Origin of the sequence: Streptomyces sp. CA-181903 (genome assembly GCF_050937075.1) — a bacterium.
In the GTDB taxonomy this organism is placed as follows: Bacteria; Actinomycetota; Actinomycetes; order Streptomycetales; family Streptomycetaceae; genus Streptomyces.
Map to the genome: position 1 here is coordinate 56,559 of NZ_JBNJLY010000001.1, position 114,152 is coordinate 170,710.

The following is a 114,152-nucleotide window of genomic DNA, read 5'->3' on the forward strand; positions in this document are numbered from 1 at the left end:
CGTCCGGCCCAGATGGTCGGCCCGGTCCGGGGCGATGTCCCTGACGAGGCCGGTGAACAGGGCGAGCATTCGCTGCTTCTGCCCGGTGATGATCGGGTAGGCCGGGTGGGACGGATCGCTGATCTCGGCGTGGGCGTTGACCATGCCGCACCCCTTGGAATTGTTCTTCGCCGACCATGCGCGTGAGGCATCGAAGACGGCCAGGATGCGTGCCGCCGGGGCCGACTGCGCGGCGTCGAGGTACTGGGCGAGGAAGGCGCGCCAGCGTTCGTCGCGATCCGCGAGGTACTCCACGACGATCTGCTCTTTGGAGCCGAACCGGTCGTAGAGGGTCTTCTTCGTCACCCCGGCCTCGGAGGCGATCAGGTCCACCCCGACGGCGTGGATGCCGCGCTCGTAGAACAGCCTGGCGGCGGCCTCCAGGACGCGCCGTGCGGCAGGCGTCATCGTGATCCGTCGCGGCGTCTCGGTAGTGTCCACGCCTTGACAATATACCGATCTGTATAGTGGGCGGTGGGTATACCGATCTGTATAGCGAAGGGGGAGACGTGAACTTCCTGCTTTCCGTCGCCTTCGTGCTCTGCTGGAGTTCCGGGTTCATCGGGGCGAAGCTCGGCGCGGGCAGCGCGTCTGCGGTCACGATCCTGATGTGGCGTTTCTTACCGCTGGCCATCGTCCTGATCGCCGTCGCCGCCGTTTCCGGAACGTCGTGGCGGGGCCTCGCGGTGCGGGATGTGGCCCGGCAGGCCCTGATCGGCGTGCTTTCGCAAAGCGGCTATTTGCTCACCGTCTACTACGCGATCCAACTCGGGGTCTCCAGCGGCACCACAGCCCTGATCGACGGTGTCCAGCCTCTCGTCGCCGGAGCACTCGCCGGACCGTTGCTGCGTCAATACGTCTCGCGCAAGCAGTGGTTCGGCTTGTGTCTGGGGATGGGCGGCGTCGCCATCGTCACCCTGGCCGATGCCGCGGCCGGCTCCGGTGCGGCCTGGTGGGCCTATCTCCTCCCCTTCCTCGGCATGTTCTCGCTGGTGGCGGCCACGTTCCTCGAAAGCCGTTCCCGCGCGCGGGTCGCTCCCGCGGTGTCGATGTCCGTCCACTGCGCCACCAGTGCCGTCATCTTCACTGCCCTCGCCCTGGGTACGGGAGTCGCGAAGCCGCCTGCCGAGCTCTCCTTCTGGGCCGCGATCACCTGGCTCGTAGCCTTGTCGACCTTCGGCGGATACGGGCTGTACTGGCTCATCCTGAGGCGCTCCGGAGTCACCAAGGTCAATACGCTCATGTTCCTCATGGCTCCGGTCACGGCGGTTTGGGGAGCCCTCATGTTCGGTGAACCGTTCGGTCCGCAGACCGCTCTCGGTCTGGCCGTCGGCCTCGCGGCAGTCTTCATCGTCTACCGCGGTGGCACCCCATCCCCCAGGACGCCCGCCCGGGACATGGACACGGCCGAGGTCGCGACGCCGGCCAAGCACGGCGCCTGATCCCTCCGCCTCGTCGGAGAGCGAGGATCCTCCTCGCCGTCTGCGCCGCGGGCCGCCGGGTGTTCGGGCCGGCCGCTCATGGCGTATCGCCGCGGCGAGGTCGCCGTAGCCGGCCCCCAGCAGTCCGGGTGGTGGCCGGTCCGGTCCGCCGGACCGGACCGACGTCGTGGTGCATGGGCCGGCGGCCACCGTGACGAGGCAGCCTTTGGTGGGTGACGTCGTGCTTGATGGGTGACGTCGTGCTTGACGGACGACGTCGTGCTTGACGGGTGCGCGGCCGACGGCGGGGAGGCTAGCGAGGTGCCGCGAGTACGTCCCGGAGTACGTTCGCGAGCGTGACGCGGGCCAGTTCGCGTCTCAGCGTCTCCTCGATGCCCTCGTAGATGCCCTGCATCGCCGGTTGGATGCCGTACCCCACGACACACCCCTGGTCCGGGGTGGCCCTGTGCATCGCGAACAGCGGGCCGGGCTCCACCGCCTCGTACACGTCGAGCAGGGTCATCGACTCCAGCTCGCGCGCCAGCGACCAGCCCGCGCCCACCCCCCGCCGGGACTCCACGAGCCCGGCCTTACGCAGCTCGCCGAGCAGCCGCCTGATCACCACGGGGTTCGTGTTCGCGCTGGTCGCGATCTGCTCGGAGGTGGCGACCTCATGGCCTTGGCGCTGGTAGAGGCCGATCCAGGCCAGGGCATGGGCGGCGAGGGTCAACCTGCTGTTGGCACTCATGCCCCTCCTTATGACCGCAACGCTTCATGTTACGACAGACCTGTCGTAACAAACAGTGTTGCGACAGCCCAGTCGTAACAACTAGCGTTACACCTGCCGGGAAGAGGCAATCCACGAGGGGAGAAGAATGAGCAAGCCACTCACGGGCAAGGTCGCCCTGGTCACCGGGGGATCGCGTGGACTGGGAGCCGCGACCGTACGGCTGTTGGCCGAGCAGGGCGCTGACGTCGCCTTCACCTACGTCAGCTCCGAGAAGCAGGCGCAGGCCGTCGTCGACGAGGTGCGCGGCAAGGGGGCCGAGGCCGTCGCCTTCCGGTCCGACCAGGCGGACACGAGTCGGGCGCCGGCGCTCATCGACGACGTCGTCGCGCACTTCGGCGGCCTGGACATCCTCGTCAACAACGCGGCGATCTCGGTGGAACAGGGCCGCAGGGTGGACGACCCGGACGCCGACACCGCCGCACTGGACCGCATGCACGCCACCAACTACCTCGGCGTGATAGCCGTCATCCGGGCCGCCTCCCGAGTGCTGCGCGCGGGCGGCCGCATCATCACGGTGAGTTCCGGACTGGGCTCCCGGGTCGGCGCCCCGGGCCTTGCCGACTACGCGGCGACCAAGTCGGGGATCGAGAGGTACACCATGGGGGTCGCACGAGACCTCGGGCCCCGGAACATCACGGCCAACGTGGTGGAGGCCGGGCTGATGGAGGGCGGCATGGAAGGGCCGGACCCCGAGACCCTCAAGGCCCTGGTCGGCTCGCTGTCCCTGCAACGCATGGGGCACCCCGACGAAATCGCCGCGGCGATCGCCTTTCTCGCGAGCCCCGCCGCGTCGTACGTCACGGGCGCGGTACTGGACGCCCACGGCGGCTACAACGCCTGAGCCTCTGCCGCGCACCCCGAAGGACATCGCGCCTTCGGGGCGCGCACCACCGGCGGCCCGCGCGTGCGTGGACGGCTCCGGCCTCGCGCTCGCCCAGGCCCTCTCCCGTCACGGCGACCCGCGTGTGCGGGGAATGGCGAGCCCAAGGTCGGCCGCGAGGCCGAGCAAGGGCCGCTCAGACGCGGTCAGCGGCGGGCGTCCGCGCGCGGGCGTTGGAGGGTGAAGGCGTCGACCGGTGTCAGGTCGCCGTGGGGGCCGTCGAAGGTGTAGTAGGTGACCCGCATACGCGTCAGACCTTCGTGGCGGTCGCCGGGGTCGACGTCGAACGCGGCGAAGCCGCGGTTGTACTTGCGGTCCTGGACGGCCGCCCAGGGCGCCTCCTCTGCGATCCACACCGGTTCGCGGTGGCCGGAGGAGACCTTGTCGTCCTTCAGAGCGACCAGAACCCGGGCTTGGGGCGTGTCGAAGAGGTCGTCCTGGCTCGTGGCGATGTTCCCGCCCGCGCCGATGACCATGTGGACGGTGCCCTTGCCCGTGTCGATCAGGTCGGTGCGAGTGGCCACCGGCACGGGGGTGCGGGTTTCGTTGGGCAGGGTGCCGCGTACGGGGTGCGAGCGCTCGTAATGGTGCTCGTGCCCGCTGACGACCAGGTCGACGCCGTACGCGTCGAACAGCGGGCCCCAAGCCCGGCGCACCCCCAGGTCGCTGCCGGCGCTGCGGTGGCTGGAGATCATCGGTTGGTGCATGCACACCACGATCCAGTCGATGTCCCGGTCCGCCCGCGCCGCCTTGAGCTCCCGCTCCAGCCAGCGGCGCTGGGCGCCGCCGGAGTAGCCGCTGATGTAGGTGTCGCCGCCGTCCTGGAGCGCCACGTCGTCGTTGGCGAGGCTGATGAAGCGGACCGCGCCCACGGTGAACGCGTACCACATGCCCCGCGTCTCCTCGTCGCCCGAGGTGGAGGAGGGCAGTGCGAAGTAGGTCTGGTACCCGGCGGCGCCGATGGGGCCGTTGCCCTTCTCGTTCTCGTGGTTGCCCGCGCAGGGCATCCAGGGGCGCAGCCGGGTGGAGCGGCTGTTGTTGATGAACCAGTCCGCCCACGTCGCCACCCGGCTCGTGCCCCACGCGCCGGCGATCGCGGCGTAGCAGAGGTCGCCGTTGACGAAGTTGAACAGCGGAGCGACCCGTTCCACCGCGGCGACGATGTCGGCCGAGGCGGGCGAACCGACCTGGCTGCTGGTGTGCAGCGGATAGCGGTTCACCGGGGAGGGTACGCCGTCCGGAAGGTGGATGATCCGGCGCAGGTTGGGCGTGGCCTGGTCACCGAAGCTGGTGAAGGTGAAAGCGGCACGGCCGCGCGGTGCCGTGGTGAACGAGCCGGTCTCCGGCGTCGCACCGTCGTGCCCGGCGCTGTACAGGTACGTGGTCGACGGGCGCAGGGCGGTGATCCGTGCGTGGTGGACGTACACCTCCTCCCCCGACAGTCCGTCCCGGTAGGTACGCGTCTCCGCCTCCACCGTCCGGCCGCCGTACCCGCCGTCGGGCGAGCCCAGCCCCACCCGGGGCCGGCGCACCGACTGCGGGGTGATCCAGGAAACGGTCATCTCCGACGACGGATCCGAACCGAACTGCAAGTGCACCCCCAGCACCCCGGGCGCACCCAGCCGGTGCGGGCGGTTCTGCAGCAGCGGTCCGGCGGCCGGTGCCGCCGGTGAAGCGGCGGCTGCCGCTCGCCCTTCACCGGCTTCGGCGGCAACGAACGAGGCGGCGGCCGCGGCCGACGAGCCCTTGAGTACAGACCTCCGTGTGATCGCCATGGAACACCCTGCCCCCGTAGTGAAGTTGATCAATCAGGGCACTGTAAACGAGCGACCACTGATACGCCCATGACAAATCCGAGGGTGCGGGACATCCGACCAGGCGAGCGTGGCGAACACCGTCGCCTTCCCGTATTCGGGCGACGAGCGAGGTCAGCCGCTGTCACTCCGGCGGGGCGGTCACCCCGGCGTCGGCGTCAGGGGCCGTTGTCAGTGGTGGGTGAGAAGGTGAGGGCACCGAGTCGGAACGAGGGGGAACGGTCATGTCCGGAACTCAGAACTACATCAATCACGTCGCCCTGGTGCTGGACGCCAGCTCGTCCATGTCGCATCTGAGCCGGAAGGTCGTCGATGTCGCCGACCAGCAGATCGCCTACCTGGCCCGTCGGTCGGAAGAGCTCGACCAGGAGACCCGCGTGACGGTGTACGTCTTCGCGAACGAGGTCGAGTGTGTCATCTACGACAAGGACGTGCTGCGGATGCCGTCGCTGAAAGAGCTGTATCAGGTCGGCGGGATGACGGCTCTGCTGGCGGCCACGCTGAAGTCGCAGCGCGAGCTGGCGCAGACGGCGCAACTGTACGGTGACCACAGCTTCTTGACGTTCGTCTTGACGGACGGGCAGGAGAACGCGAGCCATCACTGTGCGGATGCTCCGTCCGGTGACCGGCGTGAGCTGGTCCGGGCCGTGGCCGGGATGATCGAGACGCAGGAGGACAACTGGACGCTGGCCGTGCTCGTGCCGGACCAGGCGGGCAAGCGCGAGGCCATGCAGTGCGGTTTCCCGAAGGACAACATCGCCGTCTGGGACGCCACGAGCACCCATGGCCTGGAAGAGGCCGGTCAGGTCATCCGGGAGGCCACCGAGAAGTTCATGGTGGGTCGCTCGCAAGGGATCCGGGGATCGCGGGCCGTGTTCTCCACGGGGGCGGAAGCGGTCAATCAGGAGACCATCCAGGCGGCCGGTCTCACTCCGGCGGACCCTTCGGGGTATCAGTTGATCCCGGTGGTGCGTGAGATGGCGATACGTGATCGGGTCGTCGAGCACGGTCATGCTTTCCGTACCGGTTGCGCGTTCTACCAGTTGAGCAAGTCGGAGAAGATCCAGGCGCGCAAGCAGATCGCGGTGCTGGAGAAGGAGACCGACCGGGTCTACACGGGGCCGGAGGCGCGCGCCCTGCTCGGCCTTCCCGACGTGGAAGTCCGCGTCAGGCCCGACCACAACGACGATTTCACCATCTTCGTCCAGAGCACGAGCGTGAACCGGAAGCTCGTTCCGAACACTAGGTTGCTGCTGATGCTTTGAGGGAGGCGGTTGCGGATCGGTCGGTTCCCAGTGGGAGAGTGCCGCTCGTGTGCGCCTGCCAAGGCTCTGCGCTCGCCTCCGGTCGCACCGGCTGTGGGCAGGCCGGGACGGCCCGTCGGACCCGGCGGGTGGTGCTGCTGTTCCTCGCCCCGTGGGTCGTGCCGCTGCTCCGGCGGTTGCCGCTCCTCGCCTTCTGCGCCGCGGGCTTCGTCGTCACGTCCTCGCCGCCACACGCTTCACGCGGAGCCGGGTGTGGGGCGTGTGGCGGCGAGGACGATGCCCCGGCCGGCGTAGAAGTGGTCCAGCCTGTCCCACGGGACGGGGAAATCGTGCTGGGACGTTCCCGGGAAGCCGGAGGGGTTGTGGATCAGCAGGCAGTGTTCGGTGGCTCCGACGGCGAGCACCAGGTGGCCGCCCTTGGCCGGGGGCTCGCTGTCGGGCCGGCGCCCTTCGGCCTCCGGGTATCCGCTGCGCGGCGTAGGAAGAACGTCAGGGCCCACACGGCCGGCAGGCCGCCGGTCACGTGGGGAAGCGTTGCGGTGACGGCGTTGACGACGTCCGTGCGGGGGGCGGTCGCGGTGTGGTCGTGGGAGGAGAGGACCACGCCGGTCGGCACGACGCCCAGGCTGATGCCGAGGTGGGTCGCGGTGTTGAACAGTCCGGAGGCCGAACCGGGGTGTGCGTCGTCGACGCGACGGTGTGCTTCGGAGGAGGGGCAGGGAGCATGACCGATGGCGCGAGCGGTTTTCGTTCCGCTACGGGGGACGAGGGGCCGTCCGCGGCCGGTCCGAGCGCCGGGGAGCGGGCGGGCGCCGTGCGGCAGGCGATGGACGGGCTGCGGCAGATCCGGAAGGTCGTGAACCCGCCGGCCGGCAGGCCGTTGTCCGTGCCCGCCGACTGGGAGCGCCTCCAGCCCGTGCGCGCCGTCGCCCTGGCGCTGGAGGCCGCCGGTGTGCCGCCCTCCGCCGTGGGGGCCGACGGCCGGCGTCTCGCGACCGGTTACCGTGTGCGCGCGGTCGAGGGGACCGTGCGCGTGGAGTGGGTCGGTCCGCCCGGCAGCCGGGTTCGGTACCAGCAGCAGGACGGCCTCCGGCGGTGTGCGGACGTGCTTCGGAGGCTGGGCTGGCAGGCGTTGGAATACCGGGGGCGCGGGGGCTGCGCTGGTTGGAGGTCGAGCCGTTGTGATCATCGTGGGGCGAGGGTCCTCGTCCCCCGGCCCCTGCCCGGGCCCGGCCTCGCACTCCTCCCCCTCCCCCACGACCGTCTTCCGGGCGGGGGCCACGGCGTGCCGGCCCGGCGCTCGCGCGGCCGCGCGTGCCCCGGCCGTCGTCTCGCTTCGGCCGGGGCACGCGCGTGCCTTGGGGGCGGTGCGTCAGGCGGCGGCGTGCCCGCTCTGCCAGTGGTGCAGCGGCTTGATCAGGCGGTTCCCGGCCTGGTGGTCGATGGCCTCGGCGAGGCCGTGCAGGAGGGAGCCGAGCATGGCACGGGTCGTGGGGTCGGTCAGGCGGTGGGCGGGGGCCGCGGTGGGGTCGAGGCGGGTGTGGACTTCCGGGATGGCGACCTGGGGGCCGCCGACCACGTACACGTTCAGCAGGGCGAACAGCTCGCGGAGTTGGGACTGGGCGCGGATGCCGCCGAAGATGCCGGGCGAGGAGGACAGGACGACGGCGGCGTGTCCCGGCAGGACGCTCGACCCGTACGGGCGCGACGCCCAGTCCAGGGCGTTCTTGAGCACGCCCGGCATGCCGCCGTTGTACTCGGGCGTGGCGACGATCAGTCCGTCGGCGTCGGTGAGGGCCCGCCACAGTTCGCGCACGGCGGCCGGCGGGTCGGCCTCCAGGTCCTCGCTGAAGTGGGGCAGGTCGCCGAGGTGTTCGTAGAAGTGGATGTGCATGTCCTCGGGGGCCAGCGCCGGCAGGGCGTGGAGGACCCGGGTGTTGAAGGAGGAGGCTCGCAGGGAGCCCGAGATGGCCAGGACGCGGCTCATGGGGAGTGCTTCTTTCGGAAACCGGCGGGGAGCCGGGTGGGGGCGGGTCGCGGTCGTGTCAGCCGCGGTAGCTCTGGCTGCGGGCGAAGTCGGGGATTTCGTGCGCCGTGAAGGCGTCGGTGTAGCGGAGGGGGCGGGCGGTGTCGATGTTCCATATGTAGACCGGCAGCCGGTCGCTCCGCGCCGCCAGCCGGGCCCGGTCGGGACCGTGGTTCATCCCGCCCGGAGTGACGCTCGCCAGGCCCGTCGTGGACTCGGGCCCACGTCCGCCGTCCGGGGTGCCGAGGCCGTCGTCCGGAGGGCCGAGCCGGACGATGACCTCGTCGTAGTCGACGTTCCGGTGGAACGGCTGGGCCCGTTCGGCGTCCTCGGCCGTCTGGGTCGGGCGCGGTGCCATGGTGACGATCCAGTTCGCTCCGGCCTGGAACGTGGCGTGTGCCATCGGCGGCACGTCCAGCCGCTCGGAGGTGACCGGGCGGATGTCGGCCAGCCGCAGCCGGAACGGCGCCAGAGTGCCGGTCCAGCCCTGGACGTCGGCCGGGTCGAAGGCGTAGAAGATCGAGGACAGTTCACCGTCCCGTTTGACCAGGACCTCCCACTCGCCATCCGCGTTCTCGGCGGAGTGCGGGGGCGGGCCCGCGTCGAGGCGGGGGACCTCCAGGACGCCGCGGTCGAAGGGCAGGAAGTGGCCCAACGGGCCTCGTTCGGGCAAGACGATCGGGTCCCGGGTCTCGACGACGTAGGTCACCTGCGGTCCGTCCCCGGCGGGGACGACGCGGTAGTCGGTGCCCTTGGGGAGGACGAGGTACTCCAACGGCCCGTACGGCAGCACGCCGTAGTCGGTGACGAGCGTGCCGTGGCCGGACTGGGTCAGCAGCAGGGTGTCCGCGTCGGCGTTGCGGAAGTAGTACGGCATCGGCGCCGTACGCCTGGACACGGCGATGGTGATGTCGTCGTTGCGCATCAGCACGGTGGGCAGGGCGCGCTCGTCGTGCTCGTCGGCGGCGGGGACGTCGGTGAGTCGGATGCCGCGCGGCCGGGCCGGGCCCTCGACGCGCAGCCAGTCGGTCGTGGGGTGCGCGCGGTAGAGCTGGGAGACCTCGCCCTCGAAGCCCTGCCGGGCGTGGTGTTCCTCGAAGGTGCCGTCGGGCACGGTGGTGTGGGCCTGGCGGGGAGTGCGGCCCTGGACGTGTTTGGCGAACATGTCGGCTCCTTTGAAGGGGTGGTCGTGCTCGCGGTGGCCGTGCTCGCGGCGGTCGTGCTCGCGGCGGTTCAGAAAAGCTCGCGGCGGTTCCGAAGCGGGCGCGGCGGTTCCGAAGTGGCCGCGGTGATTCCGAAGCAGGCGCGGTGGTTCCTAAGCGGCCGCCGTAGTTCCGAAAGGGGCGCGGCGTCGGCGCCGATCGCTGCACCGGGCCGCGTCCGGTCGACCCGTACGGGCCGGTCTCAGCCGACGACGAAGACGAGCTTGCCGCGTCGGCCGCCGGCCTCCAGCGCCTCGTGCGCCTCGGGCGCCTGCGTGAGGGAGAAGCGGCGGGCGACCGGGAGCCGGAGTTCGCCGCGGGCGGCCAGTTCGGCGACCCGGGCGAGGGTGTCGGCGGACCGGGTGCCGAACATCATGGTGATGCCGTACTGCTGGGCGAGCGGCGGACTGACCAGCGTCACCACGCGCTTGGGGTCGCGGGTGACGGCGATCGAGACGGTGATCGCCTCTTCGGCGCCGGTGAGGTCCAGCGCGGCGTCCACGCCGCCGGGGGCCAGCTCGCGCACCCGCTGCTCCAGGTGCTCGCCGTACACGACCGGGATGCCGCCGAGGGAGCGGACGTAGTCGTGGTTGTCCTCGTGCGCGGTACCGATCACCGTCGCGCCCGCGGCCCGGGCGAGCTGCACCGCCACGCTGCCCACGCCGCCGGCGGCGCCGTGGACGAGTACCGTCTCCCCGGCCGTCACACCGAGCGCGCGCAGCGCGTTGTACGCCGCCTGCCCGACGGCACCGATCACCGCGGCGGTCTCGCCGTCCAGCCCCTCGGGCTTGCGGACGAGCTGTTCGGCGGGGACGACGACGTACTCGGCGTACGCGGCCATGTCGACGAAACCGATGACCTCGTCCCCGGGCGCGAACCCGTCGACGCCGTCGCCGGCCCGGTCCACCACGCCGGCGAACTCGTTGCCGAGCTGCCGGGGGAAGGAGATGTCGTACACGGCGTCGAACTCGCCGCGCCGGATCTTGGCGTCGATCGGGTTCAGCCCCGCGGCCCGGACCCGGACCCGTACCTGGCCCGCCGCCGGCCGCGGATCGGGGAGATCGGTCACCCGGAGCACGTCGGGAGCGCCGTAGGAGTCCATCACCACTGCCTTCATCGGACTCGCCACCTGACTTTCGTTAGAGCGGTTGCTCGCCGGAGAATCCCTGCGTTTCCATGGGTTCTCCCGCGTCTTTCGCTCACCATTCAACGGCCGTTCGCGGGGGTGGGTCCAACACTCTTCTGTGGGCACGTGACAGTCTGAGGCTGTTACGTTGGGAGGGTGGACCTCGACCTTCGCCAGGTGCGCTACGCCGTCGCCCTCGCCGATGAGCTGCATTTCGGCCGGGCCGCCGCCGGGCTCACCATCGCCCAGCAGACCCTCTCCGCGCAGATCACCGCGCTGGAGAGGCGCCTCGGCGTCCCGCTGTTCAGCCGCGACCGGCGCCATGTCGCCCTCACTCCGGCCGGGGAGGTCTTCGTCCGCCGCGGGCGACGGCTGCTGGCCGACGCCCAGCGCATGGTGGACGACGTCACGCGGACCCAGGCTCCCCTGCGCGTCGACGTCCTCACCGAAGGGCTCACCCCCTCGGTCCTCGCCGAGTATCTGCGGACCCAGTCCCCCTGCCTGCCGTTCGAGGTCGTCCAGAGCCAGGGGCTGGCCGCCGCGCTGCCGCGGCTGCTCGCCGGTGACCTCGACATCGCCTTCGGCCGCGTCCACGGTCTCGCCCGGCCCCTCCCCGCCGGCCTCGCCACCCTGCCCGTACGCCTCGAACCGCTCGGCGTCATCCTGCCCGCGGATCATCCCCTCGCGGCCCACGACCGCGTGCCCCTCTCCGCCCTCGCCGACCACCCGCTCCTCGTCCACACCGCCGACGAGGCCGCCGAGCGGCGGGACTGGATCGAGGAGGCCGTCGTCGCCTTCAAGCTTCCCGTCGCGCTGCGGGTGCGCGGGCACGGGCGTGCCGCCATCCACGCCATGGTCGCCGCCCGCGGCTACCCCTCGTTCGGGCTCACCACCGGGCAGCTGCCCGACGGCCTGACCGCCCGCCCCCTGACCGATCCGGTGCCGCTCTACCCGTGGCACGCCGTCTGGCACCCCGCCACCGCCGCGTCACCCGTGCTGGACCGCACCCTCGGGCTCATCCACGCCTACGCCCGTGACCACGGCTGGCACCGCCTCCCCGGCAGCGGCTGGTGGCTGCCCGAGCCGGACCGCGACGCCGTGGACCGGGCGGCGGGGGCGCGGTCGCACTGAGGGGGCGGGGGCGGGGGTCGTCTCATGGCGCGCGTCATTTGCCGAGGCTTCTCGCCGTGGCGGCACGCCGGGCGAAGACCTCGTCCTGGGTCTCGCTCATCTCGCGGAGGGCGGATTGCCGTTCCCGCCGCGTCAACCGGTCGAGGTACAGGCGGCCGTTGAGGTGGTCGGTCTCGTGCTGGAGGCATCGGGCGAAGTAGCCCCTGCCCTCGATCACCAGCGGATCGCCGTCCTTGTCGCGGCCGCGCACGACGGTGCGGTCGAGGCGGGGGACGACGCGGTAGGGGCCGGGGACGGAGAGGCAGCCCTCGGATTCGTCCACCAGGCGCCGCTGTTCCGCGGGCACCTCGTCCAGGACGGGGTTGGCTATGTGCCCGACATGGCGGACGCCCCACTCGTCCGTGACGTCCCAGACGAACAGCCGCAGGTCCACGCCGACCTGGTTGGCGGCGAGTCCGGCGCCGTCGGCCGCTTGGTTGGTGGCGAACATGTCGTCGATCAGCCGGGCCAGTTCGGGAGTGCCGAACCGGGTCACTTCCCGGCACGGCCGGTGCAGGACCTCCTCCCCCACCACGGTGATCCGGCGGACCGCGCCGCGTTCCGCCTCCGGGGCGAGGCGTGGGTACGAGGCGACGGGCTCGCCCTGCACGCGTACGCGGCGGTCCTGCGTGGTGTCCCCGAAACCGAGAGCCATGAACGATCAACGCCTTCCGTGAGTCCGGCCGCGGGACGCGGGGGTGCCGGTCCCGGCGTCTGACGGCTTGCCAGATGCTTTGCAAAGTAGCACTCTTTGCAAAGTGAGTGATCAAAACCCTCGAACCGCGTCCGGCGGCCCGTCGCCGGACCGTGACCGTGCTCCGCGCTCGCTTCCCGACCACCCCGTACGGGTCGCGCTGTTGGACCTCCTGGCCGAGGCGGGCACCCTCACCTCCACCGAGGCCGCCGCCCGCTTGGGCCACAGTTCCGGCCTCTGCTCCTTCCACCTGCGCCAGCTCGCCCGGCACGGCCTCATCGAGGAGGTCCCGCACCAGGGCGGCCGGGCGCGGCCGTGGCGGCTGCGCTGGGGCTCCCCCGAACCGTCCGGCCGGCCCGTCCGGTCCGACCGGGCCGACCGGGCCGACCGGGCCGACCGGTCCGCCCACGACGAATCGGTGGAATTCCCCGCCCTCGCGCGTGGGTTGGAGGACGAGAGCTACCGGCAATGGCTCGTCCACCGGCAGCAGGCGCCGGCGGAGTGGCAGCGGGCCGATTCCTTCAGCGCCGTCCTCCACCTCACTCCGGCGGAGGCGGCCGAACTCTCGGCGTCCGTCCGCCGCTTGTTCGCCGCCTACCGCGATCGGGAGCAGGATCCTGCCGCGCGTCCTCGGGGTGCCGTGGCCGTGGCCGCGATCAGCCGGTTGTTCCCGCTCGTGGGCGGGACGGTTCCGGCTGCTCCGGTGCCTCCGTCGGAGACGGGAGACGAGTAGGGCCCGGCCGCGGGGGCGCGTCCCTCTCCGACGCGGAGGTCAGCGTGGCCGAGAGCCGGTGTGATTCCGGCGGCCGGTGGCCGACGCGCCCTTCTCCCCCGCCGATTGCGGTACGGAGAGCCAGGCGAGGACGGAACCGATGACTCCGGCCGCGGCGGTGGCGATCAGGACCCGGTTCAGGCCGTCGGCCATGGGGCCGCCGCCGTTCCGGAACAGGACGCCGAAGGCGGCGACCCAGAGCGTCTGTCCCAGTTGCCGGAAGGTGGTCATGGTGCCGGCCGCCATGCCGGACCGTTCGGGTGGGAACGCGGCGAGGACCGCGGTCCCCATAACCGGCCCCATCAGCCCCACACCGATGCCGGTGACGGCCAGCCCCGCGGCCAGCGACGCGGCGGACGAGTCCGCGTGCAGTCCCGCCTGGAGCGCGCAGCCGGCCCCGTTCAGCAGCAGACCGGCGGAGAGGACCACGCGCGGAGGTTTTCCGTGCAGCCTGCGGCCGCCGAGCAGCGACGTGACGAACGAGGTCAGGGCCAGGGGCATGAGCGCGAGCCCGGCGCGTACCGGCCCCAGGCCGAGCCCCGACTGCAGCCACAACGAGGTGTACACGAGCGCCGCGAAGGCGGCCGTGGAGGCGATCACGCACGTCATCACCGCGGAGAAGGACGCCCGGGTGAACAACCGCACGTCCAGGAGCGGCGTGGCGCGGCGCAGTTCGACGCGGACGAAGGCGGCGAAGGCGAGGGCGGCCAGGAGGAGCAGGCCGAGCACAGCCGGGGAGGACCAGCCCGTCGCACCGGCTCGCGTCAGGGCGTACGTCAGCGATCCCGCGCAGACCGCGAAGGTGATCGTTCCCGGCAGGTCGACGCGGGACCCGGTGTCCGGCCGTCCTACCGCCGCCAGGACGCGCAGGGACAGGGCGACGGTGACGGCGACGAGGGGGATGTTGAGGAAGAAGACCGCCCTCCAGCCGAGGTATTGGGTGAGGACACCGCCGACCATGGGCCCGGTCGCGGCGGCCAGGCCGGTCACCGCCCCGAAGACGCCCATCGCCCGTCCCAAGTCGGGACCCCGGTAGACGGCGCCGGTCAGGGCGAGGGTGGTCACGGCCATCGCGGCGCCGCCGATGCCCTGCACCGCACGGGCCGCGATCAGTACGCCCGTGGTCGGGGCCAGGCCGCAGGCCAGCGAGGCGACGCCGAAGACCGCCAGGCCGGCCAGGTATACGGCGCGTGCACCGTGCCGGTCGGCCGATGCCCCCACGGTGAGCAGCGAAACGGCCAGCACCAGCGGGTAGATGGTGACCACCCACTGCAGGGCGGAGAGCGGAGCGGACAGATCGTTCCCGATGTCGGGCAGGGCGACGGTCAGCACGGTGGTGTCGAGCAGGAACACGAAAGTGCCGAGACAGACGGCCACCAATGGCCACCACTTGCGCATGAGGCTTCCTCCGCGGAGCTTGTCGGTCGCCTCCACGGTCGGGATCGGGATCCCGTTCGGCCATCCGGGCCGTCCGGCGCGGCGGATACTGGCACACTTGTCCCTCGTGAAGGGGGATACCGTCAGGCTGGACGAGGTCGACCGGGGACTGGTCCACGCCCTGCAGATCGACGGCCGTGCCCCGCTCCGTCTCGTCGGCCGGGCCCTCGGCGTCTCCGAGAACACCGTCGCCCGCAGGTACCGCCGGCTGCGCGCCGCGGGCGTCCTCCGTGTGGTGGGCGCTCTCAACGGCGCCCGTCTCGGTCACAACGCCTGGACCATCCGGCTGCACTGCACCCCTGACGCGGCGACCGCCATCGCCAAGGCGCTCGCCGCCCGCCCCGACACGTCCTACGTCCATCTGCTCTCCGGCGGCACGGAGATCTCGTGCAGCGTCCGGACGTCCACCGCGGAGGAGAGCGAGGCGCTGCTGCTGCACAAGCTGCCCAGGACCGGACGCGTCACCTCCGTCTCCGCTCACCTGCTCCTCGACCACCACGCCCTGCCCGGCGACTGGGCCGGGGCGGCGTGCCTCACGCCGGAGCGGGCGGGCCTGTTGACCCCGCCGCCGTCCGATGACGTCGGCGAGGTCTCCCTGACGGCCTTGGACCGCCGGCTCTTCGATCTGCTGTCGCGGGACGGGCGGTCGAGCCATGCCGAACTCGCCGCGGCGACCGGTTCGTCCGCGTCGACCGTGCGGCGGAGGATCAGCGCCCTACGGCGAGCCGGCGTGCTGGCCTTCCTCGTCGACATCCCACCGGCCGCACTCGGTTTCCGCTCCGAAGCCCGCCTGTGGATGTCCGTACGGCCTTCCGAACTCACCGACGTCGCGCGCGCGATGGCCCGTCACCCCGAAGTCTCGCTCGTCGCCCGGACCACGGGACCGACGAATCTGCTCGCGGCCGTCAACTGCCGGAACTCCCTCGACCTCGCGCGGTATCTGAGCGAGCGGATCGCCTCGTTGGACGCGATCCGGACGCTGGAGACGGCTCCGGTGATCCGCACGGTGAAGCGGGCCGGCGCTGTCCTGCCGATCGGACGTTGAGCGGGGCGAGAGTTGCGGCGCCCCGCCTTCTTGTCGGTTGGGCCTGGCTTACGCCAGGCCGTCGCCGTCGCGTAGTCGGTGACGCCGGGGAAGGAGGTGCGGGCGGCGAGGTGGGAACCGATGGTGATGACGCGGCCGTCGTCGGAGAGCAGGCCGGCGGCGGAGCGGATGGCGGCCACGACGACGCCGACATTGACGTCGCACTGGTAGTCGAGCGCGACGGTGTCCACGGCCGGGTCGCCGACCGTGCCGAAGCCGATCACTCCGGCGTTGTTGACGAGGATGTCCGGCCGCCCAAGTCCTGGACGACGGTGGCGACCAGCCGCGCGACCTGCGCGGGGTCCGCCTGGTCGGCGCGGTGGGCGGCGGCCCGGACGCCGAGGGTGGTCAGTTCGCCGACCAGGTCCTCGGCCCGGGCGGCCGACGTGGCGTAGGAAAACGCGACGTCCGCCCCCGCCGCGGCGAGCATCCGCGCGGTGGCCGCTCCGATGCCCCTCGATCCGCCGGTGACCAGCGCGACCTTGACCCTGCTGCGCGGCACCGTCGCCGCCACCACCGGGGAGGGCGGCCCCGGCTGCCTCATGGTGCACGGGGCCCTGGCCACCGGGGGCGCGTCCGGTGCCGTCCGCGCCGAGGCGGCCGCCCGGCGGCACGCGTCGGAGGACGCCCTGCGCGAACGCTTCGAGCAGGCCCTGCGCGACGGCGACCTGCCCGCCGGCACCGACACCGGGGATCTGGCCCGCTACGTCTGCCTCGTCTGGTACGGCATCGCGGTTCAGGCGTCCTCCGGCGCGACTCCCGACGATCAGAACCGCGCCGTGGACATCGCCATGCGGGCGTTTCCCGGGAGGTGAGCGTGCGCTTGCCCCGCGGGAGTCGTGGGAGCGCGGCCCCGGGTCCGTGTGACCGTCCTCACGGTTCGGGCCTGGTTGACCTTCACATCAGTGTGAGTGTTCGAGCCTAAGGAGTGGCGGAAGCACAGCCCTCACCGATCACGAGGTGAACACTGATGGACAACCAGCTCTACGACTACAGCCCCATCGTCGACCGTGAGCCGATCCACTGGCCGGGCGGCGCCCGCGTCGCCTTCTACGTGGGGCTCAACATCGAGCACTACCGGATCGACCGCCCCTCGACGAGTACGTTCGCGGGCACCGCGGAACTGACGCCGGACCCGCTCAACTACGGCTGGCGCGACTACGGACCCCGGGTCGGCGTCTGGCGGCTGATCGACAGCCTCGACCGGCACGGGATGCGCGCGAGCGTGCTGCTCAACTCCGACGCGGGCGAGCGGTACCCGCGGATCGTCGAGGCGGGGCGGGAGCGGAACTGGGCGTGGCTGGCCCACGGGAAGAACAACTCCCTCTTCCAGGCCGGCATGGGCGTCGAGGAAGAGCGGGCGTACCTCACGGACGTGGTCGCGAGCATCGAGAGGACCACCGGGCAGCGGCCCCGCGGCTGGATGGGGCCGGCGCTCACCGAGACCTTCCACACCCCGCGGCTGCTCGCCGAACTCGGCCTGAGCTACGTACTGGACTGGACCAACGACGACCAGCCCTACCGGCTCAACGTCCCCGGCATGCTGAGCGTGCCGTACTCCGTCGAGCTCAACGACATCGGCCTGTTCGTCAGCAAGGGCCTCACCGGGCCGGACTTCGTGCAGGTCGTCAAGGACCAACTCGACCGCCTCCACGCCGACTCGGCGGACAGCGGCCGTGTGATGACCCTGGCCCTGCACCCGTTCGTCACGGGCCAGCCGTTCCGGGCCACGTACGTGGACCAGGCACTGGAGTACGTCGCCGCTCACCCCGGTGTGTGGCTGACCACCAGCGACGAGATCGCCGACCACTACGCGCGGACCGTCGGCACCGGCTCGGGCGGGGGCCCGTCGGGGGTGAGTGATTCGGATGGTTCCGGCGTGAGGTCCGCGGAGACCCGCTGACGCCGTACTGATGTGCGGGTTCTTGCCCGGCGCCGTCCGACGTCCCGCAGGAGCGCGTGGCTCTCCTGGGCCATGAGCTGGGGCACTTCGCCCACGGGGACATCCGGTACGGCGTCGTCACCGGCGGGGCGCTGCGCACGCTGGCCACCTGGCAGTACACGCTGGCGCGGACTCTCGTGCGGGGTCCGATGGACCTGTTCACGAACGGCATGACGTTCCTGCCCCGCCAGGTCGTCCTGGGACTGCTCCTCGACCACCTCTCCCTGCGAGCGTCGCAGCGGGCCGAGTACCTGGCCGACGCGGATGCCGCCAGGGTCGGTTCCACGGAGGCGGCCGTCGGGCTGATGGACCGGCTGCTCCTCTTCCGTACGGTCGACTCAGAGCTGCGGCGCGTGTCGGCGGCCGCCTCGATGCGGGGCGGCCGGGGCGGGCACGAGGCGCGGGAGCAGGCCGAACGGATGCTGTGGGAGGGGCTGGCCGCGCATGTCGGCGCCGTGCCGGAACGGGAGGTGGAGCGGCTCCGTCGGGCCGGCTCGCGCCGCGGTCACAGTGTGGACAGCACCCATCCGCCGACCCACCTGCGCCGCCGCTGCCTCCTCGCGGGCCGCCCGCAGCCGGCGACGATCGCGTACGGCGATGCCCGGCTGGCGACGATCGCGGCCGAACTGGCCGCCGCGGAGGCACTGCTGGCCCGCCGGGTGGTCCGGGACCGGGCGGTCTGAGGGGCCGGACGGTTTGGGGGGGCCGGACGGTTTGAGAGGCCGGACGGTTTGGGGGCCGGGCCGGATGCCCGGCCCCCTGCCTCAGTGGGGCTCGCACGAGACCCCGAACGCCCGGCGTGCGGCGCGGCGCCACTGGTTGGCGGGCAGGCCCGGCCGCAGGGCCGCGAGGCCGCCGCAGTACTTGGTGAAGGTCGCCGGGCGCTCCCCGTAGGAGTGCAGCAGCCGGTCGGCGTCGGTGAGGTGGCCGGCCGACTTGGTCTCGACGAGGACCAGGTCCGTGTCGCAGTGCACCGTTCGCCCCGTCCTCAGATCGCCGCAGACGAGTCCGGCGTCGCAGGTGACGCGTTCGCCGTCGGCCACCAGGGTGGTGCGCAGGTAGTCCGTGGTGAGGGACGGGGTGAGCGCGGCAGGGGGTTCGATGCCGTAGGCGCGGCGCAGCGTGCCCGCGAGGAAGGAGCGGTGCGGGGCGTCGAGCGGGCCGGCGCCGTCCGTCAGGGCGCTGCGGTGTTTGACGGTGTCGCCGCGCCCTCCCTTGAGCTTGATCTCGAACTGCCGCTCCCCCGAGTCCTCGTACACCCGCTCGCGGATCTTGAAGCGGAGTCTGCGGCCCTGGCGGTGGTCGTGGAAGGAGCGGAGCCCCGGGGTGTCGTAGTAGACGGAGTGGTAGCGGAAGGCGCGGCGTCCGTCGATCGTCAGGGCGCGGAAGGGGCCGCCCGGGCGCCGGGGGTCCGTCAGCCGTTCGGCCAGGCGCAGGAAGACCTCCGTGGGCAGCAGGTAGGAGCGGTCGAAGCGGGTGAGGAGCCCGGCGCGCTCGTTGAGTTCGGCGAGGGAGACGGGGGTGGCGGCGTCGGCGGCGGTCCGGATGCCGCGGACGCTCGCGGGCTGCGCCGCCGGCCGTACGACGGCGCTCACACCGTCTCCCCGACGGGCTGGGCGCGGTGTGCGCTCGCGTTGGGGAACGCCGGCCGGGTCTCGCGGTACCGCACGTCGACGACGGTCAGGTCCCGGACGTAGTCGACGTTCACCACCGTCCAGTGCAGGGGCTTGCCCAGCCTCCGGGCGAGGTCGGCCCGCAGGGCGTCCGGGTCGCCGTGCACGGTGTCCAGGGTGACGAGGGCCCGGCGCGATCCGGCCAGCAGGCGAGGGTGGTCCGCGGCGTGGACGACGAGCAGCAGGACGGCGCTCAACGCCGCGGTCGTGAGGAGCGAGAGGTGCGGCAGCGCGTTGAGCAGGCCGAGGACCATCGCGGTGAAGTAGTAGCCGACCTCCTCCTGTTGAACGGCGTCGGAGCGCAGCCGGACCAGGGAGAGCACGCCGAACAGCCCGAGCCCCAGCGAGGTCCCGCCCCGGCCGCCGCCCGTCGCGGCGAGGACGTGGATGACGGTGAACAGGCCCGCGTTCAGCGCCAGCAGGGCCGGGACGAGGTCACGGCGCCCGTGTCGCGGGTGGTAGATGCGGAAGGTCAACAGGCAGACGGCCGCGAGGTCGAGTCCCAGATGGGCGGCGAGGTGCCGCAGTGCGTCCATGGTGGTGGTGCCCCCTGTGTGCGTTCTCGGTGTGGTGAACGGGCACCGACGATAGGCGCGATCGCGGTGAACATGTGTTCGGCTGTGGAGAAACGATGCGCCGCGCAGTTCTTCCCCTCACGGTTCTGTTGCGTCCGGCCGCGACATGACGGGGGCGGTCGGCTCCCGGGGTCAGGACGTCCGGTACACGGCCGCTTCGGCGATGGTGCGGAGGGCTCGGGAGGCGTCGTCGGGGAGGTGGGCGTGGTGTAGCGCGGTCATGGCCTGGGCGTAGCGGTCGTCGATCATTTCCTCGACCGTGCGCCTGGCGCCGGTGTCGAGGATGATCCGGCGGGCCTCGGCGCCCCCCTCTTCGGTGAGGGCGCGGTCGCCGAGGAGTTCCTTGAGCCGGGCGCGGTCGCGGGGGGCGGCCCGGTCGAGCGCGAGTGCGGTCAGGGCGGTCGCCTTCGCCTCCTTCAGGTCGTCGAGCGCGGACTTGCCGGTGCGGTGGGGGCTGCCGAAGACGCCGAGGAGGTCGTCGCGGAGCTGGAACGCCTCGCCAAGGGGCAGGGCGTAGGCCGTGCAGGCGTCCAGGAGCGGCGGTGTGGCCCCGGCGAGGGCCGCGCCGAGTTGCAGGGGGCGTTCGATGGTGTACTTCGCGGTCTTGTAGCGGATGACGGTCAGGGCGGTGGCCAGGTCGGGGGTGCGTCCGGTGGTGAGCAGGTCGAGGTATTGGCCGTACATCACCTCGGTGCGCATGGCGTTGAGGAGCGGTAAGACGACGGCGAGTCGGCGGGGGGTGGGGTGGCCTTGGTGGAGGAGTTCGTCGGACCAGACCAGGGCGAGGTCGCCCAGGAGGATGGCTCCGCAGGTGCCGAACCAGTCACGTGCGCGGGCCTCTTGGTCGCACCCCGCGTAGTGGGCGGCCAGGACGCGGTGGACGGTGGGTTTGCCGCGTCGGGTGGCGGAGCGGTCCATGACGTCGTCGTGGATGAGGGTGAAGGCGTGGAAGAGTTCGAGCGAGGCGGCCAAGTGCCAGAGTGCCGGCGGTTCCTCGGCGCCGGACGCCGTATGCCAGCCGATGACGCACAGCAGCGGCCGCAGGCGCTTGCCGCCGGCGTCGACGAGCCCGGCGAGCACGTCGCCGAACCGCTCCGCCTCCCGTTCTCCGGCGGATCGGGCCTTGGCGGTGAGGAAGCTGTCCAGTATCGCGTCGACGGTGGACTTCGCCCGGTTCAGGTCGATGCCGGGGGTGCGGTGGTCGGACGGGTTCATGGCGCGACTCCCGCGTCCGGGCCCTCGGGTGCGGCGGCCGGTCGGGTGGTGCCTGCAGTGTCGTCGTTCATCGGGAACTCCGTTCGAGGGACGTGCGGGTGCGTTCCGCTCAAGGCCCGTTGATGAAGCTGAGGTTGCCGATGCCCGTGCGCCGGTCCTTGTCGTAGGACCACCGGCCGTCCTTTGTCAGGTGGGCGCGTCCATACGCGCCGAGCAGGGCGTACGTTCCGTCCCTCCCTCCGCATGCCCACCCCCCACCAGCCCGGATCGGACCACCGGGTGCACGGTCCGCCCGGTGGGGAGCGTGGGGAAATCTGCGGCGCGCGCCTCGGGCGTGGCTGTCGTCGGCTCCCCGTGGAGCGTACGCCCCGGCTCGCGCGGCGCGCGAAGGGGCGCTCGGTCCTCGGCCGCCTTCGGTCGTACCCCGCAGCGCCGATGTCGGGCGCCGCGCGGCACCCGGCGCGCGTCCTACTCCTCCGCGCCGGAGCATTTGCGGCGCCCGGCGGCGTCGCACGGCGAGGGACACCCGCTCCACGGGGTACGGAGTGCCGCTCCGTGTGAACGCGCGCCGTTCCGGACAGCCGGTGACAGCCGGATGCTGCCGCAAGGGACGTCCCACGCCTTCACCGGACAGGCGGCTTCCGCCTATTCGTATGCTGTGGGCCCGCCGCTCGCGTTCCACTCCCGCGGCCGGCGAATCCCGGCGGACCGATCCGACGAAACACGACGAGATCCGACGAGATCCGACGAGATCCGACGAGAAAGGCCTCCCCCATGGTCAAGCGATCGCACGACCGCCGCCGCACCGGTTTCATCCGCTTCATCGGCAATGTGGTGGACGATGCCAAGGAGTTCACCGACGAGTGCCTTGACCGGATCGGAGATCTGGAACGCGACCTGCGCAGGACGGTCAGCGACAGCATCCGTTCCGAGCGGGACGCCGACGCGCGGCACGCCCCTCCCCCGCCCTCCGGCCGGGCCGCCACCGGACAGACCGGAGGCGGACGGGCGGGTTCCGGAACGGCGGGTGCCGGAACGTGACGGCCGGCCGCGGACCGACGGCAGCCCCCGGTCGCTCCCGGGGCCGCACCCATGTCTGAGGCGCGGGAGGCGCCGAGCGACGCGGATGACCCAGGGCCCGGTCGCCCCCCGTCACCGGCGCGGGTGCGCGGCCTGACGCGGCATCATGACGGCTCTCTCCATGACACCGGTCTCCACCGGCCCATCTCGCTGGGCGAGTTGGCGGACGACGTCCGCGCCGGCCGGTCCTTCCGGGCGCGGGACGCGTCCACCGGCGAGGACTGCACCTACCAGGTGCTGGCGGTCGTTCTGGCGCGTGAAACCGTCTGGCCGGGGCCCGCGGCGGAGCAGGGCGGCTTGTCCCTGCTCCAAGTGGCGGCGTCGGCCGCCGCGCGCGTGCCGCCGCCGTGACCGGGACACGAGACCCCGCGGGTTCACTTCCCTCTGGCGCCGCGAGCCAGGTACGCGGCGAGGGCGAGGGCCGCCACCCAGTAGGCGCGGGATCCGGTGTCCTTCCGTCTGCCGCACCGGCCGGACTCGCCCGCGACCCGCGCGTGGAAGGTGAGGTCCTGATCGGCGATTGAACGCAGGATTCCGCGAGTCTGTTGGAGCGCACCGGGTGCGGCGATCATGATGTCGAGGGCGGTACGCGCGGCTTGCTGTTCGGAGAGGGTCTCGCGGGCCAGGCCGAAGATGATGGCGCGCAGGTTGTCGGCGAAGACGTCGGTGACGGACAGTTCCGGGCACAGGTAGCGGATGGATCCCTCGAGGTTGGCGAAGGACTTGCCGAGCAGGGAGATGGTGGGGGTGCTGCGGATGCCCCGGTGGGTGGAGTGGGCCAGGACGGCGGTCAGGGTGACGCCGAAGTCCAGTTCGTCCAGGGAGGCGGAGGCGATCTTCGGTACGAGCCGGCTGATGTCGGAGCGGAAGCCGGCCAGGTCGGCCCAGGCCGTGGGGTGACCCATCTCCACCCAGGTCTTGGCCAGTCCGGCGCCGTCGTTGGCCGCGATGGTGAGCAGGGCCAGCACCAGGCCCCGGCTGGTGCCGCTGTCCAGCCGGCCGACCATGCCCCAGTCGATCAGGTGCGCCGGCTCGCCGGGGTGGACGAAGAGGTTGCCGGGGTGCGGGTCGGCGTGGAAGTAGCGGTCGAGGAAGTAGCCGCGGTACATGAACGCCATCAGGTCGCGCCCGATACCGGTGCGCTGGGCGAGGCTGAAGTCCTGTGGGTCGGCGTCACGGATCGACGTCCCAGGGGCCAGGGACTGCACCAGCACACGCCGGGTCGGCTCCATCAGCACCCGCGGTACGGTCAGGTGCTCGTACCCCTCGGTCAGCCGCCTCGCCTGGCGCATGTTCGAAGCCTCGACGCGGAAGTCGGTCTCCGCCTCCATGGCGTCGAAGAGCACGTCCAGCATGGCGGGTACGTCCACGACCGCCGTGAAGCGGGGCGTCGCGCGCGCCAGGACGCGGGCCGCCCTGCGCAGCAGCCGCATGTCCTCGGTCATCGTCTCCTCCGCGCCGGGCCGCTGGAGTTTGACGGCCACCGGGGTGCCGTCGGCCAGCCACGCGCGGTACACCTGGGCCAGGGACGCAGCCCCCAGCGGTGCGGAGGTGTCGAACTCACCGAACAGCTCAGGCCACTTGGGGCCCAGGTCGGCCGCCAGCATCGGCTCGAAGTCCGTGAACGGCGCGGGCGGGACCTGGTCGTGCAGCATCCCCAACTCCCGCAGCATGGCGGGTGGTACGAAGTCCGGCCGGGTCGACAGCACCTGCCCGATCTTGATGTAGAAGGGCCCGAGGTCCTGGAACGCCTCCCGCACGGCCCGTGCCCGCTCCCCCGCTTGGTCCCCGGGTTTCCCGCGGGCCCGCGCCTCCTCGGCCAGCAGCCGTCCCAGCACACGGGCTACGTACCGCGCGCGGCCACCGGACACCTTCCCCCCACCCCCGTACCCGCCGGCCGCCGGAGCGGACGCCGTGGCGCCGCCCCCGACCCGGACACGCCGCCCGCCGCCCTGTCTCCTCCGTGCCTCCAGTGCACGACACCTCACCACCGGCCGACAACCGCGCGCGACGGCGCGTGAGAGCACGGGAGCGCGCCAGGCGGCCGCCGCTGCCGTGCGCGCCCCCCATGTGGTGCGTGCTGCCGATGCTCGGTGGAACCGCGGCGCGGTCGGGCATGGATGTGCCTCAGTGTGAACGGGCCGGTTCCGCTCCCGGAAGCGGCCGGGGCGAGCGAGGAGGGTGTGTCATGCGCCGGGTGAGGTCGTGGGCGATGAGGTGCGGGAGTGCGGCCTTGGCCGTGGGGGTGACGGTGGCCGTGCCGTGCGCGGCGGAGGCGCGCGAGTCGAGAGCGGCCGTCAGCTGCGTCGGGACCAACACCGTCGGGTTCTCCCCGGGACTCGGCCTCCAGGCGAGAAGGACCCGGATCTCCGGGACCGGCGCCTACACCTGTACCTCCGCCGACCCGGGGTTCGCCTCCGCCACGTCCGTGATCAGCGGCGGCGGCGTGAACGGATGCTTCGCCTCCGAGGCCACCACGGTGGAGAAGATCACCTGGAGGAACGGGGAGAAGAGCGTGGTGCTCTACCCCATGGGGACGGTCGAGCAGGTTGCCGGGCAGGCGGTCGTGCTGGTCATCGGCAAGGTGGTCTCGGGCGCGTTCCGTGGGCGGACCGTCGCCTCTCCCGGCGCCCAGCTCACGCTCGACGTGCCCTCGTGTGCCTCGGACCGGGGGGTGCGGGAGATCACCGGTCCGTCGGCGCTGACGATTTTCTGAGCCCGCCCGTCGATCGGCGGCCGTGGCGGACCACCTGGTGGAGCACGTACGCGACATCGTCCCGGGTGCTGCCGGGGTTGATGGTGCACATGCGCAGCACCGTGGCTCCGTGCACCCGGGTGGTGAGGAGCAGCGCCTCGCCTTCCGCGCACACCGCCCGGCTGATGTGCTCCTGCGCGGCGTCGGCGTCCCAGCCGGGCGGAGCGTCGGCCGGGTGGTAGCGGAAGGTGAGGACGGCGAGACTGGCCGGGGTGACCAGCGCCAGCTCGGACCGGTCCGCGATCAGGGCCGCCGCGTGCTCGGCCAGGTCCATGCCGTGTTCGATCGCCTGCCGGAAGGCTTCCGCGCCGAAGGTCTTCAACGACAGCCACAGCTTCAGGGCCCGGAGGCCGCGGCTCTGCTGGGGGCCGTGGTCGGAGAGGTTCACCTCGTCGCCCCGGGGGTCGGTGGGGGCCAGGTAGCCGTTGTCCAGGGCGTGGTGCGCCAGGTCGAAGGTGGCACGCAGCAGTTCCGGGCGGCGCAGCAGGACGCATCCGATCTCGTACGGCTGGAAGAGCCATTTGTGCGGGTCGACGGTGAGGGAGTCGGCGCGGCGCAGTCCCGCGCGCAGCCCGTGGCCGCGGGCGGTGGCGGCCGCCGCCGCGCCGTGGGCGCCGTCGACGTGGAGCCAGAGTCCTTCCCGGTCGCAGAGGTCGGCGAGGTCGTCGAGGGGGTCGACGGTTCCGGTGCCGGTGGTGCCGAGGGTGGCGATGACGGCGAAGGGGCGCAGGCCGGCGGCGCGGTCGTCGGTGACGCGCCGCGCGACCGCGGCCGGGTCGAGGCGCAGTGCGCGGTCGGCCGGTACGACGGAGAGGTGCGCTCGGGGGAGGCCCAGGAGGTGCGCGGCGCGTGCGATGGAGGGGTGGGCCTGGGTGGAGCAGTAGAGGCGGGCGTGGGAGTGGTCGTCGCCGAGGTGGTGGTCGCGGGCGACGGCCAGGGCGGTGAGGTTGGCGACGGATCCGCCGCTGACGAACAGGCCGCCGGCTTCCTCGGGCAGGCCCAGCAGTGCCTTGAGCCAGCCGAGCGTGGTGAGTTCGAGCTGGGTGGGCCCGGCGCCGACCATCCATGCTCCGGGTACGGAGAGGTGGGCGGAGGCGAGGGCGTCGGCGAGTACGGCCGGGAAGTTGCCGGTGGAGGGGGTGAAGGCGAAGCTCCGGGGGTGGTCCAGGCGGGTGGCTTGGCCGAGGGCGTCGCGGGTGACGTGTTCGAGGAGGGGGCGCAGGTCGTCCGTGCCGGTCTCGGGCAGGGGTTCGTCCAGGGCGGCCCGTAGGTCGTCGGGGGACGGGACGCGCAGGGGCGGGTGCGTACGGGAGTCGGTGAACCGCTCGATGATCAGGTCGAGCGCGTGCAGCCCCGCGGTGCGCATCGCGTCCTCGGGGAGCCGGAGCAGGGGCGTCGTCGCGCCTCTTCCCCCTCCCCCGCCCCTCCTGAACGCGACCGTTCGTGAAAGGCATCGATCCACTTCCGTGCCTCCGGGTGGAGGCGGGGCCGGGGTTCGAGGGGCCCGACGGGGTGCCGGAACTGGAGCAGGGCCAGTTCCTGACCGGCCGTGACGGGTCCGGGGCGGGCGACGGCCCAGTACAGGGCCTCGTCGTCGCGGAGTTCGGCCAGGTCCGTAGGCGCGGTGAGCGGGCCTGTCACCGCTCGGCCGGCAAGCCGGTAGCGCCCGGCGGGGGCGAGGCCGTGCACGGTGGTGTCGCCGGCGGCGTGGACGACGAGCTGGCTCGGGCGAGGCTCCCCCGGCGGCAGCTTCCTCGCCACGGGCGGCGGCAGCGCGGGCAGGAGGAAGGAGAGGATGTGCAGCCCGAGGGTGGGCAGGAGTCCCGCCGCGCGTTCGGCGGTCTGGACGAGGGAGACGACGGTCTGGAAGCGGGGATTGACCTCGACAGCCAGGAGCCGTCCGTCGTCCTCGACGAGGTCGAGGCCGAAGACACCGAGGAAGCCGCGGCCGCGCAGCACCTCGCCCACGCGCCGCGCCGCCTCGCGGGCCTGTCCGTACAGCCCGTCCGGCAGGTCGCAGGGGTGCACGAGTTGGTTGCCACAGTGCGTACCCCAGGAGGCGGCGAGCTCGGGCAGCCCCACCAGTTGGTGGGAGACGGCCGAGACCACCGTCCTGTCGGGTCCCGCGCAGGCCGTGACGGTCAGGGAGATCCCGGGAGCCCGGCGGCTGAGCCGGACCGGCTCGTCCGGCCAGTCGGCGAGGCGGCGGCCGAGTTCGGCCGGGGAGGCGAGCGGGACGGTGCCGCGTCCGATCAGGTTGTTCTCCCTGCGCTGGGCCACGGCCCCGGGCCAGTCGGCTCGCCAGTACGCCTGCGCCGGTGCACGCCCGGTCGCGGGGACGATCACACACGGCGGAATGGCCACTCCCGCTTCCTCGAACAGCTCCAGCACACTGATCTTGTCCGCCGCCCAGGCGGTCACCCCGGCGTCCGGTGCGAGCAGCCGGTAGCCGTGGGTACGGGCCCAGGTACGGGCGTTGGGGCCGTGCTCGGGCGCGAACGAGACGCACACGCGTCGACGGCCGGGCGTACCCCGCCGGCTCGCGGGCGGCGGCGCGGGCAACGGCCGCAACGCGGACACCGGTTCGTGCCGCAGCCAGGCCGGTGCCGGGCCGAACGACGCGCTGACGAACGGGCAGTGGTCCAGCCAGACGACCTCGTCGAGCAGGTCGTGCAGCAGCCTCCGGCCGGTGTCGGCGTCGATCCCCTCGATGTCTCCGGCGTCCTCGTCGCCGGGCCCGCCGTCGTCGGCGCGAGCGTTCAGTCCGTGTCGCACGGTGCTCCCTCCCGGGACGGGGCCTGGGAGAAGTGGGCACGCGGGAGCGACGCCCCGCCGGGCACGCAGCGCTCGCACACGTCACTGTGCTGACGGCGGTTGCCCCGTTGCGCCGTGCGGAGCGTGGTGCGCACGTCCTCGTCGAGGACGGTGTGCGGCAGGTCGCCGAGGAGGTGCGCCCGGAGGCGGTCGGTGCCGGGCGGTGCCGGTTCGCGGAGGATGCCGAGGTACCGGTCGTAGTCGTTCTCGCGGGCGCTCACTCCGCCGACTTCGCGAGGTCCGCGACGCGGTGGTGCAGGCGGTCCAGGTACGGCTCGCTCTCCGGTTTCATCAGGACGCTGCGCAGGATGTGCGTGTCCTCGGCGTCGCGTACGACGTGCGGGTGCCGGCGGGCGAAGGCGTCCGCGTCGACCCGCGCGACGCTGAGGAAGACCGGGTTCTCCTTGGCGTCCATGCCGCGCCGCATCACCTCTCGCGACGCGGCGCCGACCCGGGACAGAGCCGCGGGCTCGGTGCGCGGGAAGTACGTCATGATGTCGAGCTCGGGGCGCTGGTAGAGCTCCAAGTGGGGTGTGCCGCCGATCAGTTCGGTCCATCGGAGGGCCGCCCGGCGCCCTGCGGCGAGCACCCCGCCCATCCCCTGCCGTGTGAGGGGCAGCAGCCGGAGGGTCAGCCACAGGGCGGCCGCGGCGGCCCCGGACCGCGAGCACTCCAGGCTGATCTCGCCCAGGTGCGGCCGGGCGGAGGTGAAGTAGGTGTAGGGAGAGTCGTGCCGGTAGAAGCGGGCCACCGCGGGGTCGGCGAAGAGCACCGCGCCGCAGCCGTAGGGCTGGAGGCCGTGCTTGTGCGGGTCGATCACCACCGAGTCGCTCCGGCCGACGGCCCGCAGCGCGTCGGCGGTGTCCGCGTCCATGAGCGGGTCGTCGGCGAGCAGCGTGAAGAACCCGCCGTAGGCGGCGTCCACATGGACGCGGGCGCCGTACCGCCGCGCCAGGGGCACGATGCGGTGCACGGGGTCGACCGCGCCAAGCGCCGTGGTGCCGGCGGTGACCACGACCGTGCCCACGTCCCCCGAGGCGAGCAGCCGCTCCAGCGCCGCCACGTCCATCCGTCCCCCGCCGTCGGCCGGCACGGTGCGCACCGGCACGCCCAGCAGGTGGCACATCCGCGCGTGCGTGTAGTGGGCCTCGGCGCCGACCGCTATGGAACGCCCGGGACGGCTCTCCCGCGCGACGAACAGCGCCTCCAGGTTCGCGAGGGTGCCACTGCTGGTGAGATGCCCGAAAAAGGTCTCGGACAGGCCCAGCATGGAGGCCAGTTGGGCGACGGCCTCCTCCTCCATGGCGGAGGTGGCCGGGCCGCCGTCCAGTGCGTGGTTGTTGGAGTTGACGAGCATCGCGGCGAGGTACCCGGCGACGGCGGCCGGGTGCGGGGGTTTGAGCATCTGTCCCGCGTAGCAGGGGTGGAAGAACGGGTAACTGCCGCGCAGTCTGCCGGTCAGTTCGGCGAACGCCTCGGCGCATGCGTCCTCCGTAACCTCCATGGCCGGGTGGGCCGCGTACTCCTCATACGACCGGGTCCACGCCTCGAACGCCTCGACCCCGTACGCCAGCCACCGCTTCAGCTCCATGCCCGCCCCCCAGCGCCACAGTCCGATTGGACAACTGTAGCCACGGCCTCTCCAGACGCGCGGTTCTCGTCCGAGGTCTCACCCGAACGAGGAAGCGCATCTCGGGCATTTGTGCGCCGTGCCGGGTTTTTGCGCGCCGTAGCGCACTCCCCGGGACCCCGGCCGATGGCCGTGCGCCGTGTTGTTCCGGGACGTCCGGGGCCGCTTGCCGACAGCGGCCGGCCGCCGCCCGATGCGGGTGGGGCGGCGGAGTACGGACGCGCCCTACGGTTGCGGGAGGGAGCGGTGCCGTTCCAGAGGCGTACGTGGAGAGTTGTGGCGATGCGCGGACGGACCTGCGGGTGCCGCCCTCCGACTCAGGGCGGCCCGGTCATCCCGCTCAGGGGCAGCCCGGCCGTCCCGCTCAGGGACAGGTGACGACCTGGCCCGCCCAGGACATCCCGCCGCCGAAGGCCATCAGCAGGACGGGGCCGCCGGTGAGGAGTTCGCCGCGTTCGGTCAGTTTGGCGAGGGCGAGCGGGACGGACGCGGCGGAGGTGTTGCCGGATTCGACGACGTCCTGGGCGACCACCACGTGCTCGGGCAGGTCGAGTTGGCGGGCGACGGACTCGATGATGCGCAGGTTGGCCTGGTGGGTGACCAGGCCCGCGAGGTCGGACGGGGTGAGACCGGCGCGGCGGCACGCTTCACGGATGAGACCCGGGAGTTCGGCGGTGACCCAGCGGAAGACGGTCTGGCCCTCCTGGGCGAAGCGCGGGTGCCAGTCGCCGGCGAGCCGGACGGCGTCGGCGCGCGTCGGGTCGGAGCCCCAGACGACCGGGCCTATCCCCTCGTGGTCGGCGGCGCTGACGACGGCCGCTCCCGCGCCGTCGCCGAGCAGGACGCAGGTGCTGCGGTCGGTCCAGTCGGTGACGTCGGACATCTTCTCCGCGCCGATGACCAGGGCGTGGCGGGCGGCGCCTGCGCGGACGGAGTGGTCGGCGGTGGCGAGTGCGGTGCAGAAGCCGGCGCAGCCGTTGTTGAGGTCGTACGCGACGGCCGAGGGGATGCCGAGACGTCCGGCGACCTGGGCGGCGGTCGAGGGGCAGCGGTCGACGGCCGAGCAGGTCGCCACCGTGACCAGGCCGATGTCGGAGGGCGCCAGTCCGGCCGCGGCGAGGGCCTTGGCCGCCGCGGCGGTCGCCATGTCGGCGACCGACTCCGTCTCGGCGGCGATCCGCCGGGTGGCGATGCCGGTGCGGCGGCGGATCCACTCGTCGCTGGTGTCGACCATGCCCGCCAGGTCGTCGTTGGTCAGGACGCGAGACGGCTGGTAGTGGCCCAGGGCGGCGATACGGGATCCCGGCACGGTCGTTCTCCTTGTTTCGGTGCGACGTATTCAGTGCGGCGTATTCGGTATGGCGTATTCGGTTATTCGGTACGGCGTATTCGGTGCGCCGCATCTGAGGCGCCGTATTCGGAGCGCCGCATGCGCTGCGGCCCACCCTCTGCGGCCCATGCGCTGCGGCTCATCCGGTGCGGCCCATCCGGTGCGGCTCAGGGAAAGGCGGCGCACCCCAAGGACCGGCCGAGGAAGGCACCGCCACGCCGGAATATAGCAACCGACCGGTCGGAAGCTAAAGGTCGGCCGGGTGACTAGGATGGCCGGATGAGCCCACGGAAGTCCGCCGCCGAAGCCCGCTCCACCCGCCGGCGCATCATCGACCGCGGCATAGCGATCGCCTCGGTGGAGGGGCTGGAGGGGCTGACCATCGGGCGGCTCGCCACCGACCTGGGCATGAGCAAGGCCGGCATCCTGGGCCACTTCGGCACCAAGGAGACCCTCCAGCTCGCCGTTCTGGAGGGCGCCTCCGCGGTCTTCGTCCACGCCGTCTGGCACCCCGCCGAGGACGCCGCGCCGGGCCTGCCGCGGCTGCGCGCGGTGTGCGAGGCGTGGATCGGTTACCTGGAGCATGAACGCGTCGTCTTCCCCGGTGGGTGCCTCTTCACCACCGCCTCGGTGGAGTTCGACGCCCGGGGCGGCCGGGTGCGCGACGCGGTGGTCCGTCTCAGCCGCGTCTGGCGCCGCCGCCTCGCGGCCGAGGTCCGCCACGCGGTCGCGGCCGGCGACCTGCCCGCCGGCACCGACCCCGAGCAGGTGACGTACGAACTCGTCGGCTGCTACCTGGCGCTCAACCAGGAACTCCAGCTCCTCGCCGACCCGGAGGCCCCGGCCCGCACCCGCCGCGCCCTGGACCGGCTGCTGGCACCGGGCGCTCCGGGCCGCCCCCGGTGACACGCGGGACCGGGAGCCACTCGGCGACAGGCCGTCAGGCCGCCGATGCGGGTGCCTGTACCACCCTCGAATCGGATGCCAAGTGGATGGAGCGGGACCACTCCCCGGCACGAAGATCGGTGCCGACACCGGAGTGAGACCGTTGGGAGGGTCCGATGACGAAGGCGTGGGGCGGGCGAAGGGGGCCGCGGGCGCGGCGGAGGGGCGCGGGCGCGCTGGCCGGAATGGCGGCGGCGGTCATGGCCCTCGCGGCGCTGCCGGCCGGCGTCGCGCGGGCCGGCACCGCCGCGGAGGACGCGCGGGTGCCCGTACGGTACGCGCAGCAGCGGCTGGACTGGCAGCCCTGCGGGAGCGGCTCGGTGCTGGAGTGCGCGGCGATGACCGTCCCCCGCGACTGGCACCGGCCGGACGCCGGCCCCGATCTGACCGTGGCGGTCTCCCGCCACCGCGCGAGCGGCCCCGGCGGACGGCGCGGGGTGCTGGTGATGGCCGCGGGCGGGCCGGGCGGATCGGGGCTCGGGCGTCCCGCGAGCCTCGTCGAGGACAAGCCCGAACTGGCCGCCGCGTACGACGTGGTGAGCTTCGACCAGCGGGGCGTCGGCCGCAGCACGCGTCCGGTGTGCCAGACGGAGGAGGAGTTCCGGGAGTTCTTCGCCCATGACTTCCGGGACCGCTCCCCCGCCGGCGTCCGGGGCGTGCTGGAACGTTCGCGCGCGATGGCGCGCGACTGCGAGGCACGCAGCGGCGGGCTGCTGCCGTACCTGACCACCGAGCAGACCGTCCGGGACGTGGACCTGTTCCGTTCGCTGCTCGGCGTGGACCGGATCTCGTACTACGGACCCTCCTACGCCACCATGATCGGCGCCTACTACGCGACGCTGTTCCCGCGGCGCGTGGAGCGGATGGTGCTGGACAGCAACGTCGGCTGGGCGGGCTCGTGGGAGGAGTTCGAGCGGGGGCAGCCCGGAAGCTTCCAGCGCCGGTTCGAGCGGGACTTCCTGCCGTGGCTGGCGAAGTACGACGCCGTCTACCACTACGGGCGGACGGCCGGGGAGGTCAAGGCCAGGTGGGAGGCGCGCCGGCGGGCGCTGGCCGAGCACCCGGTGACCGCCGGCTCGACCGTCATCGGCCCGAACCAGCTGGACAACGGCACGATCCAGGCCATGTACAACGCGAAGGAGGGCTTCCCCGCGCTGGCGGCGGCGCTGCACACGCTCGACCGCGGGGACGAGGTGGACCCGGGCGAACGGCAGTTGCTGGAGAAGGTCTTCGGCTCCTACCTCAGCCCGGCCTTCCTGGCCGAGTTCTCCGCCGTGACCTGTGGCGACACCGCCTGGAACCGTGACATCGGCACCTGGGTGAGGCGCGGCGCGCGGGACACCGCGGCGCTGCCGCTCGTGGGGGCCCGCGAGCTGGCCTTCTCATCGGTGTGCGCGTACTGGCCGGCGCAGGCCGCGCCGAAGGTGAAGGTCACGGGCGCGGGACTGCCGACGACGCTGATGGTCGACTCCGTGCGCGACCCCGCCACGTACTACGAGGCCGCGCTCAAGGACCACCGGGCTCTGCGCGGCTCCCGTCTGGTCACCGTCACGGGCGGCGGCGACCACGGCCAGTACCGCAACGGCAACGCGTGCGTCGACGCCATCGTCACCGATTACCTGCTGACGGGCCGGGCGCCCGAACGCGACACGACGTGCGCGGCCGGCCCGCTCCCCGTCCCCGCCGGGGCGGGGGCACGGCCGGCCTCATAGCGCCGCTGGTGCCCTTGTCGCCCTGGTTGTCCTTCACCCGCCGAGATGCCCGCGCAGCACCTCCGTATGGCTGTGGGCGGGGTCCTTGGCCGCGGTCAGGAGGGTGACGGGGCCTTCGGCCGCGAGGGCGCGCAGGCGGTCGAGGGCCTCGGCCGCCTCGGGCGCGGCGAGTTCGGCCTCGTAGCGGCGGCGGAACTCGTCGAACGTGCCGTCGGGGCCGTGGAACCACCGGCGCAGCTCGGTGGAGGGCGTGAGCTCCTTGGGCCACCGGTCGACGTGCGCGTCCTCTTTGGCGAGGCCGCGCGGCCAGAGGCGGTCGACCAGGACCCGGGTGCCGTCGGCGGGCTCGGGAGGGTCGTAGACGCGTCGCACGCGGACGCGGGATGCGGGTTTCCGGCTCATGGAGGCTTCTGCCCTTCCGTCACGGTGGTGCCGTGTGCCACGGCTGCCGCAAGCCACCTTTCCGGAATCCGCCCGGCCGGCCGCGTCGCCACGGCGCGGACCGCGGGAGCGAATCCCGGCTGTGGCCGGCGCGTGAAGCAGAGAGTGCGCTCCACATCCCTTCGGAGGGAATGATCGACAACGTCCGTCCGAAGATCGCTTTCTCCCTCTCCCGCTGCCTCACGTCCTCACCGCCCGGCGGGCCACCACGGTCCTGTGGCGGCCCGCTCCGCGCCCGCTACTTGACTCCGGCCACGAGGTATTCCGGGCCGTCCAGGTGGCTCACGGTGATGTCCCGGAAGCCTGCGGCGCGCATCCAGTCGCCGCACTCCGCGCCGGTGTAGCCGAGGCCGCCGGCCGAGACGGTGGAGACGTTGAGGCTGATCAGCAGGCCGGTGGTGCGCTCGCGCCGGTCGTCGTCGATCAGCGACTCGTAGATCAGCAGCCGGCCGCCCTGCGGGAGGGCGTCGTACGCCTTGCCGATGAGCATCTTCTTGGTGTCCAGGTCCCAGTCGTGCAGGACGTGGCCCATCACGATGGCGTCGGCGGTCGGCAGCGGGCCGGTGAAGAAGTCGCCCCCGCTGAAGTGCGCCCGGTCGGCGAGACCGACCCGCTTGAGGTGGGCGTCGAAGCCGGTGCCGACCACCGGGAGGTCGAAGCCGATGCCCTGGAGGTGAGGGTGCCGGGACAGCACCTGCGCGAGCAGCGAGCCCTCGGCGCAGCCGACGTCGGCCACGGTGCGCACCCGCGACCAGTCGTAGCGCTCCGCGAGGGCCTGGTTGGCGCCCATGCTGTAGCCGGTCATCGCCCGCAGGAATCCGGTCACCTGGTCGGGGGCGGCGTACGCCTCGCCGAAGGTGTCGTCGCCGGCTCCGCTGTCCACGAGCTTCGGGTCGCCGGCGCCGCCCTGGTCCGCGGCCTGCGAGGCCGCCAGGGCCGCGGAGAAGTCCAGCCGGCCGCCGCTGCGCAGCGCGGCGGTCAGCCCCGTCCAGCAGCCGAAGCCCGCGTTGAGGAACGAGAGGTAGCCCGAGATGTCGGTGGCCGGTTTGCGGGGGTCCAGGTACCGGTCGGCGAGCGGCGCGTTGCGGTAGACGCCGCTGTCGTCGCGTTCCAGCAGCCCCATGGACACCAGGGCGTCGAGGAAGTCGGCGGCGCCTCGGCCGGCGATGCCCAGCTTCCGGGTGAGGTCGGGGAGGGTGGACGGGCGTATGGCGAGCTCCTCGAACACGCCCAGTTCGACGGCGCTCAGCAGCGCCTTGGACTTCCAGAAGGCGACCGCGACGTCGATGATGGCGTGCGGCGAGCCGGCCGCCGGCGCGGCCCCGGGCTGCGGGGTGGTCATGCTCTGTCTCCGTTTTCGTGGTGCGGGTCGAGGACCCGGGGTCAGGTCAGCCGGAGGTCCTGGTAGACGGCGTCACCGATGGTGATCATCCGCTGCTGGTGCTCCTCCTGCCAGGTCTTGCCGTTGAGGTGCAGGGCCACCACCAGGCCGGCGTCGGGGTCGGCGAAGGCCGCCGACGTCCACAGCCCGTAGTGGCCGAAGGTGCGCAGGGAGGCGTGGCGGCTGAAGGCCGTGCACGCGTCCCCGAGGTGGCGGGACTCGACGCGGAAGCCGAGCCCCCAGTCGGCGTTGCCGAACGGGTCGACCAGGCCGACCCGGTGGCGAGTGGTGAGCGCGGTGACGGTCTGCGGCAGCAGGATGCGCCCGTGGCGCCCGCGGCCGCCGTCGGCGAGCGCGGTGAAGAAGAGCGCCAGGTCGGACATGGGCCCGCGGATGTTGAGCCCGGGGATGGGCCGGGTGCAGGCGGCCTCGGTCGCGTACCAGTGGGTGGGCTGGGGCGGGAGGCCGCCGCCGGTGATGTGGATGAGCGGCAGCCGGTCCGCCTCGGCGCGGTACTCGTGCGGGGTGAGCACCACGCGGGTGGCGTCCATGCCGCAGGGTGCCAGGATCTCCTCGGTGAGGTAGCGCTCGTAGTCGCGGCCGTCCAGGGTGCGGACGACCTCGGCGATCAGGAACCACGCCCACCACGGCCCGTAGGTGATGCGGGTGCCGGGGGCGTGCCGGTGGGGACCGTCATCCGGCGCAGCAGTTCGCGGCGGAGGGCGACCGGGGCGGCCATGGCTCCGTGCAGCGGGTCCAGGCCCATGGGCACGGCCGAGGTGTGGGTGAGCAGTTGGTGGAGGGTGACGCGTTCGCGGCCGTCGCCGTCGTACCAGGGGAGGTAGCGGGCGACCGGCGCCATCGGGTCGAGCAGGCCGCGTTCCCACAGCTGTCCGACGGCCGCCGCGCCCAGCGTCTTGGCGCAGCAGTACCAGATGGGTCGGGAGGCGCGGGTGAAGGGCACGCCCGGGCGGCTGCTGCCCAGGGCGGCGGAGACGTCGGTGCCGCTCGGGGCGTGGCTGACGTGGAGCTGGGCGCCGGGGGTGGTGCGGCCGAGCTCGGTGTGGAGGGCGTCCATCGTGCGGGGCAGGATCTCGGCGGCGGCGCGGACCGCGGCCGCCTCGTCCTCCGGGGCGGTGACGGCCGCGGCGGCGTCCGGCCGGTGGCGGGTGGCCGGCGGTGCGTCGGCGGTGCACCGCCGCAGCCGGGCCAGCGCCCCGGAGGGGTCCTGTTGCAGCAGCCGGTCCAGGAAGAAGACGAAGAGGAACACGCCTTCCAGGACCAGCCGTCCGTGCTCGAAGAGCCGCACCCGCCGCTCGGCGTCCCCGAAGAGGAACAGCCGGGCGTCCTCATGGGCGAGTGTCAGGGTGAGGGTGGGGCGCTCGTCCCACTCCCCCGCCCGGAACGCCAGGGCGCCGGTGGTCTGGTCCACCAGGACGAGGACCTGTCCCGCCACCCCGGGCGGCGGATCGGTCAGGCGCAGGCCGAGCCGGAGGGCGGTGCCGTCGTCGGGGGACCGCCCGGCCGTGGCCTCGGCCGCGGCGCGCAGCCACTCCGGGGAGAACAGCGAGTGGACGGTGGGGAGGGTGGGGCGCGGCACCGTACCGGTGTCGTTCACCGTACGGCCCTGGCGACGGTGAAGCGGACGATGTTGCGGCTGGTCAGGCTGCCGTCGGGGGCGCGCAGCCGGGACAGTTCCGCGTCGACGGCGGCGATGGCCTCGTGCATCCGGTCCTGGGGCACGCTCTCCCAGAACTGCCGGCCGGCGGTGGACCACACCCACTGCCACCACTGGCGGATGCCGAGGAAGCGGGTGACACAGGGCTGTTCCACTGTTTCGACGGAGCCGAAGCCCTCCTCGGTGAGCATGGTGTGCAGGTCCTCGACGGAGCGGAACGGGCTGTCCGGCGGGAGTCGGTGGGAGGAGGCGCCGCCGTAGGGCGCGCCGGCGGCGAAGACCGGGGCCCAGCGCGCGTCCTGCTCCCCCCACCAGGAGAGGGCCAGGCGGCCGCCCGCGCCCAGCAGTTGGCGGTAGCGGGCGGCGGCCGCCCTGGGGTGGGGGAAGAAGAACATCGAGATGCCGGCGAGTACGGCGTCCAGGCTGCCGTCGGTGGGTCCGCCGGGCTGCCACCGCACGGTCTCGGCGTCGGCGACGAGCGCGCGGGCGTTGTCCAGCCCTTCCTCCGCGATGGCCGCCCGGGTCCGTTCGACCATGCCCGGGGAGATGTCGACGCCGGTCACGGATCCGCGTGGGCCGACGGCCCGGGCCGCCGGGAGGAGGACGGCGCCGGTGCCGCACCCCACGTCGAGGACTCGTTCGCCCTCCCGGAGGCCGGCGTGCTCCACGAGCCGGTGGCCGAGGTCGGCGAAGTGGGAGACGCCGGTCCGCTCGTATGTCGGGGCGCTGCGGTCGAAGAGCCGGGCCAGCGCCTCCTTGTGCTCGTCCGGCGCCGGCTGCCGAAGGGTCGCGCTCATGGGTTCCTCTCCGTGTCCTGTACGGGGTTGCCGCTGTCGTCGAGCCGTACCGTGCGGCCGGTGCGGGCGGAGGTGTACACGGCGTGCACCGCGGCCACCGCCCGCCGTCCCGCGGCGCCGTCGACGAGGGGCGGCCGGCCGGTGCGCACGGCGTCGCAGAAGTCGGCGAGCTGGTCGCGGTGGGGCTGGTGGAGCAGGCCGACGCGGTCGCGCACGGGGGGCTCCGGCGGCGGGGGCAGCGGTCGGCGGCCTGGTTGCCGTCGCCGTAGGCGCCGTACGCGCCGGCCTGTTCGCCGTCGTGGGCGGCGTGGAAGTAGGCCAGTTCGTCGTTGTCGATGACGACCGATCCGCGTTCGCCGTTGACCGCGACGCGGGTGGTGCGTCCCGGGTACGCGGCGGTGGTGGCCAGCAGCGCGCCGAGCGCGCCGCCGGCGAACCGCAGGCTGGCGGTGGCCACGTCCTCGACCTCCAGGCCGTCGTGGGCGAGCAGGCCGGTGTGGGCCGCGGCCTCCACGACGGGGCCGGCGAGCCACTGGGCGAGGTCGACGGCGTGCACGGCCTGGTTCATCAGGGCGCCCCCGCCGTCCAGGGCGCGGGTGCCGCGCCACCGCCCCGACGCGTAGTAGGCCGGCGCTCGCCACAGGGGCACCTCGATGAGGACGGAGGTGAGGCGTCCCAGCGCGCCGTCCTCGATCGCGGTCTTCGCCACCCGGGCGGCGGGGTCGAAGCGGTGCTGGGAGACGACGCCGAGGGTGCGGCCGCTGAGCCGGGCGGCGGCGATCAGCCGGTCGGCGGCCTCGGGGGTGACGTCGAGGGGTTTCTCGACCAGGACGTGCTTGCCCGCGCGCAGTGCCGCGGTGCCCAGGTCGGCGTGGGTGCCGGAGGGGGTGCACACGACGACGGCGTCGATGTCCGGGTGGGCCGGCAGTGCGTCGACGGGGAGGGCCGCGCAGCCCAGTTCGGCGGCGAGCTCCCGGGCCCGTACCGGGTCCCGTCCGGCTACGGCGGTCAGTTGGGCCCGTCCGCGCAGCGGTCCGTCGGGCCGGGCCAGCAGCCGGCCGAGGAAGCCGCCGACGGAGCCGCAGCCGAGGATGCCGAAACGCAGCACGCCGGCCTCCTCAGCCCGCCACCGGGGCGATGGCGTTGCCCAGGTAGTTGGGCAGTCGGGTGAGTTGCTGCTGCTGGTGGTCGAGGTCGGTGGGGTAGGAGAGGCGGTAGCGGCGGGTGACCTCCTGGACCTCGTGCCAGGTGGCCGGGCGCTTCCCTTCGTTGTACCGGGGGGCGAGCCGGTCGTAGAGGCTGGTGCCGGGGCGCAGGTAGAGCTGGTTGATGCCGAACCAGGCGCCCAGTCCGGCGGCCCAGTCGACGAGCCGGCCGGAGACGCACGCCTCGTCCTGCGGGAGGCCGAGGAGGACGAAGGCGAAGGGGGTGATGCCGGCGTCCTGCAGCTTGCGGACGGCTTCGGCGATCTGCGCCTCGCTGACGCGCTTGTGGACGCCGGTCTGGGCGATGGCGGGGGATTCGGCGCCCAGCCACATGCCCTGGCAGCCGGCCCGTGCCCACGCGGTGACGTCGTTCTTCAGGACGACCTCGGCGCGGGTCTGGCCGACCCAGCCCAGTCCGCGGCCCTCCAGCCGGGCGCACAGGTCGCCGTAGAAGGCGCGGTTGATGCCGAAGACGTAGTCGAGGAAGAACACGAACTGCAGGCCGGCGGTCTGCTGGGCCTCGATCTCGCGCTCGACCCGGTCCAGTGGCTGGTTGCGCATCCTGGTGCCGAACGGCAGGTGGCAGAAGGTGCAGCCGTAGGTGCAGCCGCGGGCGGCCAGCACCATGCCGCAGGGTCCGGGCAGCGGCAGTCCGCCGGAGATGACCTCGGCCGTGTAGTCCGCGACGGGCACCAGGTCGTAGGCGGGGAAGGCGAATTCCTCCAGGGGGATGTTGGGGAAGGGCCGGGGGCGGGGCTCCGGGGAGTCCAGCAGGTTGTGCGGGGTGGTGGTGGCCGGCAGCACGGGCGCGTCGGCGCCGGAGAGCAGGCTGTGGACGGCGCCGACGGTGGCCGAGTCGGTCTCGCCGCAGGCGATGTGGTCCACGCCCAGCTCGGCGCGGGTGGCGTCGGGCAGGTGGGTGCCGTGCGGGCCGACCGCGATGGTGCGGGCCGCCGGGTAGCGGGCGGTGGCGCGTTCGACGGCGGCCCGTACCGGCTCCAGTTCCAGGGGGTAGCACTGGGCGCGGTCGGCGATCGCGGAGAAGATGACGAGCAGGTCGAAGTCCTGGCCGTCGGGGGCCTCCTGGAGGCGCTGGTCCCACACGGCGACGGTGTGTCCCTGGGCCCGCAGCTGTCCGGCGGCGGTGACGGCGTCGAGGGGGAGCTGGACGAAGTACTGGTCGAACGGGTTGCTGGGGATGACGAGGCAGATCCGGCTCATGGGCGGTTCGCTTTCACAGTCGGGTCGGCAGGGCGGCGGGGGCCGAGTGCGGGGCGTCGGCGGGGGTGTCCGTGCGGGCGGCCAGTGCGGCCAGCCGGCCGATGCGGCCGAGGGGCCGCAGGTCGAGCGCGGGGCGCGGACCGGGTCCGAGCAGGGTGGCGATGGCGTGCCGCAACGCGTTGTCCATCGGCGAGTCGGGCACCAGCCACTCGCGGTGGCCGGCCGGTCCGTCCAGGGTCAGCCGGTGGGTGTTGCGGGGCAGCCGGGTGCCGTTGGGCAGGAAGACCGGGTCGAGTTCGAGGGTGAGGAGGAACGGTCCGGCCTCGACCCGGGCCAGCCGCAGCCGGCTGTCGGAGGCGGGTCCGGTGCGCCGGGCCCAGGCGGGCGCGGGGGCCGCGTGCGGGGCGTCGGGGCCGACGATGGTGGAGTACAGCTCGATCTCGACCGCGGGCCCGTCGGCCGTGCTCAGCGTCGTGGTCTCGTGGGCCGCGGTGCTGGCCAGCCGTGGATCGCGGGCGATCCGTACGGTGTGCGGCGCGGGCCCGGCCGACAGGTGGCGGTGGAAGGCCGGGGCGGGCAGCAGACCGCCGAGGACGGCGAGCATGTGCAGCCACTCGTAGCCGAAGACCCCGTAGTCGAGGTCGATGAAGCGGCCGGCCGCGATGTCCTCACGGCGGTCCTTGCAGAAGGCGACGCGAATCGCCCGCACCGAGTGCCGGGGTGCGAACTCGGCCCGTACGGCTTCGAGGATGGCGGGTGCCTTGGCGTGCGCGTACTGGTTCATCACCACCAGCCGGGCCCGTTCGTGCGTGTCGAGGAGTGCGGAGAGTTCGGGGCCCTCCCAGGAGCGGCAGGCCGGTTTCTCCACCAGGAGGCGGGCCTCCGGGTCGCGGTCGAGGACGGCCGCCACGGCCTGGACGTGACCGGCGGTCGGGGTGCAGACCGACCAGACGTCCACGGGCCGGTCGGCGGGCAGGTCGTCGATGGTGGGGGCGGGGCTGTCGGGGTCGGGGGCGGCGGGGTCGACGACGGACACGGACAGGCCCATGCCTTCGAGGAGTTGCCGGTGCAGCCGACCGGCCACCCCGTGCCCGATCACGCACACATGCGGCCTACCGGGCATGGGCGGCCTCGCGGTCGGCGGCGTGGACCCGGGAGAACGCACCGGTGCCCAGCGGGGCGGTCCGGTCGCACAGGTACTGGCTGTAGTACGCGTCGAACAGTCCGGCGTCGTCGATGATCCGGTCCACCGGTTCCAGGTGGATCCCGGGCGCGAACCGCCCGGGGTCGCGGCAGAGGGCGAGCGCGGCGAGCAGGGTGCCGGCGCGGTAGGCGTCGTAGCCGCGGTTGGCGATGCCCTCGTACTCGAAGAGGTTCAGCGAGCGTCCGTCGCCGAGCACGGTGACGGAGGTGGCGTGCGGCAGGTCGTAGCGCACGCCGACGTGCGGGATGCGCAGCGCGGTGGCGCCGGGGTAGCCGTCGGTGAGCACGCTGAAGTCCTTGGTGGCGAATCCGGCCAGCAGCACTCCGTCGGGCAGCAGCGGCACGTCCTCGGCGGTGACGGCGGTGTCGCCGCTGCTGCCGAGGATGAGGAAGGGCCGCTGCCGGGCGAGGGCCTCCGCGATGGTGCGGTGGGTCTCGAAGCCGTCCTCGGCGGCGGTGATCAGCGCGAGGACGTCGGTGTCGACCACGGCGACCCGGCAGCCCAGGGCCCGCAGCGAGCGGGCCGCGCGGGCGCCGAGGGTGCCGTAGCCCAGCAACAGGACGTGGCGGCCGATGAACTTCTGGCCGGGCACGATGGCGCGCAGCCGGCGCACGCAGGAGTCGGCGATCTCGTTGTAGCCCAGCCGTGACTTCAGCCGGGAGCGGGCCATGTTCAGTACGGGGATGGCCAGTTCGCCGGGGGCGCCGGCGATGCGCTTGAGCCCGCTGACCGTCAGTTCGACGGCGGCGTCCACCCGGGGTCCGGGCCCGTCGGCGCCGTAGCCCTGGGCGAGCAGCCCGCCGTCGTCGATGACCAGGACCTTGCGGCCGGCGGCGTGCGCCCGGCGGACGAACTCGGCCACCTGGGCGTCCACGGCGCGCGCGTGGGTGGTCTCGGCCGCTCCCGCGGTGCCGTTGATGACGGAGTTGTCCAGGATGTCGCTGGCGTAGCCGCGGTGCAGGAACCAGGAGTGCACCCGCTCGCGGTGCTGGGTCCTGTCGCCCTTGGACAGCGCGAAGATCCACTCGGGGTCGAGGCCGGCGCGTTCCATGGCCAGCAGGAAGCCGACGCTGTTCTCCACGTAGTGGTCCCGGAAGACCAGGGCCCACTTCGAGAGGGCCGGTTCGGGGCGGGCGTAGCGGTCCAGCAGCGGCATGCCGGCCACGATGGCGGCGGCCTCGGCCTCCGTGTAGCACCGGGCCCGCCGGCCGATGGCCGCCGCCAGCGCGGTGAACAGGCCGTGGGCGCGTTCGGAGGGGGCGCCGGAGGCGGTGAGCACGATCCGGTGGGTGCCCGGCCCGGCGACGACGGGGTCCAGGGTGCCGGGCGGCTCGTCGGACAGGGGACGGCTGCGGACGTCCAGGCGGGCGCCGTCCACCCGTACCGTGTACTGCCCGGGCCCGTGCACGGTCAGGTCCGGCGCCACGGGCACCAGGCCGTGCCCGTCGAGGACCGTGCGCACGACCGTCAGCAGGTCGGTGGTGCCGAGTGGCCCCTCCAGCACCTCGCAGGGGCCCGGCGGATGGGGATCGTCCGCACCCTCGCCGGGGGACACGCGACTCGAAGCGACATCAGACAACGACATATATCCACCCACGCCAGGCGTGCATTCCTCGTGAGAACGGGTCCTGTGGCGGCGGGGGCCCGGGCGTGGTGCCGCCCTCGCGGGCCTGCCGCGACAGCAACTTTGCGCCGGCCCCGGGCGGTCACACATCTGTCGGTCGACGGGGGGCGACGATCCGGTAACCGGAGGAAATCCGTCAACCCTGGCCGGATAGGACCGGATTGATCAGTGAATGTATCCGTCATATGACAGAGTTCCGAAAGGAAGGGAGCATCGATGCTGGTCGGACGGGAGTGTGAGCTACGGCGGTTGGCGGACGTCACGGCCGGCGTACGCCAGGGGCGCAGTCACGCCCTTGTGCTGCGCGGCCCGGCCGGGGTGGGCAAGAGCGCGTTGCTCCAGCACATCGCGAACCACGCCGCGCCCGGGGTACGGGTGCTGTCCACCGTCGGCGTGGAGAGCGAGGCGGAGCTTCCGTTCGCCGCCCTGCACCAGTTGCTGCGCCCGTTGCTCGGCTCGGTCGATGTGCTGCCGGCCCCGCAGAGCGCCGCGCTGCGCTCGGCCTTCGGCATGGACACCACGCCCGCCGACCGGTTCCTGGTGGCGCTCGCCGCGCTGACGCTCCTGTCGGAAGCGTCCCGCACGGAACCGCTGTTGCTGCTGGTGGACGACGCCCACTGGCTGGACTCCCCCTCCGCCGACGCCCTCCTCTTCGTGGCCCGGCGGCTGGGCGCCGAAGGTGTCGCGGTGATCTTCGCCGTACGTGACGGGTCCCAGCCCTTTCCCGCGCCGGGGGTGCCCGACCTGCGCGTACCGCCGCTGGAGGCGGGCGCGGCCCGGTCGCTGCTCGCCCACCTGCTGCCCGACGCCGCGCCCGCGGTGCGCGAGCGGCTGCTGCGGGAGGCGGACGGCATCCCCCTCGCCCTGGTCGAGCTGTCCGCCGCCCTCAGCCCCGCACAGTTACGCGGCGCGGCGGCGTTGCCGGACGAACTGCCGCTGACCGAGCGGCTGCAGCGGCTGTTCCGCTGCCGGGTCACCGGCCTGCTGGCCGAGCCCGGCAACGCCCTCCTGCTGACCGCCGCCGAGGGCGACGGCGACCTGGCGGTCATCGTCCGTGCCGCCGGGGACACCGAACGGGCCCTGGACGAGCTGTCCGCCGCGGCCACCGCGGGGCTGGTGTCCCTGGACCCGGAACGGGTACGGTTCCGCCACCCCCTGGTCCGCTCGGCCGTCTACCAGGGCGCGCCGCTCAGCGAACGGCGCGCCGCGCACCTCGCCCTGGCCGACGCGCTGGGCGAGGGCGACGACCGGCACGTCTGGCACCTGGCCGCCGCCGCGGTGGGTCCCGACGACCGGGTCGCGCAGCTGCTGGCCGAGATGGCCGGCCGCTCCCGGCGCACCGGTGGTGTGGCCACCGCCAGCAAGGCGCTGCGCCGCGCCGCCGCACTGGCCTCCGCCCCGCGCGACCGCGCCCGGCTGCTGATCGACGCCGCCGAGTGCGCCTGGAAGGCCGCCGGGACCGCCCAGGCCGAGGCCCTGCTCGCCGAGGCCGAGGGGTTGCTCACCGAGGCCGAGCCGCTGTCGGAGGTGTCCGCGCTGCGCGCGCGGCTCGTCCAGGTGCGCGGCGCCATCGCCCATGCCTCCGGTGATCCGGCCGTCGCCTGTCTGATCCTGCTGGAGGGTGCGCGCCTGGTGCAGGAGGACGATCCCCGGCTGGCCTGCGAGACCCTGGTGATGGCGGCGCGTTCGGCCTGGGTGGCCGACGACCCGGCTCGGCTGGCGGAGATCGCCGGTCTGCTGGCGCGGCTCCCGGCGGTGGCGCCCGAGGTCCGGAACCGCTTCGTGACGCACCTCCGGTACCTCGCCGGGCCGGCCGGCGCCGCGAACCCGGACACCCGGCACGGGGGTCCGGCCCCGGAGGTGCTCGACGGCGGGCCGGCCGAGACGGCCGGCACCGACGGCAGGAAGGTCCCCGACATCTGGCTGTCCGGCACCGACCCCAGACCGTGGGTGTGGCCGCCGACCTTCCTGCCGTATCTCCTCGATGCCACCGAGCCGTTGCGCGACGCCCACCGGCGTGCGGTCGAAACCCTGCGGAACAACGGCGCGATCGGCTCCCTCCCGATGTCCCTGGCCCCTCTGGTGGCGCTGGAGCTCGTCACCGGCCCCTGGCCGACCGCCACCGCCAACGGCACCGAGGCCCTCTCCCTGGCCCTGGAGAGCGGCCAGTTGGGCGCCGCCTCCCATCTGCGGGCGATGCTCGCCTGGCTGGCCGCGGCCCAGGGTGACGGTGACCGCTGCCGCGTGCTGGCCCGCGAATCGCTGGAACTCTCCGCCCCGCGCCGGATCGCTTCCGCCATCACCCTGGCGCACTGGGCCCAGGGGCTGAACGCCCTGGCCGAGGGGGAGCCCCTGCACGCCGTCAAGCTGCTGGGCGAGATCTGCGCCCGAGGGGGCGGCGCCGGGCACTTCATGCTGCGCTGGATCGTTCTGCCGGACTTCGTCGAGGCGTGCGTCAGGGCCGGCGAATCCGAGCGCGCCCGCCAGGCGCTGACCGACTGCGGCCCCGCGCACCCCGCGTTGGCGAACCATCCGCAGCTGCGCTCCGGCTGGCGTCGTGGCCGGGCCCTGCTCGCCACGGGCGACGAGGCGGAGGAGCTGTTCCTCGGCGCGCTGGCGGACACCGGTCTCTCCCCCTTCGAGACCGGCCGCTCCCACCTGCTCTACGGCGAGTGGCTGCGCCGCCACCGCCGCATCAAGCCGGCCCGCGAGCAACTGCACCTCGCCGAGGCCCAGTTGGACGGCGTGGGCGCGCTGCCCTGGTCGGAACTGGCGCGCGCCGAACTACGGGCCGCGGGCGGCCGCCCCGCCCAGGAGTCTTCCGTGGCGGCCGCTCCCCAGGGCGAGGAACAACGGCTGACGGCACGCGAACTCCAGGTCGTCCGGCTCGCCGCGCAGGGCCTGAGCAACGGCGAGATCGCCGCCCGGCTGTTCCTGAGCCCCCGTACCGTCGGCTATCACCTCTACAAGATCTTCCCCAAGGTGGGGGTCACGTCACGGGCCCAGCTGTACGGACGGTCCTTCGGCTGACCCACGGCCGCGTGAGTGCCCCGAGAGACCCCGGAGAAAAGGCGCCGTCGGCGGGTGACGCGCCCTCAGACGGCGCTGAGCGGATGGGCCGCCGTGGCGGAGCGCGGGGGCCAGGCGCATGGGGTCAGGATGCCGAGGACGTAGGCGCGGGCGACGAGGGCGGGGCGGGTCGCCGCCCCCAGGAGCTGTCGCAGGCGGCTGAGGTGGTAGTCGACCGTCTGCCGGGACAGTTGCAGTGAGGTGGCGATGTCGCCGTTGCTGCTGCCCTCCGCGAGGAGGGAGAGGATGCGGACCTGTGCGGCGGTGAGCGGCGCGTGCGCCTCGTGGGCGAGGCTCTGGTGGGTGACGACCGCCCAGACGTGCCGGGCCCGGGTGGCGGAGTGGCCGATCGTCGTCAGGTGGAGCCGCGCGCGGCGCCGCAGCCCCTGGGCGTCCACGAGCACCACGGAGGTCTCCACCCGCCTGGTGCGGCGCGCTATCAGGCCGTTCCAGCGCCGGAGCAGCCGGTCGGGGTCGGGTTCCGGGACGAGCAGGGTGTGCGCGCGGCGGCCGACCAGGTCGTACGGGCTGAGCCGGAACAGTTCGGCCGCCGCCGCGCTCGCCTCGACCACGCGCCCGTTCGCCGAGAGCAGCGCGCAGGGCAGGCCGCTGTGGTCGCGCAGGGCCCGCAGGTTCTCCTCGGCCTCCTGCCACCGGACCGTGGCGCGCAGGTGGTCCGTGACGTCGACGTAGATTCCGGCGACGCAGGTCTGCGCGTTCTCCCGGACGGGGAAGCGGTGGCCCACCGCCCGGCCCGCGCTGCCGTCCCGGCGCCGGTAGCCGACGGTGTGGCGCACCGGCGTACCCCGGCTGAGGATCTCCTGGTCGAGGGTGCGGAACTGGTCGGCGTCGGCGGGCTCGTCGAGGTCCTCTATGTACTTGCCGACGACCTCGTCCGGGACCGTGCCGTAGAGATGCCCGTAGGCGTGGTTGGCCCACAGGTAGCGTCCTTCGCCGTCCCGTATGAAGGCGGCGGCCGGGGCGAGGTCCACCAGGTCCGCGAAGGCCGCGAGCCCGCGTGGGACCTCGGCTCGGGTGCCGGTCTCCGTCCCACCGGCCCCCATCACACCGGTCTCCGTCGCACCGGTCCCCATCCCGCCGGCCTCCATCGCACCGGTCTCCATCCCGCCGGCCTCCATCGCACCGGTCTCCGTCCCGCCGGCCTCCGTCGCACCAAGCTCCGTCGCACCGGCTTCCATCGCGAGGCCGTGCGTACGGCCGCGGGCCCGGCTCCCGCCCGGGAGCCGGCCGGCGTCGAAGGTTTGGCTGACGTCGAAAGTACGGCCGTCGAACCGGATCCGCCGGCGGCCCTCCCGCGGCGCGTGCCCCGGCTCGGGGAGTTCTCGGCGCAGCCGGTCCAGGAAGCGCCGCGCCGTGCCCGGGTCGGAGAAGGCGCCGCCCCCTGCTCCCGCACCCGCCCCGTCTCGTCGGCTTCCCACCAGAACACGGGAAGGTGCTCGAGCAGCGCTTTGAGCCTGGAATCGTCCATGGGGTCTCCGTCCGTGTATGACTGGCTGACGCTCAGTCACACAACGTGGGATGTCCCGGCCTCGCTCCATCACACGCCCGGTTCTCGGCCGGATGCCGCTGTGGCGGGAGTGGCGGCGGAGGCAGAGGCGTTGTGGGACTCAGGCAAATGCCTGAGTCCCGGGGTTCCAGAGGGGCGTTGCGGGCGTCCGCCCCCTGGTCTCCTTGAGTGAGCGGGTGAACACGCCCCGCCACGCGGGCCGCAGGGCCCTCGGAGACCACCACGCGTTCCCCCGGCATACGGCGACCGTGGGAACCGGACGAATGGAGACGAACTTCAGTGAGCAAGGTGCTGTTAGTGCATGCCAAGGGTGGTCCGCCGCTCGGTCACGTCCTGTCCCGGACGGCCGCGAAGGCGGAAGTGCACCTGCTGGCGCTCAGCGCTCTTCCTCCCGCCGTGGCGGGCTCCGCCCGCAGACTGTGCGCCTCGGTCGTGACGCCGGCCGACGCACACCGCCGCGACCTGGTGTCCCTGACCGTCGAGCGGGCCGGGGCCGTGGGCGCGGACGCGGTGCTCACCTTCTCCGAGTACGCGGTCGTGGCCGTCGCCGAGGCGTGCCGGGCGCTCGGCCTCGCGGGGGCGGGCGGCGCCTCCGCGCTCGCCCGCGACAAGCGGCTGATGCGCCGCACCTGGCGGCGACACGGGCTGCCGCAGCCGGAGTTCCGCTCGGTGGACTCCGAGGCCGACCTGCGCTCGGCGGTGTGCTCCCTGCCGGGTCCGCTGCTGCTCAAGGCGGCCTGGAGCGCCGGGTCCACCGCGCACCAGATCATCCGCTCCCCGCACGAGGTGCCGGCCGCCTGGGCCCGTTCCCGTGACGTGATGGCCGAATCCGCCCAACTCGGCTACGCGGAGCTGCATGTGGCCGAGGCCGAGGCGCACTACGTGGTCGAGCGGATCGTCACCGGCACCGCGTCGGACTGGTTCGACGAGCCCGGCTGGGGCGATTACGTCAGCGTCGAGGGCGTCGTGACGGACGGCGTCTTCCGGCCGGTGTGCCTCAGCGGGCGGATGCCCACGGTCGAGCCGTTCACCGAACGCGCGAGCATCACCCCCGCCCCGCTGGCCCGGGACGTCCAGGACCGGATCGTGGACCTGGCCCGCCGCGCGGTCGACGCCCTCGGCCTGCGCGACTGCGGGACCCACACCGAGATCAAGCTCGGCGCCGACGGCGAGATGTGGCTGATCGAGACGGCCGCCCGGTTCGGCGGCGCGATGACCGTGCCGCAGATCGAGGAGGTCTTCGGGCTCGACCTCGTCGGCATGCTCGTCGACCACCTCCTCGGACGCCCGGTCGCGTGGCCCGAGCAGGCCCTCACCCCCGAGCGGGCGCGCGGCGCGGCCGGCTCCCTCGTCGTGCTCGCGGTCGACGGCCGCGGCCGGGCCTGGCCGGACCGCAGGGTCTGGGACTTCCGCGCGGTCTCGGCGGACGTCCCCCTCAGCCGCGGCAGCCGCCTGTCGGTGGTCGCGGAGAGTTCGCTCCCCGACGGCAGCGCCGTGCCGGTGTACGACCCGGCCGCCGGCGCCAACACCATGGCGGCCCTGTGCCTGCTCTCCGCCGCCGACGCGCGGACCGTGCTCCGCGACTTCGAGACCGTCGTGGACGCCCTGCCCCGGGTGCTGCCCGTCGCTCGCCCCCAGGAGGTTTCGGCATGACCCAGTTGCTCACCGGTGCCGCCGAACCGGCCACGGACCGCACGGTCGTCGGCGAGAACCTCTCCCTGCCGCTCTTCCGCACGCTGTCCGGCGTCCTGGCGGGACACCCGTACCTCAAGGTCGTCGTCGACCGTGCCGAGAACACCTGGCACCTGCTCGACACCGCCGTACACCCCTTCCACGTCGACTACGTCGCCACCCGCGTCCTGGGCATGGACCTGACCGCACTCGACGCGGACCTCGACGCCTTCAACGCGTCCGTCTACACGGACCCCGGGCGCCGCTTCCTGCTCGGCGTGCTGTCCCTGCACACCGACGAGGACACGGACGGCCACGAACGCACCTTCCTCGTCCTGGAGACGACCGAGGCCGACACCATGCACGGTGAACTCCTCACGTTCTTCTACGAGTTCGTGCGAGCGCGGGTCGACGACAGGCTGCCGCTGCTCCTCAAGCCCGCCAACCACGGGCAGGAGGAGGAGCTGGCGGCCATCAGCGAACCGCGCGTGCCGCGCATCCTCAGCCACGAGCTCTTCGGTTCGCGGACCCGCACGCCGCTCAACCCCGGCGAGGCCACGGGGCGGCTGCGGTTCTTCCGTACGCACGAGGAGTACGCGGCGGCGGAGGCCGGGCTCGGGTGGGCGGACATCGTGGCCATGCCGTGCCTGCCGGACGACGTCCCCCGGGTCGCGGGATTCCTCAACACCGCGCCGATCACCCCGCTCTCGCACACCAACGTCCTCGCCTCCGGCTGGGGCATACCCAACGCGATCGTGCGCGACCTGGAACAGCTCGTCGAGAAGGACGGCCTGGACGGCGCGTGGGTCCGCTACCGGGTCCGCGAGGACGGGATTTCCCTCGAACGGCTCGACCACGAACCCGACCTGCGGGCCCCGGCCTGGCACCGGCAGCGCATCCGTCTCGACCCGCCGCTGCTCGAGGACGTCCCCGTGCTGGCCCTGCACCGGCTGCGCGGCGCCGACCGCGACCGCTACGGCACCAAGGCGGCCAACCTCGGCGAGCTGCACCACGTGCTCGACAGCCGTACGGCCGACCTGACCGCCTTCTACGGGCGGCCCCGCCCGCCGCGCGAGGACCTCTACGGGCACCTCGCGGCCCGTCTCGGCCTGAACGCTCCCTCCCTCGCCGAACTGCGCGCGGCCGCGGCGGACTTCGTGGCCGCGACGGTCGCCGCCCCCGAAGGCGTCGCGCTGCCCTTCGCGCTCCAGCAGCACTTCCTGGCCTCCTCCCCCGCCATCCAGCAGGGCATCGGCAAGCTCAAGATGGCACTCGAACTGGACGCGGGCGACGTCCTGGACTCGCTCTGCCTCCAGCTCCAGCACCTGATCCGGCACACGCCCGTTCCCGAGCCGGTCGCCCGGCAGATCGGCCAGGCCCTTCCCGCCCCCGCCGGCCCGGGCGGCCGCCTGGTGGTGCGCTCTTCGTCCAACGCCGAGGACCTTCCCGGGTTCTCCGCGGCGGGCGTCTACGAATCCGTCACCACCGCCCACGGAACCGGTGGGCTCCTGGACGCCGTACGCCAGGTGTGGGCCTCGCTGCTCTCGCCCCGCGGCGTGCGCCTCCGCCACCAGGTCGGCATCTCCCTGGACGACACGTACATGGGCGTCATCGTCCAGGAGTACGTCCCCGCGTCGCTCGGCGGCGTTCTGGTGACCTGCGATCCGACCCGCCGCCAGGACTTCCGCAACGTCTACCTCAACTGTTCCCCCGGCTCCCCGGAGCAGGTGGTCGAGGGGTCGGTCCTGCCGCAGCAGTACCTGTACAACACCGTGGAGGGCGGCGGCCGTACCGTCGCCCTGGGTGCCCGGGGCGACGAGCTCTCCGCCGCCACCCGCGCCCGGCTCGCCGACCTGTCCCTGACCGGGCGGCTGTTGCAGTCCCACTTCAGCGCGTCCGACGTGGACCGGCCGTTGGACATCGAGTGGCTGATGACCGACCGGGGCGACTTCCGGCTGGTCCAGATCCGCCCCTACGCGCTGTGAGGGCGCTCTCCGGCCGGCGGGAGGCGGGCACGGGCCTCACCGTCACCGCCCGCCGGATCATCCGGCTCAACTACGGCTTCCAGCTGCTGTTCAACCTGCTGTGGTGGATGCCGGTGTTCTACGCCTACCAGAAGGAGGCCGGGCTCTCGGACGGCCAGATCTTCGGCATCCAGAGCATCTACTACGTGGCCTTCTGCCTGTTCGAGATCCCGACGGGCCTGATAGCCGACCGGATCGGCACCCGCAACTGCCTGCGCGCCGGCGCGGTGGTCATGACCGCGGCGAACCTTGCCCCGGTGGTCAGCGCCTCCTACGCCGGCTTCCTCGTCCACTTCCTGGCCATCGCCGCCGGCCGTTCCCTCACCTCGGGAGCGGCCAGCGCCTACCTGTACGACGGGCTGCGCGCCGAGAAGTGCGACGAGCACTACATGAGGGCGGAGGGCACCGCCCGGGCGCTGGGACTCGTGGCGAAGGTCGTGTGCTGGCCGCTGGTGGGGCCCCTGATGGCCGTGACGCATCCGGCCCCGTACGTGCTCAGCGCCGCGAGCGCGGCGGGCTCCCTCGCCTGTGCCGTCGCACTGCCCCGCCTCGCCGGGGCGGGCGGCGGTACGGAGGGGACGGGCGGAGGGCGCGGGGGCGGTGCGTTCCTGCGGGACGCGGGCGCCGCCCTGCGCTGCGTCGCCTCCTCGCGTTGGCTGGCCCTGTTGATGGTGCAGGGCGTCGCGATCTTCACGCTCTCCCGGATCTGTCAGGTCAACCTCTTCCAGCCGATCCTGCTCGACCACGGCATCGCGGAAGCCTCGCACGGCAGTGTGATGGCGGCGATGACGGTGGCGGAGGCCGCGGCGTCGGCCCGCCCGCAGTGGCTGAGCCGCCGCCTGTCGCCGGTCGCCTGGGTCTCGGTCCTCAGCCTCGCGCTGGCGGTCAGCCTGGCGGCCATGACGCTGGGCGGGCCGTGGGCCGTCGTCGCGCTGCTCTGCCTGTTCGCCGCCGCGACCGGCTTCGCGTATCCCGTCCAGCGCAAGCTGGTGAACGACGCGGTGCCGGCGGACGCCCCGCGCGCCACGCTGCTCTCGGTCGAGAGCATCGTGGACCGCGCGGTGTGCGCCCTGGCCGCGATCGCCGTGGGCGCCTATCTCGCCGCCGGGCGGCTGGACGCCCTGCTGTGGCACAGCGCGCTCGCCACGGCGGTGCTGATCGGGGTCCTCCACCTGCTGCTGCGCGGTGGGGCGGTCAGGCGGGAGCGCGCCGGCCGAGGAGTTCGACCAGCCGGACCGGGAGAAACGCGGGCCGGTGCGGCCGACCGACCCGATACGGCACGAAGCCGAGCGAGGAAGCCGCTCTGACCTCCTCGGCCGTCTCCGCCTGATAGACGACGCGGCACCGGCCCGAGCCGGCCTTCGCCCGCTGCCAGAGGGCGGGGGCCGGCTTGCGTTCCGCCTCGGTGCGCGGGGTGAGGACGCGGTCGCCGAAGTCCTTCCAGGCGAAGGGCGCGGGCCCCCGCCATGCGGCGTCGACCTCCTTCCGCAGCCTGGCGGCGCGTTCGGCGTCGGTCGTGCCCCAGGAGGGCGGCACATTGGTGATCAGGCCGACGGGAACGCGGCGTTCGCGCAGGGCGCGCAGATAGGAGGCCGCGCCGGGTCGGTAGCCGGTGCTGCCGTCGGCGGCGGTGTGCACGAGGGTCTCGCCCAGGTCGAAGTACACGATGGGGCAGGCGCGTTCACGCGCGACGGCGGCCGTTCTCGTGACGTCGTCCGCGTCTTCGGGCGGCGCCGCGCTCGCCGTGGCGCTGAGCGCGGCCCACATCAGAGCCGCGCTCAGCGCGAGGCCCGCCCGCAGGGAGCCCTTGGTGGTGGATCCGTTCATCCGTCGTCACCCTTTCCTCGTGCGCACCGGTTCTCCCGCCCTACCTCTGCACACCGCGTGTCACGCGAATCCCGGTCGACGGTGTCGCTGAACGAGCTCACCGAGCCGTACCCGGCCCCCTGGGCTCCGCCGATCCCGCGCGTGCCCGGCCCGGGCCCGTCCCCACCCCGCGGGGCACCCGCTCACTCGACGTCGGTGACGGCCGGGGACGAGTGCTTGTAGGCGTCGGTGGCGCGTTCCCAGGAGTCGGTGCCGTGCCAGTCCAGTACCAGCGCGGTCGCGTCGTCGGGGATACGGCCTTCGCACACGTCGTGTATGGCCTCGGCCAGGGCCCGTACCACCTCGCGGGGATGCTCGTCCCGGGTGGCGCGGATGAGGGCGGAGAGGTCCACGGCGGCCGCGTCGCGCTCTTGCATGCCGTCGGTCAGCAACACCAGACGGTCACCGGGCAGCAGCTCCAGCTTCTGCGCCTCGTACTTGACCGGGGCGTGGATCCCGAACGGCAGGTTGACCTTCAGCGGCACCTCTTCCACTCGGTCCTGCCGCAGCCGCAGCGGCCAGGGGTGACCGGCGTTGACCAACTGGCAGGCCCCCGTGTCCAAGGCGATGCGCAACAGCTGGCCGGTGGTCATGCCCCGGCCGTAGGTGTGCACGGCCTCGTGCGCGGCTCGCGCCTGCTCGGTGATGCCGCTTCCGATGCGGCGTGCGCCGCGCAGTGCGTTGACGGTGAGGGTGGCCAGCAGCGCGGAGTCGGTGTCGTGGCCCATGGCGTCGGTGATCGACAGGTGCAGGACGTCACGGTCGAGGGCGTAGTCGTAGGTGTCGCCGCCGATGTCATCGGCCGGTACCAGCCCGCCGGCCAGGGTGAACTGGGCCGCCTCGCAGCAGGGCGCCGACGGCAGCAGCTGGTGCTGGATCTCCGCGGCCAGGCTGGTCCGGGTCGTCCGTCTGCCCCAGTGGTACAGGTCGGTGAAGCGCCGGTCGGTGACCACGATGTACGCCAGCGCGTGGGCGGCCTGCGCCACCTGCTCCCGCACCTCGTCGTCCACGCAGGACAGCGACAGCTCCAGGACGCCGACGCAGTCCCCCCGGTTCGTGACCGGCGCGAGGAGACAGACCCCGCCCTCGCCGTCCGCCTCCTCGTGGAGCCGCTGGTCGCGCAACACCCGGTCGTAGACGCTGCCGCGCAACTCACTGCGCTCCGGTCCGCCCTCCCTGGGTGGATCACCGGCGCGCGGCAGCCGGACCATCTCCCTGCCGACCAGGTCGACGAACAGAAAGGACACCATACGCGCGCCGAACCGCTTCTCCAGGTTCCGGGCCACCACGTCCACCGACTCCACCGGCGCGGCCTCCTCCGCCGCGCGCAGCACCTCGTCCAGCCCAAAACGTTCGCCGTCCACTGCACACACCTCCCCGGTCGTTCGTCCCTTTTTCCCCCGACCGGCCGCCGCCACTCTGCCGCCATTGCGACGTGCGGCACGTTTCAGGCGGTGGGAGCGGGTCCGGGGCCGGCTTCCTGGGAAGTCCGGACCCGTGGGCGGCCCGGGACGGACGCCTGGGAGGGGAGTGACACATCCGGGTACGGACTACCGGCCTGTGCATCGGGGAACGCTTGATCGGGAGGGGGCGTGTGATCGGGAGGGCGCGGGGTCGCCGCCGTCGGGCGGCCCGGGCCGATCGTGACGGGGTGACGGACTCCGGCGCCGAGGGCCGGGCGCCCTGACGCGGCCGCGGAGGCCCATGGGGAGCCGTCGGAGCTACCGGGTCCTGAAGTGGCGGAAGAGGTTGCGGGCCACGTACACGCCCGGGCCGCCGAAACCGACGATGTCGACGCGTCCGTCGCCGGTGATGTCGGCGACGAAGCGGGGGTGACGGCCGACCCGCCAGGCGCCGGCGGCGTCGTCGTACCCGAACCCGCGGCACACCAGCCGCGCCTGCTCGAACCGGCCGTCGCCGCGGCCGTGCGACACCCAGACCCCTTCGTCGCCGAAGCCGACGATGTCCGGGTTGCCGTCACCGGTGACGTCGGCGAGGAAGCGGAGGTGCTTCTTGCCCGTCCAGCCCTGGGCGAGCCCGAAGTCGTTCAGGACGAGCTTGGCGGGCTCGAACGTACCGTCGCCGCGCCCATGTGCCACGACCACGCCCTGCGGGCCGAACCCGACGATGTCCACTCCCCCGTCGCCCGTGGTCTCGAGCAGGAACCGCGGGTGCTCCTCGGCCGAGCTCCACCCCTGGTCGGCTCCGAAGTCGTCCAGGAGGTAGACGGGTTCGGGGAACGTGCCGTCCTCGTCCTGGAGGGACACCCAGACGCCGTCGTCGTGGAAACCGACGATGTCGGCGCGTCCGTCGCCGGTGGTGTCGGCGAGGAGGCGGGGATGCCTGCCGGCGAGCCAGCCCCCCGCTTCCTTGTCGTGGCCGAACGCCCGGAGGACCGGCTCGTCCGCGAGCGGGGCGAACGTGCCGTCCTCGTCCTGGAGGGACACCCGGACGCCGTCGTCGTGGAAACCGACGATGTCGAGCCTGCCGTCACCGGTGGTGTCGGCGAGGAGGCGCGGGTGCCTGTCGGTCTGCCACGCGCCGGCCTGCGGGCCGTGCCCGAACGCCTTGAGGGCCGGCTCACCGCTCGCCGGCGCGAACGTCCCGTCCTCGGCCTGGGGGGACACCCGGACACCGTCGGCGGCGAGTACGACGACGTCGAGCCTGCCACTGCCCGTCGTGTCCACGAGGGTCCACAGGTCCGCGGGGCTCGGGGAGGGCATGGGCGGGTGCAGGACGCGCTCGTCGTCGAACGTGCCGTCGCCTCGGCCGGAGGACGCCACGGCCCCCTTCGTGGGGTCGATCCCGATGATGTCCGCCCGTCCCGTTCCCGCGATGTCGGCGAGGAACCGGTCGCCGGGCCCGGCCCACCGGACGGGCTGTCCGCCGGCGGGGCGGGCGGGCCCTTCGGGTTTCCACCCGCCGGCGTCCTGGTCGCCGCCGAACTCTTCGAGGACCAGCAGCATGTCGCTGAAGGAGGGTGTCGCGCCGGGGACCGGCCGCAGCGCGGTCGAGGGGGCCAGCCGCCAGGACCGGCGGCTGTTCCAGTGGCCCAGTGCCGCCCAGCGCAGCACCGGGTCGCTGATCCGCTCCGGCTCGGCCGGGACGAACGTCCACCGCTGGCTCTCCGCGCCCTCGTCGTACGCGCGCAGCACCACGCGGGTGTCCTCGTCGCCGGGATCGGCGAGGTCGAGCACGGAGCCGTCGGTCAGGCCCTCGATGCGGTAGCGGCCCGCTTCCCCCTCGACGGGGACGATCCGCCACTGCTGGCCCGCCTGGTTGCCGGCGGCCGCGTCCCACTGGCGGACGCCGCGGTCCGCGGCGGCGGGGTCGTCGAGCACCTTGCCGCCGGCGGCGTTGCGGATCACGTACGGCTGCTCGTCCGCCGCCGGTCCGCCTTGCGCGGCCTGTACGGGGGTGAGCTGCCACTGCTCCGGGCCGGGGTCGCCGTCGGGGACGTCGCGGACGACGAGCGCGCCGTCCGCGCCCGGCGCGGCCTTGACCGCGAGGGTCTGCCCCGTGGCGGCGTTGACGATGGTCAGCTTCAGGTCTTCCGTGGGCACGGGCATCGGGCTGCCTCTTCCAGCTCTTCCAGGCGGTTGGGGCATGGGCTCGGGACGAAGGCGGGGCGGTGGTGGCCGCCGGTCACGTGAAGACGTGGTGGTAGGGGACGTTCCACTCGTTGGGCAGCCGCGGGTAGAACGTGTTGATGATCGTCCCGGTGAAGTCCCCGCCCCAGTTGTAGGTGAGGCGCACCTCGCTGTCGGCCGCCACCGCGTGGTCCTTGAAGCCGAGGATGGCGTCGGGGTGGGTGATCGGTACGAAGGTGATGCCGCCCCACGGCGTCACCGTGACGACCCAGAGCTGGGTGTCCTCGGGCGCGCCGTTCTTCCCGCGCCACTTGTCGTCGACCTTGTCGGGCAGGCCGACCTGGACGGTGTCGGCGGTGCTCTTGGGGGCCTCCTGGTGGACCGTGACGCGCCTGCGCCGCGGCTTGGGCACGCCGTCGTCGCCGCGGCCGTCGTCGGCCTGGGCGACTCCGGTGGGCCGGGCCGTTCCGGCGGGCTGAGCCGTTCCGGCGGGCTGGGGCGAGACCTCCCCCGCGGCGCTTTCGAGGAAGTACAGCGGCCGTTGCCCGAAGAAGCCGGCGGGGGTGACGTACCAGAGGTGGCCCTTCGCCTCCTTGGTGGCCGGATCGAGCGCGGTGGCCAGTTTGACGCCCTTGTCGTGGCTCGCCTCCGCCAGTTCGGCCGGCCGGAGGTAGCCGCCGTTGAAGGCGTGGACGAGCATGACCGGCCGGTTCTCGACCAGCGCCGCCACGATCGCGTTGTCGTAGCTGTTCACCGCTACCGGTCCGCCGACCACCAAATTCGACATCGCGGTGCGTTCTTGGGTGTACATCGCGGAATCCTCACTCGGTCTGGGGGTGGAGAACAGTGCTTCGGACATTCACACAGGGACCTGGAACGCGGCATGACCGCAAGACCGATCACCTTCGATCGGCAGCATCGCCGGTAATTCGCCGGTCAATTGACCGGCAGCCCCTCAAATTACCGTCCGATCAGATGAGGCGAGCCACCGGCGCAGCATTACCACCCGATGGAGCGTTATTCACACCAACGCCTTCCCGGGCAACGGGTTCCGTGCTAGCTTCGGTTTTCGTAGACGCGCACAGATTCCTGTTTACATTTCACCGAACGCAGTTCGGCCGGAATGAGTCAAGGATGGGGAATGTCTTCCAACGCGTTCAATCTGGGACGGGCCAAGCGCCAGCCACTGACGAAGAAGAACCTCCGGGAACTCGACATCGACTGGCAGTCCGTCCTGAACCACCCCAACCTGGTCTACGTCGACGACTACGGCGTGCGGCACAAGCCCATCGGTTTCTCCGTGAACAAGCAGCGCTACGGCACCCTGCCCGGTTCCGTGAGCGCGTTCCAATTGGGCTGGATCGCCTACATGCACCTCGGGGAACCGCTGATCGAAGAGCGGTGCGACATCGCCCCGCCCCCGCCCGACACGTTCTCCTCACGTACCTACGTCAACCGCAGCCAGGCGTCCAAGATGACCTTCACCGACTCGGTCGATTTCACCGTGTCCAACGGCATCTCGTGGTCGCTCTCCGCGGACGCCAAGCTCACCTTCGGCGGCACCATCAGCGCGCAGCTCCAATTGCAGTTGCAGAATCAGCTCCGGCTGGACCTCCAGTCACAGCTGCAGACGCAGTGCCAGAACGAGGTGGCGAACAAGAACGCGAACACAGTGACCAACAAGAGCAGCAAAGACAACATGGGGACGGACAACGCCAACACCACCGAGAATTCCGTGCGGAACGCGGCGACGAACTCCGCGTCGAATACCGTGACGAACTCGGTGGGTTTCACGACCACAGGCAGCGCGACCGGCACCGCCACGCTCAACGCCCAGCTGGCGTTGGGCATCGCGGCGTCGGTCAGCGGCTCGCTGACCACCAGCTGGGCGTCGAGGTCGCAGATTTCCGGCGAGGTCCCCGCGGGCGGCCGCGTGGAGACCATCGTCACGCAGCGGCGTTGTCACAAGCACTACTGCTACGAGATCCCGGTGGCCCTCTCGGGGCTGATCGCGGTGTACTACGCCGTGCCGGTGGCGGTTCTGTCTCCGCCCCAGGCGGGGGATTATCCCGGCCTCGACCGGATGGTCGCCCGCCCCATCGGCGACCTCGATCTGGACGGCGGCGGTTTCTTCGTGCACGGACTGGCCGAGGTCGTCTCCGCCCTCGACGTCCACCACACGATGTTCGACCACCAGAGCCTGACCGACAGCGACCGGTCGCCGCACAAACAGCCTTGAGCCGGCGGCAGTGCCACCACGACGACCAGGGGTGACCACCATGGTGTTCCACAACGTCTTCGACTTCGGCGACCGGAGCGCGGGCCTCTTCTCCGTGCGGACCGGCGCCAAGGCGCAGCCCGGTGCGGACGTCGACTTCGAGGACGCCGACGACGACACATACGACGACAAGAGCACGAGCCTGTTCGACGGCGCGATCCACGGGGCGTCCTCCCGCGCCAAGGTCGTGCAGGAGCAGTCACCCGAAGCGCGCGTCATCCTGGGTTTCCTCGGCTCCTTCATCAGGACCACCCAGGAGTCGGCCGGTGCGCAGGCCCAGTTCGCCAAGGACGCCCACTCGGTTTCCACGGCGGCAGCCGACGGGATGCAGCGGTCGAGCTCGACGGTGAAGGGCGACCCCGACCTTCGGAAGGACGAGGACCTGCAGATGCCGAGGAAGAGCGACTACGCCAAGGCCCCGAAGACCCCGGAGGCTCCCAAGGCCCCGGACGCCGGCAAGGCACCCAAAGCGACCGCCGACGATCCGTCCGGCTCGAAATAGCGATCCACCGGGCGGGAGGGGGCAGGAGCGAGACCGCTCCTGCCCCCTCTCGTGTCACACCGGAATCAACTGCCACTGCCGACCCCGGTGGTCGCCCTCCGCCGAGTCCTGTTTGATCACCGCGCGGGCGTTGGTGCCGGTCTGCAGGAGCAGTCCGCTGCCGCGGTTCGCGAGCTCGTATCTCCGCGGGGTGCCGCTCACCGGGCCCACCGGGATGAGCCTCCATTGCTGGTGGCATGCCTCGGCGCCCTCGTAGGCACGCTGGGCGACCACCGCCCAGGCCGTCTCCTGCGGTCCGCCGACCTCCAGGACCTTGCCGCTGCGCACGTTCTCGATCCTGTACAGCACGTCTCCGTCGTGCTCACCTGCCACCACCAGCCGCCACCGCTGATGGTCCCGGGCGACGGGAAGAGTCTGGTGGATCTCGGCCCCGTCCACGGTGGACTCCCGCACCACCGCCATCCGCAGCCGGCTGCGGACGTTGGCCCAGCAGACCACCGTGCCCGACTCGGGCAGCCCGGCCATCCTCGGTGCCGCGACCTTGCGGACCCGGTGGTTGCCGAAGTCGGCGATGTAGAGGGCGTCGACGCAGTCCACAGCGAGCCCGAACGGCATGTTCAGCCGGGCCGCCACCGCCGGACCGCCGTCTCCCTCGCGGCCCGCGGAGTCCCCGCCGACGACCGTGTCGATCTTCTCGTCGGCCGTGACCTTGCGGACCCGGTGATTTTCGGAGTCGGCGATGTAGAGGGCGCCGGTGCCGTCCACGACCATCCCCATGGGGTTGTACAGCTTCGCGGACGCGGCCGGGCCGCCGTCACCGCCGAAGCCCGCGACGCCCGTACCGGCGAACGTGCTGATCGTCCCGTCGACCGCGACCTTGCGGATCCGCTGGTTGTCACCGTCGGCGATGTAGAGGGTGCCCGCCGCGTCGACCGCCAGTCCCTGCGGGTGGTTCAACCGGGCCTCGGTCGCGAGACCGCCGTCTCCCCCGAACTCCCCGGTGCCCGTACCGGCGAAGGTGGAGATCGTTCCGTCGGGCTCGACCTTCCGGACCCGGTGGTTGCCCCACTCGGCGATGTAGACGGCGCCGGTACTGTCCACCGCCACTCCGTGCGGGTAGTTCAACTGGGCCTCGGTGGCGGGACCACCGTCACCGCCGAAGCCTCCGGTGCCGTTGCCGGCGAACGTGGTGATCGTCCCGTCGGTGGCGACCTTCCGGATCCGGTGGTTGCTGGCATCGGCGATGTAGACGGCGCCCGCGCTGTCCACCGCCACCTCGCGCGGAAAGTTCAATGGGGCCGAGGCGGCGGGGCCGCCGTCCCCGTCGAATCCCGCGTCCCCGGTCCCCGCGACCGTCTTGATCCTCCCGTCGGTCGTGACCTTCCGGACCCGGTGGTTACGGTGATCGGAGAAGAACAGGGTTCCCGCGCTGTCCATGGCGATCCCGTACGGGCCGTTCAACTGCGCTGCCCTTGCGGGCCCTTTGTCCCCGCCTAACGCTGCGTCCCCGGTCCCCGCGAGTGTTCTGATCGGCCGCTGGGAGTCCTCATCGCCTGGAGCCTCGTGGACAGTACTCATCGCCATCCCTTCGCCGTCACCGACCGCTCACCGCGAACGGTCGCCGTGGGTCTGCCAGTCCTGGCCCAACTGCCGTACTGTCCGCCCCGGTGAGAGCCGCTACGGCCCTCCTCCTCGGGCGGAGACGTCTCCGGCGACAAGGTGCGAAGCGACCGGGCTACCGGAGGCGCGCTCCTACCATGCTGGGGGTCGACTGATCCCTCTTCGGCCCCGAGGCGGTCAAACCCGCCCTTCAGGTGACCTGGTAGCGCGGTCCGCCGGACCGGCGCATGCCGCTGCCTACGCGCCCCGGCACATTGCCGGCGGACGGCGTGCGCCTGTGTCCTGGTGTCCCGGCGTACGCGTCACGCTCCAGGAGCGGCAGTTCGGAGCCTCTCGCGGGTGGCGAGGATCTCGGCGTCGAGGACGGCCTCCGGTGCGTAGAGGCTCTTGTCGTGCCAGAGTGCGGGCCGTTGCTCCGGCACGGTCTCACCCATGGTGGCGAAGAAGCTCGCGGCCCGGTCCAGGCAGGGCGACGAGGGCGCGGCCGACAGGAGGATCCCGGCCCCGTAGGAAGTCTCCTCCGCGGTCGGCTCGCCCAGGGCTCCCCACGAGCCGTCGGCGTGCTGGGTCGCCTCCGCCCAGGCGGTGGCGGCCTTCAACGCGGAGATCGCCGTGGGCCCGGCGTCCTCGGCGAGGGCCGTGACGCAGCGGGCGGTGGCGTAGAACGGAGAGGCGTGCCACTTGTCCGTCCAGTACCCCTCCGGTTGCTGCCGCTCCACCAGCCAGTGGCGAACCGTGCGACGCATCGGTTCCACCTCCGCCGCCCGCCCCGGATACCGGCGGGCGTAGGCGGCCAGGGCACGCAGCGCGTGCGCGTTGGCCGTCACGGAGGGCGTGGATTCTCCCGCGTAGCACGCGAAGTGGTGTGCGGTGGCGAAGGGGCGGAGGACGTCGTGGTGACAGGGGATGCCGAGGCGCACGGCGAGGTACAGGGCCACGGCGCTGTCGTCGGCGTCCGGTTCCAGACCGGGGATGCCGGCCACGCCGCGCCGGTCGTACAGCGCTGTCACCCAGGCACGGGCGGTGGGCACGAGGTGGTCCGGAAGTCCGGCGGGGAGCAGTGCGGAAAGCACCCACAGCCGTTCGAAGGGCGTCAGGGGTATGACTTCAGGCAGCAGTCCGTCGTAGCGGTCGGCGGCGCCGTTCAGGGCCGCGAGCGCCGCTTCCCGACGTGCCTCCGGCCGTGAGCGTGTGCGCAGCCAGGCCGCGGTCGCCGCGGGAGAGCCGCCGATCAGCCCATCGGTACCAGGGGCCGGTGCCGTCGCCGGCAGGAGATCCCCGAGGATCTCGTAGGAGTGCCAGACCCGGGAGGGAAGGCGGTGGAATCCCGCAAGTCGCCCGACGAGACGGGCCGGTGCGTCGCCGTCCATGCCGTAGGGAAGGCCGGCGACGGGGTGCGTCCCGTACCGGCCGGTGTTCTCCGCTCCCCACCGTTCGAGTTTGCTGTTGATGGTGGCGATCAGTTTCGGCACGATCACTTCGACGGCCACGGTGTCCGGATGTGCCCCGTCGGTGGGGAAGCGCCGCAGGGCCCGCACTCCCTCGGCGACGGCTCGGCCGTACCGTTCTCTCCGCGCATCCGGGCAGTGTTCGTGCTGCTGCAGAACGGTGAGCAGGGCGTCGACGGCGCTGAGGGTGGGGACGAGCCGGTAGGGCCCGTGCCCCTCCCCCCACGTTCCCTGCGGGTGCTGCGAGTCGAGCAGCCACTCCAGGCGCCGGTCGTGGCCGGGCAGCCGGGGGGCGAGCGCCACGACGCGGGCCGTTTCGTAGCAGGACGGGCGGACGCGGCCCCACGTGTCCGCCTCCATCCCTCGGATCAGCTTGGTGACGGCGTGGTCGTAGGCCGGGCGCCGGTGGCTGTGGTTCACCGCTCCTCCTGGTCGCCGCGCGCCCCCAGGAGCCCGCGGAGCTCCGCGAGTTGCAGGGCGTCGGTGTCTCTCTCGGTCCACCAGCCGCAGGTGAAGCGGGCGACACGCACCATGGCCCGGCCGGGGGGCATCAGGTGCTCGGGCAGGGCGTCCACGGCGGGCCCGAGCCTGGCCAATGATGCTGCCGCCATGTCCCGAAGGCTGGTGGTCGCCTGGTCGAGGCTCATGCCGCCACGCATCAGAATCTCGACGGCGTTGACGGTTCCGCTCAGGCTTTCCCGCTCGGCCGTTCCCAGGTCGTTGCTGAGGCGGAGCGCCATGGCGGCTTCGTCGGCGGCCCGGTGCCAGCGGGTGAGGTCCGCCGCGTCCAGCTTCGTCACCCCGCACTTCACCATCCAGGCGGCGGCGTAGGGGATGGTGAGGAGCGATTCGACGGCGGTGGGGAGGTACTCGGCCAGGGTCTCCGGGCGCTTTTCGACGCCGAGCCTCCAGCCGCTGTCCCTCAGCATGGCCGCGAGCCCTTTCCGCCACCGCTGGGCCACGTACCACTCGATGCTCGGCCACGCGGGGCACTTCCGCAGCCGGTGGAAGACATCGCTGAAGGCGTCGACGACTTCGCGGGGAGCCCCGGGGGCGATGTCCGGCCGGCCTGTCGCGGTACGGGAGAAGCCCGACTCCAGGCACGCTTCGGCGACTTCGCCCAGCTCCCTGTAGGACAGGTCGACGAACTTCCCCTCCATCAAGTCGTCGTAGGCGAACAGGGCCAGGGCCAACGCCGCTTCGTCCGCCACCGTCTGCGCGGAGCCGTCCGGCCACGTGGCAGCGCCGTACAGGGTCGACCACACGACGGTGTCGCGAGCGTCGTCCGACGCGCCCATGACGGAATATCGCCCGGCCCATGCCCGCACGCGCGGCAGGGCCCGCTCCACCGCGGCCAGCACGTTCGGACGTGCCGGTTCCGTCAGGTCCGCGCCCGGCTCCGGGGAGGGCGACGCCGTGTGTCCCACGGCGTCGTGACTCGGATCCGCATCGTCGTGACCCCTGCTCATAGGCATCCTCTTGGTGGCGCGGGGGTCCGAGAGGCCGGCGGTCCCGCTCGCCGTCGGCGTGCGGCGCGTGGCCCGTCGGCGCGCGCTGGTCGGGGAACCGCCGGACGTCGAGGCTCTGGGCGCTCCCTCTCATTCTTCCCCGATCGGGTGGAATATGTACTGCGCCCTGTTGCCGTCCGGCGAGAACACGGTGTGGCCGGTGTAGCCGTCGCCGTGGGACACGGGCAGGGCCGCGGTGCTGTGGCCGCTGTAACCGGCGGCGGAGTCGTAGGCTTTGGCGTCCTTCGGGGCCTGCAGGCTCAGCCGCAGGTTCGCGGACTCACCCGAGGCGATCAGGAACCCGTCCGTCCGGGCCGTCCCCTGCACGCCCTGGGTGTATTCGACGGTCGGTTCCCCGAGGATCCGCACCACGCCCTGGCGCGCCTCCAGCGTGTCGTCGCTCTGCAGCAGGCCGGTCACTTCCAGGCTGCCGGCCGTGAGCCGGGAGCCTGGACCGGCCGCCGTGACCGGTCCGGCGGACTCCAGGCCCCGGGTGGTGACGGGCGTGTGCACGGTGACCGTGCCGGTGACCGTACCGCCCTTCTCGGCCCGGGCCGGACCCGCCGCGGTCACCGTGCCCGTGCAGGTCACCGAGGCGGCGTCCAAGGTGGGGACGGGAGCGCCGGTCACCGCGCCGGCGCGCAGGCGGTCCAGGACGGGCGTGCTCACGGTCACCGTGACCGAGTCGTAGCGGTCCGCGCCCCCGGTCGTGGTCCTGACGAGGAACGTCTCGTCGCGCTCCAGCGGGAACGTCTCGTGGGGGAAGGTGACGCGGATCCCCTCCGGGTGCGGCGTGGAGTACAGCGTGTGCTCGCCCTGCGGTCCCTGCCAGTCGAGGACGACCCGGGTGGACGCGGGGACGAGCGTCGCGGGGCGCGGGTCGGGGGCGGCGGGGGTTCCGCGCCGGGCGCTGAGGTTGGCCGTGCCGGACGTGTGCCGGGCGGTGGTGCGCCGGGCACGACCGGGGTGGCGGCCCTTGAAGACGTCCAGTTCCACGATCCGTTCGGCCTCGGGCTGTCCGGGCAGGGAGCTGGTCTCGATGACGCGGACGGGGGCGGTGCCCTCGCTGCGGTTGATCTTGATGCCGGTGAGCCTGATCGTCAGGCTCGCGGTCGGCTGATCCTCGCGACCGTGCTCGGACGGCGGGAACTCCGCGCTGCCGTTCTGCGCCACCGCGATCAGGACGTCCTCCTGCACCGCCACCACCGACCAGATGTGCGGCGTCGCCGTGGCCACGATGCCGACGCCGGTCTCGGCGAGGTCGGCTCCTCTGGTGCCGACCGGCAGGAAGATCGCGATCCGGCCGCACCGCACGGGTTCGGGACGCGGGTTGGAGATCAGCAGGGACAGGTCGGCGAGGGACAGCTCGCCTGTGGGCGGGCTGGCCGTCAGGTGGCTGGGGCGGGTGGTGAGCGTGTGGGTGAGCAGGGGTGCTGTCGTCATGGCGTCTTCCTCGGTGGCGGGGCGGAGGTGCGTCAGATGCCGAAGGCGTACCAGCGGAAACTGAAACCACCGCCGGGCCCGGTGGCACCCCAGCTGACCGTGTCCCCGGCCCGCACCGGCGCGATGAGGGTCCCGACCTTGTCGCTGGTCCAGGTCTTGTAGGTGTAGGAGGGCGTGGTCACCCACAGCTCCAGGTCCCCGTTGTCGTCGGCGTTGGCGAGGATGAGGCCGTCGGTGGTGAAGGTCTGGCTCCCGGACGACGCCAGCGTCGTGGGCGTGGCCTTGAGGATGCCGACCCGGCCGGTGGCGGTGAGGCCCCTGGTCGTGGTGACCTTCGGTGCGGTGAGGCCGGCGGCGGTGAACGTCCCGTGGACGTTCATGGCACCGGTGAACCGTGTGGTGCCCGCTTCGATCCTCGGGGCGTCCAGCGGCCCGCCGCTGATGGCGGCCGCCCCGAGAAGGTGAACGGTTCCTCGGTGGTGAGCGTTTCGGCGACCCTCACCGGCGACGTGATGCGGAGCCCGGCCGAGGCGACGTCGGAGAGGCTTCCGTTCGGGAGGATCACCATGGGGTACTCCGGGACGTCCACCTGGACCGTGCAGCTGTCGTAGCGGCTGACGGGCTGGCCCTCGACCTGCGCGACGGTCTGGAGGGTGAAGGTGGTCTCACGGTACAGCGGGCCGCACACCAGACTGGTCTGCCCCTCGGCGATCTCGGCGCCGGCCGCCTGGTCCTGGTGGTGCAGGCGCCGCACCACGTTCGGTGCCGGATCCCAGACGACGGTGACCTTGCTGCCGTGCGGTACGCGGACGGCGGGCGGCTGCCCGTCGTCCGGCCGCTCGCCCGCGTACACCCGCAGGTTGGTGCCGGCGGACGGGGCGGCCGAGGCCCCGGCCGGGAACTTCGGCAGCCGGACGAAGCGTTCGCGCGGCAGCAGCGGGTCCTGTCCGGTGGCCGAGGTCTCGGTGATGCGCGGATAGGCCACGCCCACGGCGCTGTTGACCGACAGGCCGGTGAAGGTGAACGTGACGGGGTCGGCGGCGATCTCCGCCTCGCCGGAGACGGGCCGGAACTCGAAGCGGGCCTGGTCGGGGCCGGCCGTCTCGCCGGTCTTGGCCCACCCTGGGGTGGTGACCGACGCCTCGATGCCGGTCCCCGTGGCGAGCAGGTCGCGGGGCCGGCTGCCGACGGGCAGGTCGACCACGATCGACGAGCAACGCACCGCGACGAAGCCGCGATTGGAGACGACGACCGACAGATCGGCGGGCGAGGGCCCCGACAGGTTGGCCTCCAGCGGGTCGGGCTCGGTACGGGCGGCGTAGTCGAGCGGCGGATCGCTGCTCTCGGGCCCGGCCGATGCGGTCAGTGGGGCGCGGCGCGTCATCGGTCGGTGCCTTTCGCCTGGGGGAAGGGGTCGGAGGGGGAAGCGCCGCCGAACATGACAACGACGAAGTACAGGTCGTCCCGGCGAACGAATTGGCTGGCAGCGAACACTCCGCTTTCGCCGGCCCTGATCGGCAGGAAGAGGGAGTCAGCCGCGTGATGGGTGCTGTGGGCGTACGCGCCGACCTGGCGGTCGCCCACAGTGACGGTGTAGCGGCCGCCATTTGCGCGCGGGTCGGATTGGATCATGTAGCCCGTCAGCAGTGCGTCAGTGGGCAAACTGAAACTCGTATGCGTCCGCCCGGCGAATCTGATCATCTTCACTGTCTGCTTGGCCGTCAGGTCCTTCGTCGTGATGCCCCCGGCCACCACCTCTCCCCCGGCCACCGTCGACGCTCCCCCCGCGGACGCCTCGCCGTCGACGGTGATGCCCTGCTCCGCCACCAGCTGGGACGTCACCTTGACCGTCTCCCCGGCCGTCAGCCCTGCGTTCGCCGTGACCGTCCCCTGCACGGTCAGCCCGGTGCTCACCGTCGCCCCTTCCGGGAACGTCACCGTGCCGCCGCTGCCCGCGGCGAGCTCCCGCACGCGGAGAGCCGCGAACCGGGGTGTGGCCACGGTGACCGTGACGGTGTCGTAGACGGTCTCGCCGGTGGCGATGTCCCTGGTGCGCAGAGTGAAGGTGGTGGCGCGGACCACCGGTTCGGAGTCGACGCGGCTGAGGGTCGACACGTCCTGCCCCTGCCCTGCCATGTCGGCGTCCAGCGGCCGCGTGAACAGGTGGCGTTCGACGCCGTCGCGGAACTGCCAGGCGAGGACCACCCGTTGCCCGGCCGTCACCTCGGTCGCCGGGGACGAGTTGAGGCCGCCGTCAGCCGACCATCGCCGGGCCGAGAAGCGGTGGGGCGAACCGGCGTCGACCGGGGGCCGGTACGGCCACTTCTCCAGCGGCAGTGTCACCGGCGTCGGCTGTGACTCACCGGTCAGGTGTTCCATGAACCGGATCGTGGCGTGGCCCGGCTCCCTGTTGATCCGCAGACCGTCGACCACCAGCGTGGCCCCGTCCTGGTCGAAGACGAACTCCTCGCCGGGCGGGGTGAAGGTCACCGAGACGGTGTTCCCGGTGACGGTGGTCTCCTGGCTCCAGCCCTCCGGGGGCGTGGCCGTGATCCCGTCCGCGGTCTCTACCAGCGAGGTCGCGCCCTCGCCGACGGGGATGTGGGTCACGATCCGGGCGCAGGCGACGGGGTCGCCGGGCGGTGCGGAGACCACGACGTTCATCCGCGCCACCGACTCGGACGGGCCGCCGCCGCTCGGCGGGCCGGCCTGCAGCGGGAACGGCGTGGTGAGCACCGCGTAGTCGAGGGCGCCCGACGCGATCGCGTAGGTGGGGTTCTCCGGCGGCTCCGTGGTCACGGCGTGGGTCCTTCCTCGGAGGGCTGGAGCTGGAGGTAGCCGGTGCGCAGCACCGGGCGGGCGAAGGGGAACCGTGGTGCGGCGTCCGCCCGGTCGGCGGGCAACGAGGCCGCGGCGCCGCCGGGGGCGGGCTGGGCCCAGGTCCACCTGCCGTGCCGGTCGGCGGGGCGGGGCAGCACCAGGGCGGCGGTGTCGGGAGCCTGGACGGTGAGCATCGGGCCGAACCGGAAGCCGGCCGCGAGGGCGCCCAGGGACTCCTCGAAGGCGCGGGACGGCACGCGGAGTTGCGCGGTCGGCAGGATGCCGGTGGTGGCGTGGACGGCGCCGTACGGGTCGAGCAGCAGCGTGACGTGGGCGGTGCTCGTCGCGTCGTGGTCGCGGGGCGGCCGGGCGGGCAGGGCCATGCCGTGCCCGGGGCCGATCGGGCGCAGGTAGTCGTGGGGGTCGGCCAGGTCGGCGAGGTCGTCCTCCGCCAGGACGGTGTGCAGGCCCGTGTAGTCGCGCTCCTGGTAGTAGCCCACGAGGCCGTCGCCGAGCTGGTCGCGTTCGCCGAGCCGGACGGGCCAGCGGTAGCGGGGGTATGCGGGTGCGGCGGGGTCCAGCAGGTTGCGCCACGACGGGTCGGGGAGGGCCGGCCCGTCCAGGTCCAGGCGTACCCGTGCCCGTACGAGGGCGAGCGGGCGGCCGAGCAGGCGGCTCAGGGTGGTGGGCGGGTCCTGGTCGCCGCTGGGGGCGATGGTGGTCAGGGCCCGGTCCACGCCGCGCAGGAACGTGCTCAGCGTCGGCCGGTCGAGCGCGAGGAGCGCGGTGACCAGCTCGTACAGGTGCCCGTGGGCGGGGTCGGGTGCGGGGGCCGCGCCGGGCAGCGGCAGCCAGCGGGGGACGGTGGTGCCGTCCGGCATGACGCCGGTGGCGACCGAACCGAGCGGCGCGCCGTCCGGCGCGTGGCAGAGCAGCGCCTGGTCGAGGTGGTTGGGCACCAGCCAGGCGCAGATCGACTCCGCGGCGGCGTCCTCGTCGAGCACGCGGGTGTCGTCGTGGGCGGACAGCAGGTCGAGGCGGGTCCGGGCGGGCTGCGGCAGCCGGGGCTTGAGTTCGACGAACCGGTGGGGGTCCTGGTCGACGACGGTGACGGGCCTGCCGTCCGTGCGGCCGGGTGCCAGGTCGTCGGGCAGGCCGGGCTGGAACTGGTGGGCGGGGGTGCCCTGGCCGATGGTGTCGCGCAGCTCCAGTTCGTCCGGGATGACGACGGGCAGGCCGCGGCCGAAGCGGTCGACGACGTTCAGGCGGGTGAACGCGAACTGGCCCGAGCGGATCTCCTGGAAGCGGGAGGGGCCCAGCCGGCGAACGGGCGGGGCAACGGCCCCGGGTCCGGGGGCAGTTCCCGGGTGATCCGGTCGTCCACCGCGGCGTTCCGTACCGCGGAGCCGTCGCCGAGGCCCACCGCGGCGTTGGGTCCGCGCGCCTGGAGCTGGTCGCCGAAGCCGTCCAGGGTCTGCGCGATCAGGTCGGCCCCGGCCGCCTGGTCGGCCAGGGTGTTCAGCAGGTCGGCGTACGGGCCGGAGCGGTCGGCGGCGGCGTGCCGCAGGGCGTCGGCGAAGGTCTGGGCGGGGGTGGGGGTGAGGAACTGCCGGCCGCGCAGGGTCAGCGGGGTGCGGCCGGCTCCCTGTCCGTTCCAGCGGTAGTGGTCGCCGTCGAACTCCCAGTTCGCGGCGGCGGGGTCGGTGACGGCGTCGCCGTCGGCGTAGGCGATCGGGTAGTAGTCGACCTCCCACTGGAAGAACAGTGGCGACCACGCCTGCCGCCAGGGGCCGGTGCCCAGGGCGGGGGGCACGCCGTCGGCGCGCGTCCCCGGGTCGGCCATGGCCGAGCGCAGGGCCGCCACGTCTGTTTCCGGGCGCCCGGCCGCGCGGGCGAGGGCGGGCGCGTCGGCCGGGTCGAGGTGGTGGAACTCGGTGAGGAGCGGGAGGAGTCCGTCGGGCGAGGCGGGCAGGGCGGGCAGGTTGCGCGGCACGGGGACGGCGTTCGAAGGCGCCGATACGAGCACGGTGCGTTCGGCGTCGAGGTACACGCCGCGTACGAGCTCCCCGGCGCGGCGGCAGCGCAGGCCCTCCTCGGCGGCGAGCCTGGCCTGCTGGTCCTCCTCGGTGCAGCGCAGGGCGACGACCGGGTCCATGGCCCGGTACAGGTCGGGCAGCACCTCGCGCTTGAGGACGAATCCGGGCGCGCGGTCGCCGAGGTAGTCGGCGACGGAGGTGTCGAGTTCGCCTTGGGTGCGCCCCCAGGGGATGCGCCGGCGGGCCTGGGCGAGCGCCTCTTCGCACCGGGCCGCCTCCTCCTCGGCCGCCCGCAGCCGGGTGGTGAGTTCGCCGCGGTAGGCGCCCGGCGGCAGCTGTCCGTCGGGGTCGAACTCGGGGACGAGCGGCAGCCCTTCGGCCCACCACAGGTCGTAGACCCGGCGGCGGGCGGCCGCCAGGTCGCGGGCGGCCTCGTCGTGCGCGGCCTGGGCGGCGTTGAGCTCGGCCAGCAGGGCGGCGTGGCCGCGCCGGGCCCGGCGGCGGGCCCCGGCCCGCTCCTCCTCGGGCGCGTCGGGGTCGGCCTCCAGGGTCCACCGGTGGCCCGCCGGGGTCGGTACGAACCAGGAGGCGAAGGTGGCGCGTGCCGCGGTGAAGGCGCCGTCGGGTTCGTCGGCGGCGTCCAGCAGTCCGCGCTGGCAGAGGTTGAGCAGGCCGGCGAGGCCGGGGGCGTCCGGGGGCTCGGCCTCCTGCTGGAACACCGAGGAGGCGTGGGCGCTGTTGTGGCCGAGGGCCACGGCGACCGCGTCGGGGCGGGGCGACTCGGGCAGCGGTCCGTGGGCGTGCCAGCTCAGGCCGAGGACGGTGCCGTGGAAGATGCCGCAGGAGGCGGGCGCGACGGGCGTACCGCGGCCGCCGGCGTCGCCGGGTGCGGTGCCGAGCGTCCAGTCGTACTCCGCCAGCAGCTCGCCGAGCGCGTCGCCGGCCGCCGCGACCGGGTCGGCGCCCGGGTCGCCGTACCAGCCGGCGACCAGGTAGCCGACGGTCCACTCCCGCGCCGGGTCGAGGCCCTCCATGGTGTCGTGGAGGGAGAACACGTTCTCGTTGTACGGCTGGTACACCGCGAACGTCGGCACGCCGGACCCGATCGCGGTGAGGAACAGCCCGCCGGGCGGCCCTGGTTCGGTCCACTCCCCGGCGGCCAGGTCGATGCGGCGGCCGATCCGGGTGGGGGTGCCGTCCGGCCCGGCGTACGGGCTGGTGCCGGTCACCGGGTCGAGGTGGTCGCTCTCGACCAGCCAGGCGGTCATGTCGCGCTCCTCGGCGCCCGGGGCGCCGTGGGTGCGGACCACCAGCCACCGGTTGGGCACCAGCGGGAAGGAGACGTCCTGGTCCGGGTGGTCCTGGCCGCCTTCGGTGAGCGCCTGTGGCAACTGCCATTGCAGGTAGACGCCGTTGCGCCGGGGGTCGGTCGCGAAGTCGGTGTCGATGTTGCCGAACGGCGGCGGCTCGGGTGACAGCCGGAACCGGGTCAGCGCGTAATTGGCCTGCCAGCGCGCGAAGTTCTCCCCCATGCGCACCTGGTCGTTGACGACGAGGGCGTCGACCTGGACCGGGACGTACAACGGGCTGGGCTGGGTCATGACGGGCTTCCCCCGGAAAGCGGGTCGGTCAGGATCTTCTGGCGGAACGGTGCGTTGACCAGTTGCAGGGCCAGCACCGCCGGAGACGCCGTGGCGGGCTGCCCCGCCTCGGCGAGCCGTGCGGTGAGCCCGCGCAGCAGGCCGTCGGCGTCGCCGGGCCGCAGGTCGAGGACGCGCCGGCCCTGCGGGTCGGGACGCAGATGGGCGCCGATGCCGTGGTCGCCCGGTTCCTGCGGGAAGTACACGCCTTCCAGCGTCGTGCCGGCCGGGACGCCGCCCGCGCCGAGGCTGCGCAGGTTGAGCACCGGCACTCCGTCGACCGGGTGCGGGTCGACACCGAAGGAGAGCCCCTCGGGCGGTTCCGACAGCTCCACCTCGTCGGGCACCCGGTCGAACAGCACCAGCAGCACGTCGTTCTCCAGAGCCCTGCGGCGCAGCAACGTCACCGGTTCGCCGTTCTGCCATCCGCGCACGATCAGTTCCGGGCACTCGCGGATCAGCGCGGAGCGGATCAGCAGGCCGGCGCGCGGCCAGGAGTCGTCGGGCGTCCTGGTGGCGCCCGCCCAGGGGGCGGCGAGGGCGGCGAGGTGCGTGTCGGTGACGCCGGTGACGCCGAGGCTCTCCGCGCCGGCCTGCAGCGCGGTGAGCCAGCCGTGGTCCACGTGGAAGAACCTCAGCGACTCCGGGGGCAGCATCGCCTCGGAGGGCACCAGGTGGGCGAAGGGCACGTCGTACAGCAGGCGCAGCCGGGCGAACCAGGCCGCGAGCCGCTCGCCGTCGGTGTCCAGGGCGGTCCGCAGCGCCTCGCGCAGCACGGGCCGGGCCCGGTCCTGGGCCAGGACGCGGTGCAGCGGCCGGGCCGGCGGTGCGGGCCGGGGCGTGGGGGCGGTGCGCGCGGGGCGTGCGGCGGGCGGGTCGTTGAGGGCGCGGATGAGGCGCTCGGCGGCTCCGGCGCGGGCCAGCGTCTCCAGCGCCCGGTCGGTGGCGCGGGGGCCGGCCAGGCGGGCGAGTTCGGCCTCACCGGCGTCGGGGCCCGCCGCGGCCAGGCGTTGCGCGACGACGGCGGCCCGGTGGCGGGCGCGGCCGCGCCAGGCGCTGAGGCCGGCGCCGAAGTCGTCGTCGGCCAGCGCCAAGGCCCGGCCGAGCGTCCACGCCGACGCCCGGCCGGTGTCGTACACGCCCCATTCCGGGTCGTAGCCCAGCAGCCGGCCGGCGTCCGTCCAACCGTCCTCGGGCGGCTCGGGCAGGGGCTGCGCGGGGGTGGCGGTGAACGGTCCGCGGTACCAGGCGTACGTCTCCTCGCCCGATGCCACCTGGTACGGCAGCGGAACCCAGCCCTGTTCCAGGCGTTCCCGGGCGCGGGCCCGCGCGGAATCCTCGGAGGGCGCGGGCACCGGCAGGCGCAGCAGCAGGTCGCGGGGCCGGCCGCCGTCCTCGTCGTCGTCGTACAGCAGGTCGTGGACGCGGGGGGCGAAGCCGGCGCCCTCGTCGGGGAGGCAGTCGAAGGACCAGTGGTGCAGCGACACCAGGCGCACGTCCGGCGGCTCCTCGCCGGCCGCCGCGTCCAGGGCGGCCTGGCAGCCTTCGAGCGAGACGAGGTGGACGACGTGCCGGCCGTCGCCCGGGTTGGGCAGCCGGTTGGCGACGATCACGGAGAACTCGCCGGCCGCGAATGCCTCGCCGCGCAGGCCCGTGTCGGCGTGCACGGTACGGGTGTGGGCGAGGTGGCGCAGCTCGTCGTGGCGGGGGCGGACGGCGGCGAACACGGCGCCTGGGACGCGGATCGTGGCGCATTCGGTCGCCGGGTCCGCCTCGACCTGCCGCCGCGGGATGGCGGGCACCAGGACGCCCGGCTCGGGGGTGGCCGGCCACAGCAGGTCCTGGACGGTCATGCGGTCGGTCTCCCCCACGGCCATGGGATCGCCGGGCAGTTCGCCGGCCGCGAAGACCAGCAGCGCCAGCCAGGGGGCCCGCGGCTCGACGGGGCCGGTGCCGACCCATTCGGGGTCGATGTCGCGCAGCCACGGCAGCAGCCGGCCGTCGAGCGTGGCGTGCGGCAGCGTCGTGCCCAGGCCGCCGGCCGCGTCCGGCGCCGGGTTGACCGCGTGGACGGTGTCCGGTGGCAGCACGAACTGCGGCGCGCGCACCTCGAACTCCCGGACGGCGTCCCGCAGGTGGTCACCGGTGTCGACGCCCTCGATCTCCTGCCGCGCGGTGATCCGGAACTGTCCGGCCTTCACGGCGGGGATCAGGTCGTCGCCCAGGCGCAGGGTGAACGACGCCTCCCGGCGGTGTGCCGCCGTGCTCGCCGGGCCCGTGGCCCCGTTGCCCCCCATGGTGGGTTCCTCCTGGTCGGCGGTGGTCATATGGACGTCCCCTGGTCGCCGCGCCCGGCGGCGGTCGCGCGGAGCAGCGGGTCGGCGGGCAGGCCGTACTCCGCGGCGTGGGCGGCGAACGCGCTCAGCGGCGCGTCGGGGAGGGGGTCGAGCAGGCCGGCCAGGGCGGTGGCGAGCCGGCCGCGGGCCTGTGCCGTCGCCGGGGCGGCGACGGTGGTGACGACGGTGTTCACGCCCGTGCCGGGTGCCGGGACGAGCCGGTCGCCGGTGGGCGGCCCGGCGGGGTCCAACGGCCCCGCCGCGTCCGGCATCTCCTCGTACGCGAGGGAGGCGGAGGCGATCGGGTCCAGCGGCTCGGCGGTGGACACCGGCGGCGGGACGGTCACCCGCAGCCCGGTGCAGCGGCCGTGCAGCAGCCGCTGGTCGGGGTCGAGGAGGTCGCCGTGGGCCGCGCCGGGCGTTCCCCACAGGGCGGCCGGTACCGCGCCGAGGACGGGCTCGGCGCGCCAGGCCCCGTCGTCGGCCAGGGGCTCCCAGAAGGGCGCCATGCCGCGGGCCGACAGGTTGCGGCTGACCACGACAGTGAAGTGGATCCGCTTCGCCGCTCCGGCGCCGCCCATGGGCCGGATGTCCAGGGCCTCGCCCGTGTACCGGTCCTCGTCCTGGAAGGTGGCCCGGGACGCGGGTACGGACGTCTCGGCGACGAAGGAGAACCCGCCGGCGTCCACCAGCCAGGGGGCGTCCGGGTCGGATGCGGTGCGCCCCTGGGGCGGTTCGGCGTCCGCGCGCAGCCCTTCGCTCGCCTCGATCCGCAGGACCTGCTCGGGCGGTGGCAGCAGTTCGGTGAACTCGGGCCAGGTCAGTTCGCCGGCGGTCGTCTCCCCGGCGCCGAAGCCGATCCTCACCTTGATGAAGGTGAACTTGGCGGTCACCCGGCCGCCGGTGGGCGGCCCCCACAGGTCGAGGGTGGCGCTCAGCTCCCCGCGCACGGTGACGAACGCGAGCTTGAGCGCGGCCCCGATGCGGATGCCGATGCCGGCCCGGAAGTGCAGGGGCTTCCAGCTGATCAGCAGGTGCGCGTAGGCGGTGAGCCAGGCGCTCAGCGGCCCCGCGGAGTAGCGGACGTCGAGGGTGCCGCCGGCCATGACGGCCGACGGGGTCAGGGCGAAGAACGCCGTGCCGCTGATGTCCACCGCGCCCAGCGACCAGCTGAAACCGAGCCTGGGGACCTGTGGGTAGTGCGCCGGGGCGCGGAACAGCGGGTGGTAGCCGCCGGCGGTCAGGGCGAAGTCCCCGGCGTGGTCGCTGGCGCCGGACCACATGAAGAACGCGAACCCGCCGGTGAGCACGCACGAGGGGTCGATGACGTACGAGTCGTGGAGCAGCGCGGTGGCCGCGAACTCGCCGCGCGACGAACGGTAGACGATCCTCAGTTGCAGCGCGACCTTGGCGTAGGCCCGGCCGGTCCGGGGGAACGCGGCGCGGGCGGTGCCGAGCAGTGCCACCGTCAGGTCGTCGCCGGCCTCCAGGGTCAGCAGCAGCCGGCCGCTGATGAACTCGAAGGAGGTGAAGTCGACTCCGGCCGCTCCCCAGATCTGGCCCTGCCGCGGGGTCACCCAGTGACCGGTGAGCAGGTCCAGCACCTCCAGGGGGTTGTCCGGCAGCCCGTCCTGCACGCCGGCCACCAGCGGGAACTCGGTGACCTGGTCGAACTCGGGGATACGCAGGCTCGTGTTGAACCCGAACCCGGCCGCGAGCCCCGTCACCCGGAACGGCGGCGGGCCGCCGATCGGGGCGGTGGCGCGGCCGAACAGGAACAGCGAAGCCTTTTCGCCCTCCCGCCGCTGGTACGCGCCGAGCGCCGTGATCCCGAGCTTCGGCAGCTGCACCACGACCATGCCGCCGATCATCAGCTCGACGGGGGGCTGCGGGGCACGGTTGACCAGCGCCCCCGAGACGCGCAGGGGCGGACGGTCCAGGTCGACGGAGAGCCCTTCCAGGCAGGGCGTCACCGTCATGGTGTCCACGTCCAGGGCCAGCCCGAGACCGAGGGCGGCGACGGTCAGACCGGCGGTGCCCAGCGCCGCGTCGAACACCACCAGCACCTTGCCCTGGTGGTAGCCCACGCTGATCCGGTGGACGTACAGGGGCCCGAAGGAGCGCCCGACGTCCGCCGAGACACGGGCTCCCCCGGCGGAGGACCGCACCGCCGGCAGCCCGGTGCCGCCGCCCAGCACAAGTGTCAGCGGTTCGCGGGGCTGCCCGGCGATGTCGTACGGCACGGTGAGCGCCCCGCCCGGGGGCAGCCCCTCGGCGGGCTCGGGCAGCCGGGGGTACGGCTGACCGGAGGCGGCTTCCACGGCCGCCAGGTCCGCGTTGACGGCGGCGATCTGCTGCGACGTCAGGCCCCGGTTGTTTACGACCAGTTGCACACCGGACACGCCGATGTCGGCCCCGGCGGGGATCTCGCCGCCGACCAGCGGCAGGTCCGAGAGCCGCGCCGGAAGGGCCGCCTTGACCAGCAGGACCAGCCCGGCCGGCTCACCCGGCACGGAAGCGATCACCACTCCGCCGCCGGCCTGCGTCGCCGAGGCCACCAGCAGACGGCCGGTGACGGCGTCCCGCCGCAGGGCGAGCGAGGTGAGCGTGGGCAGCAGCGTTTCGGGAATCCCGTCCGGAAGGCTCACCCCGAGCGCGGCGGCCACCTCCCGCGCCCCGATGCCGGGATCGCCGGACCAGGTGGCGGTCAGCGTGCCGCCGGCCGCGCCGGAGGAGTGGTCGACGGTGAAGTCGAGCACGCGGGAGACGCCGTCGACCGGAGCCGTCGCCACGGAGAGCCGGCCCTCGAAGACGGCCTCGTACCGGCCTCCGGCCTGCGGGCGCGCCAGGTGGGCGTCGAGCGCCAGGGTGGCCTGTGCCTCGCCGAGGGGAAAGGTGCCGGTGCAGCCGAGGGCCAGGCTGCGGGTCTCCGGCTGGAAGGTCAGGAAGATGCCGTCGAGCACCAGGCCGGAGACAGCCTCCGGCAGCGGCACGGAGAACGTCCCCTCCAACCAGGCGGCGAGCCCGGCCAGTTCCACACTGCCGGAACGCACGGACATCATCCAGCCGGTGCCGAAACCGCGCCGGGCCTCCAGCAGCACCGGCTGCCCGCCGATGTCCAGCGCGCCGGTGAGGGCAACCAGGTCCGGGGCCGCGCCCTCCCCCGACACCTCCAGGGCCACCGCGTCGACCGTCACCTGGTCGAAGAAGGTCCAGTCCGTGTCCAGCGCGAACGAGAGGGTGTACGACAGGTCGCGCACCCGCACCACGGCCGACAGGGCGGACACCCTGACGCCGGCGGCGATGCCCGACCCGGCCAGGCGCTCGCCGAGCTCCGCCTCGTCGACACCGGACGGGGAGTCCAGCCAGGCCGTGACCACCAATTCGGGGAGCGAGACGGTGGCGGCGAGGGTGCTGCCGGCGATGTGGAGCGTGGCGCCCAGCTCGGCGGAGACCAGACAGCGGGGCTCCAGGCCGAGACCGGGGTCGTCCCAGCCGATGCCGTACGTCACCGACAGCCCGTCCAGGGCGAGCACGTCCGGCAGCAGCACCCAGTCGGCTCCGGCGAGCCCGGCCCGCAGCCGCGTCCAACGCATGCCGCCCGCCCCGGGGTTGACCCCGCAGACGAGGCTGACCTCGGCGATGCCGAGGGGGGCCGGGACCTCGTCGGGCAGCGCCAGGTCCGCGGCCGCCACGGCCGCCAGGCCGGGCAGCTCCGTCAGCGACGCCAGGTTCGGCAGCCCGAGGCCGGCGGAGAAAGCACCGTAGAGCTCGAACTCACCGGTCTCGTCCGGCCCCCGGACCAGCAGGCACGCCCGCTGAGAGCGCACGCCGAAGGCGAGACCGGCGGACGCCCAGGAGCCGGTCGCCCCTTCGGGCCCGGAACCGGCTCCTATGAGCAGCACCGCCGCGTCGAACCCGTACCCGGTGCGGAACCCGTCGAGCGAGACCGACAGGTAGGGCGTGTCGATCTCCCAGGTGTCCAGGGTGGCGGCGACCCGCACACCGGCCACCGCCTGGCCCTGGGCGTCGGCGGTGAACCCGACCTCGACGCCCTCCAGCACCCCGAACCCGGCCAGTTCCACGGCTCCGGTCAGCCGCAGCCCACCGGCGTCGTAGTCCACCGGCGCGCGCACCACCAGGTCGCCGCCGAGGTGGTCGGCGAAGAACTCGTGCGCCCCGTCGAGCCCCAGCTCCGCCTCGGAGAGGGTGAACGCCCGGCCCTGGGCCACGGCCTCTTCGGCCCGTGCTCTCAGGGCTGTTAACGACAGGGCAGGCATGCCGCGACTCCTACGGTGGTTTTCTCGGGTGATGTCGGTGCTGTGTTCACGCACCTGGATTGCCGCGCTCGTACGACGCGGCGCCGCTTCACCTGGCCGGTGCCAGGGGCACCGGGGCGACCGGACGCAGGCGTTCGTTCTCCAGCGTGCTGGGCGGGGTGTCCGGGTTGCCCAGCGCGTCCCGGGCGACGGCAAGGGCCTGGTCGCGTACCGGCTGGGGCACGGTGGCGGGGTCGACCGACACCGTGGTCAGCGGCTTCCGGGTCGCGCAGTCGCGCACCGGGTGGTCGCCGGGCCGCCAGCCGGAACCGCGCGTCGCGGCGGGCGCGCCCGCGTCCCACTCCTGGAGTTCGGCGACGTACTCACGGATGTCAGCCACCGGCGTCGGCTCGCCGGGCGCTGTGGAATCGGCCGGGAGCGCGGCGACGAGACGGCTGAACGGGGCCTTGTCCTCGAACGCCTGCTTGGGGATGTCCTTGCGCCGCTTGGTCAGGTAGAACGGCCTGTGCATCAGGAAGACCACCCTGCCGGGGCCGGGCTTGGCGCGCGTGGGGGCGTAGGACGCACGGTGCGGCAGGTGCATGGCGCGGCTCAGCGCGGCCTCGCTCAGGTTGCGGGCCTGGAGGCGGAGCTGCCGGATCTCCTTGGCGCGCTTGAGCGCCTCGGGAACGGCCTTGTTGGAGGGGTTCTTCCTCCCGTACTCCTCGACGCGCTTGATGTCGGCCGCCGCCACCTCGTCCGAGGTGATCTCCGCCCGGGAGGTGCCCAGCCGACGGAATTTGTCCTCCTCCTTCCGGACGCCCCGGACCCACAGCGCCGTGACATCGCTGCCGGTCGTCTTCGTCTCCTCGAGCGAGACGACCGGCTGCTGGAAGAACACCTCACCCGGCTCGGACCCCGCGGGCATCACCGGCTGAAGGATCCGCCTCGCCAGGTCGAGCAGGCCGGGGTACTCGGCGCGCGCGTCCTCGATCTGCTTCTTCACGGCGGCGGACAGCTTGTTCCACTCGCTCTGGTTGCCGGGGGCCCGCCACTTCTCCAGATTGGCGACAGTGGTTCCCGTCTGGGCCAGGAGCAGATCGTTCGCCAGTGCCTCGGGGCTGGTGACCGGGCCCTTGCCCACCGCATGATCGGACATATGGCTGCTTCCCGACAGGTAGTGGACGGCGTGGACCATTTCGTGGGCCAGGCCGATTTCCGGCGCCACACACATGTCGTCGATCAGCAGGCCGCTGCGCGGGCAGAAGACGACGGTAGTGAAAGCGCCATAGCCGGTAAGCGCCTGCTCGCCGAGCGCATGGCCACAGTCATCGAACGCCTGGTTCTGGAGGATGACGAGGTTGACGGTGACAGGCTGGACCGGGCCGCTCACAGAACGGGCTGTGAGCACCCGCGGGTTGATGCCCAGCACCGGTTGGGCCGAGTAGACGCCCTCGAGGGTCCCGTTCGCGCTGGGCAGGGGCCGGCAGGCCCCGAAGAAGGCCACGAGCCGCTTGCCGAGGTGGACCGACTCGATCAGGGAGAGCAGATGGTCGATCTCCGTGACGAACTCGTCCTCGGAGAGCACCGGATGCTCCTGCTGGACGGTCTCGCCGGTCACGTCCTTGAGCCGCCTGGCGGTGACACCGACGTCGGCGCTCACGGCGATGCCGGGACGGATCTCGACGGCCGGCAGCTTGACCCCGTGGTCCCAGTCGATCTCCACCCTGCGCCGCCCGGACGGCTTGGCCGCCGCCCCCTGGCCCAACGTCACGACACTGCCGGAAGAGAAGTCCGGGAGTAACACGCACGCCCCTCAATGCCGCACCGGAGTGCTCTCCGATTATCGCTTCGATTGTCGGAGCACCCACCGGCACTCCCCCGTCGCGCCCATGGCGCCACCGGAAGTTACAGCGCGTGAACGTTACATGTCACGACCGGTCGACGATGTTGGCCGATTATGTGTCGCCCGTCCGAAAAGCAACCATCTCCCACCCGGAGTGACACCGCCGGGACCGCACAGTGCTCCGCGTACGCGGCGGGATGCGTCAAGAAGCCGGGCCGGCCCTGGAGCTGCGCCGCCGACACGGCGGGAGGCAAGCGGCAGGCTCTGCCGTCCCCCCTGCACCCCTTCTCTCCAACAGTTGGCTGATATAGGGGGTTTAACGGATTTCAACACCAGCCGCACCGTCAGGGTGGAAGGAGGTCGATGAGAACGTGCCTGTCTCCCGGCCCGTCCGGAGGGCCTCCCATGCCTTCGTCTGCCACCGGCTCGACCGGCTCGACCGGCTCGTTCGCAGGCTTCGTCGGCGGGGGCGTGCCCTCGGGCGCTGTGGCCGTCGTGGGTGTGGCGTTGCGTCTGCCGGGCGGTGTGTCCTCGCTCGCCTCGTTCTGGGAATTCCTCATAGGAGGCAGCGACGCGGTGGGGACGGTGCCGCCGGACCGTTTCGACGCGGCGCGGTTCACCGTGCCGGATCAGCGGCGGCCAGGGAAGGCGTACACCGCGGCCGGCGCCCCGGGGCGCGGCGCGCCCCCGGCGGCGCGGGAGATCAATCGCTGCCGGAGGCGACCAGGTCGCGCACGTTGTCGATGCTGCCGCAGCCGTCCTTCAGGTATTTCGCCCGTGCTTCGCGGAACGCCTCGCCCAACTGGGCACGACGGTCGTCGGAGACGTTCTCCCGCGCGTCGTTGAGCAGGGTCCGCTCCTCCTCGTCGGCGTGGTGGTTGACCGCTGTCACGAGCTCTTCCAGCTTCTCGTCCCATGCGTCGGAACCGATGTCCTCGACTTCCAGCAGGGCGAGCAGCGCCTCGTTGGCCTCTTGGTGCTCGTGGACGCTGTGGTCGACGTCGTCACCGTCGACGTTCTTGTAGCGGCGCAGGGCCGGATAGACCTCGTCCTCCTCGGCCGAGGCGTGGGCGACGAGGAGATGCGCGAACTCTTCGAGAGCGGCGGCGCGGTCGGCCTCGGCATTGCGCATGGTGCGGAAGAGGTCTTCCATCTTGCGGTGGTCCTGCAGAATGAGTTCGACGACATCGTTGGACGGCACGGGGACTCCTTGATTCCTTGGGCGACGTGACCCGGTGTCGACCAGATACCCCGTATTCCGCAGGTCAGGCTCACGCCTTCGGCGTACGTCCCGGCACCCCGCTCATCGCGAGCCGCGGCCGGAACCGCCCATCGGGATGAGCCGGGAAGCCCCCACCCCGGGGACCTCTGGAAGACGTCCAGGACGGCACCCTCCTCCGCGCCGGCCCAAGCATCCCCCGTGCGGCTCGGCGCGCGCGTCACCGTCGGTCACTCGGCCGCCGAGCCACCGGTCACGCCGTCTCCCCCCTGACGCGGTAACCCGCCACCAGGTCGAGGCTGATGCTCACCGTATGGGCCATCTCTGCCCCCAGTAGACGTACGCGCGGTCCGTACGGACAGGGCCGAACGGCCCTTGCGGCCGGACCGGACGGCTCCGGCCGGGGGCCGCCGGCCCATCTGCGGCCTCCGCCGCGGGACTTCACCCCATCGGACGGCCTCTGTCTACAGGGCGTCGGCCCGCGCGTCCGCCTGCCGCGGGACGGGCCCGCTCGGCCGGAGGGGGCCGACCACTCCAGGCGGGTGCCGCCGCCGGGCGGTACGGCCAGGTCCAGGGTGCCGCCGAGTTCCTCGGCGCGCCGGGCCAGGTTGCGCAGGCCGCTGCGGCGGCCGCCGGCGGGGATGCCGTCGTCGGTGACGGTGAGCACGACATGGGTGTCGGTGACCTTCAGGTTCACCCCGACGCAGGAGGTCGCCGACCATGTGGTGGCCGTGCTGAGCGCCTCGCCCAGCACGGCCACCACATGGTCGGCGACCTCCTGTGCCACGTCCGTGTCCAGCAACCCCTCCATGCTCAGTCGCGGGGCGAAGCCCAGCAGCGGCTGGACCTCGCTCACGGCACGCACCGCGCGGGCGCGCAGGCTCTGGGCGGCGTCCTCCCCGCGGTCCCGGAGACCGAAGATGGTCGCGCGAATGATCTTGACGGTCTCGTCCAGGTCGCCGACCGCGCGCATGACCCGTTCCCCGGCGCCGGGGTGGTCGACGAACCGGGCGGCGCTCTGCAGGGTCATGCCGGTGGCGAACAGCCGCTGGATGGCCAGGTCGTGCAGGCCCCGGGCGATGCGGTCGCGGTCCTCCAGCAGCGCCGACTGCTCTGCGTCGCGCCGCCGCCGGGCCAGTTCCAGCGCCAAAGTGCGGCCTGCTCGGCGAAGCCCAGCAGCGGGCCGATCTCGTCGGAGCTGAACTCCGGCCGCCCGCTCTCGCGCGCCGGCAGCAGGACGCCCTCCACCTTGCCCCGGGCGAAGCCCAGCGGCACCGCGACGGCGGGCCCCAGGCCGTCGGACCGGCGCGGACTCGTGGCGAAGCGGGGATCGGCGGACAGGTCGGGCGTGGCCACCGGCGACGCGTCGGCGAAGGCGGCGCCGGACAGCGTGCCGTCGACGGGCACGGTCAGTCCGCGCCGGGTGGCGGTGTCACCGCCCAGGGCGAACTCCACGGTGAGCCGGCCGGTGTCACCCACCGGCGCGCACACGTCCGCGACCTCCGCCCCGGTGTTCTCCCGGCCCCGCCGGGCGATCAGCTCCAGTACCTCGGTCCGGGAACTGCCGGACAGCAGACTGCGGGTGACCTCGGCGTTGGCCCGCAGCCACGCCTGCTGCCTGCGCGCCTCCCCGAAGAGGCGGGCGTTGTCGATCGCCACGCCCGCGGCCACCGCCATCCGACGCCTGCCTGCATGAAGGCGGCACCGGGGCCTGTATCGAAAATATTTTCGGAGCGATTGTCGATCGCCCCGCTACGCTGCGGCGCCATGGCGAACTACGTGCTGGTTGCAGGTGCGCGGCTCGGATCGTGGGCGTGGGACGAGGTGGTGCCGCATCTGCGAGCGGCCGGCCACGGCGTCCACCCGTTGACGCTGTCCGGTCTCGCCGAGAGGCAAGGTGTGCCGGCCGGGCAGCAGACCCACGTCCAGGACGTTGTCGACGAGGTCGAGCGTCGCAATGTGCGCGATGTCGTCCTGGTAGGTCACAGCTACTCGGGCATCCCGGTCGGTCAGGCCGCCGGGCGGATCGGCGACCGGTTGGCCCGCGTGGTCTTCGTCGACGCCAGTGTTCCGGCCGACGGCGAACCGTTCGTCTCCGCCTGGCCGGACGGTGGGGTGACGGTGAGGGCACAGATCGCCGAAAACGGAGGATTCTGGCCGGTCGTGCCCGCGGCCTACTACAAAGGGCACGGCCTCACCGATGAGCAGATCGCACGGATCGTGGGCAACTCGACGCCGCACCCGGGCGCCACGCTGACCGAACCCGCCGTGCTGGTACGACCGCTCGGTGACCTCCCGGCGACGTACGTCAAATGCACGCTCGGCGACCCCGAACCGAGCGACGACGTGGCCAAGCTGCTGGGCGGCGAGCACTGGCGGCTGATCGAGATGGACACCGGCCACTGGCCGATGTTCTCCCAGCCACGCGAACTGGCGCGGATCCTCCTGGACACAGCCGGGGAGTGACCTCAGCCCTGCGTGCGGGCTCCCTCGTTCGGCGTGCATCATGCGCGCCGGCCACAGCCATCCGTTGACGGCCGCGACGAGGACGGTCGCTTCACAGCGAACCACGGTCTTGGCGCAGCCACGGCCCGGCGTCTACGAGACGGTCGATGCCGTACTCGGCCGCGCAACGCTCGCGGTGGTCGGCCGGGGCGAACCGCGGCAGCCGTCCACCGCCTGACCCACCGCGCAACAGGAGTCCGACCACCACCGGAGCCGGAGAGCAACGTCGTCGGGGCAGGGCCGTCAGGCCCTCCGCGCGGGGACCACCGACAGGACGGTCGGCCCGAGCGCCGCGCGGCGGACGGCCGGGACGCTGAGCGCCAGGGCCGGCGGACAGGTGTCCGAAGCGGCCCGTGGACCGGAAACGAAGGAGTGGCCGCCGTGTACCACCGCACCGTCGGCGAGATCATGACCCACGACGTAGCCCGGGCGCGCCCCGGCACCCCGTACCAGGACCTCGTGACGCTGTTACGGCTGCGCCGCGTGAGCGGCGTCCCGGTGGTCGACCACGACGACAAGGTCGTCGGCGTGGTGTCCGAGGCCGATCTGCTGCGCCTGCGAACCGGCGGCTCGCCGGCGGTCCTGCGGGAGCGGCGGCCCGGGCTTCCGCCGCTGCTCCCGGCGCACCGCCGCCCAAGGGCGGTGCGGGCCCGGCTCGCGGTGACGGCCGCGGCGCTGATGTCGACGCCCGCGATCACCATCCACCCCGGTCAGCGGGCGTCCGACGCGGCACGTGTCATGGACCGGCGCCACGTCAACCGGCTGCCCGTGGTCGACGAGGAGGACCGGCTGATCGGCATCGTCACCCGGCACGACCTGCTGCGCGTCTTCGTCCGGTCGGACGAGGCGATCCATGCGGAGATCACGGAGGTGGCCCTGCCGGCGGTGCGGACCGCGCCGCCGGGCGCGGTGACGGTGTCCGTTCGGGACGGGTTGGTGACGCTCGGGGGCGTGGCGGACGCGGACGGCGTGGCCGCCATGGTCCGGAGCGCCTGGCGGGTGGACGGGGTGACCGGCGTCATCAACCGCCTCACGGTCGGAGGCGGCAGGGGCTCGAACTGATGGTCCGTCATCTCACCATGATGCATGGGCAGTTGCCGCGATCTGCGTGACGGCGCGTTCGCATGCCGGGCCGGAGCCGTGCGCGGGCCCTCGCCGGGCGATCTTCGGGGTGATGCCCCGCCTGCGCATGGTGACGGCGCGCGGCGGTCGGACAGTGACGAACGGGGCCATCCGCTTCCACAGGTCATCACAGACAAGATCGTCAGCCACCCGGCGACCCTGCCCGACGCTATCTCCGGTCCCAGTCGTCGCAGGCGGGCCTGCGATCGGGTGCGGACCACCTCCCGCCGCTGTCAGCATGGGCCGAGCTCCGGGCCTGGTGGGCGCGATGTAACAATTTGGCCGTTTGACGGCGTACGCCTGATGCTGTTTCCCGGAGCCCCGGTGACCGGAGGTGTCCGCCTGCTCGTGAGCGAAGGAAGTGCGTGATGACGACCGCCGGCACTGCCCCCCGGGCCCCGCTGTCCTCTGCGTGGCGTGGGCAGCGGTTGGTGTTCGCCGGGTTCGCCGTGCTGGTTGTGGCGTGTGCGGGGTGGACCCTGTACGGGCGGGACGCCATGGTCGCCACCATTGACGCCTGCCGCGCCGACGGGGCGGGCTGCACCCCGGTGCGGCTCGCGGAGCTGACCTTCGGCTCGCATGGCCGGCTTCGGACGCTCGGCACGGTGGTACTGGCGGTGCCCGCGCTGGCCGGGGCGTTCTGGGGCGCTCCGATGATCACCAGGGTTCTGGAGACCGGGCTCGGGCGGCTGCCCGCCGACGGGCGCGGGAGAGTGCGCTGGTATCTGGCACGGCTCGGCCCGGCTGCCATCGGTACGGCGTCGACGGCGACACTGCTCTCGCTTCTGGTCGCCTGGTGGTGGCAGCCGACTGCCAACACGGCCTACGGTCCGAGCTGGTACGAACCCGTCATCCTGTACGCCACCGGCCCGGCCGCGGTGGCCGCCGCCCTGTTCGGGCTGGCGGCCGGCACCACCGTCGGGCTGCTGGTCAAGCGCACCCTGCCCGCGATGGCCGCCACGGTGACGGTGGTGCTCGGCGTGCGCTGGGTGCTGCACTCCGTACACCGCCTCGCCGTCGCGCCGCGCACCTACACCGCCGCCGGCGACGCCCAGGTGCCGCTGCCCGACGGGGCCTGGTGGACGGGCCGGGGCTATCTGACGGCCGGTGGCGGGCAGGCACCGTGGGCCGCCTGCCCGCCCGAGCAGGGCACCGACACCTGCCTGAGCACGCACGGCTTCACCGGCACCTTCGTCACGGCACACCCGCCGGGCGACTACTGGACCTTCCAGTGGCTCGACACCGCCGTACTGCTGGCCCTCGCCCTCGCCCTGGCCTTCCTCGTGGCGCGGCGGCTGCACCGCGCCGCCCCCACCGCACCGCGGGCCCTGCCCGCTCTGCCGGGCCCCACCGGCAGGAAGTGGCTGGTTCCGCTGGTGCCCGCGGGCGTCACGCTCACGCTCGGGCTATGGGGCCTGGGCCGCGGGGACACCGTGTGGCGTGACGAGGCCGCCACCTGGCAGGTCGCGCATCGTTCGACGGGTGAGATCTGGCACATGCTCGGCGAGGTCGACCTCGTGCACGGCCTCTATTACCTTGTCATGCACGGCCTGTTCGAGGTGTTCGGCGACAGCCTCTACACCCTGCGGCTGCCCTCGGTGCTCGCGATGACCGCGGCCGCCGTCCTCACCTCACTCATCGGCACCCGGCTCGCGGGCCGAGTGGCGGGGATCTGCGCGGGCAGCGTCCTGGCCCTGTTCCCGGTCGTGCAGATGTACGCGCAGGAGGGCCGCTCCTACGCGCTGGTGACCGCAGGTGCCGCCGCCGCGACCTGGCTGCTGGTCCGCGCCGTCGACCGGCCGGAACGGCGGGGCCGGTGGATCGCGTACGCCGCCACCGTGTGGATCACGGCCCTGCTCAACTGGTTCTCATTGTTCGCCGTGGCCGCCCACGCGGTGACACTGCTCCTGGCCCGCGCCGACAAGGCCGTGCTCCGCCGGTGGGCGGCAGCCGCCGTGGCAGCCGTGACCGCGACCCTGCCGCTGATCCTCGCCAGCCGTGCCCAGGCGGGCCAGGTCTCCTGGATCAAACCGCTCGGCTGGTCCACCCTGATCGCCCCGGCCGTACTGCTGCTCGTCGGTGCCGTGTGCGCCCGGGTCCGTGTCCCACACCACGGTGACGGCTCACACCAGCAGTTCACCCTCGCCCGGCTCGCCCTTCCCCTGCTCGCGGTCCCGCAGCTCGCGCTCCTGCTGATCTCAACGGTCAAGCCCCTCTATCTCGACCGCTATCTGCTCTTCACCTACCTCGGCCTGGCCCTGCTGCTCGGCCTCGCCGCGGCCGCCGCGATCCGGACGGCCGCCACCCGCCGCCTCGCCCAGCCATGGCTGCTGCTCCCCATGGCCGCGTGCCTGGCCGTGATGCTCCTGTCGCCCGTCGAGAACCGGGACCGCAGCTCCGACGGCCGTGTCGACGACGTGAACGCCGCCGCCCGTGAGACGGCGTACTACGCCCGGCCCGGCGACGCCGTCCTCTTCCTGCCCGCCGCCCGCCGCGACACCGCGCTCGTGACCCCCTGGGCCTTCGCCGACCTGGACGACATCGCCCTGGAGCAGACCCCCACGAACTCCGGCACCCTCAAGGGCCTCGAACTCCCCGCACAACAGATCCGCGCCGCGATGCTCGCGCGCAAGCGCATCATTCTGGTCACCGACGCGTACGCCGTCGCCCGCCCACCGGGCACGGAACGCGAGCGCACCAAACAACAGGTTCTGGACCACTACTTCCACAAGACGCACCAGACCCAGACCAACGGACGCCGCGTCACCGTCTACGAACGCACCTGACCCTCCGCGAAGCCCAGCCCGAACCGGCGGCGGACCGGGCACGGGCCATGGCCCCTTGCGTATGCGGACGGGGCCGCCGCTGATCATGTCGTGCGGATAGGTCCCGCACGGTGGGTTCCGGTGAGCACGGCTTCGGCGTGCTTGCGGAAGGCGGTGACCAGGCGGCCGCGGTCGCCGGTGCGCGTGGCGAGCACGACCTGGCTCGGTTCGACCCCGTGCAGCGGGACGGTGGTGAGGCCGGGATGCAGTCCGGTCGCGTGGTCGAGGGGCGGGCCGATGGCCACGGCCCGCCCGGCGGCGATGAGTTCGTGTTTGTCCTCAAGGGCTTCGACCAGGGGGCCGTCGGGCGCGGGCCGCCCGTCGGGCCGGGGATCGAGCCGCCAGTAGGCGTTCAGCAGCGGGTCGGACCGGCGTACGTGGGGGATCGGCTCGTCGGCGATGTCGTCGAGGGTGACGGACTCCTCGCCGGCCAGGCGGTGGTCCCGGGGCACGACCAGCACGCGCGGTTCGTCGTAGAGGACGGTGACGCGGAGCCGGTCGGTGGGGAACGGCAGGCGCGTCACCACCGCGTCGACGCGGTGCTCCAGCAGCGCGCCGCGCGAGTCGTTCCAGTCGAGCAGGCGGGTGTGGACCTCGGCGTCGGGATGGTGCTCGCACAGGGCCCGCACGGCCGCGGTGACGACCAGTCCCCTGGTGTAGCCGATGGTGATGCTGCCGGGCCGGGCCGCGGCCCGGGTCTGGGCCAGCGCCTCGGCCGCGGCGCGCAGCAGCCCCTGGGCCTGGGGCAGGAAGACCTCACCGGCCTCGCTCAGCCGGGTGCCGCGCGTGGTGCGGTCGAGCAGGCGGACGCCCACTTGCTGTTCGAGGCGCCGGATCTGCCGGCTCAGCGACGGCTGGGTGGTGTGCAGCGCCTCGGCGGCACGGCCGAAGTGCCGGTGCTCGGCGACCACGGTGAAGCACTGCACCAGCCGGAGGTCGAGATCCACGGGTGCGGGGAAGCGTTCGGACATCACCCGACCCTAACTGGCCTTATACGCATGCTGTATTACGTGTACCGGAACATTCATTGGACTGCGCACTCGTCGCGGCCGCACCGTGGTGACCATGCCGTCGGACAGCGTGACACCGTTTCGTATCGAAATCCCGGACAAGGCCCAAGGGCTACGCGCTGCGGATGGACGAGTACGTCGACGGCGAGCATTACGGCGGCGGCAGCCGGGGCGAGATCCACTGGCCGTTCGGCGCGATGCCGGCGCACGCGTCACGCGGCACCACGCTGCGGCCGGTGACATCCTCGCCGGCGGGCCCGTGGGCACCGGCCGCATCCAGGAGTCGTCCGGCCACCGCCCCTGCCTGGCACCGGGGGACACGGTCCGGATCGACGTGCGGGAACTCGGTGCGGTCTCCGCACGGATTCACCGCGGCGGAACCGCCCTGAGCCACCGGACGCACCAAAGACGACCTTGATCCTTCCACTCGCCGGGAGACCACCGCGATGCATCTCGCCAGCACCTTCGCTCGCGTCGACACGGACCTGCGTGCCGTCCGCGAGGTCAGCCTCACCATCAACGCGACCCACCTGTTCGTCTACTTCATCCCCGAGGCACCGGAAGAGGCCGCCAAGCTGGGCGTGACCGAGCCCGGACCGGCCTACTTCGCGTTCCGGTCGGCCCCGATGGGCGCGGTTCCGTGGCAGGTCACGCTCGCGGCCTTCTACAACTTCAGCCCGCGGTCGGTGCGCGCCATGACAGGCGTGTGGGACACGGCGACGCCGGAGCAGTGGCAGGCCGCTCGCTTCGCAGCCGTCGGTCGTGCGTTGCGGCGCGTCGACGTGGGCCTCACCGCCGAGCGGATCGCCGAGGCACGATCGCTGATCGACCCGGTCGTCGCGAGCGCCGACTACGCCGGGAAGACGATGGCCGCCGCCAACGCCTCGGTCCCCCTGCCCGCCGATCCGCTCGTCGCGCTGTGGCAGCAGATCACGGTGCTGCGCGAGTGGCGCGGCGACGCGCATATCACCGTGCTCGCCGCCAACGGCCTCGGGCCGTGCGACTGCACCCTTCTGCAAACCGCGACGGGTCACTTCCCGGAAGCGATCGCGCGTGCCACCCGGCTGTGGGACGACGAGGAGGTGGCCGCGGCGACGGCACGCCTCGTCGCACGCGGCTGGCTCGACGCCGACGGCACCGCGACCGATGCCGGCGTCGCGGCGCGCGAGCGGATCGAGACCGAGACCGACGAGCACTGCTCGGCGCTGTGGACGCCGATCGGCGACGCCGGCGTCCGTCGCCTCACCTCGCTCATCATGCCGGTCCACGACGCGTTCACCGCGACCGGGACCTACCCCTTCCGCGTGGAGACGGCCGCCAGGCGGCCCGCCGATCCGGAGGCCACCGGGTAGGGCCCGTTCTCAATGCGGCCGCGGCGAACGGACACGCGGCGCAGGGTGACGCCGGGGCCGGCGACCGGACCTTGAGCCGGGGGCGCGCCGCGCGTGCCATATCCCGGCGTAGTCACCAAGCCACCCGTCACCCGCCACCCATCACACGCCCCCACCCCTCACCACTCGACCAGGAGCCGGGCCGGGGCGATGACGTTGAGGCCCGGTTCGGGGACGTGCGGCTGGTCCGGGACCAGGCGGAGCCCCGGGTGGCGGCGCAGCAGGGTCGTGACCGCGGTGCGGACGGCGGTGCGGGCGAGGTGGGCGCCGAGGCAGTAGTGCAGGCCGTGGGAGAAGTGCAGGCTGGCGCCCAGGCCAGGGCGGGTGGGGTCGTCCTCGTCGGGGTGGGCGAAGCGCCTCTCGTCCCGGTCGGCGGAGGCGATCATGGCCCACAGGGCGGCGCCGGCCGGGATCGGGACGCCGGACAGTTCCGTGTCGGCGGCGGCCGTGCGGAACACGCCGAGGGCGGGCCCGCGGCGGCGCATCGTCTCGGCGAAGCGGGCGTCGAACCGCGCGGGGTCGGCCGACAGCGCGTCGCGGCGGCGGGGGTCGCGCAGCAGTTCGTCGCACACGACGGTGAGCGCGTAGCCGGTGGGGCCGATGCCCGCGGTGACGATGTCGAAACTGATCAGGCTGATCAACTCCCGCTCGCTGTAGGCGTCCTGGGCGACGAGGTGGCTGACGAGGTCGTCCCCCGGATGCCGCTCGCGGTCGCGCAGGGTGGCGGAGAGGTAGGTCTCCCACTCCCGGACGTCGCGCGCGTAGGCGAGTTGGCGGTCGGGAGGCGGGCTGCCGAAGAAGAACTCGCTGACGGCGCGGTGGTAGCGCACGATCCGGTCATGGTCCTCGGCGGGGAACCCGGCCAGATCCATGATGAGGGCGGTGGCGAACGGCCGGGCGTAGTCGGCCGCGAGGTCGGACGGCGGCGTGGCGGGGAGCCGGTCGGCCTGGCGGACGGCCGCGCGCCGGATCCGGGGTTCGAGGCGGGCGACGGCCTGGGCGGTGAAGAAGGGGGCCGCGGGCCTGCGGAGCCGGTCGTGGGTGGGACGGCCGTCGAATCCCATGTTGGGCGCGGTGAAGGTGGCGCTCTCCTCCAGGATGCCGCGTACGGCGGGCGGGTAGGCACCGAGGATGACGGAACGGGTCGAGGCCGGGAACAGTTCGGCGTCCTTGAGGATCCGGAGCACGTCCTGATGGCGGGTGACGATCCAGACGTCCAACTCCTCGCTGAAGAACACCGGTGCCTCGTCGCGCAGTCGCCCGAGCAGGCCGTGCGGGCCTCCGGGGGACGGCGTGAGGAGAGCCGCGGACACGGCGGCGGATGTCAGGGCCGGGCAGTGTGCCACGGCGGGGCCGGCCCTTCCGTCGGGCATGGGACAGGACGTCTCGCTCATCCGCACACTCCCCCGTACGAGGACGGCAGGACCCGGGAGGTGCCGTCCGGACCGTCGAGTCTCGCAGCCCGGAGCCCGGTCAGGGGCCAGGGCGGGGGCCCGGGCGCCTCCCTGGCTCACGGCGGCCGGGCCCGTTCCGCCGGTGTGGGTGGGGGTCCACGCAGACCACGTGCTCACCGCCGTGACGAGCCGCCCACCCGTCGGCCGCGGCGGCGGCCGCGCGCCTCCCGTCTCGCCGGACGCGCCCCTCCTTCTCGCGGACGGTGAACGGGCCGCGCCGTCCGGTCGCCCGCGTCATCGTCCGTAGCCGCCCTGATCGTTCCCGTCTCCTCCCCGAAGCGGCGGGGATGACCCGGTGGACACACCCCAGCGGACCCCGGGCCCTCCCTCCGGCAGCCGCCCGCAGCCCGTTCGGTCCCCTCCGGCCCCGGCGGCGACCGCGCCCGCCCGAGCGCCCTCCCCCACCCGGTCCCCGACCATCCTTCCGCGGCCCGAAGGTCCCCGTCCGCGCCGGGACCGGCGGTCCCGCACTTCATCCTGGCGAACGTCACCCCGTGCTGGGGGACGCGGCCTTCCTGACGGGCCCGGCCGAGCGGACCCGCGCCGTGTGGGGCGCCGTGACGGCGCTGATCCCGGGCGCCCTCCCGTTCGGCGCGTGCCCGGAACCGCCCGCGAACGTCAGCGCGCGCCCGCGCCACCATCGCCGCGCCCGCGCTGTCAAGAGGGACCCCCGTCCCCTCCCCCGTACCGTCCGGCCCTGGCCGACGGGTCCGCGGACCGGCAGGCTGGAGCACGAACCGGCCGGACGGGCCGCGGCGGCGAAGGACAGGTCCGCGGCGCGTCATCCCCCGAGGGAGGGACGGACCACGATGAGGCGTACGGGTTTGCTTGCCGCCATCCCCGAGGGGCCCCGGGAGCGGCTGACGGCACTGGGCCGTGAGGTGTCGTTCCCCGCGGGCACCCGGATCTTCGAGGAGGACGGCCGGGCCGACCGCTTCTGGGTCATCCGCACCGGCAGCGTCAGCCTCGACCTCCATGTGCCCGGGGGCCGGGCGGCGGTCGTGGAGACCCTGGGCGCGGGCCGGCTGCTGGGCTGGTCCTGGCTGTGCCCGCCGCACCGCTGGCACCTGGGCGCCGAGACCATGAGCCCCGTGCGCGCCTGGGAGTTCGACGGGTCGCGGGTGCTGGACCTCTGCCGGACCGATCCGGAACTCGACCACGCCCTCCTCTCCTACGTCGTCGGCGTCATGGGCCACCGTCTGCGGTCGGCCAGGAGCAGGCTGCTCGACCTGTACGGGCCGTACGGCAGCCGTCGCACGGCCTGACGCCCCCGGCCCCGGGCCGTCACGCGCGGCGCGCCGAGCGCGCACGGGACCCGTCCCCCTCCCCCGAGTGGGGTGTCCGAGGGCGGGACCAACGTTGGCTTGACGCCCCGTCAGGGCGGGACCGGACCGGCGTCAACTCTCTCCCGCACCCGGCGGGCATGGCGCCGCGTCACCAATAGACTCTCCTGCGTGACGACTGTCGTGAAGGCCGTGAAGGCCGCGCAGCGGTGGCTGCTCGGCCTGATGCTGGCCTGCTATGTACTGGCCGGTGTGCTCCCGGCCCCCGGCGAGGCGCTCCGCGCGGCGGCGCTTCCCGCTCCCGTGGGGTCGGGGGAACTCACCGTCCCCATGGTCTTGTTGGCGGTCATGCTGTTCAACGCGGGCCTGGGGGTCCGTCTCGCCGAGTTGCGGGTGGTGGTACGGCGGCCGGTGCGGCTGGTCTTCGGTGTCGCCGTCAACGCTTTGCTGCCCCTGCTCGTGCTCCCGCTGGTCGCCCTCGCCTTGCGCGTCTGGCCCGATCAGGCCGAGGCGGAGGGGCTGGTGGTCGGGCTCATGCTGGTGCTGGCGATGCCGATCGCGGGCGGTGCCGCCTCCTGGGGCCAGAACGCGGGCGGGAACGTCCCCTTGGTCGTCGCGATGGTCATCGGTTCGACCCTGCTCAGCCCGCTCACCGTGCCGCTCGGGATGCACGTGGCCGGCGGGCTGGTGGGTCCCGGCGGTGCCGGCGCCCTGGACGACACCACCAAGGTCGACGTCATCGCCCGTACCGGGGCCGGGGTGTTCACCCTCGTGTCGGTGGTGCTGCCGTGCCTGCTGGGCGTCCTCGTGCGGATGCTGCTCGGCGAGGAGCGGGTCCGCCGCGTCCTGCCCGCAGTCAAGGCGGTCAACCTCGTGAACATCCTGCTGCTGTGCTACATCAACGCCGCCGGCGCCCTGGGGCAGGCACTCGCCCACCCGGACCCCGATCTGCTGGTGCTCGCCCTCGTCCTGTCCGGCGCGGTGTGCTGCCTGGCCTTCTACTGCGGCCGGTGGCTGTCGTGCTGGACGCGCTGCGACCGGCCGGACGGCATCTCCCTCACCTTCGCCACCGGCATGAACAACAGCAGCGCCGCCGCCGTGCTGGCCGCCTGCTGGTTCTCCCACCGCCCCGAAGTGCTGCTGCCGATCCTCTCCTACAGCCTGCTGCAGAAGATCGTCGCCGGAGCGGCGGGCACCCCGCGTCGGCCCCGCCCGGACGCGGCCCTCCCCGCCTCGGTCCTTCCCGCCGCCGCGCGGACGGCGCCACCGTCGGCGTCCGGGCGTCAGGGCTGAGTCACGCGAAGGAGTCGTTCCCCTTTTTCGCCGACGGTGGCCGGCCACCCGGACGGGGGCCCGGCGCCGACCGCCGCGCCGTCCCCGATCGTGGATCGTGGATCGCGGGCGTCAGCGGCGGCGCCCCCGCCCTGGTGCGCGCCGGCGCGATCGACGCCGACCGGCCCCCTCAGCGGGAGCGGGCATCCCGGCCGGTCAGGCGGCCACGCCGGCCGCCACGTCGTCGAGACCGCGGGCGGTCACCAGCCGGGCGGTGCCGTCGGCCAGCCGGTAGGACAGGCCCACGACCGCTGCCCGTCCGGCGTCCACCGCCTCCGAGAGGACGCGGGAGCGGTCCAGCAGCAGGTCCACGGTGTGCCGTATGTGCTCGGCGATGAAGTCCTGGTCCTCCGTGCCCCCGGCCGCGCGCACGGCCAGCACGCTGGGGGTCACCCGCTCGATCACGTCGCGCACGTAGCCGCCGGCCGTCGTGCCGTCCTCGACGGCGGAGCGGGTGGCCGCGACCGCGCCGCACGCGTCGTGGCCGAGCACCACGACCAGGGGCGCGCCGAGCACGCTCACCCCGTACTCGATGCTGCCCAGCACCTCGGGGCCCATGACGTGCCCGGCGGTGCGGACGACGAACAGGTCGCCCAGTCCGCGGTCGAAGATGATCTCGGCCGCCAGGCGCGAGTCCGAGCAGCCGAAGAGCACGGCGAAGGGGCTTTGGGCCGGAGCGACCTCGGTGCGGCGGGCGGCGTCCTGGTTCGGATGCTGGGGCGTCCCCGTCACGAACCGCTGGTTGCCCGCCAGCAGCGTCTCGAAGGCGTCGCGCGGCGTCGGAATCTGGGCATGCGTCATAACCGCAGGTTACGACCTTGACCGGCGGCCTGCCCAGACACCCCCGCCCGGCGCTTCCCGGGGCAGGAGCGGCCGGCCCCTCCCCACCACCGGCCACTCGCGTGCGGGGCTCCGTCCGGCGCCCCGCGACGGCGGTGCTTCGAGGCGGTCCGGACGGGATCAGGCGGCTTGGAGGAGCGAGCGTGCCCGGCCGCCGCGCAGCCTGGAGACGGTCTGGGCGACCGGGCGGCGCGCGACCGCCACGGTGGCGACTCCGAGGACGACGCCGACGAGCGCTCCCGCGAGGACGTCGTGGGGGTAGTGAGCGCCGACGTAGACCCGTGACGCGGCCATCAGGATCGCCGCCGGCCAGGCGAGTGCCGCCAGGCGCCGGTCGATCAGCAGGAGTCCGGCCGCCACGGCGAACGCGACGGTGGTGTGGTTGCTGGGGAAGGCGTAGTCGTTCGCCGCCGGGCATGCCTCGATGAGGAAGTCGTGCGGCAGGGCCCGGCAGGGACGGGCCTCCTGGAAGAGGGACTTGACCCCGTCGTCGACGAGGTAGGCGATGACGACGGCGACCGGGGTGACCAGGGCGGCGGCCATCGTGCGTGCGTCTCGGCGGCGGGCCAGCCACCAGCCGGCCAGCAGGAACAGGCCGAACAGGGCGACGCCGTACGTCGTGTAGAGCGACACCGCGCCGTTGAGCCAGTGCGTCCGGTGCGCGAAGTCGGTGACGTCGGTGTACAGGCCGCCGTCTATCGCGGCTCCGTCGAGGCCGGGCGCGCCGGAAGCGGTCGTCATCGTCTGCGGTTTCCCATCGTGCGGAGGGTGCGGTCCCGCGTGGTCGCGGGGTACGCGGGAAGGGTGCGGTCACCGATCGGGTGACTACACGCCGGTAGACGATAGCGGTGGACGTGCGGTTCCGTGCGGCCGCGTCCGGCGACGGGGATCAGCGGGCGGCTTCCCCCTGGGCGACCTCGACCTTGTGGTGGAAGCCGGCCATGCCGGCCGTCGACGCGCAGAGGGAGGCGGCGGCGCAGGCGGCCAGGAGGAGGGCGACCCAGGGTGCGGCCCGGCGGCGTCCTGGCGCCGGTGCGGCGAGGAGGGCGGCGACGCGGCGCGGGACGGGCCCGGTCGTCACCGCCGGCGCCACGGCCGGCCGCTCGGGCCGGCGGGTGCCCGAGGCGAGGGCCGCTCGGGCGATGGCGCGGGCGGTCAGCCGCCGGTCGCCGACGGTGGCGGCAGCGGCTTCGTCGGCGGCGCGCTCGGCCGCGTACCGGATGGCGTCACGGACGGCGCGCAGGGCCGGGTGGCAGTGCGCGGCCAGTTCCGCCGCGGCCAGGAAGTAGCGGTGGCGGTAGGCGTTGTGGGCGCGTTCGTGGGCGAAGAGGACCTCGCGCTCGGCCGCGTCGAGGCTGCGGATCATCGCCGTGGTGACCACCACACGGCCGGGCCTGCCGGGCAGCGCGTAGGCGTCCGCGTGCGGCGAGTCCACGACGCACAGATCCCCGGCCGCGGGGCGGCGGCCGGCCTCGGCCCGAGCGGCGCGCAGCATCCGCACCTGGCGCACGGTGTGGCGGGCCAGCGCCCAGGCCCCGACGGCGATCAGACCGGCCGCGGCCGCGGCCGACGGCACGGCGACGGCGTCCCAGGGGGTGCGCAGGGGGTGGACGAGCTCTCCGAGCGACGCGAAGAGCGGCAGTTTCAGCAGGCCCGTCAGGGCCAGGGCGCCCAGGGCGATCACCGAGCCGCCGGCCAGCGCCAGCGCCGCGAGGGTCAGCACCCACACCGCGGAGGCGGGGGCCAGCCGCCGCGCGGTGCGCTCCGCGGGCGCCGGCGTCAGGAAGGGGAGCAGGAGGGGAAGCAGGAGGAGGGTCGTCATCGGCCGTCCGCTTCCAGGAGGTCCCTCAGGAGCTGTTCGTCGTCGGGGCTGAGCCGGGCGACGAAGCGGGCCAGGACGGTCTCGCGGTCGGCGTCCCGTTCGAGTTCGCTGTGCATGCGCAGGGCCGTGAGGCCCGGGGCGTCCTGGACGGGGAAGTACGCGAAGCCGCGGCCCTGCCGTCGGCGTCCGGCTATGCCCTTGTCGTGGAGGCGGGTGAGGGTGGTGGTGACCGTGGTGCGGGCCGGGTCGTGCGGGAGGGCCGTCTGCACCTCCGCCGGGGTCAACGGGGTGCCCGCCGCCCACAGGACGGCCAGGACGCCGGCTTCCAGCTCGCCCGCCGGCCTGCGCTCGTCCTTCATGTTCGTCATGGGAACGTTCCTCACCCTGCCATCGTCTACAGGCCAGTAGACCGTCTATATGCTTGTAGTCATTCGGGGTGCCGTGTGCGCCGCCCGGCCCCCCATTATGGAAGGGTTCCGCGAGGATGTTCGCACCCTTGTTCACGACGGCGTCCCCATTCGCCGTCAACGTCCTCGACGCCCGGTCGCTCCTCGGCGCGTTCGGTGTGCTCGGGGTCGGCATCGTGCTGTTCGCCGAGACGGGCCTGCTGATCGGGTTCTTCCTGCCCGGCGACTCGCTGCTGTTCACCGCCGGCCTGCTGTGCACGGGCTCCTCGGCCACCGGCGTGCACCTGTCACTGGCACCGCTGCTGATCGCGGCCGCCGCGGGGACGCTGGCGGGTTCGCAGTGCGGCTATCTGATCGGCAGGAAGGGCGGCGGCGCCCTGCTCGCCCGGAGCCGCTCGGCCCGGCTGCACGAGGGCGCCCGGCGGGCGGAGGAACTGCTCGGCCGGTACGGGTTCGCCAAGGCGATCGTGCTGGCCCGCTTCGTCCCCGTGGTCCGCACGGTACTCAACCCCATGGCCGGCGCCTTGGGCGTGCCGACGCGTTCGTTCACGCTCTGGCAGGCGGCCGGCGGGCTGCTGTGGACGGTGGGGCTGACCCTGGCCGGTTACGCACTGGGGTCCTCCGTCCCGAACATCGACCACTACCTCCTCCCCGCCGTCGCCCTGATCGTCGTGCTCTCCCTCCTGCCGCTCCTGGCCGAGCTCCTGCGCTCCCGCCGCGCCACGGCCGCACGGCGGAGCGCCGCGGGCGAGTGACGGAGCGGCGCACGGCGACCGGGGCGGCCCTCACCACCGTGCCGCTCGTCACGGTCCACGCGATCCGGATCCCCGCCCTCCAGGCAGGGCAAAAGGGATAAACTTCCTTCATAGCGCATTTCAAGAGCGCACGTCACTACTCCGTGAGGAGCGTGTGCCCATGTCTACGGGAACGCTTCTGGCGATCATCATTCCTGTCGTCGTGGTGGCCGCTCTGGCCGCCGTGGCGGCCTCGACGCTGACGCGGCGCCGCCGCCTCCGTGCCCGCTTCGGCCCGGAGTACGACCGGACGGTCGAGGGCGCCGACAGCCGGCTCGACGCCGAGCGCGAGCTCAGGGCTCGTGAACGGCGGCACGACGCACTGGAGATCAAACCGCTGCCCCCGGCCTCCCGGGACCGGTACGCCCGGGAGTGGAGCGGCGTTCAGGAGGAATTCGTCGACCGGCCGGAGGACGCGGTGCACGACGCCGACCGGCTGGTGACGTCCCTCATGCGCGAGCGCGGATACCCGACCGAAGGATTCGAACAACAGACGAAGGACCTGTCGGTTCAGCACGGTGCCACGCTGGAGCACTACAGGGCCGCACACGAGGTCGAAGCCCTCTCCACGCACAGCCGGGCCACGACCGAGCAACTGCGGGGCGCCATGGTCCACTACCGCACCCTGTTCGAGGAACTCCTCTCCGACGGCGGCGGCCGGGCGCAGCCCTCCCGCTCCTGACACCGATCAAGGCCGCATGGAGGAACACCATGCACATCAACGAGGAACCGGACCGCACGACCGGCCTGTCCACCGACGACCTCGCCCAGCCGGCCGGCACCGGGACGGAGAGGGAGGCCCCGCCCTCGGAGGCTCCCCTCTACCCGGGTGAAGGCGCGGTGCCGGAGGAGGTCGGCCCGGCCGACGACGAACCGGCCACCGACGCGACCACTGCCGAGGACCGGGGCGGAGCCGCGACGTCCGGCGCCGCCGGCACCTCGGACGACGAGACTCCGCAACTGCTGACGGACGACGAGGAGCGCGGCTTCCGTGACCGCTGGCAGGACATCCAGACCAGGTTCGTGGATGACCCCCGCGAGGCGGTGCACGCGGCCGACGCCCTGGTCGCGGACGTCATGCAGACCTTGGCCTCCACTTTCGCCGAGCACAAGAAAGGACTCGAGGCCCAATGGGACCAGGGCGACCGGATCGACACGGAGGAACTGCGCGGAGCACTGCGGCGCTACCGTTCCTTCTTCAACCGGCTGCTCAGCACATGAGAAGTTGAAAAGCGCCGCCGGGCGCGGCCTGTCCAGGCGGTGAGGGGGCGTCGCGCCGATGTCCCGGGTTCTCGCCCGGGCACATCGGCGCTTTCGGGGGGGGCGGCCGGGAGGGACGAGGTCGCGGGCGGGAGCCGGCCGGGAGGACGAGGCCGCGGGCGGGGCCTGCCGGAATCTGCCGCTCGGCTCTTGACCACGCCCGGACACCGCTCGGAAACTTGGAGAGGTCTCCAAGTTTCCGGGGAGGGCGTGGGGCGTATGCAGTCGGCCGAAGGAGGGCTGCGGGAGCGGCGGAAGGCGCAGCGGCGGGCCCGGATCCTCGACGCCACGCGCGAACTCCTGCGGGAGAGCCCGGAGTCGGTGCTCAGCGCCGAACGGATCGCCCGGCGGGCGGGGGTCGCCCCGGCCACCGTCTACAACCTGATCGGACCGCGCGACAAGATCTGGGAGGCGCTCGCCGCCGGCTTCATGGACCGGCTGGAGCGGCGCCTGGCGGCGTCGGCGCGGGGAGCCGCCGACGGAGCTACCGAGAGGGCAGCCGAAGGAGCCGTCGACCCGCGGCACGTCGTGGGGGCGACCGTCCGGCTGTTCGTGGACGATCCGGTCGTCTCGCGCCGCATGGTGCGCGAGTGGGAGGCGAGCGGCCTGGTGTTCCGCCGCAGCCCGCTCACCCAGCTCCGCCGCGCGATGGCGGACGCGCGGGCCCGGGGCCTCCTGCGCGCCGATATCGACACGGACGCGCTGGCCGCCGCCGTCGCCACCTCGTGCGTGGGTGCGCTGCACCAGTGGGTCGCCGGTCTGATCGACGACGACCGATTTCACGACCGTGCCGTGTTCGCGCTGGACGTCGCGCTCGCCGCGGCGGCCGCGGCCCCTCACCGCGACCGGTTCCTGGCGCCGCTCATCGCCCAGGGCGCGGCATGACGCCCGGCGCCCGCCCCCACCCCCTTCCCCATCCCCGGAGTTTCGTGGGCGGCGGCGGGATCCGGCTCGCCGCGGACGTGTGGGGCGCGGCGTCCGCGCCGCCCCTCCTCCTGTTCCACGGCGGCGGCCAGACGCGGCACGCCTGGCGCCGGGCCGGCCCTCGACTGGCCGCGCTGGGGTGGCGGGTCGTCGCGCCGGACCTGCGCGGGCACGGCGCCAGCGGATGGTCACCCGACGGTGACTACGACCTCGGCCTGTTCGCCGAGGACGTCCGGGCGCTCGTCGCCGCACTCGGCGACCGGCCGGTGCTGGTGGGGGCCTCGCTCGGCGGCCTGGGTTCGCTGCTCGCCGCCGGGGAGGCGCCCCGGGCGGCCGTACGCGCTCTGGTGCTCGTCGACGTCGCCCACCGTCCCGACCCCCGCGGGGTCCGCCGGATCGTCGCGTTCATGCGCGGCCGGCCCGACGGCTTCGCCGGCCTCGCGGAAGCGGCCGCGGCGGTCTCCGCCCATCTGCCGCACCGCCCGCGCCCGGACGACGCCGAGGGGATGCGGAAGAACCTGCGGCGCCACGGCGACCGCTGGGTCTGGCACTGGGACCCCCGGATGCCGGAGAGCTTCGCGGGACGGATGGACCCGCCCGGCATGGCCGACCGCCTCCTCGCCGCCGCGCGCCACGCCGACGTACCGATCCTGCTCGTCCGCGGCGGGCTCAGCGACGTGGTGCGCGAGGACATCGCCCAGCAGTTCTGCGACGCGGTCCCCCGGGCGCGACGCGTCGATGTCGCCGGCGCGGGACACATGGTGGCCGGCGACCGGAACGAGCACTTCATCGACGCGATCGTCCCGTTCCTGGCCGAGGTCGGATGAGAACGGAGCCGCCGATGCCCCCAGTGCCCCCACAACTACCGCTACAACCCTTGAGTTGAGGCGGATTGACGAGCATCCCACGCCGGCCGTCCGTCACCCGAGCAGCGAGCTGGCCGACCCCCGCGCGGACCGGGAGCGGCACATGTCGCGGGTGATGTTGACGCGCTTGAGCCGGCGGTCGCGGCCGCCGTAGGCGGCGGCGAACGGTCTGCGGCCGTGCACGGCCTGGTAGTTGTCGACGAACAGCATCGAGCCCGCTCCCAGGGCGACGTGCCGCAGCCCTTCCTCGATGAGCGAGGTGCCCTTCGCCGGGTCGACGCTGGAGCGGGGCGGCGCGTCGTCAGGCGAGGGAGCGCGCCACGGCCCGGGGGCGAACTCCCGCCGCCGGCGGCTCGCTTCCCCGCGGCGGCGTTGCGTTCCCCGTGACGACGCTGAGCTCCTTGCGCCGCCGCGCGCCCGCGTCCCGAGAGCCGGACCCGGCCCGCTCACCGGCGTGGCCCGTGGCCCGGCCCCGGGTCCCGGAAGGCGTCGCGGTGCCGGGCAGGGCTGAGGCCGCGGACCCGTTTGAAGGCGGCGCTGAGCGCGAAGGCGCTGCCGTAGCCGACCTGCCGGGCGACGGACGCCAGGGTGGCGTCGGAGGAGGCGAGGAGGTCGGCGGCGAGGGAGAGGCGCCAGCCGGTGAGGTAGGCCATCGGCGGCTCGCCCACCAGTTCGGTGAAGCGGCGGGCGAGGACCGCCCGGGAGACGCCGACCTCGGCGGCGAGCGCGGCGACCGTCCACGGCCGGGCGGGATCGGCGTGCAGCAGTCCGAGGGCCGGGCCCGCCACCGGGTCGCCGTGGGCGCGGTACCAGGCCGGGGCCGCGGTGCCCTCCCGCGTGAACCAGGCGCGCAGCGCGCCGATCAGGACGAGGTCCAGCAGCCGGTCCAGGACGGCGGCCTGCCCCGGTTCGTCGCGGCCCAGTTCCGCCTCCAGCAGGGGCAGCAGGGGCGAGTGCCAGGCGTCGGCGGTCAGGTGCAGCACGTTCGGCAGGGTGTGCAGCAGGCGGCGGCCGACCTCGCCGGGGAGCTGGTAGGTGCCGCTGACGAGGACGTGCGCCGCGTCGGTGCGCTCGCCCCAGGTCCGTACACCGCGGTGGAGCTCCGCGCACAATTCGGCTCCGGCCGGGTCGGTCGCCACCTGTCCCGGATGGATGATCGCCCGGGGTGCGGTCGAGGGGTGGTCGGCGACCGTGTACGGCTCGGGGCCGCGTACGACCGCCAGGTCGCCGGGGCGCAGCCGCACGGGTGGCCGCCGGTCGTGCGCGATCCAGCCCTCGCCGCGGAACATGGTCAGGACGGTCAGCGGCGCCTCGTCCCGGACCCGGATCGCCCATGGCGGGTCGAACACCGAGCGCAGCAGGAACGCGCCCTGGGCCCGGGTGCCGGCCAGCAGCGCGCCCAGCGGGTCACCGCCGGCCGGCGCGGGGTCCGCGGGACGCTCGCGTATGCGGCCGAGATCCCCGGCCATGGCCGTGGGCGGGCCCGGCGGGTTGACTTGCGGCGTGGCACTGCGAACGGGGTCAGGGGAATGTCGGTTGTACGCATGGCGGTCCTGTTCGGGGCGGTGGTGACCACCGGGCTCGGCGCCGGGCTGTTCTACTCCTATGCCTGCTCCGTGATGCCGGGACTGGCCCGCGCCGACGACCGGACGTTCGTCGACGCGATGCGACGGATCAACGTGGCCATTCTCAACGGCTGGTTCATGCTCTCCTTCCTGGGCTCGCTGGCGCTGATCGTGTGCGCCGCCGTGCTGGAGTGGCGCGGTGGCGGCCGCACGGTGCTGCTGTGGATCGGGGCGGCCGCCGCCTTCCAGCTCGCCGTGCTGGTGATCACGGGCACGGTCAACGTACCGCTCAACAACGAGCTGGCGGCAGCCGGTTCCCCGGAGCGCGGCACCGACCTCGCCACCGTCCGCGGCGCCTTCGAATCCGTCTGGGTCCGGTGGAACCTGGTCCGCGCCCTGGCCTCCACCGCTTCCTTCGCCTGCGTCTCCTGGGCCCTGGTGCTCGCCTCCCGCACCCCGGCCGCCGACTGAATCCCTTTTCTCGTCACCGGGACGTGTCCGGCCCGTAGCGGCCTGTCCCGTAGGACGGCAGCGAGCCCGGCCCCATCGGAGCCGGGCCCGCCGTGGCCGCGATGTTCTCGGTCGACTCAGTGGCCGCTCTCCCGCAGGGCGATGCCCTGAAGGTTGTAGATCAGGCCCTCGTTGGACTCGGCGAGGGAGCGGTGCAGCACCTGCACGTGGACGTCCAGCGGTGTCCCGGGCTCGATGCTGTGGCCGGTCGCCGGAGACTCGATGACGATGTGTCCGTCCTCGCCGCCGTCCTTCACCACCGTGTACCAGTGGTCGGTGACCGCCGGGTTGAACCGGCTCCCGGCCGGCAGGCCGTCGAAGGAGAGCCGCCACTGCTGGACGCGGTTCTCGCTGGCGGCGAGGGTGAAGGTGTACGACCAGACGTAACCCGTCGCCTCGGGAGGCCAGCTCTGCTCGAACCCGTTCTTCGTCTTGACGGTGACGTCGATCTTCGGCGGGCTCACCTTGGTCGTCACGCTTCCGGTCTTGTCCGGTGAGGTGTTGACGACGTCGGGCGTCTCAATCTTCGAGGTGCTGGTGATGTCACCGGTGAAGGAGCGCTCGACCGTGCCGGTGACGCGGATGACGGCAGCGCCACCCCGGGGCAGGTTCAGGGGCTGGACGAAGTCGCCGCCGGAGATGGTGCCTTGGCCGGCCGTGGCACCTCCGGAGAGCTGGGGCGTCTCGAAGACCGGTCCGGTGAGGTGCGGGGTGAGGGTGCCGGTGAGCCTGGCGGCCGGTACGGCGTCCGGGCCCTTGTTCTCGACCGTCATCGTGTAGGAGATCCGCTTGCCCGCGTCGGCCGTGGCCGGCCCCCGCATGCCCAGGGGGACTTCGGCGGACGGCGGTGCCGTGACCGTCGTGGTGACGGAGTCGGAATACCGCGTCGCGATGTTGGCGCGCGTCTCCGAGGTGACGGTCGCGTCGCAGGTGATGCTGCCGCTGCCGCCGGTGGCGACGGTGCCGTTCAGCGGGATGACGGCGGTGCCGCCCACCGGGAGGTCCAGCGGCTGGGTGAACGTCCCGTCCGTGATGGTGCCGGTGCCCGCCGTGGCGCCGCCGCCGAGTTCGAGCGGCCCGAAGGCGGCGCCGGTCACCTCGGTCGGGAGCTTGCCGGTGACCTTCGCGTCCGGGACGGCGTTGGGGCCCTTGTTCTCGACCGTGATCCCGTACCCGATCGGCGAGCCGGCCTCCACCGTCTGCGGACCGGTCATCGCCAGCGGGAACTCGGCGGGGAGCGTCACTTCGAGGTCGCGGACCTCGTAGTTGTTGGTGAGCGCGCCCGTGGAGGCCGACAGGCCGAGCTTCAGCGTGGCCGGGAGCGCGGCCTGCCCCGGCGCGTTCCGCAGGTCGTAACCGTCGATCAGGCGCTGCCAGTTGTTGTCCTTGCGGACGGAGACGGTCACCTTGCGGTCGATGACCGAGAGCAGGATGCGGGTGGGGTTCTCCCGGCCGAGGCTCAGCGGCGGCAGGGCCGCGCCGACCAGGTAGCGGTAGCCGTCGTACCCGTCGCCCGAGCCGCGCAGCACGGCGTTGTTCGGCCGTGTCCCGGGCCCGGTGTCGCCGGCCTCACCCGGGTGGGAGAACGAGCCGTGCTGGTCGACGCCGATGCCGACGTAGCCGTGGGAGACGCCGGGCCGGCGGTCCGGCTTCCCCTTGTGGTAGCAGGCGTAGCCGAGGGCTCCGCCGGGGCCGCCCACGCCGGTCTCGTGCGCGCCGTCGATGAGGAAGAACGACATCCCGTCGGCCGGATCGGCGCCGCCGTACGCGGCGAGGTCGAACTGCACCGAGATGCCGTCACTGCTGGGGAAGGCGACGTCCAGCAGGGCGGTCCCCGCCTTGAACGTCTGCGCCGGCGTGAGACTGAGCCAGCCCTGGCCGGTCATCCGCGCGGAGCCGTGCAACTTCCAGCCGGGCGGGGTGGCGGAGCCGGCGAAGGACTGCTTGTAGGGGAATAACGACATCCCGGTACCTCCGTGGCGAGGGGAGCGCGTGCGGACGGGTCGCGGACGTGCGCGACGACGCGACCGTACGGGCGCCCCCGGAGCGCCCACACCGGCGCCATCCCGCCACCGGTGCGGGAACCGGCCCGTCCGCCACCGGGGGCGGCCCCACGGCGCACCGGGCCACTCCGGTGGCCCGGCAGCACGCCCGGCGCGCGGGAATATGCCTCTGACCATGGCCGGAACGAGGTCCGTAACCGTTTCTGCTGCCGAACGCCCGGAGCGTGATTGGCCTGCTTTGGCTGGTTCCGCGACCCGTGGTACCCCGGGTCGCGGGGTGAGCCCGGTCTCACTCGGGCGGGGGCTCTTTCCTATGAAACGAGTTGCATAGATGATCCAGGGCATGGCGCTCGAGCACGCGATCCTCGTTTCCCTGCTGGAGAAGCCGGGCTCCGGCTACGAGCTGGCCCGGCGGTTCGAGCGGTCCATCGGGTACTTCTGGACCGCCACCCACCAGCAGATCTACCGGGTGCTGAAGCGGATGGTGGGCGACGGCTGGATCGACGTCCGGGAGGTGGCCCAGCAGGGGCGGCCGGACAAGAAGGAGTACTCGGTGGCGGCCCCGGGCCGTGTGGCGCTCGCCGGGTGGCTGCGGGAGCCGGTCGAGCCGGAGGGCCTCCGGCACGACCTGGCGGTGAAGATCAGGGGCGCGGCCTTCGGGGATCCGGCCGAGCTGGTCGACGAGGTCGAACGGCACCGCCGGGTCCACGCCGAGCGGCTCGCCCACTACCTCGCGGGCGAGCGGCGCGACTTCACCGGCCCCGAGGCGCCTCCGGCGCTCGACACCGGGCAGGAGCTCCAGCACGCCGTCCTGCGCGGCGGGATCGCCTACGAGCGGATGACGCTCGCCTGGCTGGACGACGTCCTCGCCACCCTGCACCGCCTCACCGCCCCGGACCGTCTCGCCGCCCCGGACCGCGTCGGCTCCCCGCACCGCGTCGGCTCCGCGCCCCGGTGAGCGACGGCGTCCGGCGCCAGTCGGCCGCAGGCCGGCCCCCAAGCCCGGACACGCCGCCCCCCATGCCCCCCATGCCCCCATTCCTCCCATCCTCCGAGCCGGAAAGGCGTACCCCCATGGCCAAGGCCGACCCGCTGCTGTTCAACCCGCGCACCTATGACCCGGCGCACTTCGACCCCGAGACCCGCCGGCTGCTGCGCGCCACCGTCGACTGGTTCGAGGAGCGCGGCAAGCGGAAGCTGATCGAGGACTACCGTTCGCGCGCCTGGCTCGCGGACTTCCTCGCGTTCGCCGCGAAGGAGGGGCTGTTCGCGACGTTCCTCACCCCGGCCGCGGCCGCCGGTGAGGCGGGCGGGGACAAGCGCTGGGACACCGCCCGGATCGCCGCGCTCAACGAGATCCTCGGCTTCTACGGGCTCGACTACTGGTACGCCTGGCAGGTCACCATCCTCGGCCTCGGCCCGGTGTGGCAGAGCGACAACGCCGCCGCCCGCGCCCGCGCCGCCGAACTCCTGGCGGACGGCGAGGTGTTCGCGTTCGGGCTGTCCGAGAAGACGCACGGCGCCGACATCTACTCCACCGACATGCTGCTGGAGCCCGACGGCGAGGGGGGCTTCCGGGCCACCGGCTCGAAGTACTACATCGGCAACGGCAACGCGGCCGGGCTCGTCTCCGTCTTCGGCCGCCGCACCGACGTCGAGGGCCCCGACGGCTACGTCTTCTTCGCCGCGGACAGCCGCCACCCCGCGTACCATCTGGTGAAGAACGTCGTCGACTCCTCGAAGTTCGTCAGCGAGTTCCGGCTGGAGGACTACCCGGTCCGTGCCGAGGACGTGCTGCACACCGGCCGCGCCGCCTTCGACGCCGCGCTGAACACGGTGAACGTCGGAAAGTTCAACCTGTGCACCGCCTCGATCGGCATCTGCGAGCACGCGATGTACGAGGCCGTCACCCACGCGCACAACCGCATCCTGTACGGCCGCCCGGTGACCGCCTTCCCGCACGTGCGCCGCGAGCTGACCGACGCCTACGTCCGCCTGGTCGGGATGAAGCTGTTCAGCGACCGCGCGGTCGACTACTTCCGCTCGGCCGGCCCCGACGACCGCCGTTACCTCCTCTTCAACCCCATGACGAAGATGAAGGTGACCACGGAGGGCGAGAAGGTCGTCGACCTGATGTGGGACGTCATCGCGGCCAAGGGCTTCGAGAAGGACAACTACTTCGCGCAGGCCGCCGTCGAGATCCGCAGCCTGCCGAAGCTGGAGGGCACGGTGCATGTCAATCTGGCGCTGATCCTCAAGTTCCTCCGCAACCACCTGCTGGAGCCCGCGGGTTACGAGCCCGTGCCCACCCGGCTCGACGCGGCCGACGACGCGTTCCTCTTCCGCCAGGGCCCGGCCCGCGGCCTCGGCTCGATCCGCTTCCACGACTGGCGGACGGCCTTCGACGCGTACGCACACCTGCCCAACGTCGCCCGCCTCCGCGAGCAGGCGGACGCCCTGTGCGCGTTCGTCACCACCGCCGCGCCCGACGAGGAGCAGAGCCGCGACCTCGATCTCCTGCTGTCCGTGGGCCAGTTGTTCGCCCTCGTCGTGCACGGCCAGCTGATCCTGGAGCAGGCGCGCCTGACGGAGCTGGACGAGGACGTGCTCGACGAGCTGTGCGCGGTGCTCGTCCGTGACTTCTCCGCGCACGCGGTCGAGTTGCATGGCAAGGATTCGGCGACCGAGGCGCAGCAGCTCTGGGCGCTGGGCGCGGTACGCCGTCCGGTCATCGACGAGGGGCGCTCGGCGCGGGTCTGGGAGCGGGTGGAGGCGCTGTCCGGGGCGTACGAGATGGCGCCGTAGGCGGCGGCTGTCGAAACCGCGCTCCGCGCGGTTGTCCTCAATCGCCGGACGGGCTGACTTGTCAGCCCGTCCGGCGATTGAGGACAAGGGGGTCTGGGGCGCAGCCCCAGGAAACGGCGAAGGGGTGGGGCTGGGGACCGGGACCTCAGCCGCTCACCGGCGTCCACCGGATCCGCGTACTGCACAGCGACACCACCCCCGCCGCCACCGCCACCGCGGCAAAGCCCCAGGCCAACCCACTCGCGTTGGCGATGAAGCCGATGAGGGGCGGCCCCGCGAGCAGGCCCGTGGTGCCCATCGCGGCGACCAGGGTGAGGGAGTCGGAGCCCTGCCGGGCCGCCGCCGCGTAGACGCAGGGGGTGACGGCCGCGATGCCCAGGCCGACGCAGGCGAATCCGGCGAGGGCCGCCGCCACGCCGCCGCTCAGCAGCGCGAAGGCGAGTCCGGCGGCGGCCAGGGCGCTGCCGAGGAGGACGACGCGGCCGTCGCCCCAGCGGTCGCGCCAGCCGTCGGCGAAGAGGCGGGCCACGACCATCATCCCGGAGACGACGGCGATGCCCAGGGGCGCGAGCCCGGCGGAGGCATCGGCGACGTCCTTCATGTAGAGGGTGGACCAGTCGTTCATGGCGCCTTCGGTGACGGTGCCGAAGGCCATGGCGCAGCACATCCAGAGGGTGATGCGGGACGGCAGGGCCCACCGTCCGCCGGTTCGCTTCGCCTCCTCGGTCTCCTGTGCCCGGGGCTGCTCGTCCGTGAGGAGTCCGCCCCGCGCGGACGCGTTCAGCAGGACGAGGAGGGCGGCGGCCACGCCGAAGTGGGCCGCGACCGACGAGGTCGCCGCGGTCATGCCGGAGGCGAGGAGCGCGGCGAGCAACGAGCCGCCGCTGAACGTGGCGTGCAGCCTGGCCATGGCGGTGCGCTCGTAGCGGGCTTCGAGGGCGGCGCCCTGGGCGTTCATCGCGACGTTCAGGCAGCCCACGCAGACGCCGTCCACGCCCAGGACCAGCAGCGCCACCGGGTAGTTGGGGGCCGCGGCCAGGGCCGGGAGCAGCAGGGCCAGGGCGAGTTGCGAGAGCAGGGCGAGCCGGCGGGAGCCCAGGCGCTTCATCAGCAGCGCCACCAGGGGGAACGACACCGCCGCGCCGATGCCCGCGGCCATCAGCAGGACGCCGACCTCGGCCGTGGACAGGCCGAGGTCCGTCTTGAGGGCCGGGATCCGCGCGGCCCAGGTGGCGTACTGGAAGCCCAGGGAGCAGAACAGCGCGACGATCGCCAACTGGGCGCGCTGGAAGGGGTCGTGGAGTCGGAACACGTACATCAGCTCGCTTCGTGGTGCACGGGCGGGCCGTGCGGCACCGTCCCGCCCGGTCGGAGTTCCTCGGGGTCGTCGCCGGGCACCGGCCGGGACATGTAGACGGCGTCCGGGCCGTAGCCGTCGGGCAGGGTCACGTCCGGGTGCGCGGCGAATCCGCGGGCCGACCAGAACGCCTCGCTGCCGCCGACGGCGACGAGCGAGATCCGTTCGTCCCCCCGCGCCCGGGCGGTGCGCGTGAGGTGGAGCAGCAGGTGCCGGCCCAGTCCCCTGCGGCGCAGGTGGGGGGCGACGACGATGTCGTGGAGGTGCAGGTTGGCGGCCGGGTCCGGCGGCTCCCCCGGTGCTTCCGGCCGGGTCAGGTCCGGGCAGCGGAAGGCCGGGTAGGGCAGGGCCAGGAGGTAGCCGGCCGGCCGGGCGTCGACGTCGAGGACGAAGCAGGTGCCCGGGGAGGCGTCCGCGCGGGACCGCAGCGCGGCGCGTCCCTCGGAGAGGCCGAGCGCGGTGTAGGCGCCGGCTTCCAGTGCCACGACGGCGTCCCAGTCGCGTTCGGCGATGCCGCGGACGCGGATGCCGCCGTTCACCGGCCCCACTCCGCTCCGTCGTCCGCGGCGCCGACGCAGGTGTACGGCAGCGGGGCGATCCCGTTGAAGCCCTGGGTCATGTAGCTGGTGGCGTAGGCGCCGCACGACAGCACCCACACCGGGTCGCCCGAGGCGAGGCCGCCCGGCACCTCGACGGGCGCGTGCCCGGGGGTGTGGGCGTCGTCGCTGTCGCAGGTGGGCCCGGCGAGGACAGCGCGGACATAGGCGGCGCCTCGGTGCCCGGGGAACACCAGCCGGTACTGGAGCGCGTCCATCTCGTACAGGCCGTTGAACTTGCCGACGCTCAGGTACAGCCAGTGCTGCGGGCTCCCGTCCGGGCGGGGGCGTTCGGCGAGGCGGACGACGTGGGCCCGGACGGCGCCGTGGTCGGCGACGAGGTGCCGTCCGGGTTCCACGACGAAGTCCAGCGGCGCGCCGTGGATCCGGCGCAGCGCCGCCGTGCCCTCGCGGACGGCCGCGAAGATGGCGTCGAGCGGCGGGTCGAGGGGCATGCCCCGCCGGTCGAGGTAGCCGAGGGCGGGCAGGCCGCCGCCGAGGTTGACGTGGTCGAGGGTGATCCCGCGCCCGCGCAGGGCGGCCAGCACCTCGCCGAGGGCCGTCAGCGCGTCGCGCCACGCCTCGGCCGTCATCTGCTGGGAGCCGACGTGCACGGAGAGGCCGGACGGGGTCAGGCCGAGGTCGCGGGCGCGTTCCAGGACGCGGACGGCCTGGCCGGGCGGGCAGCCGAACTTGTGGGTGAGGCCCCACAGCGCCCCTTCCCCGCTGGTCGCCACGCGGCAGAAGACGCGGGCGCCGGGGGCGTGGCGGGCGATGGCCGCCACGTCCTCCAGGCTGTCGGTCGCGTAGTCGCGGATGCCGAGCCGGTGGGCGTGGGCGATGTCCCGGTCGGACTTGACGGTGTTGCCGTAGTGCATCCGGCCGGCCGGCACGCCCGCGCGCAGCGCCTGTTCCATCTCCAGCGGGCTCGCGGCGTCGACTCCGGCGCCCGCGCGGGCCAGCATCGCGAGCACCTCGTCGACCGGGCACGCCTTCATGGCGAACCGCACGTCCACGCCCGGCAGTTGGCGGCGGAGTTCGTCGTAACGGGCGCGGATGCCGTCGAGGTCGAAGACGATCCGGTCCTCGTCGGCGGCGGCGAGTGCCGCGAAGAGCGGGGTGGCGGCGGGGCTGTCGCACAGAGCCGTCGCGGTGCTCATCCGGGCCGTCCCGACGGGGTGCGGACGACGGGGGTGGTGCGGGCGGCGCGGATCAGGGCCTCCCAGGCTTCGGTGAGCAGGGCGAAGTCCTCGATGTCGCGCCGGGCTTCGTCGAGGAGGCGTTCGCGGCGGCCGGCCAGCAGGTCGGCGAAGGCGGCGTACCGGCCGCCGAGCCGGCGGTAGGCGGCGTCGAGGGCGTCGAGCCGCCGGACGTTCCCGGCCCGGTCGAGGCCGGCGCTCTCCCGGGCGAGCGCGGCGACGACGGAGGCCCGGACCCGTCCGCGGCCGTCGAGCAGCGCGTCGCCGGTCTCGGCCATCCGGGCGTAGACGGCGTTGAAGTAGAGCATGGACAGCAGGAACTTGGCGTAGCGCAGCTGGTAGGCCGTGAAACCGGTGTCGGTGCGGCGCTCGCCGGTGTAGTAGTTGACGATGTGGCGGTTGTGCAGGACGCCGGGGAGTCCGGCGTCGTGGACGAGGTGGATGAGGAAGTAGTCGCTGCCGATGGTGTCGGTGGCGGGCGGCAGCGGTACGCGTTCGTGGACGTCGTGGAAGGCGATGTTGCACATGTCCACGCGCATCGGGTCGACGAGGGTGAGCAGGGAGCGGTCGCCGCGGAAGGGTTCCATTCCGGCGCCACGGAAGGACTCGGCGACGAGGTCGCGCTTCTGTTCGTCGGTCCAGTCCTCGGGTGCCCAGAGGCTGACCACGTCGTGGTAGACGGCGGGGTCGAGGGCCTCGATCTCGCCGATGTCGACGGAGAGTTCGCCGATGAACGAGGCGCCGACCATGGCGACCCGGCGGTCGAGGTGCTCCGGGGCGAGGGCCGTCGCGGTGACGTCGGGGCCGGCGTCCGCGGCGCGCCGGCCCAGCGACGTCAGCTCGTGGTGGATGGGGTACACCGGTTCGCCGTCGAGGGTCTGGTACCGGCTGTCGGAGTCCCTGCGGTGGACGGATTCGCAGCCGAGCGCGGCGGCGACGAGGAACGCTCGGTTGGTGCAGGCGCCGTAGGAGAGGCGGTCGGGCAGCATCAGGTCGAGCAGCAACTCGGGCTTGGGCCCTCCGGCGTCCGTGATCACCCGCCGGAGGAAGTCCCGCTGCGCGGCCTCGTCGAGGTGGTGCGCCGTGACGCGGGAGTGCGCGGGCAGCCGGCGGACGGCCTCGGCGTGCACGGCGGCGTCGGCGGGCGTACTGGAGTCGAGGACGAGCAGGTGCACCTCGACGTCGAAGTGCTCGACGGCGTAGGCGGCTTCGCGGCCGACGGCGGCGATCGCCTCGGCGCAGGGCCTGTTGGTGGGCAGGGTCAGACAGATTCCGCGCATATCTCTTCCTCGGTGGCCCGGCCGTTCTCGGCGGTCGTGGCGGCCTCGGCGGTCGTCGTGCCGGCGTCGGTGACGTCGGTGGGTTCCTCGGCGGGTCCGCCGTGCCACGTCCGCAGGCCCAGCAACTTGGCGCCCAGGTCGTTCAGTTCGGCCCGTCCGTAGCGCAGGGACTCGTGCCGGACGGCGTCGCCGAGGAGGGTGGCGTTCCAGTCCGGCGTGCTCAGGTCGCGCCAGGAGGCGATGCGGGAGGCGCGCAGCGCCCGGTGGTTCTCCAGAGCGGGCATCATGGACAGGTATTGGACGGCGCGCACCCCGTCCTCCGAGGTGTTGGGCGCCACTCCGTGGGCCAGCAGGCCGTTCCAGATGAGCAGGTCGCCGGCGCGCAGTTCGGGGCGGACGACGGGCATGTCGTCGCGGTCGATCCGGGGCCGGATGGGGTCCCGGTCGTCGGGCTGGAGGGCCTTCCAGCGGTCGAACCGGCGGAAGAGTTCGGGGCAGCACTGGAAGCCGCCGACGTCGGGCCGGGTGTCGTCGAGGGCGATGATGCCCTGGACGCGCTGCGGGAGGATGCCCTGGGAGGTGTCGACGTCCCAGTGCAGTTCGATGTCGAAGCCGCGCTCGCGGCGTTCGATGAGGGAGCGGGAGCGGTTGCGGACGTTGGGCGGGTTGAGGTTGAGCCGGTCCAGGGTCACCCACAGCTCTTCGCAGTCCCACACGTCGGCGAAGGCGTCGTAGACGCGCCGGGTCTGCCGGCTGTCCCAGATGAGCTGGTGGTGGTACGCCTCGACGAAGCCGTAGACATGCAGTTCCCGGTCCAGGTCGGAGCGCCACTCGCGGTCCTGGTACCAGGTGTCCGGCCGGTCGGGGTCCATGCCCTGGAAGTCCCAGGCGAAGTCGAGCAGACGCCGGGCGGCCGCCGCGGGGATCGCCTCGCGGACGACGACGTAGCCGTAGGTCTGCCAGAAGGCGAAGTCCTCCTCGGACAGCACTCTGAGGGGCCGCTTCTTCTGAAGGTCCCTCAGTTGGGTGCGGGCGAGGTAGGTCTCGCCGTCCGCGCTGAAGTAGGGGATGTCGGTGACGGCTCGGTGGAGGTAAGGGTCAGCGGTCGACATGTGGTACTCCGGATCCTTTCTGTCGCCCCCCGGATCTGGGAACGCCAACGGTGCACGGTGGACGCGAGGGGCGCCGGCGCATGCCGGGGCCGCCTTCGCGCAGGGGTGGGTCGCGGTCCGGCCGGTGGGTCCGGAACGAGAGGTGGTGGGGCCGTCCGTAAGGGGGGCCGCCTGCCGGGGCCGGAGCCGGGTCGCGGCTCGTCACGCCTCCGGGAACGGCGCCCGTCTCGGGCCGTGGTCCCGGG

At 73.1% G+C, this 114,152-nt stretch carries 94 protein-coding genes and 3 pseudogenes (1 of these 97 only partly in view); 35 read left to right on the plus strand and 62 right to left on the minus strand.

The window, feature by feature from the left end; genetic code table 11:
* Positions 1–447 carry the 5' portion of a TetR/AcrR family transcriptional regulator gene (locus tag ACQEVS_RS00285; protein ID WP_433027141.1) on the minus strand. It extends 126 nt beyond the left edge of the window, so 447 of the gene's 573 nt are visible here — the first part of the coding sequence; the start codon lies at positions 445–447; its stop codon lies beyond the left edge, outside the window.
* Between the two features lie 101 nt (positions 448–548).
* Between ACQEVS_RS00285 and ACQEVS_RS00290 the strand changes: the two genes are divergently transcribed.
* Complete coding sequence (locus ACQEVS_RS00290; RefSeq protein ID WP_433013370.1) at positions 549–1,481, plus strand: DMT family transporter; 933 nt, start codon at positions 549–551, stop codon at positions 1,479–1,481.
* A gap of 292 nt (positions 1,482–1,773) precedes the next feature.
* On the opposite strand, the gene ACQEVS_RS00295 is transcribed toward ACQEVS_RS00290, so the two are convergent.
* Entirely contained in the window at positions 1,774–2,208 is a 435-nt protein-coding gene (locus tag ACQEVS_RS00295; protein ID WP_433013373.1) for an Rrf2 family transcriptional regulator, read from the minus strand.
* A gap of 127 nt (positions 2,209–2,335) precedes the next feature.
* Here ACQEVS_RS00295 and ACQEVS_RS00300 point away from each other — a divergent pair, with 127 nt between their 5' ends.
* Positions 2,336–3,091 (plus strand): SDR family NAD(P)-dependent oxidoreductase, encoded by a 756-nt coding sequence (locus tag ACQEVS_RS00300; RefSeq protein ID WP_433013376.1) that lies wholly within the window; start codon positions 2,336–2,338, stop codon positions 3,089–3,091.
* Between the two features lie 185 nt (positions 3,092–3,276).
* Here ACQEVS_RS00300 and ACQEVS_RS00305 read toward each other — a convergent pair whose 3' ends face one another.
* Positions 3,277–4,905 (minus strand): purple acid phosphatase family protein, encoded by a 1,629-nt coding sequence (locus ACQEVS_RS00305; RefSeq protein ID WP_433013379.1) that lies wholly within the window; start codon positions 4,903–4,905, stop codon positions 3,277–3,279.
* 263 nt (positions 4,906–5,168) lie between these two features.
* Here ACQEVS_RS00305 and ACQEVS_RS00310 point away from each other — a divergent pair, with 263 nt between their 5' ends.
* Complete coding sequence (locus ACQEVS_RS00310) at positions 5,169–6,209, plus strand: vWA domain-containing protein (RefSeq protein ID WP_433013382.1); 1,041 nt, start codon at positions 5,169–5,171, stop codon at positions 6,207–6,209.
* A gap of 236 nt (positions 6,210–6,445) precedes the next feature.
* On the opposite strand, the gene ACQEVS_RS00315 is transcribed toward ACQEVS_RS00310, so the two are convergent.
* The 4 genes from ACQEVS_RS00315 to ACQEVS_RS00330 form a co-directional block, all read right to left on the minus strand.
* Positions 6,446–6,709 carry a hypothetical protein gene (locus tag ACQEVS_RS00315; protein ID WP_433013385.1) on the minus strand — a complete coding sequence of 88 codons (264 nt, stop codon included), beginning with the start codon at positions 6,707–6,709 and terminating at the stop codon, positions 6,446–6,448.
* Between the two features lie 872 nt (positions 6,710–7,581).
* Positions 7,582–8,196, minus strand: a complete 615-nt coding sequence (locus ACQEVS_RS00320) for an NADPH-dependent FMN reductase (protein WP_433013388.1) — start codon at positions 8,194–8,196, stop codon at positions 7,582–7,584.
* A gap of 58 nt (positions 8,197–8,254) precedes the next feature.
* Positions 8,255–9,400 (minus strand): homogentisate 1,2-dioxygenase, encoded by a 1,146-nt coding sequence (locus tag ACQEVS_RS00325; RefSeq protein WP_433013391.1) that lies wholly within the window; start codon positions 9,398–9,400, stop codon positions 8,255–8,257.
* A gap of 239 nt (positions 9,401–9,639) precedes the next feature.
* Positions 9,640–10,554 carry an NADP-dependent oxidoreductase gene (locus ACQEVS_RS00330; RefSeq protein ID WP_433013394.1) on the minus strand — a complete coding sequence of 305 codons (915 nt, stop codon included), beginning with the start codon at positions 10,552–10,554 and terminating at the stop codon, positions 9,640–9,642.
* 165 nt (positions 10,555–10,719) lie between these two features.
* On the opposite strand from ACQEVS_RS00330, the gene ACQEVS_RS00335 reads away from it, so the two are divergent.
* Entirely contained in the window at positions 10,720–11,694 is a 975-nt protein-coding gene (locus tag ACQEVS_RS00335) for a LysR family transcriptional regulator (RefSeq protein ID WP_433013397.1), read from the plus strand.
* A gap of 34 nt (positions 11,695–11,728) precedes the next feature.
* Here ACQEVS_RS00335 and def read toward each other — a convergent pair whose 3' ends face one another.
* Positions 11,729–12,388, minus strand: coding sequence for a peptide deformylase (gene def / locus ACQEVS_RS00340; RefSeq protein ID WP_433013400.1), 660 nt, complete (start codon positions 12,386–12,388; stop codon positions 11,729–11,731).
* Between the two features lie 103 nt (positions 12,389–12,491).
* On the opposite strand from def, the gene ACQEVS_RS00345 reads away from it, so the two are divergent.
* On the plus strand, positions 12,492–13,160 hold the full coding sequence (locus tag ACQEVS_RS00345; protein WP_433013403.1) for a winged helix-turn-helix domain-containing protein: 669 nt from the start codon (positions 12,492–12,494) through the stop codon (positions 13,158–13,160).
* 39 nt (positions 13,161–13,199) lie between these two features.
* On the opposite strand, the gene ACQEVS_RS00350 is transcribed toward ACQEVS_RS00345, so the two are convergent.
* Positions 13,200–14,597, minus strand: a complete 1,398-nt coding sequence (locus tag ACQEVS_RS00350) for an MFS transporter (protein ID WP_433013406.1) — start codon at positions 14,595–14,597, stop codon at positions 13,200–13,202.
* A gap of 106 nt (positions 14,598–14,703) precedes the next feature.
* Here ACQEVS_RS00350 and ACQEVS_RS00355 point away from each other — a divergent pair, with 106 nt between their 5' ends.
* The gene (locus ACQEVS_RS00355; RefSeq protein ID WP_433027144.1) at positions 14,704–15,681 is read left to right on the plus strand and encodes an Lrp/AsnC family transcriptional regulator; all 978 of its coding nucleotides are present in this window, start codon (positions 14,704–14,706) and stop codon (positions 15,679–15,681) included.
* Positions 15,682–15,940: 259 nt separating this feature from the next.
* Here the strand turns inward: ACQEVS_RS00355 and ACQEVS_RS00360 are convergent, their stop codons facing one another.
* A complete protein-coding gene (locus ACQEVS_RS00360) occupies positions 15,941–16,222 on the minus strand; it encodes an SDR family NAD(P)-dependent oxidoreductase (RefSeq protein WP_433013409.1) in 282 nt (93 codons plus the stop codon).
* On the opposite strand from ACQEVS_RS00360, the gene ACQEVS_RS00365 reads away from it, so the two are divergent.
* From ACQEVS_RS00365 to ACQEVS_RS00375, 3 genes are all read left to right on the plus strand, one after another.
* Positions 16,203–16,535 carry a TetR family transcriptional regulator C-terminal domain-containing protein gene (locus tag ACQEVS_RS00365; protein WP_433013412.1) on the plus strand — a complete coding sequence of 111 codons (333 nt, stop codon included), beginning with the start codon at positions 16,203–16,205 and terminating at the stop codon, positions 16,533–16,535. The genes ACQEVS_RS00360 and ACQEVS_RS00365 overlap by 20 nt on opposite strands.
* Before the next feature lie 155 nt (positions 16,536–16,690).
* Positions 16,691–17,623 carry a polysaccharide deacetylase family protein gene (locus ACQEVS_RS00370; protein ID WP_433013415.1) on the plus strand — a complete coding sequence of 311 codons (933 nt, stop codon included), beginning with the start codon at positions 16,691–16,693 and terminating at the stop codon, positions 17,621–17,623.
* 56 nt (positions 17,624–17,679) lie between these two features.
* Positions 17,680–18,345 carry a M48 family metalloprotease gene (locus tag ACQEVS_RS00375; RefSeq protein ID WP_433013418.1) on the plus strand — a complete coding sequence of 222 codons (666 nt, stop codon included), beginning with the start codon at positions 17,680–17,682 and terminating at the stop codon, positions 18,343–18,345.
* A gap of 81 nt (positions 18,346–18,426) precedes the next feature.
* Here ACQEVS_RS00375 and ACQEVS_RS00380 read toward each other — a convergent pair whose 3' ends face one another.
* The 3 genes from ACQEVS_RS00380 to ACQEVS_RS00390 all read right to left on the minus strand — a co-directional run bounded on the left by ACQEVS_RS00380 (position 18,427) and on the right by ACQEVS_RS00390 (position 21,125).
* Positions 18,427–19,257, minus strand: coding sequence for a polyphosphate polymerase domain-containing protein (locus ACQEVS_RS00380; RefSeq protein ID WP_433013421.1), 831 nt, complete (start codon positions 19,255–19,257; stop codon positions 18,427–18,429).
* Complete coding sequence (locus ACQEVS_RS00385) at positions 19,254–19,871, minus strand: DUF4956 domain-containing protein (protein WP_433013424.1); 618 nt, start codon at positions 19,869–19,871, stop codon at positions 19,254–19,256. The genes ACQEVS_RS00380 and ACQEVS_RS00385 overlap by 4 nt, the downstream gene beginning before the upstream one ends.
* Positions 19,872–20,042: 171 nt before the next feature.
* The gene (locus tag ACQEVS_RS00390) at positions 20,043–21,125 is read right to left on the minus strand and encodes a polyprenyl synthetase family protein (RefSeq protein WP_433013427.1); all 1,083 of its coding nucleotides are present in this window, start codon (positions 21,123–21,125) and stop codon (positions 20,043–20,045) included.
* A 774-nt stretch (positions 21,126–21,899) separates the two neighbouring features.
* Here ACQEVS_RS00390 and ACQEVS_RS00395 point away from each other — a divergent pair.
* Together ACQEVS_RS00395 and ACQEVS_RS00400 are read left to right on the plus strand one after the other, a co-directional pair.
* Positions 21,900–22,166 carry a hypothetical protein gene (locus ACQEVS_RS00395; protein WP_433013430.1) on the plus strand — a complete coding sequence of 89 codons (267 nt, stop codon included), beginning with the start codon at positions 21,900–21,902 and terminating at the stop codon, positions 22,164–22,166.
* 123 nt (positions 22,167–22,289) lie between these two features.
* Positions 22,290–22,556, plus strand: coding sequence for a polyhydroxyalkanoate synthesis regulator DNA-binding domain-containing protein (locus ACQEVS_RS00400; protein ID WP_433013433.1), 267 nt, complete (start codon positions 22,290–22,292; stop codon positions 22,554–22,556).
* A gap of 23 nt (positions 22,557–22,579) precedes the next feature.
* Here ACQEVS_RS00400 and ACQEVS_RS00405 read toward each other — a convergent pair whose 3' ends face one another.
* Positions 22,580–24,043 carry an ABC1 kinase family protein gene (locus tag ACQEVS_RS00405; protein ID WP_433013436.1) on the minus strand — a complete coding sequence of 488 codons (1,464 nt, stop codon included), beginning with the start codon at positions 24,041–24,043 and terminating at the stop codon, positions 22,580–22,582.
* A gap of 395 nt (positions 24,044–24,438) precedes the next feature.
* Between ACQEVS_RS00405 and ACQEVS_RS00410 the strand changes: the two genes are divergently transcribed.
* The gene (locus ACQEVS_RS00410; RefSeq protein WP_433013439.1) at positions 24,439–24,921 is read left to right on the plus strand and encodes a hypothetical protein; all 483 of its coding nucleotides are present in this window, start codon (positions 24,439–24,441) and stop codon (positions 24,919–24,921) included.
* On the opposite strand, the gene ACQEVS_RS00415 is transcribed toward ACQEVS_RS00410, so the two are convergent.
* From ACQEVS_RS00415 to ACQEVS_RS00435, 5 genes are all read right to left on the minus strand, one after another.
* Positions 24,890–26,326: a pyridoxal phosphate-dependent decarboxylase family protein gene (locus ACQEVS_RS00415; RefSeq protein ID WP_433013442.1), complete on the minus strand. Its 1,437-nt coding sequence runs from the start codon at positions 26,324–26,326 to the stop codon at positions 24,890–24,892. The two genes, ACQEVS_RS00410 and ACQEVS_RS00415, sit on opposite strands and share 32 nt — an antisense overlap.
* A complete protein-coding gene (locus tag ACQEVS_RS00420; protein WP_433013445.1) occupies positions 26,293–27,735 on the minus strand; it encodes an ATP-grasp domain-containing protein in 1,443 nt (480 codons plus the stop codon). The genes ACQEVS_RS00415 and ACQEVS_RS00420 overlap by 34 nt, the downstream gene beginning before the upstream one ends.
* Positions 27,720–27,995 (minus strand): hypothetical protein, encoded by a 276-nt coding sequence (locus ACQEVS_RS00425; RefSeq protein WP_433013448.1) that lies wholly within the window; start codon positions 27,993–27,995, stop codon positions 27,720–27,722. The genes ACQEVS_RS00420 and ACQEVS_RS00425 overlap by 16 nt, the downstream gene beginning before the upstream one ends.
* Positions 27,992–29,365 carry a pyridoxal phosphate-dependent decarboxylase family protein gene (locus ACQEVS_RS00430; RefSeq protein ID WP_433013451.1) on the minus strand — a complete coding sequence of 458 codons (1,374 nt, stop codon included), beginning with the start codon at positions 29,363–29,365 and terminating at the stop codon, positions 27,992–27,994. The genes ACQEVS_RS00425 and ACQEVS_RS00430 overlap by 4 nt, the downstream gene beginning before the upstream one ends.
* Before the next feature lie 403 nt (positions 29,366–29,768).
* Positions 29,769–30,713 (minus strand): beta-ketoacyl-ACP synthase III, encoded by a 945-nt coding sequence (locus ACQEVS_RS00435; protein WP_433013454.1) that lies wholly within the window; start codon positions 30,711–30,713, stop codon positions 29,769–29,771.
* Positions 30,714–31,013: 300 nt separating this feature from the next.
* Here ACQEVS_RS00435 and ACQEVS_RS00440 point away from each other — a divergent pair, with 300 nt between their 5' ends.
* A complete protein-coding gene (locus ACQEVS_RS00440) occupies positions 31,014–31,640 on the plus strand; it encodes a TetR/AcrR family transcriptional regulator (protein ID WP_433013457.1) in 627 nt (208 codons plus the stop codon).
* 155 nt (positions 31,641–31,795) lie between these two features.
* Positions 31,796–33,391 (plus strand): alpha/beta hydrolase, encoded by a 1,596-nt coding sequence (locus ACQEVS_RS00445; RefSeq protein WP_433013460.1) that lies wholly within the window; start codon positions 31,796–31,798, stop codon positions 33,389–33,391.
* Positions 33,392–33,424: 33 nt separating this feature from the next.
* On the opposite strand, the gene ACQEVS_RS00450 is transcribed toward ACQEVS_RS00445, so the two are convergent.
* From ACQEVS_RS00450 to ACQEVS_RS00495, 10 genes and pseudogenes are all read right to left on the minus strand, one after another.
* Entirely contained in the window at positions 33,425–33,793 is a 369-nt protein-coding gene (locus tag ACQEVS_RS00450) for a DUF488 domain-containing protein (protein WP_433013463.1), read from the minus strand.
* Positions 33,794–34,070: 277 nt separating this feature from the next.
* On the minus strand, positions 34,071–35,174 hold the full coding sequence (locus ACQEVS_RS00455) for a methyltransferase (RefSeq protein ID WP_433013465.1): 1,104 nt from the start codon (positions 35,172–35,174) through the stop codon (positions 34,071–34,073).
* 41 nt (positions 35,175–35,215) lie between these two features.
* Positions 35,216–35,875, minus strand: coding sequence for a serine hydrolase domain-containing protein (locus ACQEVS_RS00460; RefSeq protein ID WP_433027147.1), 660 nt, complete (start codon positions 35,873–35,875; stop codon positions 35,216–35,218).
* Positions 35,842–36,831 (minus strand): serine hydrolase domain-containing protein, encoded by a 990-nt coding sequence (locus ACQEVS_RS00465; RefSeq protein ID WP_433027150.1) that lies wholly within the window; start codon positions 36,829–36,831, stop codon positions 35,842–35,844. The genes ACQEVS_RS00460 and ACQEVS_RS00465 overlap by 34 nt, the downstream gene beginning before the upstream one ends.
* Positions 36,828–37,688: a class I SAM-dependent methyltransferase gene (locus tag ACQEVS_RS00470; RefSeq protein WP_433013467.1), complete on the minus strand. Its 861-nt coding sequence runs from the start codon at positions 37,686–37,688 to the stop codon at positions 36,828–36,830. The genes ACQEVS_RS00465 and ACQEVS_RS00470 overlap by 4 nt, the downstream gene beginning before the upstream one ends.
* A complete protein-coding gene (locus ACQEVS_RS00475) occupies positions 37,685–37,903 on the minus strand; it encodes a Gfo/Idh/MocA family oxidoreductase (protein WP_433013469.1) in 219 nt (72 codons plus the stop codon). The genes ACQEVS_RS00470 and ACQEVS_RS00475 overlap by 4 nt, the downstream gene beginning before the upstream one ends.
* Before the next feature lie 167 nt (positions 37,904–38,070).
* Positions 38,071–38,796 (minus strand): annotated as a pseudogene (locus ACQEVS_RS00480) (Gfo/Idh/MocA family protein); the annotation flags it as partial.
* 10 nt (positions 38,797–38,806) lie between these two features.
* Complete coding sequence (locus ACQEVS_RS00485) at positions 38,807–40,114, minus strand: B12-binding domain-containing radical SAM protein (protein WP_433013471.1); 1,308 nt, start codon at positions 40,112–40,114, stop codon at positions 38,807–38,809.
* A 13-nt stretch (positions 40,115–40,127) separates the two neighbouring features.
* Positions 40,128–41,213 carry a Gfo/Idh/MocA family oxidoreductase gene (locus ACQEVS_RS00490; protein ID WP_433013473.1) on the minus strand — a complete coding sequence of 362 codons (1,086 nt, stop codon included), beginning with the start codon at positions 41,211–41,213 and terminating at the stop codon, positions 40,128–40,130.
* Positions 41,214–41,226: 13 nt separating this feature from the next.
* Positions 41,227–42,873 (minus strand): hypothetical protein, encoded by a 1,647-nt coding sequence (locus ACQEVS_RS00495; protein WP_433013475.1) that lies wholly within the window; start codon positions 42,871–42,873, stop codon positions 41,227–41,229.
* A gap of 285 nt (positions 42,874–43,158) precedes the next feature.
* Here ACQEVS_RS00495 and ACQEVS_RS00500 point away from each other — a divergent pair, with 285 nt between their 5' ends.
* Entirely contained in the window at positions 43,159–45,972 is a 2,814-nt protein-coding gene (locus tag ACQEVS_RS00500) for a helix-turn-helix transcriptional regulator (protein ID WP_433013477.1), read from the plus strand.
* Between the two features lie 65 nt (positions 45,973–46,037).
* Here ACQEVS_RS00500 and ACQEVS_RS00505 read toward each other — a convergent pair whose 3' ends face one another.
* Positions 46,038–47,450, minus strand: a complete 1,413-nt coding sequence (locus ACQEVS_RS00505) for a PAS domain S-box protein (protein WP_433013479.1) — start codon at positions 47,448–47,450, stop codon at positions 46,038–46,040.
* Positions 47,451–47,827: 377 nt separating this feature from the next.
* Between ACQEVS_RS00505 and ACQEVS_RS00510 the strand changes: the two genes are divergently transcribed.
* Genes ACQEVS_RS00510 through ACQEVS_RS00520 form a run of 3 tightly spaced genes read left to right on the plus strand, consistent with a single transcriptional unit; the run spans position 47,828 to position 52,541 of the window.
* A complete protein-coding gene (locus tag ACQEVS_RS00510; RefSeq protein ID WP_433013482.1) occupies positions 47,828–49,192 on the plus strand; it encodes an ATP-grasp domain-containing protein in 1,365 nt (454 codons plus the stop codon).
* The gene (locus ACQEVS_RS00515; protein ID WP_433013484.1) at positions 49,189–51,195 is read left to right on the plus strand and encodes a PEP/pyruvate-binding domain-containing protein; all 2,007 of its coding nucleotides are present in this window, start codon (positions 49,189–49,191) and stop codon (positions 51,193–51,195) included. Before ACQEVS_RS00510 ends, ACQEVS_RS00515 begins: the two co-directional genes overlap by 4 nt.
* Positions 51,192–52,541, plus strand: a complete 1,350-nt coding sequence (locus ACQEVS_RS00520; RefSeq protein WP_433013486.1) for an MFS transporter — start codon at positions 51,192–51,194, stop codon at positions 52,539–52,541. Before ACQEVS_RS00515 ends, ACQEVS_RS00520 begins: the two co-directional genes overlap by 4 nt.
* Here ACQEVS_RS00520 and ACQEVS_RS00525 read toward each other — a convergent pair.
* The 4 genes from ACQEVS_RS00525 to ACQEVS_RS00540 all read right to left on the minus strand — a co-directional run bounded on the left by ACQEVS_RS00525 (position 52,429) and on the right by ACQEVS_RS00540 (position 57,501).
* Positions 52,429–53,061 carry a hypothetical protein gene (locus tag ACQEVS_RS00525; protein WP_433013488.1) on the minus strand — a complete coding sequence of 211 codons (633 nt, stop codon included), beginning with the start codon at positions 53,059–53,061 and terminating at the stop codon, positions 52,429–52,431. The two genes, ACQEVS_RS00520 and ACQEVS_RS00525, sit on opposite strands and share 113 nt — an antisense overlap.
* A gap of 182 nt (positions 53,062–53,243) precedes the next feature.
* Positions 53,244–54,464, minus strand: coding sequence for a PP2C family protein-serine/threonine phosphatase (locus ACQEVS_RS00530; RefSeq protein WP_433013490.1), 1,221 nt, complete (start codon positions 54,462–54,464; stop codon positions 53,244–53,246).
* Positions 54,465–54,821: 357 nt separating this feature from the next.
* A complete protein-coding gene (locus ACQEVS_RS00535) occupies positions 54,822–56,669 on the minus strand; it encodes an FG-GAP-like repeat-containing protein (RefSeq protein ID WP_433013492.1) in 1,848 nt (615 codons plus the stop codon).
* Between the two features lie 76 nt (positions 56,670–56,745).
* Entirely contained in the window at positions 56,746–57,501 is a 756-nt protein-coding gene (locus ACQEVS_RS00540) for a hypothetical protein (RefSeq protein WP_433013495.1), read from the minus strand.
* A gap of 330 nt (positions 57,502–57,831) precedes the next feature.
* On the opposite strand from ACQEVS_RS00540, the gene ACQEVS_RS00545 reads away from it, so the two are divergent.
* Positions 57,832–58,929 carry a hypothetical protein gene (locus tag ACQEVS_RS00545; RefSeq protein WP_433013498.1) on the plus strand — a complete coding sequence of 366 codons (1,098 nt, stop codon included), beginning with the start codon at positions 57,832–57,834 and terminating at the stop codon, positions 58,927–58,929.
* A 40-nt stretch (positions 58,930–58,969) separates the two neighbouring features.
* Entirely contained in the window at positions 58,970–59,470 is a 501-nt protein-coding gene (locus tag ACQEVS_RS00550) for a hypothetical protein (protein WP_433013500.1), read from the plus strand.
* Between the two features lie 54 nt (positions 59,471–59,524).
* On the opposite strand, the gene ACQEVS_RS00555 is transcribed toward ACQEVS_RS00550, so the two are convergent.
* The 12 genes from ACQEVS_RS00555 to ACQEVS_RS00610 all read right to left on the minus strand — a co-directional run bounded on the left by ACQEVS_RS00555 (position 59,525) and on the right by ACQEVS_RS00610 (position 80,354).
* Positions 59,525–61,048 carry an RICIN domain-containing protein gene (locus ACQEVS_RS00555; protein WP_433013503.1) on the minus strand — a complete coding sequence of 508 codons (1,524 nt, stop codon included), beginning with the start codon at positions 61,046–61,048 and terminating at the stop codon, positions 59,525–59,527.
* 344 nt (positions 61,049–61,392) lie between these two features.
* On the minus strand, positions 61,393–62,958 hold the full coding sequence (locus ACQEVS_RS00560; protein WP_433013506.1) for a labda-7,13-dienyl diphosphate synthase: 1,566 nt from the start codon (positions 62,956–62,958) through the stop codon (positions 61,393–61,395).
* Complete coding sequence (locus ACQEVS_RS00565) at positions 62,955–63,965, minus strand: terpene synthase family protein (RefSeq protein WP_433013509.1); 1,011 nt, start codon at positions 63,963–63,965, stop codon at positions 62,955–62,957. The genes ACQEVS_RS00560 and ACQEVS_RS00565 overlap by 4 nt, the downstream gene beginning before the upstream one ends.
* 171 nt (positions 63,966–64,136) lie before the next feature.
* The gene (locus tag ACQEVS_RS00570) at positions 64,137–65,489 is read right to left on the minus strand and encodes a hypothetical protein (protein ID WP_433013512.1); all 1,353 of its coding nucleotides are present in this window, start codon (positions 65,487–65,489) and stop codon (positions 64,137–64,139) included.
* A gap of 32 nt (positions 65,490–65,521) precedes the next feature.
* A complete protein-coding gene (locus ACQEVS_RS00575) occupies positions 65,522–65,869 on the minus strand; it encodes a hypothetical protein (RefSeq protein WP_433013515.1) in 348 nt (115 codons plus the stop codon).
* The gene (locus ACQEVS_RS00580; RefSeq protein ID WP_433013518.1) at positions 65,866–66,873 is read right to left on the minus strand and encodes a hypothetical protein; all 1,008 of its coding nucleotides are present in this window, start codon (positions 66,871–66,873) and stop codon (positions 65,866–65,868) included. The genes ACQEVS_RS00575 and ACQEVS_RS00580 overlap by 4 nt, the downstream gene beginning before the upstream one ends.
* A complete protein-coding gene (locus ACQEVS_RS00585) occupies positions 66,870–68,288 on the minus strand; it encodes a hypothetical protein (RefSeq protein ID WP_433013521.1) in 1,419 nt (472 codons plus the stop codon). Before ACQEVS_RS00585 ends, ACQEVS_RS00580 begins: the two co-directional genes overlap by 4 nt.
* Positions 68,285–69,313, minus strand: coding sequence for a hypothetical protein (locus tag ACQEVS_RS00590; RefSeq protein ID WP_433013524.1), 1,029 nt, complete (start codon positions 69,311–69,313; stop codon positions 68,285–68,287). Before ACQEVS_RS00590 ends, ACQEVS_RS00585 begins: the two co-directional genes overlap by 4 nt.
* 257 nt (positions 69,314–69,570) lie before the next feature.
* A complete protein-coding gene (locus tag ACQEVS_RS00595; RefSeq protein ID WP_433013527.1) occupies positions 69,571–71,946 on the minus strand; it encodes a hypothetical protein in 2,376 nt (791 codons plus the stop codon).
* Positions 71,943–74,312 carry a hypothetical protein gene (locus tag ACQEVS_RS00600; protein WP_433013530.1) on the minus strand — a complete coding sequence of 790 codons (2,370 nt, stop codon included), beginning with the start codon at positions 74,310–74,312 and terminating at the stop codon, positions 71,943–71,945. Before ACQEVS_RS00600 ends, ACQEVS_RS00595 begins: the two co-directional genes overlap by 4 nt.
* A complete protein-coding gene (locus ACQEVS_RS00605) occupies positions 74,309–78,601 on the minus strand; it encodes a DUF6603 domain-containing protein (RefSeq protein ID WP_433013533.1) in 4,293 nt (1,430 codons plus the stop codon). The genes ACQEVS_RS00600 and ACQEVS_RS00605 overlap by 4 nt, the downstream gene beginning before the upstream one ends.
* Before the next feature lie 88 nt (positions 78,602–78,689).
* Positions 78,690–80,354: a hypothetical protein gene (locus ACQEVS_RS00610; protein WP_433013536.1), complete on the minus strand. Its 1,665-nt coding sequence runs from the start codon at positions 80,352–80,354 to the stop codon at positions 78,690–78,692.
* Between the two features lie 477 nt (positions 80,355–80,831).
* Between ACQEVS_RS00610 and ACQEVS_RS00615 the strand changes: the two are divergent.
* A pseudogene (locus ACQEVS_RS00615) lies at positions 80,832–81,083 on the plus strand (beta-ketoacyl synthase N-terminal-like domain-containing protein); the annotation flags it as partial.
* A gap of 46 nt (positions 81,084–81,129) precedes the next feature.
* On the opposite strand, the gene ACQEVS_RS00620 reads toward ACQEVS_RS00615, so the two are convergent.
* Together ACQEVS_RS00620 and ACQEVS_RS00625 are read right to left on the minus strand one after the other, a co-directional pair.
* A complete protein-coding gene (locus tag ACQEVS_RS00620; protein WP_433013539.1) occupies positions 81,130–81,627 on the minus strand; it encodes a hemerythrin domain-containing protein in 498 nt (165 codons plus the stop codon).
* A 532-nt stretch (positions 81,628–82,159) separates the two neighbouring features.
* Positions 82,160–83,322 (minus strand): annotated as a pseudogene (locus ACQEVS_RS00625) (GAF domain-containing protein); the annotation flags it as partial.
* A 90-nt stretch (positions 83,323–83,412) separates the two neighbouring features.
* Here ACQEVS_RS00625 and ACQEVS_RS00630 point away from each other — a divergent pair.
* From ACQEVS_RS00630 to ACQEVS_RS00640, 3 genes are all read left to right on the plus strand, one after another.
* Positions 83,413–84,111 (plus strand): alpha/beta fold hydrolase, encoded by a 699-nt coding sequence (locus ACQEVS_RS00630; protein WP_433013542.1) that lies wholly within the window; start codon positions 83,413–83,415, stop codon positions 84,109–84,111.
* A 420-nt stretch (positions 84,112–84,531) separates the two neighbouring features.
* The gene (locus ACQEVS_RS00635) at positions 84,532–85,212 is read left to right on the plus strand and encodes a CBS domain-containing protein (RefSeq protein ID WP_433013545.1); all 681 of its coding nucleotides are present in this window, start codon (positions 84,532–84,534) and stop codon (positions 85,210–85,212) included.
* A 428-nt stretch (positions 85,213–85,640) separates the two neighbouring features.
* The gene (locus tag ACQEVS_RS00640) at positions 85,641–88,058 is read left to right on the plus strand and encodes a glycosyltransferase family 39 protein (protein WP_433013548.1); all 2,418 of its coding nucleotides are present in this window, start codon (positions 85,641–85,643) and stop codon (positions 88,056–88,058) included.
* An 83-nt stretch (positions 88,059–88,141) separates the two neighbouring features.
* Here ACQEVS_RS00640 and ACQEVS_RS00645 read toward each other — a convergent pair whose 3' ends face one another.
* Entirely contained in the window at positions 88,142–89,068 is a 927-nt protein-coding gene (locus tag ACQEVS_RS00645) for a LysR family transcriptional regulator (RefSeq protein WP_433013551.1), read from the minus strand.
* Positions 89,069–89,553: 485 nt separating this feature from the next.
* On the opposite strand from ACQEVS_RS00645, the gene ACQEVS_RS00650 reads away from it, so the two are divergent.
* Positions 89,554–90,459 carry an SCO6745 family protein gene (locus tag ACQEVS_RS00650; RefSeq protein ID WP_433013554.1) on the plus strand — a complete coding sequence of 302 codons (906 nt, stop codon included), beginning with the start codon at positions 89,554–89,556 and terminating at the stop codon, positions 90,457–90,459.
* A 158-nt stretch (positions 90,460–90,617) separates the two neighbouring features.
* Here ACQEVS_RS00650 and ACQEVS_RS00655 read toward each other — a convergent pair whose 3' ends face one another.
* A complete protein-coding gene (locus ACQEVS_RS00655) occupies positions 90,618–91,811 on the minus strand; it encodes a cytochrome P450 (RefSeq protein ID WP_433013557.1) in 1,194 nt (397 codons plus the stop codon).
* 950 nt (positions 91,812–92,761) lie between these two features.
* Between ACQEVS_RS00655 and ACQEVS_RS00660 the strand changes: the two genes are divergently transcribed.
* Together ACQEVS_RS00660 and ACQEVS_RS00665 are read left to right on the plus strand one after the other, a co-directional pair.
* On the plus strand, positions 92,762–93,217 hold the full coding sequence (locus ACQEVS_RS00660; RefSeq protein ID WP_433013560.1) for a Crp/Fnr family transcriptional regulator: 456 nt from the start codon (positions 92,762–92,764) through the stop codon (positions 93,215–93,217).
* Positions 93,218–93,406: 189 nt separating this feature from the next.
* Positions 93,407–94,528: a bile acid:sodium symporter family protein gene (locus ACQEVS_RS00665; RefSeq protein ID WP_433013563.1), complete on the plus strand. Its 1,122-nt coding sequence runs from the start codon at positions 93,407–93,409 to the stop codon at positions 94,526–94,528.
* Positions 94,529–94,723: 195 nt separating this feature from the next.
* On the opposite strand, the gene ACQEVS_RS00670 is transcribed toward ACQEVS_RS00665, so the two are convergent.
* The 4 genes from ACQEVS_RS00670 to ACQEVS_RS00685 form a co-directional block, all read right to left on the minus strand.
* Positions 94,724–95,368: a carbonic anhydrase gene (locus ACQEVS_RS00670; protein WP_433013566.1), complete on the minus strand. Its 645-nt coding sequence runs from the start codon at positions 95,366–95,368 to the stop codon at positions 94,724–94,726.
* 159 nt (positions 95,369–95,527) lie between these two features.
* A complete protein-coding gene (locus tag ACQEVS_RS00675) occupies positions 95,528–96,148 on the minus strand; it encodes a phosphatase PAP2 family protein (RefSeq protein ID WP_433013569.1) in 621 nt (206 codons plus the stop codon).
* 148 nt (positions 96,149–96,296) lie between these two features.
* Positions 96,297–97,229 carry a M48 family metalloprotease gene (locus ACQEVS_RS00680; RefSeq protein ID WP_433013572.1) on the minus strand — a complete coding sequence of 311 codons (933 nt, stop codon included), beginning with the start codon at positions 97,227–97,229 and terminating at the stop codon, positions 96,297–96,299.
* Positions 97,226–97,597: a BlaI/MecI/CopY family transcriptional regulator gene (locus ACQEVS_RS00685; protein ID WP_433013575.1), complete on the minus strand. Its 372-nt coding sequence runs from the start codon at positions 97,595–97,597 to the stop codon at positions 97,226–97,228. Before ACQEVS_RS00685 ends, ACQEVS_RS00680 begins: the two co-directional genes overlap by 4 nt.
* A gap of 116 nt (positions 97,598–97,713) precedes the next feature.
* On the opposite strand from ACQEVS_RS00685, the gene ACQEVS_RS00690 reads away from it, so the two are divergent.
* From ACQEVS_RS00690 to ACQEVS_RS00710, 5 genes are all read left to right on the plus strand, one after another.
* The gene (locus ACQEVS_RS00690; protein ID WP_433013578.1) at positions 97,714–98,391 is read left to right on the plus strand and encodes a DedA family protein; all 678 of its coding nucleotides are present in this window, start codon (positions 97,714–97,716) and stop codon (positions 98,389–98,391) included.
* Between the two features lie 160 nt (positions 98,392–98,551).
* Positions 98,552–99,112, plus strand: a complete 561-nt coding sequence (locus ACQEVS_RS00695) for a hypothetical protein (protein ID WP_433013581.1) — start codon at positions 98,552–98,554, stop codon at positions 99,110–99,112.
* A gap of 29 nt (positions 99,113–99,141) precedes the next feature.
* Complete coding sequence (locus tag ACQEVS_RS00700) at positions 99,142–99,651, plus strand: hypothetical protein (RefSeq protein WP_433013584.1); 510 nt, start codon at positions 99,142–99,144, stop codon at positions 99,649–99,651.
* 258 nt (positions 99,652–99,909) lie between these two features.
* Positions 99,910–100,575, plus strand: coding sequence for a TetR/AcrR family transcriptional regulator (locus ACQEVS_RS00705; RefSeq protein ID WP_433013587.1), 666 nt, complete (start codon positions 99,910–99,912; stop codon positions 100,573–100,575).
* Between the two features lie 44 nt (positions 100,576–100,619).
* Positions 100,620–101,441, plus strand: a complete 822-nt coding sequence (locus tag ACQEVS_RS00710) for an alpha/beta fold hydrolase (RefSeq protein ID WP_433013590.1) — start codon at positions 100,620–100,622, stop codon at positions 101,439–101,441.
* A 93-nt stretch (positions 101,442–101,534) separates the two neighbouring features.
* Here the strand turns inward: ACQEVS_RS00710 and ACQEVS_RS00715 are convergent, their stop codons facing one another.
* Together ACQEVS_RS00715 and ACQEVS_RS00720 are read right to left on the minus strand one after the other, a co-directional pair.
* A complete protein-coding gene (locus ACQEVS_RS00715) occupies positions 101,535–101,690 on the minus strand; it encodes a hypothetical protein (RefSeq protein ID WP_433013593.1) in 156 nt (51 codons plus the stop codon).
* 236 nt (positions 101,691–101,926) lie between these two features.
* Entirely contained in the window at positions 101,927–102,949 is a 1,023-nt protein-coding gene (locus ACQEVS_RS00720; RefSeq protein ID WP_433013596.1) for an AraC family transcriptional regulator, read from the minus strand.
* A 75-nt stretch (positions 102,950–103,024) separates the two neighbouring features.
* Between ACQEVS_RS00720 and ACQEVS_RS00725 the strand changes: the two genes are divergently transcribed.
* The gene (locus tag ACQEVS_RS00725; RefSeq protein WP_433013599.1) at positions 103,025–103,516 is read left to right on the plus strand and encodes a DUF1772 domain-containing protein; all 492 of its coding nucleotides are present in this window, start codon (positions 103,025–103,027) and stop codon (positions 103,514–103,516) included.
* 116 nt (positions 103,517–103,632) lie between these two features.
* Here the strand turns inward: ACQEVS_RS00725 and ACQEVS_RS00730 are convergent, their stop codons facing one another.
* Positions 103,633–105,519, minus strand: a complete 1,887-nt coding sequence (locus ACQEVS_RS00730; protein ID WP_433013602.1) for a hypothetical protein — start codon at positions 105,517–105,519, stop codon at positions 103,633–103,635.
* A gap of 382 nt (positions 105,520–105,901) precedes the next feature.
* Here ACQEVS_RS00730 and ACQEVS_RS00735 point away from each other — a divergent pair, with 382 nt between their 5' ends.
* Entirely contained in the window at positions 105,902–106,516 is a 615-nt protein-coding gene (locus ACQEVS_RS00735; protein WP_433013605.1) for a PadR family transcriptional regulator, read from the plus strand.
* A 116-nt stretch (positions 106,517–106,632) separates the two neighbouring features.
* Positions 106,633–108,363 (plus strand): acyl-CoA dehydrogenase family protein, encoded by a 1,731-nt coding sequence (locus ACQEVS_RS00740; protein ID WP_433013608.1) that lies wholly within the window; start codon positions 106,633–106,635, stop codon positions 108,361–108,363.
* 145 nt (positions 108,364–108,508) lie between these two features.
* On the opposite strand, the gene ACQEVS_RS00745 is transcribed toward ACQEVS_RS00740, so the two are convergent.
* Genes ACQEVS_RS00745 through ACQEVS_RS00765 form a run of 5 tightly spaced genes read right to left on the minus strand, consistent with a single transcriptional unit; the run spans position 108,509 to position 113,907 of the window.
* Complete coding sequence (locus tag ACQEVS_RS00745) at positions 108,509–109,681, minus strand: MFS transporter (protein ID WP_433013611.1); 1,173 nt, start codon at positions 109,679–109,681, stop codon at positions 108,509–108,511.
* On the minus strand, positions 109,681–110,268 hold the full coding sequence (locus ACQEVS_RS00750) for a GNAT family N-acetyltransferase (RefSeq protein ID WP_433013614.1): 588 nt from the start codon (positions 110,266–110,268) through the stop codon (positions 109,681–109,683). The genes ACQEVS_RS00745 and ACQEVS_RS00750 overlap by 1 nt, the downstream gene beginning before the upstream one ends.
* Positions 110,256–111,476 (minus strand): type III PLP-dependent enzyme, encoded by a 1,221-nt coding sequence (locus ACQEVS_RS00755; RefSeq protein ID WP_433013617.1) that lies wholly within the window; start codon positions 111,474–111,476, stop codon positions 110,256–110,258. Before ACQEVS_RS00755 ends, ACQEVS_RS00750 begins: the two co-directional genes overlap by 13 nt.
* On the minus strand, positions 111,473–112,795 hold the full coding sequence (locus ACQEVS_RS00760) for a DUF6271 family protein (RefSeq protein ID WP_433013620.1): 1,323 nt from the start codon (positions 112,793–112,795) through the stop codon (positions 111,473–111,475). Before ACQEVS_RS00760 ends, ACQEVS_RS00755 begins: the two co-directional genes overlap by 4 nt.
* Entirely contained in the window at positions 112,777–113,907 is a 1,131-nt protein-coding gene (locus ACQEVS_RS00765) for a phytanoyl-CoA dioxygenase family protein (protein WP_433013623.1), read from the minus strand. Before ACQEVS_RS00765 ends, ACQEVS_RS00760 begins: the two co-directional genes overlap by 19 nt.
* Between the last annotated feature and the right edge of the window lie 245 nt (positions 113,908–114,152).

Coding starts and splice junctions, on each gene's coding strand:
- ACQEVS_RS00295 (WP_433013373.1), bottom strand. CDS start 2,208: ATGAGTGCCAACAGCAGGTTGACCCTCGCCGCCCATGCCCTGGCCTGG.
- ACQEVS_RS00300 (WP_433013376.1), top strand. CDS start 2,336: ATGAGCAAGCCACTCACGGGCAAGGTCGCCCTGGTCACCGGGGGATCG.
- ACQEVS_RS00305 (WP_433013379.1), bottom strand. CDS start 4,905: ATGGCGATCACACGGAGGTCTGTACTCAAGGGCTCGTCGGCCGCGGCC.
- ACQEVS_RS00310 (WP_433013382.1), top strand. CDS start 5,169: ATGTCCGGAACTCAGAACTACATCAATCACGTCGCCCTGGTGCTGGAC.
- ACQEVS_RS00320 (WP_433013388.1), bottom strand. CDS start 8,196: ATGAGCCGCGTCCTGGCCATCTCGGGCTCCCTGCGAGCCTCCTCCTTC.
- ACQEVS_RS00325 (WP_433013391.1), bottom strand. CDS start 9,400: ATGTTCGCCAAACACGTCCAGGGCCGCACTCCCCGCCAGGCCCACACC.
- ACQEVS_RS00330 (WP_433013394.1), bottom strand. CDS start 10,554: ATGAAGGCAGTGGTGATGGACTCCTACGGCGCTCCCGACGTGCTCCGG.
- def (WP_433013400.1), bottom strand. CDS start 12,388: ATGGCTCTCGGTTTCGGGGACACCACGCAGGACCGCCGCGTACGCGTG.
- ACQEVS_RS00350 (WP_433013406.1), bottom strand. CDS start 14,597: ATGCGCAAGTGGTGGCCATTGGTGGCCGTCTGTCTCGGCACTTTCGTG.
- ACQEVS_RS00370 (WP_433013415.1), top strand. CDS start 16,691: ATGGACAACCAGCTCTACGACTACAGCCCCATCGTCGACCGTGAGCCG.
- ACQEVS_RS00385 (WP_433013424.1), bottom strand. CDS start 19,871: ATGGACGCACTGCGGCACCTCGCCGCCCATCTGGGACTCGACCTCGCG.
- ACQEVS_RS00390 (WP_433013427.1), bottom strand. CDS start 21,125: ATGAACCCGTCCGACCACCGCACCCCCGGCATCGACCTGAACCGGGCG.
- ACQEVS_RS00395 (WP_433013430.1), top strand. CDS start 21,900: ATGGTCAAGCGATCGCACGACCGCCGCCGCACCGGTTTCATCCGCTTC.
- ACQEVS_RS00415 (WP_433013442.1), bottom strand. CDS start 26,326: ATGCGCACCGCGGGGCTGCACGCGCTCGACCTGATCATCGAGCGGTTC.
- ACQEVS_RS00430 (WP_433013451.1), bottom strand. CDS start 29,365: ATGGAGCTGAAGCGGTGGCTGGCGTACGGGGTCGAGGCGTTCGAGGCG.
- ACQEVS_RS00440 (WP_433013457.1), top strand. CDS start 31,014: ATGAGCCCACGGAAGTCCGCCGCCGAAGCCCGCTCCACCCGCCGGCGC.
- ACQEVS_RS00445 (WP_433013460.1), top strand. CDS start 31,796: ATGACGAAGGCGTGGGGCGGGCGAAGGGGGCCGCGGGCGCGGCGGAGG.
- ACQEVS_RS00450 (WP_433013463.1), bottom strand. CDS start 33,793: ATGAGCCGGAAACCCGCATCCCGCGTCCGCGTGCGACGCGTCTACGAC.
- ACQEVS_RS00455 (WP_433013465.1), bottom strand. CDS start 35,174: ATGACCACCCCGCAGCCCGGGGCCGCGCCGGCGGCCGGCTCGCCGCAC.
- ACQEVS_RS00470 (WP_433013467.1), bottom strand. CDS start 37,688: ATGAGCGCGACCCTTCGGCAGCCGGCGCCGGACGAGCACAAGGAGGCG.
- ACQEVS_RS00485 (WP_433013471.1), bottom strand. CDS start 40,114: ATGAGCCGGATCTGCCTCGTCATCCCCAGCAACCCGTTCGACCAGTAC.
- ACQEVS_RS00500 (WP_433013477.1), top strand. CDS start 43,159: ATGCTGGTCGGACGGGAGTGTGAGCTACGGCGGTTGGCGGACGTCACG.
- ACQEVS_RS00515 (WP_433013484.1), top strand. CDS start 49,189: ATGACCCAGTTGCTCACCGGTGCCGCCGAACCGGCCACGGACCGCACG.
- ACQEVS_RS00525 (WP_433013488.1), bottom strand. CDS start 53,061: ATGAACGGATCCACCACCAAGGGCTCCCTGCGGGCGGGCCTCGCGCTG.
- ACQEVS_RS00535 (WP_433013492.1), bottom strand. CDS start 56,669: ATGCCCGTGCCCACGGAAGACCTGAAGCTGACCATCGTCAACGCCGCC.
- ACQEVS_RS00540 (WP_433013495.1), bottom strand. CDS start 57,501: ATGTACACCCAAGAACGCACCGCGATGTCGAATTTGGTGGTCGGCGGA.
- ACQEVS_RS00545 (WP_433013498.1), top strand. CDS start 57,832: ATGTCTTCCAACGCGTTCAATCTGGGACGGGCCAAGCGCCAGCCACTG.
- ACQEVS_RS00550 (WP_433013500.1), top strand. CDS start 58,970: ATGGTGTTCCACAACGTCTTCGACTTCGGCGACCGGAGCGCGGGCCTC.
- ACQEVS_RS00555 (WP_433013503.1), bottom strand. CDS start 61,048: ATGAGTACTGTCCACGAGGCTCCAGGCGATGAGGACTCCCAGCGGCCG.
- ACQEVS_RS00570 (WP_433013512.1), bottom strand. CDS start 65,489: ATGACGACAGCACCCCTGCTCACCCACACGCTCACCACCCGCCCCAGC.
- ACQEVS_RS00575 (WP_433013515.1), bottom strand. CDS start 65,869: ATGAACGTCCACGGGACGTTCACCGCCGCCGGCCTCACCGCACCGAAG.
- ACQEVS_RS00580 (WP_433013518.1), bottom strand. CDS start 66,873: ATGACGCGCCGCGCCCCACTGACCGCATCGGCCGGGCCCGAGAGCAGC.
- ACQEVS_RS00595 (WP_433013527.1), bottom strand. CDS start 71,946: ATGACCCAGCCCAGCCCGTTGTACGTCCCGGTCCAGGTCGACGCCCTC.
- ACQEVS_RS00600 (WP_433013530.1), bottom strand. CDS start 74,312: ATGACCACCGCCGACCAGGAGGAACCCACCATGGGGGGCAACGGGGCC.
- ACQEVS_RS00605 (WP_433013533.1), bottom strand. CDS start 78,601: ATGCCTGCCCTGTCGTTAACAGCCCTGAGAGCACGGGCCGAAGAGGCC.
- ACQEVS_RS00630 (WP_433013542.1), top strand. CDS start 83,413: ATGGCGAACTACGTGCTGGTTGCAGGTGCGCGGCTCGGATCGTGGGCG.
- ACQEVS_RS00640 (WP_433013548.1), top strand. CDS start 85,641: ATGACGACCGCCGGCACTGCCCCCCGGGCCCCGCTGTCCTCTGCGTGG.
- ACQEVS_RS00645 (WP_433013551.1), bottom strand. CDS start 89,068: ATGTCCGAACGCTTCCCCGCACCCGTGGATCTCGACCTCCGGCTGGTG.
- ACQEVS_RS00650 (WP_433013554.1), top strand. CDS start 89,554: ATGCATCTCGCCAGCACCTTCGCTCGCGTCGACACGGACCTGCGTGCC.
- ACQEVS_RS00660 (WP_433013560.1), top strand. CDS start 92,762: ATGAGGCGTACGGGTTTGCTTGCCGCCATCCCCGAGGGGCCCCGGGAG.
- ACQEVS_RS00670 (WP_433013566.1), bottom strand. CDS start 95,368: ATGACGCATGCCCAGATTCCGACGCCGCGCGACGCCTTCGAGACGCTG.
- ACQEVS_RS00675 (WP_433013569.1), bottom strand. CDS start 96,148: ATGACGACCGCTTCCGGCGCGCCCGGCCTCGACGGAGCCGCGATAGAC.
- ACQEVS_RS00680 (WP_433013572.1), bottom strand. CDS start 97,229: ATGACGACCCTCCTCCTGCTTCCCCTCCTGCTCCCCTTCCTGACGCCG.
- ACQEVS_RS00685 (WP_433013575.1), bottom strand. CDS start 97,597: ATGACGAACATGAAGGACGAGCGCAGGCCGGCGGGCGAGCTGGAAGCC.
- ACQEVS_RS00690 (WP_433013578.1), top strand. CDS start 97,714: ATGTTCGCACCCTTGTTCACGACGGCGTCCCCATTCGCCGTCAACGTC.
- ACQEVS_RS00695 (WP_433013581.1), top strand. CDS start 98,552: ATGTCTACGGGAACGCTTCTGGCGATCATCATTCCTGTCGTCGTGGTG.
- ACQEVS_RS00700 (WP_433013584.1), top strand. CDS start 99,142: ATGCACATCAACGAGGAACCGGACCGCACGACCGGCCTGTCCACCGAC.
- ACQEVS_RS00705 (WP_433013587.1), top strand. CDS start 99,910: ATGCAGTCGGCCGAAGGAGGGCTGCGGGAGCGGCGGAAGGCGCAGCGG.
- ACQEVS_RS00715 (WP_433013593.1), bottom strand. CDS start 101,690: ATGCTGTTCGTCGACAACTACCAGGCCGTGCACGGCCGCAGACCGTTC.
- ACQEVS_RS00720 (WP_433013596.1), bottom strand. CDS start 102,949: ATGGCCGGGGATCTCGGCCGCATACGCGAGCGTCCCGCGGACCCCGCG.
- ACQEVS_RS00725 (WP_433013599.1), top strand. CDS start 103,025: ATGGCGGTCCTGTTCGGGGCGGTGGTGACCACCGGGCTCGGCGCCGGG.
- ACQEVS_RS00730 (WP_433013602.1), bottom strand. CDS start 105,519: ATGTCGTTATTCCCCTACAAGCAGTCCTTCGCCGGCTCCGCCACCCCG.
- ACQEVS_RS00735 (WP_433013605.1), top strand. CDS start 105,902: ATGGCGCTCGAGCACGCGATCCTCGTTTCCCTGCTGGAGAAGCCGGGC.
- ACQEVS_RS00740 (WP_433013608.1), top strand. CDS start 106,633: ATGGCCAAGGCCGACCCGCTGCTGTTCAACCCGCGCACCTATGACCCG.
- ACQEVS_RS00745 (WP_433013611.1), bottom strand. CDS start 109,681: ATGTACGTGTTCCGACTCCACGACCCCTTCCAGCGCGCCCAGTTGGCG.
- ACQEVS_RS00755 (WP_433013617.1), bottom strand. CDS start 111,476: ATGAGCACCGCGACGGCTCTGTGCGACAGCCCCGCCGCCACCCCGCTC.
- ACQEVS_RS00760 (WP_433013620.1), bottom strand. CDS start 112,795: ATGCGCGGAATCTGTCTGACCCTGCCCACCAACAGGCCCTGCGCCGAG.
- ACQEVS_RS00765 (WP_433013623.1), bottom strand. CDS start 113,907: ATGTCGACCGCTGACCCTTACCTCCACCGAGCCGTCACCGACATCCCC.